The 114,116-nt window shown below is 63.3% G+C and carries 106 protein-coding genes (2 of these 106 cut by a window edge); 47 read left to right on the top strand and 59 right to left on the bottom strand.

Annotated features, from left to right (window positions below; all coding sequences use genetic code 11):
- The 5 genes from AC1DX6_RS11725 to flhA form a co-directional block, all read right to left on the bottom strand.
- Positions 1-448 carry the 5' portion of a (2Fe-2S)-binding protein gene (locus AC1DX6_RS11725; RefSeq protein WP_477313324.1) on the bottom strand. The gene continues 29 nt to the left of window position 1, outside the view, so the window shows 448 of its 477 coding nt (coding positions 1-448); its start codon is at positions 446-448; its stop codon lies off the left edge, out of view.
- Complete coding sequence (locus AC1DX6_RS11720) at positions 448-1,308, bottom strand: FAD binding domain-containing protein (RefSeq protein ID WP_477313322.1); 861 nt, start codon at positions 1,306-1,308, stop codon at positions 448-450. Before AC1DX6_RS11720 ends, AC1DX6_RS11725 begins: the two co-directional genes overlap by 1 nt.
- 225 nt (positions 1,309-1,533) lie before the next feature.
- A complete protein-coding gene (locus AC1DX6_RS11715; RefSeq protein WP_477313320.1) occupies positions 1,534-1,917 on the bottom strand; it encodes a hypothetical protein in 384 nt (127 codons plus the stop codon).
- A 5-nt stretch (positions 1,918-1,922) separates the two neighbouring features.
- A complete protein-coding gene (gene fliR / locus AC1DX6_RS11710) occupies positions 1,923-2,675 on the bottom strand; it encodes a flagellar biosynthetic protein FliR (RefSeq protein WP_477313318.1) in 753 nt (250 codons plus the stop codon).
- Positions 2,672-4,759 carry a flagellar biosynthesis protein FlhA gene (gene flhA, locus AC1DX6_RS11705; RefSeq protein WP_477313316.1) on the bottom strand — a complete coding sequence of 696 codons (2,088 nt, stop codon included), beginning with the start codon at positions 4,757-4,759 and terminating at the stop codon, positions 2,672-2,674. Before flhA ends, fliR begins: the two co-directional genes overlap by 4 nt.
- A gap of 106 nt (positions 4,760-4,865) precedes the next feature.
- On the opposite strand from flhA, the gene AC1DX6_RS11700 reads away from it, so the two are divergent.
- Both AC1DX6_RS11700 and AC1DX6_RS11695 read left to right on the top strand, forming a co-directional pair.
- Positions 4,866-5,165: a putative quinol monooxygenase gene (locus AC1DX6_RS11700; protein ID WP_477313314.1), complete on the top strand. Its 300-nt coding sequence runs from the start codon at positions 4,866-4,868 to the stop codon at positions 5,163-5,165.
- Between the two features lie 149 nt (positions 5,166-5,314).
- Positions 5,315-7,096, top strand: coding sequence for a chloride channel protein (locus AC1DX6_RS11695; protein WP_477313312.1), 1,782 nt, complete (start codon positions 5,315-5,317; stop codon positions 7,094-7,096).
- 16 nt (positions 7,097-7,112) lie between these two features.
- Here AC1DX6_RS11695 and AC1DX6_RS11690 read toward each other — a convergent pair whose 3' ends face one another.
- From AC1DX6_RS11690 to AC1DX6_RS11545, 30 genes are all read right to left on the bottom strand, one after another.
- Entirely contained in the window at positions 7,113-8,120 is a 1,008-nt protein-coding gene (locus tag AC1DX6_RS11690) for a diguanylate cyclase domain-containing protein (protein ID WP_477313310.1), read from the bottom strand.
- A gap of 126 nt (positions 8,121-8,246) precedes the next feature.
- A complete protein-coding gene (locus tag AC1DX6_RS11685) occupies positions 8,247-9,890 on the bottom strand; it encodes an MFS transporter (RefSeq protein ID WP_477313308.1) in 1,644 nt (547 codons plus the stop codon).
- A gap of 173 nt (positions 9,891-10,063) precedes the next feature.
- Positions 10,064-11,971, bottom strand: a complete 1,908-nt coding sequence (asnB, locus tag AC1DX6_RS11680) for an asparagine synthase (glutamine-hydrolyzing) (protein WP_477313306.1) — start codon at positions 11,969-11,971, stop codon at positions 10,064-10,066.
- Positions 11,972-12,076: 105 nt separating this feature from the next.
- On the bottom strand, positions 12,077-12,343 hold the full coding sequence (fliQ, locus tag AC1DX6_RS11675; RefSeq protein WP_258608584.1) for a flagellar biosynthesis protein FliQ: 267 nt from the start codon (positions 12,341-12,343) through the stop codon (positions 12,077-12,079).
- A 28-nt stretch (positions 12,344-12,371) separates the two neighbouring features.
- Complete coding sequence (gene flgD / locus AC1DX6_RS11670) at positions 12,372-12,779, bottom strand: flagellar hook assembly protein FlgD (protein ID WP_477313303.1); 408 nt, start codon at positions 12,777-12,779, stop codon at positions 12,372-12,374.
- Positions 12,779-13,222, bottom strand: coding sequence for a flagellar biosynthesis repressor FlbT (gene flbT / locus AC1DX6_RS11665; protein WP_477245855.1), 444 nt, complete (start codon positions 13,220-13,222; stop codon positions 12,779-12,781). Before flbT ends, flgD begins: the two co-directional genes overlap by 1 nt.
- Complete coding sequence (gene flaF / locus AC1DX6_RS11660; RefSeq protein ID WP_477313301.1) at positions 13,219-13,566, bottom strand: flagellar biosynthesis regulator FlaF; 348 nt, start codon at positions 13,564-13,566, stop codon at positions 13,219-13,221. The genes flbT and flaF overlap by 4 nt, the downstream gene beginning before the upstream one ends.
- 31 nt (positions 13,567-13,597) lie before the next feature.
- Entirely contained in the window at positions 13,598-14,644 is a 1,047-nt protein-coding gene (locus AC1DX6_RS11655; RefSeq protein ID WP_477313299.1) for a flagellar hook-associated family protein, read from the bottom strand.
- A gap of 3 nt (positions 14,645-14,647) precedes the next feature.
- Positions 14,648-16,102, bottom strand: coding sequence for a flagellar hook-associated protein FlgK (gene flgK, locus AC1DX6_RS11650; protein WP_477313297.1), 1,455 nt, complete (start codon positions 16,100-16,102; stop codon positions 14,648-14,650).
- Positions 16,103-16,131: 29 nt separating this feature from the next.
- A complete protein-coding gene (locus AC1DX6_RS11645; protein WP_477313295.1) occupies positions 16,132-17,385 on the bottom strand; it encodes a flagellar hook protein FlgE in 1,254 nt (417 codons plus the stop codon).
- A gap of 79 nt (positions 17,386-17,464) precedes the next feature.
- On the bottom strand, positions 17,465-18,133 hold the full coding sequence (locus AC1DX6_RS11640; RefSeq protein WP_477313293.1) for a response regulator transcription factor: 669 nt from the start codon (positions 18,131-18,133) through the stop codon (positions 17,465-17,467).
- A 222-nt stretch (positions 18,134-18,355) separates the two neighbouring features.
- The gene (locus tag AC1DX6_RS11635; protein WP_477313291.1) at positions 18,356-18,946 is read right to left on the bottom strand and encodes a transglycosylase SLT domain-containing protein; all 591 of its coding nucleotides are present in this window, start codon (positions 18,944-18,946) and stop codon (positions 18,356-18,358) included.
- Entirely contained in the window at positions 18,876-20,270 is a 1,395-nt protein-coding gene (gene fliK / locus AC1DX6_RS11630) for a flagellar hook-length control protein FliK (protein WP_477313289.1), read from the bottom strand. Before fliK ends, AC1DX6_RS11635 begins: the two co-directional genes overlap by 71 nt.
- Entirely contained in the window at positions 20,267-21,643 is a 1,377-nt protein-coding gene (locus AC1DX6_RS11625) for a chemotaxis protein MotC (RefSeq protein ID WP_477313287.1), read from the bottom strand. The genes fliK and AC1DX6_RS11625 overlap by 4 nt, the downstream gene beginning before the upstream one ends.
- Positions 21,640-23,013, bottom strand: a complete 1,374-nt coding sequence (locus AC1DX6_RS11620; RefSeq protein WP_477313285.1) for a MotB family protein — start codon at positions 23,011-23,013, stop codon at positions 21,640-21,642. Before AC1DX6_RS11620 ends, AC1DX6_RS11625 begins: the two co-directional genes overlap by 4 nt.
- Positions 23,010-23,636, bottom strand: a complete 627-nt coding sequence (locus AC1DX6_RS11615) for a hypothetical protein (protein ID WP_477313283.1) — start codon at positions 23,634-23,636, stop codon at positions 23,010-23,012. Before AC1DX6_RS11615 ends, AC1DX6_RS11620 begins: the two co-directional genes overlap by 4 nt.
- 3 nt (positions 23,637-23,639) lie before the next feature.
- Positions 23,640-25,295, bottom strand: coding sequence for a flagellar basal-body MS-ring/collar protein FliF (fliF, locus tag AC1DX6_RS11610; RefSeq protein WP_477313281.1), 1,656 nt, complete (start codon positions 25,293-25,295; stop codon positions 23,640-23,642).
- 133 nt (positions 25,296-25,428) lie between these two features.
- Positions 25,429-26,313 (bottom strand): flagellin N-terminal helical domain-containing protein, encoded by an 885-nt coding sequence (locus AC1DX6_RS11605; protein ID WP_477313279.1) that lies wholly within the window; start codon positions 26,311-26,313, stop codon positions 25,429-25,431.
- A gap of 260 nt (positions 26,314-26,573) precedes the next feature.
- Positions 26,574-27,458 carry a flagellin N-terminal helical domain-containing protein gene (locus AC1DX6_RS11600; protein WP_477313277.1) on the bottom strand — a complete coding sequence of 295 codons (885 nt, stop codon included), beginning with the start codon at positions 27,456-27,458 and terminating at the stop codon, positions 26,574-26,576.
- Positions 27,459-27,669: 211 nt separating this feature from the next.
- On the bottom strand, positions 27,670-28,401 hold the full coding sequence (gene fliP / locus AC1DX6_RS11595; protein ID WP_477313275.1) for a flagellar type III secretion system pore protein FliP: 732 nt from the start codon (positions 28,399-28,401) through the stop codon (positions 27,670-27,672).
- Positions 28,398-28,895 carry a flagellar basal body-associated FliL family protein gene (locus AC1DX6_RS11590; RefSeq protein WP_477313273.1) on the bottom strand — a complete coding sequence of 166 codons (498 nt, stop codon included), beginning with the start codon at positions 28,893-28,895 and terminating at the stop codon, positions 28,398-28,400. Before AC1DX6_RS11590 ends, fliP begins: the two co-directional genes overlap by 4 nt.
- Before the next feature lie 18 nt (positions 28,896-28,913).
- Positions 28,914-29,618, bottom strand: coding sequence for a flagellar basal body L-ring protein FlgH (gene flgH, locus AC1DX6_RS11585; RefSeq protein WP_477313271.1), 705 nt, complete (start codon positions 29,616-29,618; stop codon positions 28,914-28,916).
- A complete protein-coding gene (locus AC1DX6_RS11580; protein ID WP_477313269.1) occupies positions 29,615-30,193 on the bottom strand; it encodes a MotE family protein in 579 nt (192 codons plus the stop codon). The genes flgH and AC1DX6_RS11580 overlap by 4 nt, the downstream gene beginning before the upstream one ends.
- Positions 30,194-30,197: 4 nt before the next feature.
- Positions 30,198-31,439, bottom strand: a complete 1,242-nt coding sequence (locus AC1DX6_RS11575; protein WP_477313267.1) for a flagellar basal body P-ring protein FlgI — start codon at positions 31,437-31,439, stop codon at positions 30,198-30,200.
- The gene (gene flgA, locus AC1DX6_RS11570; RefSeq protein WP_477313265.1) at positions 31,436-31,972 is read right to left on the bottom strand and encodes a flagellar basal body P-ring formation chaperone FlgA; all 537 of its coding nucleotides are present in this window, start codon (positions 31,970-31,972) and stop codon (positions 31,436-31,438) included. Before flgA ends, AC1DX6_RS11575 begins: the two co-directional genes overlap by 4 nt.
- 6 nt (positions 31,973-31,978) lie before the next feature.
- Positions 31,979-32,767 carry a flagellar basal-body rod protein FlgG gene (gene flgG, locus AC1DX6_RS11565; RefSeq protein ID WP_477313263.1) on the bottom strand — a complete coding sequence of 263 codons (789 nt, stop codon included), beginning with the start codon at positions 32,765-32,767 and terminating at the stop codon, positions 31,979-31,981.
- Between the two features lie 11 nt (positions 32,768-32,778).
- Positions 32,779-33,114 (bottom strand): flagellar hook-basal body complex protein FliE, encoded by a 336-nt coding sequence (fliE, locus tag AC1DX6_RS11560; RefSeq protein WP_477313261.1) that lies wholly within the window; start codon positions 33,112-33,114, stop codon positions 32,779-32,781.
- Positions 33,114-33,530 (bottom strand): flagellar basal body rod protein FlgC, encoded by a 417-nt coding sequence (flgC, locus tag AC1DX6_RS11555; protein ID WP_477245814.1) that lies wholly within the window; start codon positions 33,528-33,530, stop codon positions 33,114-33,116. The genes fliE and flgC overlap by 1 nt, the downstream gene beginning before the upstream one ends.
- A gap of 2 nt (positions 33,531-33,532) precedes the next feature.
- Positions 33,533-33,913 carry a flagellar basal body rod protein FlgB gene (gene flgB / locus AC1DX6_RS11550; RefSeq protein WP_477313259.1) on the bottom strand — a complete coding sequence of 127 codons (381 nt, stop codon included), beginning with the start codon at positions 33,911-33,913 and terminating at the stop codon, positions 33,533-33,535.
- 85 nt (positions 33,914-33,998) lie between these two features.
- On the bottom strand, positions 33,999-34,682 hold the full coding sequence (locus AC1DX6_RS11545) for a hypothetical protein (RefSeq protein WP_477313257.1): 684 nt from the start codon (positions 34,680-34,682) through the stop codon (positions 33,999-34,001).
- On the opposite strand from AC1DX6_RS11545, the gene AC1DX6_RS11540 reads away from it, so the two are divergent.
- Entirely contained in the window at positions 34,666-35,208 is a 543-nt protein-coding gene (locus AC1DX6_RS11540; RefSeq protein WP_477313255.1) for a hypothetical protein, read from the top strand. The genes AC1DX6_RS11545 and AC1DX6_RS11540 overlap by 17 nt on opposite strands.
- Before the next feature lie 3 nt (positions 35,209-35,211).
- Here the strand turns inward: AC1DX6_RS11540 and fliI are convergent, their stop codons facing one another.
- Genes fliI through AC1DX6_RS11525 form a run of 3 tightly spaced genes read right to left on the bottom strand, consistent with a single transcriptional unit; the run spans position 35,212 to position 39,176 of the window.
- Positions 35,212-36,630, bottom strand: coding sequence for a flagellar protein export ATPase FliI (gene fliI / locus AC1DX6_RS11535; protein WP_477313253.1), 1,419 nt, complete (start codon positions 36,628-36,630; stop codon positions 35,212-35,214).
- A gap of 4 nt (positions 36,631-36,634) precedes the next feature.
- The gene (flgF, locus tag AC1DX6_RS11530; RefSeq protein WP_477313251.1) at positions 36,635-37,357 is read right to left on the bottom strand and encodes a flagellar basal-body rod protein FlgF; all 723 of its coding nucleotides are present in this window, start codon (positions 37,355-37,357) and stop codon (positions 36,635-36,637) included.
- Between the two features lie 7 nt (positions 37,358-37,364).
- Positions 37,365-39,176 (bottom strand): DUF1217 domain-containing protein, encoded by a 1,812-nt coding sequence (locus AC1DX6_RS11525; protein ID WP_477313249.1) that lies wholly within the window; start codon positions 39,174-39,176, stop codon positions 37,365-37,367.
- A gap of 146 nt (positions 39,177-39,322) precedes the next feature.
- On the opposite strand from AC1DX6_RS11525, the gene motA reads away from it, so the two are divergent.
- The 6 genes from motA to AC1DX6_RS11495 all read left to right on the top strand — a co-directional run bounded on the left by motA (position 39,323) and on the right by AC1DX6_RS11495 (position 44,241).
- On the top strand, positions 39,323-40,198 hold the full coding sequence (gene motA, locus AC1DX6_RS11520; RefSeq protein ID WP_112559342.1) for a flagellar motor stator protein MotA: 876 nt from the start codon (positions 39,323-39,325) through the stop codon (positions 40,196-40,198).
- 35 nt (positions 40,199-40,233) lie between these two features.
- A complete protein-coding gene (locus AC1DX6_RS11515) occupies positions 40,234-41,169 on the top strand; it encodes a FliM/FliN family flagellar motor switch protein (RefSeq protein ID WP_477313247.1) in 936 nt (311 codons plus the stop codon).
- A gap of 37 nt (positions 41,170-41,206) precedes the next feature.
- The gene (gene fliN, locus AC1DX6_RS11510) at positions 41,207-41,593 is read left to right on the top strand and encodes a flagellar motor switch protein FliN (protein WP_477313245.1); all 387 of its coding nucleotides are present in this window, start codon (positions 41,207-41,209) and stop codon (positions 41,591-41,593) included.
- Positions 41,594-41,628: 35 nt separating this feature from the next.
- Complete coding sequence (locus AC1DX6_RS11505; protein ID WP_477313243.1) at positions 41,629-42,645, top strand: flagellar motor switch protein FliG; 1,017 nt, start codon at positions 41,629-41,631, stop codon at positions 42,643-42,645.
- Between the two features lie 79 nt (positions 42,646-42,724).
- Positions 42,725-43,807 carry a flagellar biosynthesis protein FlhB gene (gene flhB / locus AC1DX6_RS11500; RefSeq protein WP_477313241.1) on the top strand — a complete coding sequence of 361 codons (1,083 nt, stop codon included), beginning with the start codon at positions 42,725-42,727 and terminating at the stop codon, positions 43,805-43,807.
- Positions 43,804-44,241 (top strand): hypothetical protein, encoded by a 438-nt coding sequence (locus AC1DX6_RS11495; RefSeq protein WP_477313239.1) that lies wholly within the window; start codon positions 43,804-43,806, stop codon positions 44,239-44,241. Before flhB ends, AC1DX6_RS11495 begins: the two co-directional genes overlap by 4 nt.
- 5 nt (positions 44,242-44,246) lie before the next feature.
- Here AC1DX6_RS11495 and AC1DX6_RS11490 read toward each other — a convergent pair whose 3' ends face one another.
- The gene (locus AC1DX6_RS11490) at positions 44,247-45,017 is read right to left on the bottom strand and encodes a helix-turn-helix transcriptional regulator (RefSeq protein ID WP_477313237.1); all 771 of its coding nucleotides are present in this window, start codon (positions 45,015-45,017) and stop codon (positions 44,247-44,249) included.
- The gene (locus tag AC1DX6_RS11485) at positions 45,014-45,724 is read right to left on the bottom strand and encodes a helix-turn-helix transcriptional regulator (protein WP_477313235.1); all 711 of its coding nucleotides are present in this window, start codon (positions 45,722-45,724) and stop codon (positions 45,014-45,016) included. Before AC1DX6_RS11485 ends, AC1DX6_RS11490 begins: the two co-directional genes overlap by 4 nt.
- 518 nt (positions 45,725-46,242) lie before the next feature.
- Here AC1DX6_RS11485 and AC1DX6_RS11480 point away from each other — a divergent pair.
- On the top strand, positions 46,243-49,146 hold the full coding sequence (locus AC1DX6_RS11480) for a M16 family metallopeptidase (RefSeq protein ID WP_477313233.1): 2,904 nt from the start codon (positions 46,243-46,245) through the stop codon (positions 49,144-49,146).
- Positions 49,147-49,211: 65 nt separating this feature from the next.
- Positions 49,212-50,405, top strand: a complete 1,194-nt coding sequence (locus tag AC1DX6_RS11475; protein ID WP_477313231.1) for a TMEM43 family protein — start codon at positions 49,212-49,214, stop codon at positions 50,403-50,405.
- A gap of 50 nt (positions 50,406-50,455) precedes the next feature.
- Here the strand turns inward: AC1DX6_RS11475 and AC1DX6_RS11470 are convergent, their stop codons facing one another.
- Positions 50,456-51,487, bottom strand: a complete 1,032-nt coding sequence (locus tag AC1DX6_RS11470) for a histone deacetylase family protein (protein WP_477313228.1) — start codon at positions 51,485-51,487, stop codon at positions 50,456-50,458.
- Positions 51,488-51,510: 23 nt separating this feature from the next.
- Positions 51,511-52,164, bottom strand: coding sequence for a TetR/AcrR family transcriptional regulator (locus AC1DX6_RS11465; protein WP_477313226.1), 654 nt, complete (start codon positions 52,162-52,164; stop codon positions 51,511-51,513).
- 246 nt (positions 52,165-52,410) lie between these two features.
- Here AC1DX6_RS11465 and AC1DX6_RS11460 point away from each other — a divergent pair, with 246 nt between their 5' ends.
- From AC1DX6_RS11460 to AC1DX6_RS11425, 8 genes are all read left to right on the top strand, one after another.
- Entirely contained in the window at positions 52,411-54,078 is a 1,668-nt protein-coding gene (locus AC1DX6_RS11460; RefSeq protein WP_477313224.1) for an amidohydrolase, read from the top strand.
- Positions 54,079-54,203: 125 nt separating this feature from the next.
- Positions 54,204-55,304: an ABC transporter ATP-binding protein gene (locus AC1DX6_RS11455; protein ID WP_477313222.1), complete on the top strand. Its 1,101-nt coding sequence runs from the start codon at positions 54,204-54,206 to the stop codon at positions 55,302-55,304.
- Complete coding sequence (locus AC1DX6_RS11450; RefSeq protein ID WP_477313220.1) at positions 55,304-56,233, top strand: ABC transporter permease; 930 nt, start codon at positions 55,304-55,306, stop codon at positions 56,231-56,233. The genes AC1DX6_RS11455 and AC1DX6_RS11450 overlap by 1 nt, the downstream gene beginning before the upstream one ends.
- Complete coding sequence (locus AC1DX6_RS11445) at positions 56,226-57,038, top strand: ABC transporter permease (protein WP_477313218.1); 813 nt, start codon at positions 56,226-56,228, stop codon at positions 57,036-57,038. The genes AC1DX6_RS11450 and AC1DX6_RS11445 overlap by 8 nt, the downstream gene beginning before the upstream one ends.
- A gap of 44 nt (positions 57,039-57,082) precedes the next feature.
- Entirely contained in the window at positions 57,083-58,111 is a 1,029-nt protein-coding gene (locus tag AC1DX6_RS11440; protein WP_477313216.1) for an extracellular solute-binding protein, read from the top strand.
- Between the two features lie 65 nt (positions 58,112-58,176).
- Positions 58,177-59,373: a serine hydrolase domain-containing protein gene (locus tag AC1DX6_RS11435; RefSeq protein WP_477313214.1), complete on the top strand. Its 1,197-nt coding sequence runs from the start codon at positions 58,177-58,179 to the stop codon at positions 59,371-59,373.
- A 44-nt stretch (positions 59,374-59,417) separates the two neighbouring features.
- A complete protein-coding gene (locus tag AC1DX6_RS11430) occupies positions 59,418-60,599 on the top strand; it encodes a serine hydrolase domain-containing protein (protein WP_477313212.1) in 1,182 nt (393 codons plus the stop codon).
- Positions 60,600-60,728: 129 nt separating this feature from the next.
- Entirely contained in the window at positions 60,729-63,047 is a 2,319-nt protein-coding gene (locus AC1DX6_RS11425) for a Tex family protein (protein ID WP_477313210.1), read from the top strand.
- On the opposite strand, the gene AC1DX6_RS11420 is transcribed toward AC1DX6_RS11425, so the two are convergent.
- A complete protein-coding gene (locus tag AC1DX6_RS11420; protein WP_477313208.1) occupies positions 63,048-63,959 on the bottom strand; it encodes a LysR family transcriptional regulator in 912 nt (303 codons plus the stop codon).
- 162 nt (positions 63,960-64,121) lie between these two features.
- On the opposite strand from AC1DX6_RS11420, the gene AC1DX6_RS11415 reads away from it, so the two are divergent.
- From AC1DX6_RS11415 to amaB, 13 genes are all read left to right on the top strand, one after another.
- The gene (locus AC1DX6_RS11415) at positions 64,122-65,318 is read left to right on the top strand and encodes an acyl-CoA dehydrogenase (protein ID WP_477313206.1); all 1,197 of its coding nucleotides are present in this window, start codon (positions 64,122-64,124) and stop codon (positions 65,316-65,318) included.
- A 360-nt stretch (positions 65,319-65,678) separates the two neighbouring features.
- Positions 65,679-65,999 carry an ArsR/SmtB family transcription factor gene (locus tag AC1DX6_RS11410; protein ID WP_477313705.1) on the top strand — a complete coding sequence of 107 codons (321 nt, stop codon included), beginning with the start codon at positions 65,679-65,681 and terminating at the stop codon, positions 65,997-65,999.
- Positions 65,996-66,463, top strand: coding sequence for an SRPBCC family protein (locus AC1DX6_RS11405; RefSeq protein WP_477313204.1), 468 nt, complete (start codon positions 65,996-65,998; stop codon positions 66,461-66,463). The genes AC1DX6_RS11410 and AC1DX6_RS11405 overlap by 4 nt, the downstream gene beginning before the upstream one ends.
- Before the next feature lie 39 nt (positions 66,464-66,502).
- Positions 66,503-66,919 carry a GFA family protein gene (locus tag AC1DX6_RS11400; protein WP_477313202.1) on the top strand — a complete coding sequence of 139 codons (417 nt, stop codon included), beginning with the start codon at positions 66,503-66,505 and terminating at the stop codon, positions 66,917-66,919.
- A 194-nt stretch (positions 66,920-67,113) separates the two neighbouring features.
- The gene (locus tag AC1DX6_RS11395; RefSeq protein WP_477313200.1) at positions 67,114-70,473 is read left to right on the top strand and encodes a transglutaminase family protein; all 3,360 of its coding nucleotides are present in this window, start codon (positions 67,114-67,116) and stop codon (positions 70,471-70,473) included.
- Positions 70,474-70,479: 6 nt separating this feature from the next.
- Positions 70,480-72,891: a circularly permuted type 2 ATP-grasp protein gene (locus tag AC1DX6_RS11390; protein WP_477313198.1), complete on the top strand. Its 2,412-nt coding sequence runs from the start codon at positions 70,480-70,482 to the stop codon at positions 72,889-72,891.
- 1 nt (position 72,892) lies between these two features.
- Complete coding sequence (locus AC1DX6_RS11385) at positions 72,893-73,777, top strand: transglutaminase family protein (protein ID WP_477313196.1); 885 nt, start codon at positions 72,893-72,895, stop codon at positions 73,775-73,777.
- Positions 73,778-73,907: 130 nt separating this feature from the next.
- Positions 73,908-74,843: a glycosyltransferase family 2 protein gene (locus AC1DX6_RS11380; RefSeq protein ID WP_477313194.1), complete on the top strand. Its 936-nt coding sequence runs from the start codon at positions 73,908-73,910 to the stop codon at positions 74,841-74,843.
- Positions 74,836-75,714 (top strand): glycosyltransferase family 2 protein, encoded by an 879-nt coding sequence (locus AC1DX6_RS11375; protein ID WP_477313192.1) that lies wholly within the window; start codon positions 74,836-74,838, stop codon positions 75,712-75,714. Before AC1DX6_RS11380 ends, AC1DX6_RS11375 begins: the two co-directional genes overlap by 8 nt.
- Positions 75,711-76,454: a hypothetical protein gene (locus AC1DX6_RS11370; protein WP_477313190.1), complete on the top strand. Its 744-nt coding sequence runs from the start codon at positions 75,711-75,713 to the stop codon at positions 76,452-76,454. Before AC1DX6_RS11375 ends, AC1DX6_RS11370 begins: the two co-directional genes overlap by 4 nt.
- A gap of 146 nt (positions 76,455-76,600) precedes the next feature.
- Positions 76,601-76,975 (top strand): YciI family protein, encoded by a 375-nt coding sequence (locus AC1DX6_RS11365; RefSeq protein ID WP_477313188.1) that lies wholly within the window; start codon positions 76,601-76,603, stop codon positions 76,973-76,975.
- Positions 76,972-78,246: an RNA polymerase sigma factor gene (locus tag AC1DX6_RS11360; protein WP_477313186.1), complete on the top strand. Its 1,275-nt coding sequence runs from the start codon at positions 76,972-76,974 to the stop codon at positions 78,244-78,246. Before AC1DX6_RS11365 ends, AC1DX6_RS11360 begins: the two co-directional genes overlap by 4 nt.
- Positions 78,247-78,429: 183 nt before the next feature.
- A complete protein-coding gene (amaB, locus tag AC1DX6_RS11355; RefSeq protein ID WP_477313184.1) occupies positions 78,430-79,944 on the top strand; it encodes an L-piperidine-6-carboxylate dehydrogenase in 1,515 nt (504 codons plus the stop codon).
- A gap of 57 nt (positions 79,945-80,001) precedes the next feature.
- Here amaB and AC1DX6_RS11350 read toward each other — a convergent pair whose 3' ends face one another.
- The 6 genes from AC1DX6_RS11350 to AC1DX6_RS11325 all read right to left on the bottom strand — a co-directional run bounded on the left by AC1DX6_RS11350 (position 80,002) and on the right by AC1DX6_RS11325 (position 86,085).
- Positions 80,002-81,090 (bottom strand): ABC transporter ATP-binding protein, encoded by a 1,089-nt coding sequence (locus AC1DX6_RS11350; RefSeq protein WP_477313182.1) that lies wholly within the window; start codon positions 81,088-81,090, stop codon positions 80,002-80,004.
- Positions 81,077-82,015, bottom strand: coding sequence for a PfkB family carbohydrate kinase (locus AC1DX6_RS11345; protein ID WP_477313180.1), 939 nt, complete (start codon positions 82,013-82,015; stop codon positions 81,077-81,079). Before AC1DX6_RS11345 ends, AC1DX6_RS11350 begins: the two co-directional genes overlap by 14 nt.
- Positions 82,015-83,037 (bottom strand): SIS domain-containing protein, encoded by a 1,023-nt coding sequence (locus AC1DX6_RS11340; protein WP_477313178.1) that lies wholly within the window; start codon positions 83,035-83,037, stop codon positions 82,015-82,017. Before AC1DX6_RS11340 ends, AC1DX6_RS11345 begins: the two co-directional genes overlap by 1 nt.
- Entirely contained in the window at positions 83,034-83,879 is an 846-nt protein-coding gene (locus AC1DX6_RS11335; RefSeq protein ID WP_477313176.1) for a carbohydrate ABC transporter permease, read from the bottom strand. Before AC1DX6_RS11335 ends, AC1DX6_RS11340 begins: the two co-directional genes overlap by 4 nt.
- The gene (locus AC1DX6_RS11330) at positions 83,879-84,763 is read right to left on the bottom strand and encodes a carbohydrate ABC transporter permease (RefSeq protein ID WP_477313174.1); all 885 of its coding nucleotides are present in this window, start codon (positions 84,761-84,763) and stop codon (positions 83,879-83,881) included. The genes AC1DX6_RS11335 and AC1DX6_RS11330 overlap by 1 nt, the downstream gene beginning before the upstream one ends.
- Before the next feature lie 83 nt (positions 84,764-84,846).
- Positions 84,847-86,085 (bottom strand): extracellular solute-binding protein, encoded by a 1,239-nt coding sequence (locus AC1DX6_RS11325; protein WP_477313172.1) that lies wholly within the window; start codon positions 86,083-86,085, stop codon positions 84,847-84,849.
- Positions 86,086-86,304: 219 nt separating this feature from the next.
- Between AC1DX6_RS11325 and AC1DX6_RS11320 the strand changes: the two genes are divergently transcribed.
- Complete coding sequence (locus AC1DX6_RS11320; protein WP_477313170.1) at positions 86,305-87,519, top strand: ROK family protein; 1,215 nt, start codon at positions 86,305-86,307, stop codon at positions 87,517-87,519.
- A 10-nt stretch (positions 87,520-87,529) separates the two neighbouring features.
- On the opposite strand, the gene AC1DX6_RS11315 is transcribed toward AC1DX6_RS11320, so the two are convergent.
- The 3 genes from AC1DX6_RS11315 to AC1DX6_RS11305 all read right to left on the bottom strand — a co-directional run bounded on the left by AC1DX6_RS11315 (position 87,530) and on the right by AC1DX6_RS11305 (position 90,298).
- Positions 87,530-88,393 carry a hypothetical protein gene (locus AC1DX6_RS11315; RefSeq protein ID WP_477313168.1) on the bottom strand — a complete coding sequence of 288 codons (864 nt, stop codon included), beginning with the start codon at positions 88,391-88,393 and terminating at the stop codon, positions 87,530-87,532.
- Between the two features lie 136 nt (positions 88,394-88,529).
- Positions 88,530-89,381: a hypothetical protein gene (locus AC1DX6_RS11310; RefSeq protein WP_477313166.1), complete on the bottom strand. Its 852-nt coding sequence runs from the start codon at positions 89,379-89,381 to the stop codon at positions 88,530-88,532.
- A 203-nt stretch (positions 89,382-89,584) separates the two neighbouring features.
- Complete coding sequence (locus AC1DX6_RS11305) at positions 89,585-90,298, bottom strand: GntR family transcriptional regulator (RefSeq protein WP_477313164.1); 714 nt, start codon at positions 90,296-90,298, stop codon at positions 89,585-89,587.
- Positions 90,299-90,559: 261 nt separating this feature from the next.
- Between AC1DX6_RS11305 and AC1DX6_RS11300 the strand changes: the two genes are divergently transcribed.
- From AC1DX6_RS11300 to AC1DX6_RS11275, 6 genes are all read left to right on the top strand, one after another.
- Positions 90,560-91,648, top strand: a complete 1,089-nt coding sequence (locus AC1DX6_RS11300) for an ABC transporter ATP-binding protein (RefSeq protein WP_477313162.1) — start codon at positions 90,560-90,562, stop codon at positions 91,646-91,648.
- Between the two features lie 35 nt (positions 91,649-91,683).
- Positions 91,684-92,976, top strand: coding sequence for an ABC transporter substrate-binding protein (locus tag AC1DX6_RS11295; RefSeq protein WP_477245709.1), 1,293 nt, complete (start codon positions 91,684-91,686; stop codon positions 92,974-92,976).
- A 236-nt stretch (positions 92,977-93,212) separates the two neighbouring features.
- A complete protein-coding gene (locus tag AC1DX6_RS11290; RefSeq protein ID WP_477313160.1) occupies positions 93,213-94,124 on the top strand; it encodes an ABC transporter permease in 912 nt (303 codons plus the stop codon).
- Position 94,125: 1 nt separating this feature from the next.
- Positions 94,126-94,944, top strand: coding sequence for an ABC transporter permease (locus tag AC1DX6_RS11285; protein ID WP_477245705.1), 819 nt, complete (start codon positions 94,126-94,128; stop codon positions 94,942-94,944).
- A gap of 8 nt (positions 94,945-94,952) precedes the next feature.
- On the top strand, positions 94,953-95,699 hold the full coding sequence (locus AC1DX6_RS11280; RefSeq protein WP_477313703.1) for an aspartate/glutamate racemase family protein: 747 nt from the start codon (positions 94,953-94,955) through the stop codon (positions 95,697-95,699).
- Positions 95,700-95,704: 5 nt separating this feature from the next.
- Complete coding sequence (locus AC1DX6_RS11275) at positions 95,705-96,538, top strand: GNAT family N-acetyltransferase (protein ID WP_477313158.1); 834 nt, start codon at positions 95,705-95,707, stop codon at positions 96,536-96,538.
- A gap of 67 nt (positions 96,539-96,605) precedes the next feature.
- Here the strand turns inward: AC1DX6_RS11275 and melA (AC1DX6_RS11270) are convergent, their stop codons facing one another.
- The 6 genes from melA (AC1DX6_RS11270) to melA (AC1DX6_RS11245) form a co-directional block, all read right to left on the bottom strand.
- Positions 96,606-97,976, bottom strand: a complete 1,371-nt coding sequence (gene melA, locus AC1DX6_RS11270; RefSeq protein WP_477313156.1) for an alpha-galactosidase — start codon at positions 97,974-97,976, stop codon at positions 96,606-96,608.
- Between the two features lie 20 nt (positions 97,977-97,996).
- Positions 97,997-99,664: an ABC transporter ATP-binding protein gene (locus AC1DX6_RS11265; RefSeq protein WP_477313154.1), complete on the bottom strand. Its 1,668-nt coding sequence runs from the start codon at positions 99,662-99,664 to the stop codon at positions 97,997-97,999.
- Between the two features lie 10 nt (positions 99,665-99,674).
- Positions 99,675-100,811, bottom strand: a complete 1,137-nt coding sequence (locus AC1DX6_RS11260; RefSeq protein WP_477313152.1) for an ABC transporter permease — start codon at positions 100,809-100,811, stop codon at positions 99,675-99,677.
- Between the two features lies 1 nt (position 100,812).
- Positions 100,813-101,820 carry an ABC transporter permease gene (locus AC1DX6_RS11255; RefSeq protein WP_477313150.1) on the bottom strand — a complete coding sequence of 336 codons (1,008 nt, stop codon included), beginning with the start codon at positions 101,818-101,820 and terminating at the stop codon, positions 100,813-100,815.
- A gap of 207 nt (positions 101,821-102,027) precedes the next feature.
- On the bottom strand, positions 102,028-104,112 hold the full coding sequence (locus AC1DX6_RS11250) for an ABC transporter substrate-binding protein (protein ID WP_477313148.1): 2,085 nt from the start codon (positions 104,110-104,112) through the stop codon (positions 102,028-102,030).
- 111 nt (positions 104,113-104,223) lie between these two features.
- Positions 104,224-105,690 carry an alpha-galactosidase gene (melA, locus tag AC1DX6_RS11245; RefSeq protein WP_477313146.1) on the bottom strand — a complete coding sequence of 489 codons (1,467 nt, stop codon included), beginning with the start codon at positions 105,688-105,690 and terminating at the stop codon, positions 104,224-104,226.
- Positions 105,691-105,896: 206 nt separating this feature from the next.
- Here melA (AC1DX6_RS11245) and AC1DX6_RS11240 point away from each other — a divergent pair, with 206 nt between their 5' ends.
- The 8 genes from AC1DX6_RS11240 to AC1DX6_RS11205 all read left to right on the top strand — a co-directional run bounded on the left by AC1DX6_RS11240 (position 105,897) and on the right by AC1DX6_RS11205 (position 113,738).
- Entirely contained in the window at positions 105,897-106,772 is an 876-nt protein-coding gene (locus AC1DX6_RS11240; protein WP_477313144.1) for an AraC family ligand binding domain-containing protein, read from the top strand.
- A 54-nt stretch (positions 106,773-106,826) separates the two neighbouring features.
- Entirely contained in the window at positions 106,827-107,600 is a 774-nt protein-coding gene (locus AC1DX6_RS11235) for an SDR family NAD(P)-dependent oxidoreductase (RefSeq protein WP_477313142.1), read from the top strand.
- Between the two features lie 131 nt (positions 107,601-107,731).
- On the top strand, positions 107,732-109,054 hold the full coding sequence (gene hisD, locus AC1DX6_RS11230) for a histidinol dehydrogenase (protein ID WP_477313140.1): 1,323 nt from the start codon (positions 107,732-107,734) through the stop codon (positions 109,052-109,054).
- A gap of 9 nt (positions 109,055-109,063) precedes the next feature.
- Complete coding sequence (locus tag AC1DX6_RS11225; RefSeq protein WP_477313138.1) at positions 109,064-110,089, top strand: zinc-dependent alcohol dehydrogenase; 1,026 nt, start codon at positions 109,064-109,066, stop codon at positions 110,087-110,089.
- A 32-nt stretch (positions 110,090-110,121) separates the two neighbouring features.
- Positions 110,122-110,853, top strand: coding sequence for a histidine utilization repressor (gene hutC / locus AC1DX6_RS11220; protein ID WP_477313136.1), 732 nt, complete (start codon positions 110,122-110,124; stop codon positions 110,851-110,853).
- A gap of 193 nt (positions 110,854-111,046) precedes the next feature.
- Complete coding sequence (locus tag AC1DX6_RS11215; protein ID WP_477313134.1) at positions 111,047-112,060, top strand: ABC transporter substrate-binding protein; 1,014 nt, start codon at positions 111,047-111,049, stop codon at positions 112,058-112,060.
- Between the two features lie 117 nt (positions 112,061-112,177).
- The gene (locus AC1DX6_RS11210; RefSeq protein WP_477313701.1) at positions 112,178-112,945 is read left to right on the top strand and encodes an ABC transporter permease; all 768 of its coding nucleotides are present in this window, start codon (positions 112,178-112,180) and stop codon (positions 112,943-112,945) included.
- A gap of 10 nt (positions 112,946-112,955) precedes the next feature.
- Positions 112,956-113,738, top strand: a complete 783-nt coding sequence (locus AC1DX6_RS11205) for an ABC transporter ATP-binding protein (protein ID WP_477313132.1) — start codon at positions 112,956-112,958, stop codon at positions 113,736-113,738.
- Positions 113,739-113,852: 114 nt separating this feature from the next.
- Here the strand turns inward: AC1DX6_RS11205 and AC1DX6_RS11200 are convergent, their stop codons facing one another.
- Positions 113,853-114,116: the 3' portion of an oxidoreductase gene (locus AC1DX6_RS11200; protein WP_477313130.1), read on the bottom strand. 552 nt of this gene lie beyond the right edge of the window; the window shows 264 of its 816 coding nt (coding positions 553-816); the start codon falls outside the window, past its right edge — the gene reads right to left on this strand; the stop codon is at positions 113,853-113,855.

Below are 114,116 nucleotides of genomic sequence, written 5' to 3'. Positions count from 1 at the left end.
CCTGGACGGCGCGCACGATCTTGTCATAGCCGGTGCAGCGGCAGAGATTCCCGGCCAGCCCAAAGCGGATTTCCTCTTCGCTCGGGTCGGGGTTTTTCGTCAAAAGGTCCTTGGCCGCGATCAGGAAGCCCGGCGTGCAGATGCCGCATTGCAGGGCCGCATGCTCGAGGAACTTCTGCTGCAACGTGTGCAGCTGGTCGCCATGCGCCATGCCCTCGACGGTTTCGATGCTCCGTCCTTCAGCCTCGGCGCCAAGCACCAGGCATGAGCACACCAGGCGGTCGTCGAGGATGATGCTGCAAGCGCCGCAGTCGCCGGTGCCGCAGCCTTCCTTGGCGCCCGTCAGCCCGAGCCGATCGCGCAGCACGTCGAGCATCGTCTCGTCCGGCTGGCAAAGATACTCGAAATGGTCGCCGTTGATTGTCGTTGAGACTGCTATACCAGCCATCATTTGCCTCCTGCACGTGCATAGGCGGTCGTCGCGGCCCGCTTGGCAAGCACGCCCGCAACCTTACGCCTGAATTCAATGGTACCCCGCTTGTCGTCGATGGGACGGCAAGCCCCGGCGCAGACCTTGGCGAGCCGCTCAAGTGCTGCTTCGTCCAGCTTCCTGCCGATGAGCGCCTCGGCTGCCTCTTCCACCAGAAGCACCGTCACTGCCACGGCGCCCAGCGCCACGCGGGCCGCTTTGACGATGCCCGCCTCATCGATCGTCAGGTTGACGCCGGCACTGACCACCGCGATGTCCATCTCGGTGCGGGGGATGAAACGTAGATAGGCGTCGCCCGAACGCGGCGCGCGCTTGTCGAGCAGGATCGCCTCGATGATCTCGCCCTTGGCGAGCGACGTCTTGCCCGGTCCGATCGGCACGCTGCCCACGGAAATCGTGCGCCTGCCCGCTGGCCCGACAATTGATGCCCGGGCGCCGGCCGCGACCAGCGCCGGCACGCTGTCGGCCGCCGGCGAGGCGTTGCAGAGATTGCCGGTGATGGTGCAGCGCCCCTGCACCTGCTTCGAGCCGATCAGCTTCGCTGCTTCGACGACGCCGGGCCATGCCCTCTTCAGGGCGGCGCTCTCTCCCAGGACGGCGCAGGGCACCGCGGCACCAATGCTGAAGCCGTCAGCTGTTTCCTTGATTTCGCTCAAGCCGGCGATGGCCTTGATGTCGACGATCAGGTCGGGTTCGATGAAGCCGCCCTTCATCCTCACCAGGAGGTCGCTGCCCCCCGCAAGGATGGCGGCCGGGCCTATTGCCTTGGCGAGCTCGCCAACGGCATCTTCGATTGAAAGCGGACGTATGTAACGCATCGTCTCCCCTTGGATATCGGAATTTCAGCGACCGTTATAAACTGTCTCCTCATAATGGCCATCCGCTTCCTCGGCTGCGGCGATTGGGCCAGGCGCCGAAAAATCGAGTCCCAACACAGGCTGAACTGGCGTGCGCCCGTGAATGGCCGCAACTGGCTTTGAGGTGGCTTTTGGGGAAACTTCTGAAATGGATCAATAGGATAGTCAGAAGCAGAATCCCCGCCGCTACTCCTGCGCGCGCTTCTGCGCGATGAGGTCCAGCCGGTCGCGATCGGAGCGCTCGCGGTCGTCGCGGCGGCGCACGTCCTTGTAGGCGCGCTCGACCATGTTGGTGCGCGCGGTTGCGGTGGCGATCAGGCCGGCCTCTTGCCTGGCGCTTTCCAGGCTCGCTTCCTGGCGCACCACGGCATTGGCGATGCGGCGATGGTAGAGATCGGGAAACAGCCCGGCCAGCGAATCGGCCGCGTCGAAATGCTCGACCAGCTCCTTTGCTTCCGTCTGCGCCTCTGCGGCCGCCGACAGGAACGTCGCATGGCGGGTCTCGTGCAGCGCCTTCAGCTGTTCCTGCACCTTGACCAGTTTTTTCAGACGATCCTTGCGCGTGCTCATTGTTTCTACCGGGCCAGCGTGAGGTCGACAAAGCCGTTGACGAACAGCGACAGCAAGGTGCCGATGGCGAAGTAGAAGATGATCAGCCCGCCGGCGATGACGAAGGGCAGCGAGATGAAATAGACCGGGATCTGCGGGGTCAATTTGTTGACGAAGCCGATGGTCAGGTTGACCAGGATGGCATAGGCGACAAAGGGGCTGCCAAGGCGGATGACCAGGAAGAAGGCGTCCGACACGGTGTCGGTGACATCAACCAGCGCCGCCTGCGGGTTGAAGAAGATGTTGACCGGCGCGACCGTGTAGGAGGAGACCAGCGCGCGCACGATCTCGTGATCGAAGTCGAAGACGAAAAGCAGCATCAGCGCCGAAAACGAGATGATGGCGGCAAGGGCCGCCTGCGGTTCGGCTTCTTCGATGGCGGGGCCGCCGGTGCCGCCATAGCCGATCATCGTGGCAATGCCGGCGCCCATGAAGCGCAGCGCCTCCATGTAGAGCCTGGTCATGGCGCCGATCAGCCCTCCGATCAGCAGTTCCGAGACGATCATCGGCGCCAGGATCTGCGGGCGCGGATCGACGAAGGGGTAGATGCGGTCCCACAGGAAAGTGAGCAGGCCGCCGGTGGCGGCGATGGCCACGAACAGCCGGACCTGGACCGGCACGCGGGCGCTGGACAGGCCGGGCATCAGCATGAAACAGCTGCCGATGCGGCAGAAGGCGAGGAAGGCGGCGATGACGACGCCTTGCGACAGCGCGGTCACGATATGGTCCCGAGCACCTTGATCTCGACGCCCTTGGCGATTTCGACATGGCTGAGCACCGGCAGGGTGGTGAACAGGCGCTCGATGATCATGCGCACATAGGGGCGGGCGTCGGGCGCCGTGACGAGGACAAAGCGCTCGCCGGCTTCCAGATGCTTGCGGATCGCCTTGGTCGCGTCCTGGCCGAATTCCTCGAGCTGGCGCGGGTCGATGTCGAATTCGCGCACCTCGCCCTTGGCGTCGCGCTTGAGGCTCTGGTGGAAGGCGAGATCCCAGCGGTTGCCGAGGCGCAGCACCTTGAGCACGCCGCCTTCGGAAAGGTCGCCGCAGATCTGCTGGGCCATGCGGATGCGGACATGCTCGACGATCTGCTCGGTGCGGCGCACATGCGGCGCGATCTCGGCGATGGCCTCGATGATCAGGTGCAAATTGCGGATCGAGACGCGTTCGGCGAGCAGCAACTTCAGCACCGCCTGCAGGCCAGGGTAGGAGATGTGCGAGGTGCAGATCTCGTCGGCGAGCTTGCGGTATTCCGGATCCTGGCGTTCGAGCAGCGCCTTCATGTCCTTGTAGGAGAGAAGCTGCGGCAGGTTGTTGCGGATGACTTCGGACAGATGGGTGAGCAGCACCGACATGTTGTCGGCAAAGGTGTAGTTCTCGCGCTTCAGATCCTCGGCAAAGGTTTCGAGCACCGAAAAGGCGCGCATGCCGAAGGCCGGCTCGCGGATCTCCTCGCCGGGCATGTCGGGCAGGTCGCGGGTGCCGAGCAGCACCATGATCTCGCCGACGCGCATCTGGTATTCGGCGACCACGGTGCCATGCACCTTGATCTGGTAGCTCTTCGGCGGAATGCCGAAATCGTCGGCGACGCGCACCTCCGGCACCACGAAGCCGTACTGCGTGGCAAACTTCTTGCGCATCTTGGCCATGCGGAAGGCCAGTTCCTGGTGCGACACCAAAAGCCGCGTCGACAGCTGCTTGCCGATCAGAAGCTCGATCTCGGCGGTGGCCAGCGAGGCCTTGACCGAGTTCTTTTCCTCCTCGACTTTGGTTGCCTTCTCCTGGTTCTTCAGCGCTTCAGCCTCGGCGAGGACCCGGTTGGCGCGCATCGGAATGATGTAGCCGAGACCGGCCATGCCGCCGGCGAGCGCAAAGAACGGGAACAGTGGCAGGCCGGGCATCAGGCCGAGCAGGACGAGCAGCGATGCCGCGACATAGAGCGCGCGCGGATGGGCGCCGAGCTGGCCGAACACCGCCTGGTTGGTCGAGCCGCGGGTGCCGCCCTTGGAGACGAGCAGGCCGGCGGCGAGCGAGACGATCAGCGCCGGGATCTGGGTGACGAGGCCGTCGCCGACCGACAGCTTGATGAAGACATCGGCGGCTTCGCCCATGCCCATGCCGTGCCTGATATAGCCGATGGCGATGCCGCCGACGATGTTGATGGCGGTGATGATGAGGCCGGCGATGGCGTCGCCGCGGACGAATTTCGAAGCGCCGTCCATCGAGCCGAAGAACGACGATTCCTCCTCCAGCTCGCGCCGGCGCAACTGCGCCGTCTTGTCGTCGATCATGCCGGCGGAAAGGTCGGCGTCGATCGACATCTGCTTGCCGGGGATGGCGTCGAGGGTGAAGCGCGCGCCGACTTCGGCGATACGTGTCGCGCCCTTGGTGATGACGATGAAGTTGACCACGATCAGGATCATGAAGACGATGAGGCCGATGACGAAATCGCTGGCCATCACCAGCCTGGAGAAACCGGCGATGACATAGCCGGCGGCATGCGTGCCCTCATTGCCATGCGCCAGGATCATGCGCGTGGTGGCGATGTTGAGCGACAACCGCAGCATGGTGGCTATGAGCAGCACGGTCGGGAACGAGGAGAAATCGAGCGGCCGCTGAATCCAAAGCGCCACCATCAGGATCAGCACCGACAGCGCGATCGAGAAGGCAAGGCCGATGTCGATGAGGAAGGCCGGAATCGGCAGGAACAGCACGGCCAGGATGATGACGATGCCGATGGCGAAGAAGACGTCGCGACCGTTCTTGGCCACCGCGCCGGGCTGGATGCTTTCGCTGATCGCCATGTCGTCCCCAGATCACAAGCCTGCCGAGCATGCGACAGCCTTTCCACCCTAGCTGGCCAAGCTTGCGCGAAGGTGGGAGACTGGGCTGTGAAACAAGAGGGTTCGCATGCTCGTCATCATTGGCACTGTTCGCCTGCCGCCGGAAAAGCTTGAGCAGGCAAGGCCGGCGATGGAGCGCATGGTTTCGGCCAGCCGCGCTGAACCCGGCTGCCTCGAATATTCCTACGCGCAGGATGTCTTCGATCCGGGTCTCATCCGGATCACCGAAGTCTGGAGCAGCAGGGCGGCGCTCGACGCCCATTTCGCCGCGCCCCATCTCGCAAGCTGGCGCGCAAGCTGGCCGGCGCTCGGCATCGGCGATCGCAATCTCGTGCTCTATGAGGCGGGCGAGCCCAAGCCAACCTGATTGATCGGCAACGGCCTTTCGCCATTGTCCTCGGGGGCGTGCCAAAGAAGCGCTGTTCGATGGCCGGTATCGCGGTTGCCATGCGGTATCGCCGGGCGTATCAGCACGGCAGCGCCTTCACACCATTCGGATATCGGCGAGCCGCTCCGGTGCCTTCCAGAAACGAACCGCAAGTCTATGCCCGCCGGCTTCGCGCGGTGCTGATCAGGTCGATCCCGCTGCTCGAGGCACGCGGCATCGTCGTCGTCATTCTGGCCGGCGGCGTCGGGGTAATGGCGGCGGTGCTGGTTACCGCGATGAGCCAGATTGTCCAGGACCTGCATGGGCTGCTGTTCGGTGTTCAGCCTGGCGGCCGGCTTTCAGCGATGTTTTCGCTCGCCAACCCGGTTCAGGCGCTGGTCCCGGCGATCGGCGGCATCCTGCTTGGATTGACGGTGATCTGGCTGCGAAGGCGAAAATTCCGCACCCCGGTCGATCCGATCGAGGCCAACGCGCTCTATGGCGGGCGCATGTCGCTCACCGATACGTTCATCATCGCCGGGCAGACGATGATCTCGAGCGGTTTTGGCGCTTCGGTCGGACTGGAGGCCGGCTACACGCAGGTCGGTTCCGGACTGGCGTCGCGGCTGGCGCGTGCCTTCAACCTGCGGCGCAACGATGTCCGCATCCTGGTCGGCTGCGGCGCTGCCGGTGCGATTGCTGCCGCCTTCGACGCGCCGCTGACCGGCGCCTTCTACGGCTTCGAGCTGGTCATCGGCATCTATTCGGTCGCCAATGTCGCGCCGGTGATGACCGCCGCGATCTGCGCTTCGCTGACCGCCGAGCTGTTTGGCGTGGTGCCGTTTCCGCTCGAGCTCTCCGGCCTGCCGGAACTCACCGCCAGCCAATATCTGCCGTTCCTGCTACTCGGCCTGCTCGGCGGCGCTGCTTCCATTGCCATCATGCATCTGGTGAGCCTGATCGAACGCGGTTTCGCCAGGCTGTCGATCGACGCCTCGCTGCGTCCCTTCATCGGCGGCGTCATCGTCGGGCTTTTGGGCCTGATCACGCCGCAGGTGCTGTCCAGCGGCCATGGCGCGCTGCATCGCGAATTCGCGATGAATTACGGGCTCGCTGTCGTGGCCAGCGTCTTCGTGCTGAAACTGGCGGCCTCGGCGATCTCGCTGGGCTCGGGCTTTCGCGGCGGCTTGTTCTTTGCCTCGCTGTTCCTCGGCGCCTTGCTCGGCAAGATGTTCGCCGGCGTGATGGCTTTTGTCTCGCCAGCGACCGGCATTGACCCATCGGTCGCCGCCGTTGTCGGCATGACGTCGCTGGCGGTCGGCGTTGTTGGCGGCCCGCTGACGATGACGTTCCTGGCGCTGGAATCGACCCGCGACCTGACGCTCACCGGCGTGGTGCTGGCGGCGTCGCTGATGGCGGCGATCCTGGTGCGTGAAACCTTCGGCTATTCGTTCTCGACATGGCGCTTCCATTTGCGCGGCGAGACGATCCGCAGCGCCCATGATGTCGGCTGGATGCGCAGCCTGACGGTCGGCTCGATGATGCGAAAGGATGTCCGCACCATCGACGCCGCGACCACGCTTGCCGCCTTTCGTTATGCGGTGCCGCTTGGTTCTGCCCAGCGCGTCATCGCGGTGGATGCTGGGCAGCATTATGCCGGCGTGCTGATCGTCGCCGAATTGCACAGCGTTCAATCCGATGGCGAGATGCCGGTGCTGTCGCTGGCGAAATTCAGGGATGCGGTGCTGGTGCCGAGCATGAACGTGCAATCGGCGGCCGAAACCTTCCAGCGCGCCGGCGCCGAGGAACTGGCGGTGGTCGAGGATTTCGACAATCAGGTCGTTGTCGGGCTTTTGACCGAAGGCCATCTGATGCGGCGCTATGCCGAGGAACTCGACAAGGCGCGGCGCGACCTGTCGGGCGAGGGGTAACAGGCAGTCGGCCGCTTCAGGCTGAGCGCGGCTCGGTGGCGAACTGTTGTTCGTCACTTTTCTCATAGAAATTGAATGTGCCCCGACCGCCGCGCTTGCTCCGGTAGAGCGCAAGGTCGGCTTTCCGCAACAGCTCGTCCAGTGACAATCCGTCGTCGGGTGCAGCGGAAATTCCGATGCTGGTGCCGATGGAGACCGAACGCCCGCAAACAACGAACGGTTCATGCATGGCGGCAACCAGACGGCGTGCAAGCACACCGGCGTCGGATCGTTTATGGATATCGGTCTGCACGATCGCGAACTCGTCGCCTCCAAGGCGTGCGACCGTGTCGTGATCGCGAACCGAGGCACGTAGTCGTCCGGCAACCTGCTTCAGAAGCTCATCTCCTGCCTGATGGCCAAGCTGGTCGTTGACCGGCTTGAACCGATCAAGATCCAGGCACAGGACGGCTATGGTTCCGCTCCGCTTCGTCTTGGCGATTGCCTGCTGCAAACGGTCATTGAAGAGCGCGCGGTTGGGAAGATCGGTCAGGTGATCGTGGTGCGCCATATGGGCGACGAGTTCCTGGTTGCGACGTTGCTCCGTCACATCCAGGTAGGTTGTCACAAATCCGCCTCCGCTAAGCGGAACGCCTCGCACTTCAAGCACGGTGCCATTGGGGCGGGTGCGGTGGTAGCTGTGCGGCGTTCGCTGTCTGACCAGTTCGAGGCGCTTGCTCACGTGTTCGTCAGCCGAACCAGGGCCATACTCACCTCGCTCGGCATTGAACCGGAACAAATCCTCCATGCTTGGATAGCCATTGCGGAAAAGCTCCGGGGGATAATCCAGCATGGACTTTTGCTGGTCGTTGCAGAGGACCATCCGCAGGTCGTCGTCAAACAGGGATATGCCACCAGGGAAGTTGTCGACGACTGCCTCCAGAAGCCGAACTCTTTCGCGCAGAAACTGCTCCGATGAACGGACCTTTGCCGGTTCGTTCGATTTGAAATCCATCGGTGCGTGCGACTTGCGCAATGCTGGCATAAGGCTTCTCGTTGCTCCTTGCACGGGCTTGCCGTCAAGGTCACGAATACGCCGAGAATCTTTATATCAGGTTTCTCTAAAATTGATTCAGTCGCTGGGAAGCGACCCAATCCAGCCAGCAAGGCCCTAATGCTCGATCGGCCCTTTCGGCATCACCAGCGCCGTGCCAGCGGTTGTCGGGCGCTCGATCATGCGCCGCACGCGCGGCGGCTCGTCGCCGCTGTGCAGCGCCCTTATGCGCTCGCCGATGACGGCGTCAGCATGGGTGGTGCGCTTGTTGTGGCGGATGTATTCGAGCCAGGTCGGCGTGTGATAGTGCTCGATCCATATCGCCGGGTTTTCAAGGTCGCGCGCCAGCGTCCAGTTGCGGGCGCCGTCGCGGCGGCGGACGCGGCCGCGTTCAGCCATGACGCCGAGGAATTCCGGCACGTCCTCGTCACGGATGATGTACTCGATCATGATGGCGATCGGGCCGCTGCGCGGCTTGAGGTCGAGTCCGAGATGCGGCTCCTTGAAGCGATTGAGCGGATCGAGATTGAGCATCGCCTGCTGGGGAAGCGGCAGGAGCAGGCCGATGGCGCCGCCCGCCAGCATGGTGACGCTCGCGGCGATCAGCGCTGTTTCGGCGCCATGCGCATCGGCAACGACGCCCCAGACCCAGCTGCCAAGCGCGATGCCGCCGAAGGTCGCCGTCTGGTAGACCGAGAGCACCCGGCCAACCACCCAGCGCGGCGTCGACATCTGCACGGTGACGTTGAAATGCGACAACGCGTTCACCCAGCAGGCACCGCCGAGGAGCAGCCCGAGCGAGGTCTGCCAGGCATGGTGGCTGATGGCGGCGTTGAAGGCGCAGAGCGCGAAGCCGGTGAAGGCCATTCGTACCATGGTCTCGCTGGACAACAACTGCCGCAGCCGGACGCTGACCAGCGCGCCGCCGACCGCGCCGATGCCGAAGGCGCCGAGCATGATGCCGTAGGTCAAGGCATCGCCCTTGACGACATCGCGCGCCACCAGCGGCAGCAGCGCCAGCACCGCGCCGGCGCTGAAGCCGAAGGCCGACCCCCTGACCAGCACCTTGCCGATGTTGGGCGACATGGCGACGTAGCGCAGGCCGGCGCCCATTGCCGCGCCCAGCGTCTCGCGCGGCAGCGTCGACGCCGGCAGTTCCGGCTTCCAGCGGGCCAGCACGATGATGAGGCCGACATAGCTCACTGCGTTGGCGGCAAAGGCCGCTGCGGCACCGGCTGCGGCGACGATGATGCCGCCGATCGCCGGGCCGACGCTGCGAGTCAGATTGAAGCCGAGCGAGTTGAGCGCGACCGCCGCCGGCAGCTTGGGGCGCGGCACCATATCGCCGACGGAAGCCTGCCAGGATGGACTGTTGAGCGCCGTGCCGCTGTCGATCAGGAAGGTGAAGGCAAGCAGCGTCCACGGCGTGATCAGACCGAACCATGTGAACAGCGTCAGAAGCACCGAGACGACCAGCATGAAGGTCTGAGCGACCAGCATCACCTTGCGCCGGTTGAAGCTGTCGGCGATGGCGCCGGCGACGAGCGCAAACAGCATGATCGGCAGCGTGGTCGAGGCCTGGACGAGCGCGACCTGGTAGGACGAGGTGGCGATGGTGGTCATCATCCAGGCAGCGCCGACGCCCTGGATCAGGCCGCCGAAATTCGACACCAGGCTGGCCGACCATACGGCGCGGAAAATACCATGGCTGAACGGCGCCAGCGCCGAGACGCGTTCGCTGGCCGGCTCGTCATCGATCATAAAAGCTGCCTGCCTTCACCTGCTGGTTTCGTCCCTGAACCATGTAGCGCGTGGCACCCAAAGGGCGAACGCCTGTTCAAAGAAGATTATGATCCAACAACAGGATAGCGAAGGCAAAAATACGTCCTGAGGGGACAGTCGTTTGCCCAGCGCAAGGTTCTCATTGGTCCACGTCAGCGGGCGTCCCGGCTGGCGGCATGCAGGGCTTCGGTCAGGTTGCCCGCCGTCTCGCCGCCGGCGTAGAGGCGCAGGAAAAGCTCCATGCCGACAAGCCGCATGCGGGATGATTCATCGCGCGCCGCAAGTTCCACCAGGTCTTCCAGGGAAGACGCCGGCCATTTCATGGCATCCCGCAAGAACCCCTTGCGCAACAAACCCTGGGCGCCGGCGCTAAAGTCGGGAGACATGTCAAAACCGACCTTTTTTGCGTAGACATTCTGGCGTGGGATGTGCTTTTCCGCAACCTTTTTCAAAAGCCACTTCCCGGTCTTGTCGCGATATTTTTGTCGCCTGGGCAGATGGATGGCAAAATCGATCAGCCTGTTCTCGAGGAAAGGGACCCTGAGTTCCACCGAAGCAGCCATGCTGAGCCGGTCATGCCTGTGCAGCAGGTCCTGAAGATGCCCGTAAAGGTCCTGGAGGCAGCTGCCCAGAAATGCGCGGTCGCTGAGTGGCGTCACCGGCCCCAGCAGGTCGAAGAGCTTCGTTTGCAGAAAGTTCAGTTCCGGCGACAGGGCCCGCAGCACGGCGTTACGGTCCGATCCTTTGCCACCACCCACCGAGATCGCGTATGGCGCGCGGCGCAGACGCTTGAATTTCCGATCAAGCGAGCGCTTCGACTGAAACAGCCGCTGCGGCCACGACCATGAACGCCACAGCTTCATGCTCGCCGCCTGCCAATTGTAACCGCCAAAAAGCTCGTCGGCGCCTTCGCCGGTGAGCAGGACCTTGATGCCATCGGCCCGGCACTGTTCGGCAAGCGCCAGCAGTGCGGGCCGGCTGGCGTGCCATCCGTCGCTTTCCAGATGCCAGACCATTCTCGGCCACAGTTCGAAAAAGCGGTCCTTGTCGAGCGGCACCCTGCGCAAGGGCACGCCGACATGGCGGCCGGTTCGCTCGGCGCCTTCAGCTTCGCTGCGGCCAATGAGGGGGTCAACGACATAGCCGTGGATCTCGGGCCGGAAGCGCTTGGCCAGCGCGGTAATCAGGCCGGAGTCGACGCCGCTGCTGCAAGCCGTGGCAACGCTGGTGTCGGCGATGCAGTGTATTTCGATGCTGTCCTCGATCAGCTTTTCCAGCGCCGATATGCGGTCGGGGTCGGATGCCCTGTCGTCGTTGATGCGCGCCGTTTCGAGGACATCGAGAACATGCCAGAAACTGCGTTTCTCGACGCCGTCATCGGTGATCCTCCACAGGCCGGCGGGCGGCAGGCGCTCGATCCTGTCGAACAGGCTGTAGCTCGAATCGCGGCTCTGCCAGGCGAGCCGCAAGGTGATTTCACGCGTGTCGATGGCGCGTGCAAACCCTTCGCAGGCAAGGATCGCCTTGTCCTCGGACGCGAAGATTATGCGGTCGTTTGTCACCGCCACCGACATCGGCTTGATGCCGAGCCGATCGCGGCAAAGCCACAGCGTATCGTCTCGCAGATCGAAATAAGCGAAGGAGAACATGCCGTCGAACAGCGGCACCGCCTTGTCCGGCCCCCAGTGATGCAACGCCTGAAGGACCACTTCGGTATCCGACACAGTCCGAAAGACATTGCCTTCGGCCTCGAGGGCGCCGCGCAGCGCCCGGTAATTGTAGACCTCGCCATTATAGACCAGCGCGCCCTGGCCGTTCGCGGTCAGCATCGGCTCGCGCGCGGCAGGCGACGGATCGATGATCGTAAGCCGCCGGTGACCCAAAGCGAGCCGGCCGCTGTTCCAGCTGCCATGATCGTCCGGACCGCGATGCACCAGCGCCTGCATCATGCGGGCGACATCCGACAGGTCACGCGCGCCGATCGGACTATGCTTTCGCCAGACGCCGGCTATTCCGCACATGGCCTGCCGGTCGGTCTTGCCTGGTTCATGGCATTCCAAGACATTGTCGGGACAAAGGGCGCCGCTGGCAGAGCTGATGCGTTGCCGCGAGAGAGCAATCTATCCGGAACCCGGGCGGCTGCAAGCGCGGCCTTGAGCCATTGGCTAGAAGCCGTTTTCGATGCGCTCGAAAATGACGTTGGTGAAGGCCGATATCTGGCTGCCGATAAACGGGCCGGTCAGCGCCACAACCAGCATGATGGCGACGATCTTGGGCACGAAGGTCAGCGTGATTTCCTGGATTTGGGTCAAAGCCTGGATCAGGGCAATGCCGATGCCGACCACCATGGCCACCAGCACCACCGGCGCGGAAGCGGTCAGCACCGTCCACACCGCATACTGGACGATATCGAGAGCGTCTGCCTCGTTCATGGGATAAGACCCTGGCTTGAGATAAGCCCTAGCTTGCGGCCTTCACCGAGACGCCCGGACCGACCGCGATTTCCGTGCCGTTCTGCAGCACCGCGATGAGGCCGCTGCTGGCCAGCCGCACCGACGCCACAGTGCCCGTGGTCTTGCCGTCAGCGGAGGTGATCGAACGGCCGATCAAGGCATCGGCTTGCGACAATGCCGAGGACTGCATGATCTGGTCAAGCTTGGTGTTGGTCTGCACCGATTGCTCTACCTGCGAAAAGGTGGCGAGCTGGGCGACATACTGCGTCGAATCCATCGGCTTCGTTGGATCCTGATTTTTCATCTCGGCGATCAGCAGCTTCAGGAACGACTGGTAGTCGACCGCCGTCTTCGAGGTTGACTGGGTGGTCTGGTTGGCGCCGGTCGGTATGGTGGTCGTCATGTCCACATTCATCAGTATCGTGCTCCCACAGCCAGCGGGCGCTGCGCACCCGCAACATCGTCATTGCCGCCAAGCGCGCGGCGTTCGAGCGGATAAAGCGCGCGGATCGCCTTCAGCGCTTCGTAGACATGATCCTCGCCGACCATGCGGTCGATCTGCTTCAGCCCGCCGCAGATCTGCTCATCCTCGAAGCTTGCCAGAAGCAGCGGCAGCGAGCGGCGGAACATGTCGCGCGCCTCGACGGCGCCTGACGGGTTCATCAGCATGACCTGGAGGATGAAATAGAGCTGCTTGAGCGGCGTCGAGGCGTCCTCGGGCTGGATCACGTGGCTCTCGAGCAGGAACTGTACGTCGTTCATCAGTTCCACGGTGACCTTGCGGTCGACGCGGATGACGGCGCCGTTGATGTAGATCTTCTCGTTGGGTTTCAGCGAGATCTTCAGCGTGTTGGTCATTGAATGCCGTCCCTGATGATCTGGGACACTTCAATCAGCCCCTCGAAATTGTCGGTGCGGCCCTGGCGGATGTCTTCGGTCTCGCGCAGCAGCCACAGGCCGATGGAGATCAGGTTGGCGCGCAGCTCCTTGGGCAGCGCGTTGTCGCTGGAGCCGAGATCGTCGACGAAGGTGGTCCAGATGCGGTTGGTGAAGTGCAGCGCCTCGACCGCCTCCATCGAACCGTGACCGACAGCGGCCGCCGCCGACAGCATGTCGATCGAGCGGGTCAGCAACTGCCGCTCGCGATCCTTCGCGTCGGTAACGGAGTCGGTCTGGATGTCGGCGTAGGAGAATTGGTACATCGTTGGGCTCTACCGTTCCATTTGCGAGTTGTCAGGTCAGGTAATTCAACAGGCTGAGTTGCTGCAGGCGCGCCGTCAGCGCGAAAGACGTCTCGATATGCTGCGTAAGATCGGCGACCCGGGTGGCGGCTTCGGCAGGGTCGACACCTTCGAGATCGAGGATGTGCCGCTCGAAAAGATCGACCTGCGTCTTCATGCGGTCGCTGGCGTCGGACACGCGTTTCTGGACAAGACCGGTCTGCGACTGCAACTGGGCGAGCCCGCCGAGTGTGTCGCCGACCAGCGACACGGAACGGGTGACGACCGTATTGCGCGCAGCCTGGCTGATGTTGCTGGACAGCAGGCCGGTGATCATGGCCGACGCCATGGCGAGCTTGCGGATGCTGTCGCTGTTGGCGCTGACCGAGGTCTGGGTGGTGTCGTTGAGCGCGATGCGGCTGGTGATCTGCTGGTCGGTGGCACTTGACCAGTTGGTCTGCCAGCCGGAGCCCAGGAACTGCGGCTCGACACTGCTGGTGATGAAGCTGTCCATTTGAGTGGCGGTGATTGCGGCCGCGGCCGGGGCGTTCTGAGTGAAGCCGAAATAGGCGACGAAGGAGGCGTCGAATGCCGCCTTGGCGGGCGAGCCGGCGGCGGTGAAGTCGTCGATCGGCTTGACGTCGGTGTTGGTGCCGGCGAACAGGTACTCGCCGTTGACGCTGGTGTTGAGGATCGACGTCAGTTGCTGCAACGCCGCATTGCCGGCGTCATGGGTGATGGTGCTGGAGGAATCGCCGGAGGTGGCGGTCAGGGCGGTCAGCAGGTTCTGCGCGACATCGGAGAGCTGGCCAAGCGAATTCTGGGTCGACGAAAGCCGGGCGGTGACCAATGCGTTGGAATCGATGATGACATTCAGCCGGTCGAGATCGCGCGAGAAGGTCACGGCCTGAGCGGTGCGTCCGCCAAGCGCCAGGCCGACATCGGCGACCGTGCCCGTCGTCGCCTCTTTCTGGGCTTTGACGAGATCGCTCTGCATGCGCATCTGCGAATAGCGCTGCGCGTTTGACATGGCGGCTGAGGAGACGGATGTCGCTTTCATGGCTTATCCCACGGCATCGAGCAGGGCGGACAGCATGTCGTCGACGGTCTTCATCATGCGGGCCGAGGCTTGGTAGGTGTGTTCGAGGTCGAGCAGCAGCGACATTTCCTGGTCGACGTTGACGCCGGTGTCGTTGGACAGCGCCTCGGCCGTGCGCGTCGCCAGCGCTTCCTTGGTGTCGGCATTGGTTGAGGCCTGCTTGCGCACGCTTTCGAACCAGCCAATGGCATTGGCGGCGTAGTTGGCGACACTGGAAGCGACGGTGATGCCGGCGGACGGATCGAAAGCCATCGGCTTGTCGAGCTTGTCGCCATAGCTGATCAAAAGGTCTGCGTAGGAAGCGCCGCCGCTGGTGTTGGCGACATAGGCAGCGCCGTTGGCGCCGCCATCGCGCAGCAGCGTCACATTGCCGCCGACGCTCGGATCCATCGCCGCGTTGACGCTGATCGAGCCGGCAAGGCCGTTGACCAGTGTGCCGGCCGGCGGCACGGCGGGCGCACCCGACCAGGTGAACAGGCCGGCTGCGTTGGGCAGCGCCGGCGCGGTCTCGGCAAAGGCGGTGATAAGCCCGCGCGCGGTCTCGTCGAGCTGGCTCTGCATGGTTGCGGCGACGCCGTCGCGCAATGTGATCAGGCCGGCGATCTTGCCGTCGGCGCTGGCGTTGCCGCCTGAGCCCGCGGAGACCGGTACGTTGTCGATATAGACGGTGTTGCCGGCGACACCGGCGGCATAGCCCGGCGATGGTGTGAAGGTCACCGAGCGCGGTATCGTTTCGAACAGCGTCGTGCCGTCCTTGGTGGTGATGACCATGTCGTTGTCGCCGCGCGTGAAGGTCGACACCGGAACGTATTCCGAAATCTTCTTCAGCAGCGCGTCACGCTGGTCGAGCGCATCCGACACATCGCTGCCCGACCGGGTGCCGGAGATGATGGCCTTGTTGGCATCCTGGAACTGGCTGAGCAGCGCGTTGAGATCATCGACCGCAGTCTTGATCTCGCCGTCGGTCTGGGTGCGAAAATCCTGGATCGCCTTGGTGCCGTCGTTCAGCGAACGCGTGACCTGCTTGGCCGCCTCGACTACGCTGGCACCGAGGTTCGGGTTCGACGGCGAGGTGGCATAGAGCTGCAGCGCCTGCTGCAGATTGCCGATCGCGGTCGACGGCGAGGATGCGTTGTCGACACCGTTGACTGCAAGGTCCAGCCGGTCCATGCCGCTGGAAAGCGTGCTTTGGCCGCTCCATGCCGACAGCGCGCTGAGGTTCTGGCGAAACAGCAAGGCGTTGGCGGCGCGCTGAATCTCCACCGCGCGCGCGCCGGGCGCCGTGCTGGTGACGACAGCCGTGCGGCGGGCGTAGTCCGGATTGGAGGCATCGGCAACGTTGCGGGAGACGATGCTGGTCTGCTTCGACGTGGTCAGAAGTGCCGACTGGGCGATGCTCAATGCGGAGGTAAGCGACATGCGGGTCTTTCACGGGCGGGCGCCCGTCGTTATCTTTTCAGGTTGACAAGGACGTCCATCAGGTCGGAACCAGTCTGGAAGACTTTCGAATTTGCGGTGTAGCTGCGCTGCGCCGCGATCATGTTGGTCAATTCCTCGGCGATATCGACATTGGAATTTTCCAACGCGCCGGAGATGATGCTGCCAAGCTTGCCTTCATTGGCGAAGCCTATGCGCACGGTGCCGGAGTCCGTGCTCTGCGCATAGATATTGCCGGGCAGTGCGGTGAGGTTGTCGGCGCTCTGGACGTCGGCCAGCGGGATCTTGAAGAGCGGCTTGGTCGACCCGTCCTGATACTGGGCGTAGATGACTCCGTCCTCGCCGATCTGGATCTTTTCGATGGTGCTGGGAGCGTTGCCGTTGACCTTTGCCTCGGAGACGGTGAAGCCGGTGCCGAGCTGCGTCAGCTTGGACAGATCGAGATTAAGCGACGCGCCGCCCGGTACGGGGATCGTAATTGAGTTAACAGCGCCGGTGAGCTTGCCGGTGGTGGTGTCGAATGTCAGGTTGGCCGAAGCCAGTGCACCGCCCGTGTAGGGGAAGGACGTGCCGGGCGTCGCCTTGGACTGGTCGAACACCGAAACCGACCACGTGCCGGTGCCGGTGTTGGTGAAATAGACGTCGAGCAGCTTCTTGTTGCCGAGATTGTCGTAGGTAACGATCGAAGATTTCGACGTGTACTCTGCCGTCGCGCTGTTGGTCGACGGCAGCGGACCGGCGGGCGGCGTGGCGCCAGCCGGCAGATTGGCGTTGAAGTTGCCTGTGGTGCTCGGCGTTGCCGTCATTTCCTGATCGGAGATCTGGACCGGTACCAGGCCTTCGAAGCCGTTGGCGGTGGCAGCAGGCACGCCATTGGCGTAGCTGTAGGCCATCAGCTGGTAGCCGGCCGCGTTGACCAGCCGGCCCTGGGCGTCGGGAACGAAGGCGCCGGCGCGGGTGAGGAAAGGCGTTCCGCTGGGATCCTGGACGACGAAGAAGCCGTTGCCGTTGACCGCCAGGTCGGAGACCGAGGTCGTATACTGCAGCACGCCCTGGGCACTGATCGCCGATCGGATCGTGGTGTTGACGCCGCCGGAATTATAGGCGCCGCCAACCTGCGGCATGATCAGCGTCGAAAACTCGGCCGAGGACCGCTTGTAGCCCGTGGTGTCGGAATTGGCGATGTTGTCGGCTGTCGTCGACAGGCGGTTTGCCTGTGCGTTCATGCCGGACACGCCGGTCCGCATCATTCCGTAAAGGCTCATCGAAACGTCTCCTCAATGCCCATATTGCTGGCTGTGAGGGTACGCTTTCTGTCTTGCGCGAGGCTGGCGGAGGTCGGCATCAATAGACGAGCCGATAGCCGAGGAAGCGCTTGGAATCGATCGGATCGTGGCCGAGCTTTTCGCGCAGCTTCTTGCGCAGTTTGCTGATGTGGCTCTCCACCACGTTCTCCTCGACCTCTTCGTCGAAGATGCCGTAGATGGCGTTGAAGACCTGGGTCTTGGTGACGCGGCGGCCGCGATTGCCCGCCAGATATTCAAGGATGCGGCGCTCGCGGCGCGGCAAGGGCAGCGGCTGGCCGTCGATCTCGGGATCGCGGCCGTCCATGAAGATGCGCATGGCGCCGATCTCGGTGTAGGCCACGTCTTCGTGAGCGCGGCGGCGGATGGCGGTGATGCGGGCCAGGATCTCGCGGATGTGAACCGGCTTGCGGATGACGTCGTCGACGCCGCTTTCGAACAGCCGAAGTGTATTTTCGAGCGAGTGCTGTTCGCTGAGCGCGATGACCGGTGCGCCGGTGCGATCGCGGATCTGGCGTGGCGAGATTGCGCCCTCGCGGCAGTCGCCGATAAGGAAGGCTCTGACCGACCTCAGATCGGTGTCTGCCGCCGACGTTACCCACTCGCCGAATTCGCCGGGTGCGAAGCCTGCACAGGCGACGCCCTCACGATCGAAAAGTGAATTGTATCCCTCAGTTACGAGCTCACGCTCGTCAACGATCACAATCATCGGCCCGCCCTCCGAATCAGCTCATCTGCCCCGTGTGAAAAGGCGTATCCGGTGGCGAGATTCGTGAACAACCGTCATTTCTTGTAGCTATTTTCTTGGGAGTTTTTTTGAGGTTCGAAATAAGGGCGGTTGCGCGGCTGCTTCGGTGGCAGCACGCGCCGACGACGATGCGAGCATCGGCAAGGCCGGGCAAAGGCCTACAGAAGCGGCCATCGAAGACAGCTATGGGTTGCAGAAATTTCGCGCGTTCGCAGTCCACTTGCCGAAGCCGGTGGCGACCATGTTGGCGATGACGCGGCAGACATAGATCTTCTGTGCGGGATCGTTGTCGGGACCGGCATGGTAGCGGGCGACCGCCATCGACCATGTCACATGACGGGCATGCAGAGCGGCCAGGAACCGCGCCGCATAGTCGACATTCTGACGCGGATCGAGCATGTCGTCGACGCTGCGAAAATGCGAGGCATGATAGTGGTGGTTGATCTGCATGCAGCCGAGATCGATCAGTGTCTTGCCCTCGCGCCGGGCGTTCTCGAACGCTGCCAGCGCCTCGCTCCGGCTTCTGGGAAAGACTGCTTTTCCCTCTATATTCAAAGCGTTGGGTTGCAAACTGCCCTTGTTGCCGGTTTCGGTCAAGCCGACAGCGTAGAGGATGCCGGCGGGCACGCCATAGCGATCGGCGGCGCGCAGGATCTCCGGTTCGCACGGGTTGGTGGCGGCGTTCGCGACACCGGCAGCGAGGCTAGATAAACATATCGTCGCCAGCACGCTCGCGAGCAGGCGAAGCCGCACGGCCAAATTCGTGTGCGTCATTGCTGTTGTTCCTTCCCGGTTGCTGGCCGCCGGAACCGGCATTGTTGCCGCTTGAGTTGCCGGGTTGAAAGGAGGGCTGATCGCGACCCGAAGACATCGGCAAGGCACTGCTGGCATCGGTGCGGGTCGCCGAGGGGACTGCTATCGAGGGTTGCAGAATGGTAACCTTGTCGACATCGAAACCGAGACCGCGCAGCGACTTGACGATGGCCTCGCTGTCAGTGGTCAGACGGCGATAGGCTTCATGCGTTTCGGGCTTCAGTTCGATCGACAACTGTTCGCCGGCAAGCCGCATGCTGGCCGTGACGACGCCGAGTTCAGCCGGATGCAGCTCGATCTTCAAAACATGTGTCGGAACGGCAACAGAGCTGGCCATTTGAGAGGTCGTCGAAGGCGTCGAAAGAGCCTGCCGCAAGCCATCCGAAGCGAGCGCGTCAACGAGAGCTGACGCCGTCTGGCTCATTGGGTTCTGGGCGGGCGCGGGAAAACTCTGCTCGGTGACGATTTCAATGCGTCCGCCGGACGCGGCTTGTTTTCCGGTATCGGAGCGCAGGGCGGACTGGACCGCTTCAAGGCCCTTCATCACCGGCGCGGAGCGCTTGGCTTCCGGCGCAGAAATGCCAGCCGCCGGCTGATCCTTCAGCAGAGGCGCCAGATCATCCTGATGCGAGGGCTCGTCGGAAGCAGACGCGGTCCGGCCGGCCTGTCGGCCCTCGTTTTGTCCCGAAAGACCTGCCGCGACCAGGGCGCCTTCGGAACGCGACATGGCTGCAAGGGCGTCGGCATCGACGCCGGATGCCGCGCGGAATTTTTTCGTCGACGCCGGCAGCTGTTCGGCAGGACGAGGCTGGCCGTCGAGTGCCGGATCCGGTGCCTGTTCGTCTGCCGTGGCGATGTGTGCGTCGGTCTTGGCCGATGTCGAGAAATGGCGCATGTCGTGCAGTGCCATCAGCAGCGGCAGATGATCCTGAAGTGGCGTTGCGTTCGCACCTTGCCCGCTCTCTTCGCTGTCGGCCGACGCCTTGTCCGAATTGGGATCGTCCTTTGCGGTTTTAGCGGCGGGCAGTTTCGGCGAAGTGGCTTTGCCCGATTCGATAGGGGCAGGTTCTGCCTTGCCAAGGCCGGCCAGGGCGCGCTTGGCCCATCGCGGGCCGTGGGCGCCGGCTTCGGTTGCCGGCGGGTTTTCCGGCGCGGCTGGTTTGTCGTCGTCGCGCACCATTTTGCCGAAGCTTGTATCGTCGCTCTTTTCGCCCGCCGCGGACTTTGCCGACGGCGCGCGCGCAGCAGCGAACCCCGGAAGGGCCTGGCCAACACTGGTGGTCATTTCGGGGCGGCTCCAAGCATCTGGTCGATCGTGTCGAGCTGACGCCGCGCCTTGATCATGGCGGCGTCGGTGGGGTCGGTCGGGTCGAGGCCGGCTGCGGGCGCCGGCGCCGACACGGGCAGGACGGAAGCCGCATCGCCGGCAGCGGCGGCGACAGCCGACGCGTCCGGCACCGGCGCGGCAGGTTTGTCGGATGACGCGACGGGTTGTTCGGGCATCGCGCCTTCGACCGGCGGGAGGCCGGTTTCATCGGGCTTTGCCGCGGCAGCGGTTTCGGCTGCCGGCTTCTGTTCGGCGGCGGCTGGCGCAGGCTTTTCGACGGGAAGGGCGGTTGGCGGCGCGATCACTTCGCTGGCGACCGCTTGCGCGGCATCGAGCAAGGCGCGGTCGCCCTCCGAAAGCTTGCTGCGGTCGATCTTGCCCAGCGCGGCGCGCACGTCGTCGATGGTGCCGGACGTTACCGTGGAAAGGCCGGCATAAAGCGAGGCGCGCGGATCGTCGGCGTTGTGGATACCGTCGCGGCCCTGACCGGCTCTGGCCGAGGCGAAGGTGGAAAGATCATTCAGCCCGTCGATCGCGGCGCGGCGGGCGATGCGCAGATAAATCACCTTCTCGCGCTCGGGATCCATCATCGCGGTGATGTCGGCAAGCTTGTCGACGCTCATGGCCATATGCAGCGCAATGACGCCGGAGACGAAGGAGTCCGCGAACTGGCTGGCATAGGGCGAATAGAGATAATCTTCGACGTACTGGGTGGAGGCGAGCGCGAAGCGCGCGCCATCCCCTATGGTGGCGGCAATGCCGACCGAGCGGCGCAATGCCGCCTCTTCGACCAGCGTGCCGGGGCCAAGCAGGCGGGCCTCGTCAAGCAGCTTGAGCGCCTCGGCCGGTTCCTCAGTGGCAAGCAGCGAGCCCTTGACCAGAGCCAGGAATGCCCCGATGTCGCTTGGCAGGGTCATCGGGTCGATCGGCTTCAGCGTTTCGATCGCCTCGGCCGGCCGGCCGTTGAGGTAGCTGATGATGCCCTTGGCGATGGCAAGGCTCTGCGGGTCGGTCTGGGCGCGCGACGCGGCCGCCTCGACAGTGACGGGGTTGCCGCCGCTCATGCCGTAGACCAGCAAGGCGCGAAAATTCTTAGGGTCCTTGAAATCGTCCGCATCTGCCGCACGAAGCCGTGCGTCGGCCATTTCGAGCAGCTTGGCCTGCATCGGCAGTGCGGCATGGTCGCCGGAAGCGATGCGGTCCTGGACCAGCTGCAGCGAGCGCACAAGTTGATATGGTTGCAACGCATCCTGGGCGAAGGCCGCCGGTGCGTGTCCGGCGCTCAGCAGCAACAGGCCGATAGCGCGGCCGATGATGGCGGCGGGTCTCATCCGTCGGTCGACATCAGGATTTCGATGCGGCGGTTGGCGGCAGCCATCGGATTGGCGGGATCCTTTGGCTGGCGGTCGGCGAAGCCTGCGACCTCGGTGATGCGACGCTCGTCGACGCCGCCGCGGACAAGCATGTAGTAGGCCGAATGGGCACGCGCCGTAGACAGCCGCCAATTGTCATAGGTGTCGCTGCGAAACGGCCGTGCGTCGGTATGGCCGTTGATGCTGATAGTGCCCTTTTGGCTGTTGACGATGCGGCCGATCTTCTCCATCGCCAGCACCAGCTCGCGGCTCGGCAAGGCCGAACCGATCTCGAACATGCCGAAATCGAGCTGGTCGGTGATCGAGATGACGACGCCCTTGTCGGTGGCCTCGACCGAGACGCCATCATGCAGTTTATCGCCTGGTTTGAAGGCGTCGGCCAGTTGCTGCTTGACCTGCGCCGCGGCCTTGACGGCAGCGGCACTCGGCGCCTTTTCCGTGGTGTCGGGCTTAGCAGCTTCTTCCGCCTTTGCGGCCTCGGCTTTAGCATGTTCGGGCTCGGCAGCTTCGGCCTTCGCGATTTCGAGCTTCGCGGCTTCGGCCTTTTTCGCGGCCGCCGCCTTCGGCGCTGCCTTGTCTGGTGCGGATGTCGCCGGCGGCTCGGATGGCGCTTCCGTCACAGGCGGCGCCGGCGGCACGTCCTTCACCTTGGGTACCTGCGTTTGCGCGACCTTGTCGCCGGGCTTGACCGGATCGCCTTCGATCTTTGCGCGTTCGGCGCTGGCCTCGGCGGCGGGGGCTGCGACCTGCTGCGACCAGAAATCCGGGGCGAAGGGATCGCGGTAGGATTCGCCGCCGGACGCGCCAGTCGCCGGGCCGGCATTCTGCACGCCGCCATCGCCCTTTTGGCTGACGTTCTGCATGACGCCGGTGTCGGTGGCGATTTCGGAAAGAACCGCATAGGGGTCGGCAAAGAGATGCTGGTCGGACAGATCCGTTTTCGGCGCCGATTGCTTCGGCTGCTGCTTGTCCGCGGAACCGGCGGTGCCGGCGCTATCCTGCCCGGACTTGGCGGTCGTCTTGTCGTTCTGGTCCTGTGCCGCCGGCGCGACCTTGCTGGGGCCGTCGCCGAGATCTTCCAGGCCCTTGCGGCTGGCATTGCGGTCGATCAGCTTGACCGGATTGAAGTAGCTGGCGACGGCTGCCTTTGTCTGCTCGTTGGCGGCGTTGATCAGCCACATGACCAGGAAGAAGCACATCATGGCAGTCATGAAATCGGCGAAAGCGATTTTCCACACACCGCCATGATGGCCTTCATCATGATCGTGATGATTGCGCTTGACGATGATGATCTCGTGCCTGGCTTCCGCGGCGTCGACTGCGCTCATGACAAGGCCTCGGACAAAGCGGCCGACCATTCGGCGATACGCGTCTCGAAGACGGCCTCGTCGATGGCGACGGTAAGGTCGAAGCCGGGCATTTCGACGAAGGCGAGATTGGCGGCGCGGGGGCCGAGCGCGGTCTTCAACGTTTCGAACAGCGACAGCGGCCCGCGAATACCGATGCGCACCGCCTCGTTGTCGGCGACGGCTTCGCGGATCGTGTGGGCAAGGGCTTCCAGCGAGCGTTTCTGCAAATCGTCGCTAACGATGCCGCCGATGAGACGGGCAACGGTGGCGCTGACGAGGCGGGTTACTTCCGCCTCCATGGCGTCGACGCGCGTGGCGACGGCGGCGCCGAGATCGCCACCGAAGCTCTCGAGAAAGGTCTTTGCCTCATCGGCATTGGCCTGGCGCTCCGCCTCGAGCGCCGCTTCATGGGCAATGGCAAGGCGCGCCTCAAGCGCGGCCTCGGCGTCAGCAACCGCTTCGGCGATCAGCGCGCCGATATCTGCCTGCGGCGCGGGTTCATCCGGCTTGCGCGGCGGCTCGGTTGCCGCCTGGGGCTGGCCGCTGCGCGGGGCGCGCGAGCCGAAATCCGGCAGTAGGTCAAAGAGCGCTGCTGTGGGCATGGTCTACCCCGCGACTTCCTGGGCCGCCCATTTGCGCAGGATCTGCGCGGTGCGCTCCTCGTTGATGTCGACCATGCGGGCAAGACGCTCCTGCGGTGCCGGCCTGATCTTCTGGCGCAAATCGTCAAGCGGGGTGGAACTCGGGCGAGAACCCGGCAAGACGCCGACGGGAGCGGAAGGTGCTTCGGAAGCAGCGCTGGCTTCGGGCGTCGGCAGCGAGCGCTGGACATCGTCGAAGCTTGGGCCGGCGAGAGCCGGAGTGGTGGCCTTCGCCGTCAGCGAGGCGGCCATCGGCCTGAGGCCGAAGAAGGCGACCAGGAACACGACGACGATGAACGCACCGGCGTTGATCAGCGTGCCGGCATAGGTCCCGATGGAGGCGAGCATGCCGGGTTGCTCGATCGGCTCGCCATCCAGCCCGTCGATGAATTCGACCGCCGAGACGTCGATGATGTCGCCGCGCTTGTCATCGAAGCCGGTGGCCGACACCACCATCTTCTGGATGTCGGCGACGCGCTTGGCAACTTGCTCCGGCGTGGCGTCCTTGCCGAGGATGGTCATAAGGCGCTGCTGGTTGACGACGACGGCAATCGACATCTTGGTGACGGAATAACCGTTGGAGGTGGTGGCGATTTTCTTGGAGTTGATCTCGTAATTGGTGATCTCCTCCTTGCGGTCGTTCTCGGAGGACGATTGCGGGCCGTCGGTGCTGGCCGCCTGGGTCTCGGGCAGGTTCTGCTCGACGCTGGCCGGCGTCGACGCCTGCTTCTGGCTGTTGTTCTCGTTGGCGCGCACCGACTGCACCGAGCGTTCGACGCGCGACTCCGGATCGAAGATCGTCTCCTCGGTCTGGCGGGTGTCGGTGTTGACGTCGGCCTTGACGCTGGCGCGGAAATTGTCAGGGCCGAGATAGGGCGTCAAGGCGCGGCGGATGTTGTCGCCGATTTGCGCTTCGACGGTCTGCTCGACGCCGAGCGTGCGGGCGGCGCTGGTGTTGGAAGGATCATCGCCGGCGGCCAGAAGATTGCCGTTGGAATCGAGCACGGTGACCTTGTCTGCCGAAAGGCCGGGAACTGCGGCGGCGACGAGATGGCGGATCGACATGGCGCTCTTTTCGGCGTCGATGCCGGAATAGCGGATGACGACCGAGGCGGAAGGCTGCTGTTCGTCGCGGCGGAAATTGGCGCGCTCGGACATGACGATGTGGACGCGCGCGGCCTTGATGCCCGAGATCGACTGGATGGTGCGGGCGATCTCGCCTTCGAGCGCGCGCACCCGGGTGATCTGCTGCATGAAGGATGTCAGGCCGAGCGAGCCGACATTGTCGAACAGCTCGTAACCAGCATTGGCGCTGGTCGGCAGGCCCTTCTCGGCGAGCAGCATGCGTGCCTGGGCGGTGGTGCCGGCCGGCACCAGCACGGTGGTTCCATCGGGGCCGACGTCGAAGCCGATGCCGGCCTCGCCGAGCACGAGACCGATCTGGTTCACATCGGAGCGTTCGAGCCCGACATAGAGCGTGTCATAGGCCGGGCGGTTGAGATAGACCGAAGCAACGCCGATGACGGTCATCACCAGCGCGGCGATGCCGGCCAGCATGGCGAGGCGCTTGACGCCAAACCCCTGGAGATTCGAGATGATCCTCTGGATCTGTTCCGGCACGGTTCAATCGCTCCCAGCATGACTGTCCGCAGGAACAGTAGACCGCGAAGCTTGTGCGAAGATGATAGGGGCAAACGAAAAGGCCGCGCCCGAGGCGCGGCCTTTCGACGAAATTGCGAGATCAGCCGGGACCTTAGTTCTTGAACAGCGCCAGGATCGACTGCGAATTGCCGTTGGCGATCGAGAGCGACTGGATACCGAGCTGCTGCTGAACCTGCAGGGCCTGCAGGCGGGTCGATTCCTTGTTCATGTCGGCATCGACCAATGCACCGACGCCCTTGTCGATCGAGTCGCTCAGATTGGAGAGAAAGCTCTTCTGGGTGTCGACGCGCGACTTGGCGGCGCCGAGATAGGCGGCACCGGTGGACAGTTTGGCAAGCGCGGTTTCGACGCTGCCCAGTGCCGTGTCGATTGCGCCGGGCGTGACCTGGGCGGCGCTCGGGTCGAAGAATGCCGCGGCGAGCAGGCCGCCGACGATACCGCCGGTGCCGGGGAGGTCGAGAACCTGCGTATCGGAAGCCTTGACGTCGATCGTGTCGATGGTGACGGTGGTGCCGGTGCGGTTGTAGGACGCAACGATCTTCAGGTCGGACGCGGTCAGGCCGTCGTTCTGCAACAGGTTCGAGCCGGCATAGCTGGCGTTGGTGACAGACGACTTGATCTGCGCCTGGATGGCCTTGATTTCGGTTGCGATCTTCTGCTGGTCGTCCTGGCTGGCGCTGCGGGCGGTGACGAGCTTGGCCTTGATCGAGTCGACCTGGTCCTTGATGTCGGTGATGGCGGTGTAGGCGGTGTCGACCTTGCCGGCGCCGAGGCCGAGCGCGTCCTGGACGGCCGAAAGCGCCTTATTGTCGGAGCGCATGGTGGTGGCGATCGACCAGTAGGCGGCGTTGTCGCTGGCGGTGGCGACGCGGTAGCCGGTCGAAATGCGCGCTTGCGTCGTTTCGAGCGACTTGTTGGTGGCATTGAGGCTCTGAAGTGCCGTCAACGCCGCGGCGTTCGTCATAATGCTTGCCAAGATACACCCCTTTTAAAAGCAGGCCTGCTCGCGCATGCCTGGTCAACCCTGTTCGACAGGAGGGCATCATGCCAACCGGTCTGTCCATCACACGTATGGTTAACCATGAGTAGCGCGATATGGTTAATGCCTTCTTAAAAGTGACGCAGACAGACACCAAGCGGCAAGTTTTGGGGCGGTGGGTTACGCACAAAAGAAATCGGGCCGCGCTGGTGGCGCGGCCCGATCTATTGGCTTGCTTCGTGGTGAAGCGGAAGCGATTAGCCGCGGAACAGCGACAGGATCGACTGCGAGTTGCCGTTGGCGATCGACAGCGCCTGGACGCCGAGCTGCTGCTGGACCTGAAGGGCCTGCAGGCGGGTCGATTCCTTGTTCATGTCGGCATCGACCAGCGAGCCGACGCCCTTGTCGATCGAGTCGCTCAGGTTGGAGAGGAAGCTCTTCTGAGTGTCGATACGCGACTTGGCGGCGCCGAGCGAAGCAGCGCCCGTCGACAGCTTGCCAAGCGCCGTTTCAACGCTGCCCAGTGCCGTGTCGATGGCGCTGTCGGCGATTTGCGCGGTGCTCGGATCGAAGAACGTCGTGGCGAGCAGGCCGCCGACGATGCCACCCGTGCCGGCCACGTCGAGAACCTGCGTGTCGGCAGCCTTGACGTCGATCGTGTCGATGGTGACGGTCGCGCCGGTACGGTTGTAGGACGCAACGATCTTCAGGTCGGAGGCCGCGGCTGCGTTGTTCTGCAGCAGGTTCGAACCGGCGAAGTTGGCGTTGGTGACAGACGACTTGATCTGCGCCTGGATGGCGTTGATTTCGGTCGCGATCTTCTGCTGGTCTTCCTTCGAGGCGCCGCGAGCGGTGACGAGCTTGGTCTTGATCAGATCGACCTGGTCCTTGACGTCGTTGATGGCGGTGTAGGCGGTGTCCACCTTGCCGGCGCCGAGGCCGAGCGAGTCCTGGACGGCCGAAAGCGCCTTGTTGTCGGACTTCATCGAGGTCGCGATCGACCAGTAGGCAGCGTTATCGCTGGCGGTGGCGACGCGGTAGCCGGTCGAGATGCGCGACTGGGTGGTTTCGAGCTGCTTGTTGGTGTTGTTCAGGCTCTGCAGCGCGGTCAGCGCCGAGGCATTGGTCATGATACTGGACATGGCTACTCGTACCTTGTTTTTACAGGTGTTTTTTTGACATACCGGTATGTCCGGTATGACGGAGCGGCATCATGCCAATGATCGTGAGACCCGATCACCCGCCATCTGCAGGCGAATATGCGGGCAAGTCCCTACCAAACGGCTAAACGGGACGGTTAATCGAAAATATATTGCATAAAATTCGAGCGAGCGCGGCGCGGGCCGGAAACGATCAGTTGAAGGATCGCACCAGGCTGCCGACCAAAAGGTTCCAGCCGTCGATCAGGACGAAGAACAGGATCTTGAAAGGCAAGGAGACGACGGTCGGCGGCAGCATCATCATGCCCATGGCCATGGTGATGGTTGCGACGATCAGGTCGATGACCAGGAACGGCAGCACAATCAGGAAACCGATCTCGAAGCCGCGCCGGATTTCGGAGATCATGAAGGCCGGGACCAGGACACGCAGGTCGACGGTTTCCTTGGCGACCACCTGGCCGCGCTCGCGGGCGAGATCGGCAAAAAGATCGAAATCCTTGTCGCGTACATTGTGCAGCATGAAGGTTCGGAACGGATCCGAGATCTTCCCGAACGCCTCGGTCTGGCTGATCTGGTTGTCCATCAGCGGCTTGACGCCGGTGTTCCAGGCCTGGTCGAAGGTCGGCGCCATGACATAGAAGGTCATGAACAGCGACAGCGAGATCAGGATCAGATTGGCCGGCGTCGACTGCAGGCCGATGCCGGCGCGCAGAATCGAGAAGGCGATGACAAAGCGAGTGAAACTCGTCACCATGATCAAAAGGCCCGGTGCCACCGACAGCACGGTGAGCAGGCCGAACATCTGGATGATGTAGCCGACGGTCGTGCCGTCGGTCTTGCCGATGCCGCCAAGGTCCAGTTGCTGCGCTGCAGCGACAGACGTGGCAGCGATGACGATCGCCGAGGCGATGAGGAACTTTCTCATTCGAGCAGCAATGTCCTGATGAGAACCTGTTTGGCATGGCCGCCGCTGCGGATCGCGGCGCGCTCCTCGAGGTCGGCTTTCAAATGCTGGTAGCCGCTGGCGCCCTCGATCTGGTGCATCTTCAAAGTGCGGACCAGGGCCAGCAGATCCTGATGGATGTCGTCGGAGACTGTCGTCGGTTGCGGCGCGTCATACAGCACCGAGGCCTCCAGCCTTATCCAGACGTCGGCGGGCGCCGCCAGATTGGTGGTGATCGGCGCCAGCGCCACAAGCGTTGGCCCGGCGCCCGGCTGCTCATGCGCGGCGGAGGGCTGCTCGGCATTGGCCTGGTTCTCCGGCGCCGCCGGCACCGTTGCCGGCCCCCCGACGCCTTTCAGATAACCGCCGGACAGCCAGCCCATGCCGACGGCAGCGGCAGTCACCGCCAGCAGCATCGCGAGCTGGATGACGATGGACGGTCCCTTTTTGGGTTCGACTTGCTCGACGCTGGCCACGGTGCGGTTCTCCCGATCCTAGAAAGGAAGGACTTGATCGAGAATCTGCTGACCGTAGGCCGGCTGCTGGACCTCGCTGACGCGTCCGCGGCCGCCATAGGAAATGCGCGCCTCGGCGATGCGTTCATAGGAGATGGTGTTCTCGGCGCCGATGTCGGACGGCCGCACCATGCCGGCGATGGTGAGCACCCGGAGTTCGGCGTTGACGCGCACTTCCTGCGAACCCCTGATCAGCAGATTGCCGTTGGGCAACACCTCGGTCACGACGGCGGCAACATTGAGTTCCAGGCTCTCCGAGCGCTTGATTTCGCCATCGGCGTTGGTTTCGGTGTTTGAGCTAAGGGCCGCGTCCCCCTTGCCGCTTGTACTGTTGCCCTCCCAGCCGAGATTGACGTCATAGCCGAGCTTGCGGGCGGCGGTGCGGCTTCTGTCGTTCTGGTTCTTGAAGTTGGCCTTGTCATTAAGCTTGATCCTGACGGTCAGGATGTCGCCATCGCGCAGCGCGCGGGGATCGGTGAACAGCCGGCTTTGGCGATCGTCCCACAGCGAAAATTTCTTCACAGGCGTCGGCGGCGCCTCAGGATAGCTGTAGGGAGCGTTGGTGCTGCCGGTGATGCCGGAGCCGACCGGCGACAGCGCCGGCTCCCTGCCGACCTGGCTGAGGTCGCTTCCGCAGCCGGACAGCGCGGTGACCGCAAGCAGGATGAGCGTTCTGCGGATCATGACGGATCTACCCTTCGGGCGGCGCTGGCCATGATGCCGGTGAGCGCTGCCGCCGCCTTCTGGTCCATTTCGTTGAGAATGATGCTGGCCTTGCGCGGATCGAGCTTCATCAGGATGGCGGCGGCGAGGTCGATATTGACCATCGCCAGGCGCTCGGCCGCCGCATCGGGCTTCATGCCGGCATAGATCTTGACGACGCCGTCCTCGGCGCGCGCCATAAAGACTTCGCGCCGCTTCAGCCATTGCTCGTATTCGGCCCGCTTGTCGTCCAATGCCTTCATGCGCTGGTCGATGCCGGCCTGCAGCTGCTTCAGTTCTTCCGCCTGCAGCATGTAGCGGCGGTCGCGGGCGGCGTCGGCAATGTTGGAGCAGAAACGTTCGATCTCGCTTTGATCCGGCGTCTTCTCCCGCGTCAGCTGCTGCGGTGCTGCGGGCGGCTGCCCGCTAGGCAACACCTGTCGAACCGTTTCCTCGGTGCGGGCAGGGCCGCCGGCGAAAAGCGCAAGCGCGCAGGCCGCCAGGACTGCCCTGGCGTTGCGATGGTGTTTTCGGCGAAGAAGATCGATCATCGGCATGGGCCTATTGGAGAACCAGATCGGCCTGCAGGGCGCCGGCCGACTTGATGCCTTGCAGAATGGCAATGATGCCGTCCGGTTTGACGCCGAGACGGTTGAGGCCGGAAACAAGTGTCTGAAGGTCGGGTCCATCAAGCACGGCGACACGGGCGTCGGGCTGGGTGGCCTCGATGGTGGTGAAAGGCTCGACCGCGGTCACACCCTTGGAGAAAGGTTCCGGCTGGACGACTTTCGGCTGCTCAGTGATGCGCACGGTGAGCGTGCCGTGGCTGATGGCGACCCGCGAGATCTTGACCTCGTTGCCGATGACGATGGTGCCGGTGCGTTCGTCGATGACGACACGGGCCGGCGTGTCCGACTCGACTACCAGGTTCTCGATCTCGGCAAAGAAGCGGGCCGCCGAAACATTCTTCGGCCTTCTGATCTGTACCGTGCGGGCATCGCGCTCTGCCGCCACGCGCATGCCGAAGCGCTGGGAGGTGTATTCGTTGACGGCGTCGGCGATGCGAACGGCGGTCGAGAAATCGGGATTGCGCAGTTGCAGGGTCAGTGAAGACTGATCTTCGAACTCGGCCTGGACGGCACGTTCGACGATGGCGCCGTTGGGCACCCGTCCGGCTGTCGGCACGCCTTGCGTCAGTTGCTCTGCCTGGCCCTGGGCGGTGAAGCCGGAAACGATCACCGACCCCTGTCCTACGGCATAGATCTCGCCGTCGGCCGCCTTCAGCGGCGTCATCACCAGCGTGCCGCCGGCGAGCGACGTGGCATCGCCCATCGAGGAGACATCGATGTCGATGCGGGCGCCCGACTGGACGTAGGGCGGCATGTTGGCGGTGACGATGACGGCGGCGACGTTCTTGGCTCGCGCACTGCCGCCCTCGGTGGCGATGCCGAGGTTTTCGAGCATGGCGCGGATCGACTGTTCGGTGAAGGGCGAGTTGCGCAGGCTGTCGCCGGATCCGGCGAGACCAATGACCAGACCGTAGCCGACAAGCTGGTTGTCACGGGAACTCTGCAGCTGGGCAATGTCCTTGATGCGCGACGCGACCTGGCCGGGCGGCAGCGTGCTTGGGCCATTGGAGACCTTGAACATGCGCGTGGTGGTGGCCGGATCATATTCGGGATCGACAAAGACGCCGCCATCTTTGGCGGCGAGATCACGCTTTTGCTTGGGCGTAAGCCCGTCGGCCAGCGCCGGCTGTAGGCCGAGCAAAGCTGCAAGCACAAGAGCAAGTCCGCGTTTCATGTAGCGCTGACCCTGATGGAACCGTCGGCCATCACCGTGCCGGAGAAGATCTTGCCGCTGTCGATGTTGCGGACCTTGACGAGATCGCCGGCAGCACCGGGCTGCAGCGTCACGGCCGTGGCCGAAATGGTGAGGCCGCCGGCGATGAAATAAACCTGCACGGCCGCGCCCTGTTCGACCAGCCAGGCGTCGCGGATGGCGGCGACGGGGATGTAGCGGCCGGGCAGCAGCGTGCGCTTGGCGACTTTGCCGTCGAGCTCGTCGGCGTTGGTGGCGACGGCATCCGGCTTGTGCTTGCCCGGGATGAGCGTCACCTGCTTCAGGGCGCCGGGTTCGATGGTCTCGCCGGGATAGATGACCCGGTTGGGGATCAGCACGACGTCGCCGGCCACCTGGTTGCTGGCGATCTGATTGGCCGACTGGTTTGTGGTCTGGTTTGTGGTCTCTTGGGCAACAGCTGGCATGCCGCCGGCCGCCAGCGCGATGAGCAGCGCGGCGCGGCGGAATGCAGAGCGAGAGACCGGCTTGAACATCGTCTGTTACCTGATGTTCTTGGAAACGACCGAGGCCATGTCGTCGGCGGCCTGGATGACCTTTGAGTTCATCTCATAGGCGCGCTGCGCCGAGATCAGCTCGGTGATTTCCTTGACCGGATCGACGTTGGACGCCTCGAGATAGCCTTGCTGGACGGTGGCGACGCCGGGGTCGCCGGGCACGCCGACATTGGCCGGACCGGAAGCCGCCGTCTCCTGGAAAAGATTGTCGCCTAGCGGCGCGAGACCAGCTTCATTGGCGAAGTTGGCGAGCTGCAGCTGGCCGAGCAGCTGGAGGTTGGCCTGGCCATCGATGCGGGCAAACACCTGGCCGGTCTTGTTGACGATGACCTCGAGCGCATCGGTCGGCACGGTGATGGCCGGGATGACATTGGCGCCGTCGACGGTCACCAGCTGGCCGGTGGCATTGGTGTTGAAGGCACCGGCGCGGCTGTAGAGCGTGCCGCCGTCGGCGCCCTCGATCTGGAACCAGCCCCTGCCGGTGAGCGCCAAGTCGAAGCTGTTGCCGGTGCTGGTCAGTTCGCCCTGGGTGTGCACGTTGCGCACTGCCGTGGTCTTGACGCCGAGGCCGATCGAGACGCCTTCCGGCACCAGAGACGAATTGGAGCGGTTGGGCACGCCTTGCGTGCGGTCGACCTGATAGAGCAGGTCGGAAAACTCGGCGCGGGCACGCTTGTAGCCGGTGGTGTTGATGTTGGCGATGTTGTTGGCGATGACTTCCAGATTGGTCTGCTGGGCATTCATGCCGGTGGCGGCGATGGCGAGTGCTTTCATAGCGAGGTTCCTCAGATGCCCATGCGGCTGACTTCGAGATACGCGGAAACGACCTTGTCGCGGATGGCGACCGCGGTCTGCAGCGCTTGCTGGGCGCTCATCACGGCATCGACGACCTGGCGGGTGTCGGCGTCGCCCTTGAGCGCCTGCAGCGATACCTGCTCGGCATTCTGCAAGGTGCCGACCGTCTTCGACGCGGCCTGGCTCAGCGCTTCGGCAAAGGTGGTGCCGATGTCGGTGCCGGCCAGCGGTGCGGCACCGCCTTGAAACAGGTTGGTCGCCGCATCGGTGCCGCCGAGTTCGGGTTTGAGTTGAAGTGCGCCGATGCCGCCAATGCCGCCGATCATTACTGGTTCCTCATCAGGTCGATTGTCATGGAAATAAGATCGCGTGCCTGCTTGATGACCTGCAAATTGGCCTCGTAGGAGCGGTTGGCCTCGCTCATGTCGGCCATCTCGATCAGCACATTGACGTTGGGCATCTTGACGTAGCCCTTGTCGTCGGCGGCTTCGTTGCCGGGCTGGAATTCGACGGGGAAGGCCGCCGGATCGCGGTCGATCGAACTGACCTCGACCAGCGAACCGCCGGAAGATCGGTCGAGCTGCGAGACAAAGCTGATGGTCTTGCGGCGATACGGATCGGCGCCGGGTGTGTCGCCCGTCGACTGGGCATTGGCGAGGTTTTCCGAGACGACACGCAAGCGTTCCGACTGGGCGCCGAGACCGGATGCTGCGACTTTGAGGGCTGCGGTCAATGCGTCCATGGTCAGCTCTTCACAGCCATCATCATCATGGAATGGAATGCCTTGACGATCGCGGTGTTGAGCTCGAAGGAGCGACGGACTTCGCCGGCCTTCATCAACTCGTTTTCCACCACCACCGTGTTCTTCGACGGCATGATCGAACCGGTGGTTTCCTCAGGCTTGACCGTGAAGCCGGCATTGGTTGCCGCGCTGCCGAGATGACCGGCCTGGGTGGCATTCAACGATACGGCCGTGCGGTCGAGGACCTTCTCGAAGGGCTCGACATCGCCGGCGGTGTAGCCCGGCGTGTTGACGTTGGCGATGTTGCTGGCAATCGCGGACTGGCGCACGGCCAGCCACTGCGACTGCTTGGCGGCGAGATCGAAAAGGTTGACGGGATCCATGGGAAATCTCCGGGCAGGTTCCAGAGACTAGGCCGCCAGTCTTGCGCGGGCCTTGCGCGCGGCCGAACACCGCGCGGCAGGGCTGCTACTTGGAGAGTTCGATCACCTGGTCGGTGCTGGTGACCAGAACCCATTTGCCGCCGCGTTGCTCGATCGACGTGACGAGGCTGGAATCCGGCAGTTTTGAGCCGCGCTGGACGATCCACAGGCCGGCATCGTCCTCGATCATGGCGCGGCCGTTGGCGACATGGACCACGCGGAATTTGCCGACGTCGGCCGGGAAGGGCTGTTCGTCGACACCTGGAGGATTGACAGTGGTGTCCTGCAGCGTGCCGGTGGCAAACAGATCGACGTCAGGAGGAACATCCTTGGCCGTCAGCGGCGCGCCGGCATTTTCCATTTGCGAGCCGCCGGCGCTGCGTCCGGCATTGGTGCCGCTGCCGCCGAACTTGATGGCCTGGACGCCGAACTGGTCCTGGTTGAAGAAGATATACCAGGGAAACAGCGCGCAAATCAGGCCGAGCGTGATGCCGAGCGCGGCGAAAACGAAATCACTGCGCCGGTCGTCTTTCTTTTTCGTCTTGGGAAACTGCGCCCTTGGCGGCTGCGGCCATTCGGTGACTGGAAAGAGCCCGTCGAGAAGCGAGTCACGACTGGCGGCGATCGCGTCGGCAAGCTCGGCATGCGGTGCCTTGGGCAGCGGGGGCTTGGCGAAAGCGGGAGCAGGTCTGGCCACCTGCGGGAAGGCAGGCTTGCTGACATCGCGCAATGCAGGTCCGACTGTCCTGAGCGATGCTGGCTTGGCTTCGTCGGTCGATGCAGGCTCTGCGATTTTGCGCGAGGCAGACTTGGCCGCCTTGCGCGCCGCCACCTTGGCTGCTTTGCGCAACGCCACCTTGGACGCACTGCTCGATATGAGTTTCGCGCTACCCGATGCAAGCTTGGACACACCGCGCAAGGCAGCCTTGGGTGCACCGACCAAGGCAAGCCTGAACGCGCTGGGTGTGGATGGCTCACCCATGCCGGGCAAGGCAAGGCGGGCTACGTTCGGCAGGGCAGAGTCAGGCGAGCCGCGCAAGGCAGGCTCGGGCACACTGGGCAACATAGGCTGGGGCAACGCAGGTTGGGCCACTCTCGGCAAGAATGGCTTTGCCGCCCTGGCCAGAACCGCCTCGGTCTTGGCTGCCTTGGCGCGATCAGCCCTTGCCTTGGCAAATTTCGCTTCGGCAGCCCGCGCGTTTTCCGCAGCCGCGGCGTCGGCAATCATCTCGCGCAAAAGGCGCTCGGTGTACTGAAGCTCAGTCTCCTGCATCGGCACTTTGCTTGCCTTTCAGATGGCGGGCGAGGTCGGAGAACGGGTCGGTCGAGGCGCGATCCCTGGGCGACTGCGTCAGCGCCTCGTAAATCAGCGGCACCTGGCGGACAGCGATGTCGAGTTCGGCATCGGCGCCGCCCTGATAGGCGCCAAGCAGGCGAATGTCGCGCGTGTCCTCGAAGCGGGAGATCATCGACTTAAGCCTGGTCACCAGCATGCGCTGCTCGGCACTCCATGCCTTGTCGGCAAGGCGCGAGATCGACGACAGCGGATTGACCGGCGGATAGCGGCCCTGCTCGGCGATGGCCCGGTCGAGCACGACATGGCCATCGAGGATGCCGCGCACCGAATCGGCAACCGGGTCATTGTGGTCGTCGCCATCGACCAGCACCGAAATGATGGCGGTGATCGAGCCCTGGCCTTTGACCCCCGGGCCCTCGACGCCTGGTCCGGCGCGTTCCAGCAGCTTGGGCAGGTCGGTGAAGACGGAAGCGGGATAGCCGCGGGCCACCGGCGGTTCGCCGGTTCCCGTTGCCACTTCGCGCAGCGCATGGGCAAAGCGGGTGATCGAATCCAGCACCAGAAGCACGCGGTGGCCCTGGTCGCGAAAATGCTCGGCGACGCGCATGGCGGTGTCCGGCGCGCGCCGGCGCATCATGGCGCTCTCGTCGCTGGTGGCAACGACGGCGACGGTCTTGGCCATGCTTTCGGCGCCGATCGTATCCTCGAGGAACTCGCGCACCTCACGGCCACGCTCGCCGATCAGCGCCACGACGACGGTGTCGAAGGCGTCGGCGCCGGCCAGCATGGCGAGCAACGTAGACTTGCCGACGCCGGAGCCGGCAAAGACGCCGAGGCGCTGGCCGAAGCAAAGCGGGGTGAAGATGTCGATGACGCGCACACCTGTCATGAACGAGGTGCCGACGCGCTGCCGTGACATGGCGCCTGGTGTCGTGCCATCGCCGCCTGCAGCGACGTCATTCCTGATCAGGGCCGGACCGCCGTCGATGACGCGGGTGAGCGCGTCGATGGCGCGCCCGCGCCACGAGGCATGCGGCGTCACCGTGAGCGGACCGCGGCGAAACACGGCGTCGCCGATGCCGGCATCGGCGCTGCGTTCGAAAGGCGCGACGATGACCTCGTCGCGGCCGATCTTGACGATCTCGCCACGGCGCGTGCCGGCATGGCTGCGCTGTTCGACGAGATCGCCCAGCCTGGCGACTTCTGAAAGGCCGCGCACCTTGTAGTGGGTGGGCGAGACTTCGGCGACGCGGCCGCCGCGCCGCAGCAATGTCTCCGTGTCGTCGAAACGGCGGCAGATACGCTCCAGCGCGGCAAGCCGGTCTTCAGGCTCCGCTTCGGCCAGCTTTTCGAGCGCGCGTATCGATGGGCCGGTCGACATACCGCTACTTGGAGCCGAGCGTCTTGATGGCGTCGTCGGTGGACGCATCGGTCTGGCGCATCAGCGCTGCCGTGTTCTCGAAGGCGCGCTGAACCATGATCAGACGCGTCATTTCCAGCACCGGATTGACGTTGGATTCCTCGAGGAAGCCCTGGGCGACGCCGATATCGGAGCGGTCGGTAACCGGCTCGGGCGTGCGCGCCGGAACGATACCCGAATTGCCGTAGCGGACGAAGTTCTGCCCCGGGTCGAAATCGTAGAGGCCGATGGCGCCGACAAGCTTGTCGCCTTGCCGCAGCGAACCGTCGGCGCCTGCCTTGGGCGGGCCATCGCGCGGGTCGAGCTGGATTGGCGCGCCGCCGGAATCAAGCACCGGATGGCCCTCGATCGACATCAGTTCGCCGTTCTCGTTCATCGAAAAACGGCCGTCGCGGGTCATCACGGTGCCGGCAGGCGTGTCGATGGCGAACCAGGCGTCGCCCTGGATGGCGAAGTCGAAGGGATTGCCGGTCTCAGTCATGGCGCCATGCGCGCCGGAAAGATAGGTGTTGCCCGTCGATGCGAAGGACACGGACTTCGGCCCGGTGCCGGAGACGACATCCTCGAACTTCACGCCCGTGGCGCGAAAGCCGATGGTCGAGGCGTTGGCGACATTGTCGGCGATGGTGTCGAGACGGCGCTCGAGCGCGATCTGCGATGAAAGGGCGACGTAGAGGCTGTCCTGCATGGTGCTCTCAGAATTTCAGTTTCTGCATGGCCATCATCAGATCGGTCGAGATGCCGGCAGAGGTCGGTTGGGCAAACAGCACGCCGACCGATGTCGATGCCGTCGAGGTCGGATGGTTGATTTCCCACAGGCTGGTGAAGCGGGTCAGGAATTTCTCGAGCTTGGCCGGGTCGGTGAAATCGGTGAGGTCGAGCTTTTGCTCGAAGGCCTGCGCCTGCTTGTCGATGTCGGCGGAGGCAAAGGAATCGGGCAGGCCGAGCGCGGTGCGCACCACGCTGGACAGGGCCGTGTCGGCCAGCACGTCGTACCAGCTGGTGATGGTCGACGCCTTGCGCTCGAAATAGAGCGCCAGCCGCACGCCCTCATTGTCCTTGCCGGCATCTTCCTCCAGCGTCTGGCGCATGTATTTGTCGACGACCGGCTGCTGCGACGGACTGCGGGTCGTTGCCGCTTCTCCATAAGCCTCGAAATTCAGCGAGGTGGCGAGCCGGGCGTAGGCCTTGTTGCTGAGCTTGTTGGCGACACTGGCGGGATCGCTGACGCCGCCCTCCAGCACGTCGCGGACGAGATCCTTGTTGGTGGTTGCCGGATCGAGACCGCTGGCGGAGAGCGCATAATTGTACAGCCGGCTGTCGGCCATCAGGTCGTCGACGGACTTCACCTTGGTGATGTTGGCGAGATAGTAGCTGGTCTCCGCCTGGATGTAGTCGGCGTTCGGCTTGATCAGGCCAAGCCCGGACTCGATCGTGTAAAGCTTCGGCGTGATCTTCAGCACGGCGTCGCGCGTGGTCGTCTGATCGCCATACTGGGCAAAATCGAAGGCGCCGACAAAGTTGGCGTAGCTTTTGTCAGCCAGGAGGTTGGCGGGGCTCAACGGATCGGTGACGCCGCCATTGACCATCGTGCGGATCTGCTTTGCCGTCTGGGTCGATGCATCAAGCCCATACGCAGCCATGGCGAAGGTCAGCAGGCGCTTGTCCTTCAGGAGATCCTCGATCGATTTTACCTTGGAGATGTTGGCAGCGTAGTAGTCGGCCTCGCCCTTGATGTATTGCGCGCTCGGTTTGACCAGCACCAGTCCGGTTCCGCCCATGACAGCTTTCGGAACCGCCTGCTGGACGGCATCGCGCGCCGTTGCCTGGTCGCCATATTGGGCGAAGTCGAAGGCGGCGACGAAGGCAGCATAGCCCTTGTTGGTTGAGGTGTTTGCCAGGCTGTTCGGATCGGTGACGCCGCCTTCCAGCATCGCCCGGACGGTCGCAGGCGGTTCGCTGTCGGCATCAAGGCCGAATGCGGCCATCGCATAGGTGAGCAGGCGATCGTTGCCCATCAGGTCATCGATCGATTTTACGTTGGAGATGTTGGAGATATAGTACGAGGTCTCGCCCTTGTAGTAGCTGAAGCCGTTCTTCGAGACGCCGGCCGAGACCTGGACACTGAAATTGTTGGCGACACCTTGCTGCGCCGGGTTGTAGCTCGTGGCATTCTCCCCCAGCGCCGCGAAGTTGAAGGCTTTCACGAACTCGGCATAGCGCTTGTCGCTCAGTTTGTTGGCGAAGCTGTCGGAGCTGGATACGCCTTCCTTCAGGGCCTTGACCATGAAGGCCTTGGCGTAAGCCATGTCGCCAAGGCCGAAGGCCTTCATGGCATAGGTGAACAGGCGGGTGTTCTTGACGAAATCGTCGATCGTTTTCACGCTGCCGATGTTGGCCAGATAGTAGTCGGTGTCGCGCTTGGTGATCGGCTGCGCCTCGACGCGGTCGATCGCCTTGGGGATGTCCCTGGCGATGAGCTGGTAGCTGGTAAAAGTGCTCAACACGACATGCCTCCGGTCGCAGCTTCCAAAGCAGAATATGCCGACTTCCTTGCGCGAGGCTGAATCGGTTCGCGATGCGCGATTCAAGCCTCACACAAGGCACGAGGGCTATCCGTTGATCTGGACGTTGAAATGCGGAAGGACCTTTTGTGGGCATTCTGATCGGACTAGTGGTGACGCTCGGCTGCGTTCTCGGCGGCTTCATGGCCATGGGCGGCCATCTTCACGTGCTGATGCAGCCATGGGAAGCGGTGGTCATCTGCGGTGCGGCACTCGGCACCTTCCTCGTCGCCAATCCGATGAAGACCGTCAAGGATACCGGCAAAGGCATTCTGGAAGCCTTCAAGCAGGCAGTGCCGAAGGAGCGGGACTATCTCGAAACGCTCGGCGTGCTGCACAGCCTGATGCGCGAATTGCGCTCCAAGTCGCGCAGCGAGGTCGAGGCGCATATCGACAATCCTGAGGAATCGGCGATCTTCCAGGCCTTCCCGACCGTGCTCAAGAACCACGATCTGACGCATTTCATCTGCGACTACTGCCGCATCATCATCATCGGCAACGCGCGCTCGCATGAGATCGAGGCGCTGATGGACGAGGAAATCCAAACCATCAAATCCGACAAGATGAAGGCCTATCATGCGCTCGTGGCGGTGGGCGACGGCCTGCCGGCGCTTGGCATCGTCGCCGCCGTGCTCGGCGTGGTCAAGGCGATGGGGGCGCTCGACCAATCGCCGGAAATCCTCGGCGGCCTGATCGGCGCCGCGCTTGTCGGCACCTTCCTCGGAATCTTTCTGTCGTATGCGGTGGTCGGGCCCGTCGCCACCAAGATCAAGACGGTGCGCGAGAAGAAGAACCGCCTCTACATCATCGTCAAGCAGACGCTGCTGGCCTACATGAACGGGGCGCTGCCGCAGGTGGCGATCGAGTTCGGCCGCAAGACCATTTCGTCCTATGAACGGCCGACGATCGACGCCGTCGAGCAGAGCACGATGAACACCGCCTCCGCCGAGAAGAAAGCGGCCTGAGCCATGCGCGACAACAGACAAGGCCGCGCGCCGTCATGACCAGTCCTGGCAGCCCGTCACAAACCCGCTCCCTGATTATCGAGCGTCTGGTCGGCGACAGCGGCGAGGCCGCTCACGTCATCGGAACCGGCCGGTCGATGGGCGAACGCGCTCTGCCGCTGCTGCAAAAAGCTCTGGCCAGCGAGCTTGGCGCTCCGGTCACCGTCGACCTGCGGGCGGTCGAAGTCAGCCGCGTCCCCGATGCGCGCGCGCATGCCGGCGAGACGTTTGCCTTGACCATCATCCAATCGCCGACCTCCTCCGATGCGATGACGCTGGTCATCGATTCGCCGGCGATCGCGGTCATGGTCTGCGCGCTGTTCGGTGGCGATCCGGATCAGGCTGTGTCACCCATCGAGCGCGATCTGTCGCAGATCGAGACGGATGTGGCGACGATGGTGTTCCAGGAGGTTGCGCAGGCGCTCAACGGATCGGGCCGCCGGTCGCTCGACCTGCGGCTGCCGGTGCCGCGGGCGATGTCCGGCATGGAGGCGAAGCGCCGCGTGCTGCGCGATGGAGCCGCGGTTCGCATCGTCTTCGGCATCTCGACGCCGACCGACACCGGAACGGTCACGGTGATGATCCCGCAGCGCATTCTGCTGGCGACGCGCGGCATCGCGGCCAATGGCAATGAGGCCGACGGCGCGAATTCCGACTGGCGGGCACGTTTTTCGGAAGAGGTGATGCGCTCGACGGTGACGCTCGAAGCGACCATGCCGCTGGCCCGGCTGACGCTTGGCGACCTCGCCGATTTCGAGCCAGGTCAGGTCATCGAATTCGAGGAGACCGCGCAGTCGCAAGCGCGGCTGAGCGCGCGCGACAAGACGCTGTTCATTTGCGAGTTCGGCAAGCTGGGACAGAATTACACCGTCCGGATCCGGCACCCTTACGACGCCGGACAGGACTTCATCGATGGGCTTATGCCAGGCTGACGCCGGGCGAGCCTGAGCATTTTTTTGGAGACGACGCATGGCCAAGACCAAGGTGGAAGCCGAACCCGATCAGCCGGACGAACAGCTTGACCGTGCCATCGAAGAATTGCGCGGCGTTCTCCAGGAAGAGGAAAAGCGGCCCGACGCTGCCTTCCGGTCAGCCTCCGGCGCCAATTCGAATGTCATCATGACGATACCCGTCGATGTGCAGATCATTCTTGGCAGCACAGAGATGCCGGTGTCCGAGTTGATGGCGCTGCAGAAGGGCTCGACGGTGGCGCTGAACCGCCGCATTGGCGAACCGGTCGACGTGGTGGTCAATGGCCGCAAGATAGCGCGCGGCGAAATCACCGTGCTGGAAAGCGATCCATCGCGCTTCGGCATCAGGCTGACCGAAATCATCGCAGCGGCAAAGGGCGCTTAAAGCATGAACGACGCGCGGCGGTGGGGGCGGACGGCATGACAACGCTGATGACATTGACGCGCCCGCAAAAGGCCGCCGCCATCCTGGTGGCGATGGGCAAGCCTTCGGCCAGCCGGCTGCTGAAATTCTTCAAGCAGGAAGAACTGAAGGCGCTGATTGAGGGTGCCCGTCTGCTGCGCACCATTCCGCAAAGCGATCTCGAACGCATCGTTGCCGAATTCGAAGCCGAATTCACCGAAGGCGCGGGGCTGCTCGATTCCGCCGACCGGATGGACACCATCCTCAATGAATCGCTGTCGCCGGAAGAAATGAGCGCCATCATGGGCGACAAACGGTTCGAGGTCGCGCCGGAAGGCCCGCCGCCGATTTGGCCCGAGCTGGAAAAGCTCGAACCGGAGCGCCTTGGTACTTTCCTTGCCGGCGAACATGCGCAGACCGCGGCCATGGTGCTGGCGAAGCTTTCGCCGCAAGCGGCGGCGAATGTGCTGTTGACCATGACCAAGCCGATGCGCAGTGAGATCATCAAGCGCATGGTGACATTGGCGACCGTTCCGGAGGCGGCTACGAGGATCGTCGAGAACCAGCTGCGCAACAGCATACTGGCGCAGACCTCGACCAAGGACACATCGGCCGGACAGGCGCGCGTCGCCAGCCTGCTCAACGAGATGGACAAGCCGCAGCTCGACGAAGTCATGCAGGATCTGGAAGAAGCCGGTACGCCCGATCTTAGCGGCGTCAGGTCGCGGCTGTTTGCCTTCGACGATTTGCCGCTGCTCACCCAGAAGGCGCGGGTGCTGCTGTTCGACGGGCTGTCGACCGAACTGGTCACGCTGGCCTTGCGCGGCGCGCCGCCCGGATTGACCGAAGCGGTGCTGTCGGCAATCGGCGCGCGGTCGCGGCGCATGATCGAAGCCGAGCTCGGGCAAGGCTCGGAAGGGATCGCCCTTGCCGACATCATGGCGGCACGCAAGACGGTCTCGGTGACGACAATCCGGCTTTCGCGCGAGGGAGCGTTCGAGCTTCCCTCGTCGCAGCAGAGCGAAGCGGCCTGACATTCTATCTTTTTTCGCAATTCCGGACCGGAAAACCGCTCACACTTTTCCTGGAATTGCTCAAAGCGGCTGACACCAAATGGCTGACGCGGTCGACAAAGACTCGAAAACCGAAGACGCGACCGAAAAGAAGATCCGCGACACCGTCGAACAGGGCAAGCTGCCCCATTCCAGGGAAACCGCGATCCTTGCCTCCTTCGTCGCCATCCTGGTGTTCACCGTTTTCTACGCCAAGGACGCCATCGTCGATCTCGGCACGTTCCTGTCGATGTTCCTGGAGAAGCCGGAAGCCTGGCCGATGGAAACCGAGACCGACGTCATCGCGCTCTACAAGACCGTGATCATGGAGGTCGGCCGCGCCGTCGTCAGCCTGCTGGTGCTGCTGGTCGTGGCCGGTGTCGGGGCCTCGGTGTTCCAGAACATGCCGCAATTCGTCGGCGAGCGGATCAGGCCGCAATTGTCGCGCATCTCGATAGCCAAGGGTTGGAGCCGGATGTTCGGCGTTCAGGGCTGGGTCGAGTTCCTGAAATCGCTGGGCAAGCTTGGCTTTGCCATCGCCGTGCTTGTCTTCACGCTGTCGGAAGACCACCGCAAGCTGTTGACGGGCATGATCACCAACCCAGTCGCTTTCGGTCTCGTCATCAGGGGTATTGCCGTCGATATCCTGGTGGCGATCGTCTTCGTCATGGGGCTGATCGCGGCCGTCGACATCGTCTGGTCGCGCTTCCACTGGAAGCAGGATCTGCGCATGAGCAAGCAGGAGGTCAAGGACGAGATGAAGCAGTCGGAGGGCGACCCGATCATCAAGTCGCGGCTGCGGTCGCTGGCGCGCGACCGTGCGCGCAAGCGGATGATGACGGCGGTGCCGCGCGCGACGCTGATCATCGCCAACCCGACACACTTTTCGATCGCGCTCAAATATGTCCGCGACGAGGATGCGGCCCCCGTGGTGTTGGCCAAGGGCCAGGATCTGGTGGCGCTGAAGATTCGGGAGATTGCCAGGGAGCACAACATCCCGATCTTCGAGGACGTGGCGCTCGCCCGCTCCATGTACAAGCAAGTTTCGGTTGATAGCGTGATCCCGTCGCAATTCTACCAGGCCGTCGCCGAACTGGTGCGGATCATCTACTCGAAAAAGGCTGAGCGCAGACTGACCTCATGAACCGACAGGCACACGCAAATTCCCGCGAGATCATCGTCGCCAACGCCATCGAGCAGGTGGTGGACGAGTTGCGGCTGATCGATGTCGCCGACTACATCGCCTTCATCCGGCTGGAGCATTTCGCCTGCCTGTCGGATCTGGTGGATTCGGCCGTCGAGCTGTTCTTCCAGCCGGGGACATTGCGGCTCGGCCACGGCGGCGAGGCGCATGTCGACTGGAGCGGCAGCCCGCGCATCGTGCTCGATCTGGAACTCAGGCCACCCGGCGTCACCGTTTATTTCCAGCTGACGCTGAGCGAGCACAAGGCTTCGGTGGTGGTCAACTACGTGTCGTTCGAGAAGCCGGGCGAGGATCCTGAGCGCAACACGGCCTTGCTCGAGGCGGTGATCGAGCAGGCGCGGATCCGCAGGACCGAACCGCTGGCCTTTGGCTGATTGCCCTATTCAATCAGCCCGAGCCGCAGCGCCTTGGCGACCGCCTGGTTGCGGTTGACCGCATTGAGCTTCTGCGTCGACTGCGTCAGATACTGATTGGCGGTGTGGACCGACAGTTTCAGCAGCCGTGCGATCTCTTCGCTGGTGTTGCCGTTGGCGGTCAACTTCAGGCATTCGAGCTCGCGCTTGGAGATCGAACGCATCCTGCCGGCATCGCTCGGACGGATGCGGGCGACTGCTGCAAACAGCGAGAAACAGCGGGCGTGGATCTCGTACAGCGCGTCTTCCGGCAAGGCCATTTGCGACCCCAGGAAAACCACCAGCCCGCAATGGCCGCGATCGGCATGGACGGGAAAGGCGATGCCGTTGGTGCCCGGCGCCAGCGCCGCCATGCGCTCCGACCAGGCAAGGTTCACGAATGTCTCTTCCGAGCCGGGCATGCCGTCATCCGCCCACCAGCGCGGCGCCGTCGAGGTGCGGGTGTGGCGCACGATCTCCTCGCCATTGGCGCCGGAGATGAATTTCGTGGCGACGGCGGTGCCGGGATAATCGGAATCGAAGCCTGCCACGAGACGCGCCCGTTCCGGCGACGGACTGACGAAGAACAGGCCGAAGGCAGCGGCATTGACGTCGACGGCGATCCAGCGGCAGCGGCGCACGGCATCCGGAATGGTGACGGCCTGATGCGTTTCGGAGCCGAGCGAGAAGGCACCGAACGGATTGCGCTGCTCGCTGAAAAGGGCCTCCGCCGCCTCCTTGATTTGCGTGTGTTTCAAATGATGCCGCTCCTGATCGCCGTGGCGATGGCCATCGCGCGGTTCGAGGCCGCGAATTTCTGTATGGCGTGGGTGAGGTAGCTGTTGACGGTGTTCGAGGAGACGCCAAGGATGACCGCGACCTCGTCGGTGGTCTTGCCCTCAGACACCCAGAACAGGCATTCGCGCTCGCGGTCGGACAGTGGATCCTGCATGGCGGCGGCGGCGATCAATTGCGGGATCCTGGAAAGCGCATAGCAGCACTTCAACTGCGCTTTCATCAGCGCCGGCTGGTCGATCTTGCCGGCCGCCGCCGCAGAAAACAGCGCGAACAGGCGCTGGCGGCCGACATTGAGCCGCAGCGAATAGACTTCGGCATGGCCGAGCACGTCGAGAAGGCGGGCCTCTTCGCCGGTGAGCAGCCCGCCGGCGTCGGGCGCCTGGGCTGCCACCAGCGGTTTCGGGCGGATGCCGGGCGCTGCCGTCAACGCGCCTTGGGCAAGGCCTGCGATCAGCCGCTTGCCGATCAGTTCGATGGCGTCGAAGATCCAGTTGGAAGAAACGATGCGCGCGTCGTTGCGGTCCTGGTCGTGGACGATGGCGACGAGCATGTAGCTGTCGGCGCCGATATCGGCGGCAAGCTGCATGAAAAAGGAGGTGAGATCGCCGCGGGATGCGAGGCGCGAGCCTAGAGTGTCGGATTGCAGAAGCGCGGCGGGACTGCTCATTTGCTGCTTTGGTTGTATGTCATGGCCGGAATCTATTCTTTAGCCCGGAGGCTGGAGTCACCAGCAGCCGAACTTGGATACGCATTACGTTTACGAAGCACACGCACGGCACGGGGTCGCGCCCGATCGAACCGAATCCTTTCAGGGAACGCGAAGCCGTCCGCGTCTGGCGCCGGAAAAACTCCGGAACGTGAGACTTTGGGTGGTTGCCGCGCCCCCCAGGACCGGCTGATTCGGGTCTAATCTACCCGCACTCGAATCCGACATCAAACGCGATTTGACAAAATCGAATCCGATGGACTCGGGCGCGACTCAGAGGCCGGCTTTCGGGGCCTTCGACAGACCTTCGGTCACGGGTTTCGACACGAAAAAGCCAGACCTTGTTGCAAGCGTGCCGTATCGGCGGCCGATCGATTCCGATAGGTTGCAGCGGTTGGAAGGGATGGGCATCCCTTTCGATCGATTTATGGGCGATATTGGCGGCGCGTGTCTCGCGGCCGCCAAAATGGGGTTTGATCATGGTGCGGATTTTCCTCGCATTCACGGTGGCGCTTGCGCTGTGGAGCGGCGCTTGGGCGGCGGAGCCGGCGAAGGCCGAGCCTGTCGTTACCTATGCGCTCGGCAACGGGCTGCAGGTGGTGCTGGTGCCGGATCATCGCGCACCCAAGGTGGTGATGAACCTGCGCTATCGCGTCGGCTCGATGAACGAACCGGCCGGTCGTTCGGGCTTTGCGCATCTGTTCGAGCATCTGATGTTTTCCGGCACGCCGGCATGGCCGAACGTGTTCGGGGCGCATGCCGCGCTCGGCAATGAGATCAACGCCTGGACCACCGAAGACGGCACGGTCTTCTATGTCGACGGGCTGTCGTCGTCGCTGCCGATGATCCTGTCGCTGGAAGCCGACCGCATGGCCAATCTCGGCCGTTCCGTGACGCAGGCCAAGCTCGACCTGCAGCGCTCCGTGGTCAAGAACGAGATGCGCCAGAACGTGCTCGACAAGGCCGGCGCCTCCGGCTGGGAAGCTTTCTGGTCGGGCCTGTTTCCGAAGCCGCATCCCTACAGCCGCATGGTCATCGGTTCGGTGGCCGACCTCGATGCCGCGACGCTCGACGATGTCAGAGGCTTCTTCAACAGCTACTATCTGCCCAACAATGCCGTGCTGGTTCTGGTCGGCGACCTCAAGGTCGATGAGACCAAGGCGCTGATCGAAGACACGTTCGGCCGGATACCGCGCGGCGCCGATGTGGCGCGACCGGCAGTGCCCGAACCGACGCAAGCCAGGCTCAAACTGGTGCTCGAGGATCGTGTGCCGAGCCCGGTCGTGGTTGTTGGCTTCAGCGGTCCGGTGGCGCTGTCGCCGGACAATGGCGCGCTCAGCATTGCCGCGGAGCTGCTCGGCAATGGCGACTACGGCTTCCTGCGCAACCGGCTGGTGGCGCAGAAGGGTATCGCCACCTATGCCAGCGCCGGCTGGACGGGCGGGCTGCTCGGCGGCCGCTTCACCCTTGAGGCGGGTGCCGCGGGAGGTGTCGCCCCCGAGGCGCTCGAAGACGAGATGAAGGCGGCTTTCGCCGATTTCCTGAAGACGCCGCTCGATCCGGCGGACGTGGAACGCGCGCGCAGCAATCTGCTGCTCGGCGCCCGCCTCGGCACCGAGTCGTTGAAGGATCGTGCCGGCGCTGTCTCCTACAACGCCGATATCCTTGGCGATGCACAGAGCGCGCTGGAGGACGATCCAAGGATCAAAAACGCCAGTGCCGCCAATATCGAAGCGACGCTCAAGCGGCTGTTGAAGCCGGAAGACGCCAGCGTTCTGGTGCTGAAACCCGGGCCGCGCGGCGGCTACCCCGACGCTTTGATCGGATCGTCCGGCACGCCGCAACCGTTCACGGCGCCGGAGCGCGTGGCGATCGACATTCCCAAGCACCCCGCCGGCACCGCACCTTCGGCGGTGCTGCCGGAAAAAGAGACGGCGACGCTCTCCAACGGCATCAAGCTTGTCCACTACACCATGCCTGAAGCGCCGATGGTCTATCTCGCGGCGAGCGCCGAAGGCGGCTGGAACAGCGTGCCGGAAGGCAAGGAGGGGCTGCTCGAACTTGCTGCCAGCATGGCGACGCGCGGCGCCGGTGAGCGCGGCTCCGCCGACTTCGCCAAGGCCACCAGCGATATCGGTGCCAGCATCGGTTCCCAGGCGGGCACCCTGACCACCGCGATGACGCTCGGCGTGCAGCCCGAGAAACTGGATCAAGGCATCGGCCTGCTTGCCGACGCGGTGCTGAAGCCGCGTTTCGACAAGACCGACTGGACAATCCTGACGGCGCAGACCGCCGACTGGCTCAACGGCCGCGAAGCGGATCTGCCGGGTGTGGCAGGCCGCGCCGCGAAGGCAGCGCTTATTCCGCAAGTGCCAGGCAAGGCGGCGATAGACTGGTCGGCAACGGCGCTGGCGTCGATCTCGTTGGATGACGCCAAGGCTGCCTTCAAGGCCGTGTTCACGCCGAAATCCGTGACCTTCTACAGCGTCGGCCCGGTGCCGGTGGAGACTGTGGCCGCCAGCCTTGAAAAGGCGTTCGGCGCATGGTCAAGCGATGCTGCCGGCTATGCGGCCGAGGCCTCGCCGTCGGCGCATTTCAATGGCGGCCAAAAGGTGCTGCTGGTGCCGGAACCCGGCGCCAGCCAATCAGCCCTGTTCGTGGCGCGGCCAGCACCCGGCAGCGACGAAAGCGAGCGCGCCGAATCGACGGCGGTCGCCAATCTGCTCGGTGACGATTTTTCGAGCCGGCTGAACTCTGTGATCCGTGAGGAGAAAGGCTATTCCTACGGCGTGTCCAGCTACCTGCTCAGCCCGATGAAAGCCGGATCCGGACTGGTGGTGGCAACCACGGTCGAGCGCGCCAACACCGGTCCGGCGATCACCGAAATCCTGAAAGGATTTGCCGGGCTGAAGACCTTGCCGGTGGCGCAGGACGAGGTCGACCGCACGGTCACCGTCTACCGCCGGGCGCTGGCCGGATCGGCGGAAACTTCGGCCGGACTGTTCAGTTCGCTGATCGGCGCCGTCGGCAGCGGCTCGACGCTGGAGGACCAGCAGGGCCGCATGACGGCGCGCAGCAGGCTTACGCTCGATGCCGTGCAGAAACAGGCGCTGGCCCTGTCGTCGCTCGAGCCTTCGCTGATCGTGGTGGCGGGCGACCCGGATGTGGTGATGCCGCAGCTTGCAGCGATCGGCCTCAAGGACGTCGAGATCGTCCAGCGGCAAGACGAGCAAACCGCCATGCGGGCACTCGATCTGCTCAGCGGCAATCAACAGGCGCCACTGACCGCCTCGCCATGGCGGATCGGCGACGGCGGCACGACACGGGCGGTGCACTCCTGTGAGAACGGCAAGGATTGCGGCGCGCGTATTCACGCCGACTGAAGGGTTAAAGCGCGTGGCTGTCCGGCCGCGTGGAAATTTTGGCAATAGCGGTTTCGGGGGAAACGATGAGCGATTCATTTCGAGAAGTAACATCCGTCTCGTGGTTCGGGCGGATCAAGCGCGCGGTTGGCGGGATCGTCTTCGGCCTGCTGCTGGTGGTGCTGATGGTGATCGGGCTGTTCTGGAACGAGGGCCGCGCGGTGCAGACGGCGCGCTCGCTGGCCGAGGGATCGGGTGCGGTCATCTCGGTCGGCGCCGACAGCGTCGATGCCGCCAATGACGGCAAGCTTGTGCATGTCAGCGGCCCGGTGACGGCGAGCGACGGCCTTGCCGATCCAGATTTCGGCATTGCGGCGCAAGGGCTGCGCCTGTCGCGCACCGCCGAAATGTACCAGTGGAAGGAAGAATCCAAGTCCGAAACGGAGAAGAAGCTGGGCGGTGGCGAGGAGACGGTGACGACCTACTCCTACTCCAAGGTGTGGGACGACAGCCAGATCGATTCATCGGATTTCAAGAAGCCGGATGGCCACCAGAATCCGCCGATGGAAATCCACAGCAAGACCTTCCAGATTCCGGACGGCAAGCTTGTCGCGTTCGATCTCGATACGCCGGTGCTCGACCGCATCGAGGGCGACAAGGACTATGCGCTCGAGTCCAGCCAGGCGGCTGCGATCAAGGCCGCCTATACCGGGACAAAGCCGATCAACGTCGTCGACGGCAAGATCTATCTCGGCGCCGACACGACATCGCCGGCGCTGGGCGACTATCGCATCGGCTATGAGCTGGCGCCGCTTGGCGTGGTCAGCATCGTTGCGCGCCAGGCCGGCAGCCGGTTCCAGCCCTACCAGACCGTCGCCGGCGACGAACTGCTGATGGTCGATACCGGCGATGTGCCGGCGGCAAAGATGTTCGCCGACGCGGTCTCTGAGAACACTATCATCACCTGGCTGCTGCGGGCCGCCGGTCTGCTGCTGCTGACGATTGGCTTCGCGCTGTTTCTCAGCCCGATCGGCGTCATCCTCGACGTCATCCCCTTCCTCGGCAGCATCGCGCGGATGGGAACCGGCATCATCGCCTTCTTCCTGGCGATCCTAGTCGGGACGACGACCATCGCCATTGCATGGTTCTGGTACCGGCCGGTGCTGGCGGCAGGCATTCTGGCGGCGGGCGTCATTGCGGCGGCGGCGGTCTACTATCTCGGCCGGTCGCGCAAAGCGGCGGCACCGGCTGCGGCGCCGAGTGTCGGCGCCGCCAGCTGAAAACGTCGGTTTTGCAAACGATTGGGGGCGGCCACGGCCGCCCTTTTTTGTTACCGGTCCCCGAAGCCAGTCAGCACGCCGACGGCATTGATGCCGATCTCCTCGACGGCGTAACCGCCTTCCATGACGAATAGTGTCGGCAGGCCGAGTTTCGCGATGCGGCGGCCGATCTTGGGGTAGTCGGAGCTTTTCAGCTTGAACTGGCTGATCGGGTCCTTCTCGAAGGTGTCGACGCCGAGCGAGACGATGACGATATCGGGGGCGTAGGCGGCAAGTTTAATGCAGGCATCGTCGAGCGAGGCGCTCCAGGCATCCCAGCCGGTGCCGAACGGCATCGGATAGTTGATGTTGAAGCCTTCGCCTTCGCCCACGCCGCGCTCATCGGCATGGCCGAGGAAGAACGGATATTCGGTCAGGGGATCACCATGCAGGTTGATGACCTGGACGTCGGCGCGGCCGTAGAAGATTTCCTGCGTGCCGTTGCCATGGTGATAGTCGACATCGAGGATCGATATCCGTTTGGCACCCTGGTCAAGGAACCATTGCGCGGCGACGGCGGCGTTGTTGATGAAGCAATAGCCGCCCATGAAGCCGGCACCGGCGTGATGGCCTGGCGGACGGCAGAGCGCGAAGGCCGATGTCTCGCCGCCCTTGACCAAAGCGGCCGCGGTCAGCGCAACGTCATAAGACGACTTGATCGCGGCCCAGGTGCCTTCGACGAAAGTGGCGCCGGCGTCGAAGGAATAGTAGCCGAGCAGGGCGTCGATGCGCTGCGGCGGCACGTCGCCGCGCAGGCCACGCGTCGGCCAGGTGAAGGGCATCGCCGTGCCCTTGTGCCCCTCAGCCGTCCATCGCGGCCAGACGGTGGGCAGGAAGTCGATGTAATCGGCCTTGTGAATGCGTTTGGCGGCGGCCAGATCATGCTCCGCCGGTCCGATGATCGGTCCGAGTTTCTCGCTTTCGACCCGCGCCTTGATGAACTCGGCGCGCGACGGCTTTTCGAAGCCGGGCACGATGGCCGATGTGACCAGTTCCATCTGGCCGGAATGGCCGGCGTGAAGCGGCGAATAGACAGTCTTCATAAGGGTCCTCTCACGGTGCGAAATCAGTCAAGGTTGAGATAGGGGCTCACCAGAGCCAGCCACATGGCTTCGACATCATCCTCGATGAGGTCGAATGTCCTGCGGTCCCGCTTCAGTCCGACAAGCCGGCAGGCGTGTCCAACCTCCATCATCACGAGGCCGAGTCGTTTGGCGATCTTGTCTTCGAGAGCAGGATTTACGTGCCGTAGCCATGCGGCGTAGAGCGCGATGATCTGCTCGTCATATTCGTCCTGGATAGGCCTGAGATCGGCGTTGCCGGATATCGCCTCGATCACCGGCATCAGGGTCGCGTTCTCGAGATAGATGCTGGATGTGTCGATGAACAGCGCGCGCACTTCCCGCCGGAACTCGTCGCGGTTGGCGGGCGCAGCGACCTTGATGCGCTTTTCGATGACCTCGGGAAAGGATGACAGCCAGCGCCGGGCAAGGTCGAGGAGAATGGCTTCCTTGTTGGGGAAGTACTGGTAGACCGAACCGACAGACAGGCCCGCGCGCTGCGCAATGGCCAGCGTCGTCGGCGTCTTGGTTCCTTGCTCACGCGTCAGGGTTAGCGCCGCGTCCAAAATCCTGTCGACCACCTTGCTCGAACGTTCCTGTCGCGGTTGCTTGCGCGGTTCAAGCGCCATCCTGGTTTCGCGGCTGAGATTGCGCTTCACGTCCCGATGCCCTCGTTCCCCCGTCCCAAGCGCCGGATGCTGTCCACAATACATTCGAAATTCGGCACGTTGACAAACGCGAATAATTAGTCGCATTCTTTTATCCACGCTGTTTTCAGAGATCACAAGGGGAATTTCAAAACAGCGCACTGGCATCAGTTTTCGTCCGATCGCGCCTCCGGAAGAGTGGTGCGTCATTGGGCGGTGTTGTCGGTCTCAGTCAGTCGTCAAAAGCGCGGAGTCGCGATGTCTGTCACGGGTGCGGGTGCCGATCTGATCGTCGTCAACGGTCTTGTGCAGACCATGGACGATGACAATCCCGCCGCCGAGGCCATTGCCGTCAAGGACGGCACCATCATCGCCATTGGCAGCCGCGCTGCCATCGAAGAGCTCAAGGGAACGGCCACAGTCGTGATCGACGCCAAGGGCGGTTCGGTCCTGCCCGGTTTCATTGAAGCCCATATGCATCTTTTCGGAGGCGCCGCCGAGCTCGACAATTTGCATCTGGCCGGCGTGCATGGTTTCGATGCCTTGCGGGACGCCATCCGCGCTTTCGCGGCGGCGCGGCCGAACCAGAGGCTGCTAATCGGCGCCGGCGTCGACTATGCGATCCTGCCCGAGCCGGTCACGCGCCATCATCTCGACCGCATCATTCCGGACCGGCCCTTCGCCATGTCGGCATCCGACCACCATACGATGTGGGCGAACACCAAGGCGCTGGAAGAAGCCGGCCTCCTGCATGGCAAGCAGGTCGGGCCGGGCAACGAGGTTGTCATGGGCTCGGATGGGCTCGCCGCCGGCGAATTGCGCGAGGGCGAAGCCTTCGGCCCGATCCTCGAGCATTTCGGGGCAAACCGGACGCGGCTCGGCCTGACGGGCCATGAGCCGGACCCCTATCCTTCGGCGGAAGAACTGGCGGCAGACCGCGACCTGATGCATCGCGGCCTGCAATGGTGCGCCCAGCACGGCATCACCTCGATCCAGAACATGGACGGCAACCTCTACCAGTTGGAGCTGCTTGCCGGGCTGGAAGCGGAAGGGCGGCTCATCTGCCGCACCAAGATTCCGTTCCACTTCAAGAACTTCATGACGCTGGACATGCTGGAAAAAGCGTCGAGCATGGCGGCGGCCTACAATTCCGAGTGGCTGTCGTCGGGCTTGGTCAAGGTCTTCTATGACGGTGTGCTGGATTCCTGGACTGCCGTCATGGTCGACGACTATGCCGACCGGCCGGGCTGGCGCGGCGAGCCGCTGTTCACGCCGGAGCATTTCGCGCAAGTGGCGGTGGAGGCCGACAGGCGCGGGCTGCAGATCGCCGTGCACTCGATCGGTGATGGCGCGGTGCGCGCGGTGCTTGACGGCTATCAGGCAGCGCTGAAGAAGAACGGCAGGCGCGACAGCCGGCACCGCGTCGAGCACATCGAGGTTACCACCCCGTCGGACGTGCCGCGATTTGCCGAACTCGGCGTCATCGCTTCGATGCAGCCGCCGCATCCGCCGGGTGCCATGAACTTTCCGCTGGAGCCGACGATTTCGCGCATCGGCCGCGAGAAGTGGCCGCTGAGCTATGCCTGGCGGACCCTGAAGAACGCCGGTGCGCACGTCGTGTTCGCATCCGACTGGCCGGTCTCGCCGGTTGATCCGATCCTGGGCATCCAGGCGGCGGTGATGCGCAAACCTTGGGCAGAGGGGCTGCCGGACCAGAGCTTCTCGCTGCAGGAATCCATTGCCGGCTACACGGTTGAAGGGGCCTATGCCGAGTTCATGGAACATCGCAAGGGCCGGCTGAAGCCAGGGTATATGGCCGATCTGGTGGTGCTGTCGGCCGATATCGAGGCAACCGCACCGGAAGCGCTGCATACGGTGCGACCGGTGACGACCATCTGTGGAGGCAAGATCACCTATCAAGCCTGACAGGCATGGGAATTGCCTTTTAGGCCAAGGTCCAGCTCTGCAGTTGCCAAGCCGATTGGCTTGTGATGACAATCAAACCGGAACAAAACCTGCCATCAAGAGCAGGCTTTCTCAATGGGGTAATCGTGCCGGAACAACCGGGTAAGAATGCAATCGAGGTGCGCGGCGTCCGCAAGGTGTTCGGCACGGGAGAGGCGCAAGTCGCTGCGCTGGATACAGTTTCCGTCTCCATCCGCGAGAATGAGTTTTTCACGCTGCTCGGGCCGTCCGGCTGCGGAAAGACGACGCTGCTCAGGCTGATCGCCGGCTTCGATTTTCCGAGCGCCGGCGAAATCCTTTTGCATGGCGAGGACATCGCGCCGCTGCCGCCGTTCAAGCGGCCGGTCAACACCGTTTTCCAGTCCTATGCGCTGTTCCCACACATGACGGTGGCGCAGAATATCGGCTTTGGCCTGGAAATGCTGGGCAAGCCGAAGGCGGAGATCCAGGCGCGCGTCGCCCAGATGCTGAAACTGGTCAAGATGGAGGCGCTGGCAGCTCGCCGCACCAGCCAGATCTCCGGCGGCCAGCAGCAGCGCGTGGCGCTGGCCCGTGCCTTGGCGCCGCAGCCAAAGGTGCTGCTGCTCGACGAGCCGCTCTCCGCACTGGACTACAAACTACGCAAGGAAATGCAGATCGAGCTGAAACGGCTGCAGCACGAAACCGGCATCACCTTTATCTTCGTCACCCACGACCAGGAAGAAGCGCTGACCATGTCGGATCGCATCGCGGTGATGTCGGCCGGCAAGATCCTGCAGGTCGGCACGCCGCACGACATCTACGACCGTCCGGCCGAGCGCTTCGTCGCCGACTTCATCGGCGAAACCAATTTCCTCAAGGGCACCGTGGTGTCGAAGAAATCCGGCGTTGCCACAGTGAAGATCGCGTCAGAGGCAATGGTCGGGGCGGGTTTCCCCGAAGGTTTCGATCCCTCCGGTGAAGTGACGGTCGTGGTGCGGCCGGAACATGCGGATCTGGTTGCCGATGCGGCCAAGGGCACCGTCGCCGGCGTTCTGGCCAATGTCGTCTATTTCGGCACCGACACCCACTATCACGTGAAGCTCGACGGCGGGGAAAACTTCATCGTGCGCCACCAGAACAGCCGGTCGAGTGCGGTGGCATTCGAGCCGGGCGCCAAGGTCGGCATCGTGTTCGAGGACGGCGGCGCGCGGATATTGAGGGACTGATGGCAAACATTGTTTCCCAGGCCGCGTTGTTCGAAGCCAAGGCGGAGCGGGGCGCGAACCGCCGCAATCGCCTCTTGTCCACACCGGCGCTGGTCGTCATCGGCGTGTTCGGCGTGCTGCCGCTGCTGATCATCTGCGTCTATTCGTTTCTCGTTGCCGCGCCCTATGGCGGCGTGCAGTGGAAGTTTTCGACGGACGCCTATCTGAACTTCCTATTCCAGCGCGACATTTTCGATGACACGCTGCAGTTCACGCCGGATTTTCTGATCATCTATCTGCGCTCGTTTCTGTTCGCCGTGGTGACGACGGTCATCTGCCTGCTGCTTGGTTTTCCGACCGCCTATTTCATGGCGACGCGGACACCGGCTCAGCGCAACTGGTGGGTGCTGCTGATCACCATTCCGTTCTGGTCGAACCTTTTGGTGCGCACGCTGGCCATCATGTTCATCATTCGCGACGAAGGTCTCATCAACAATCTGCTGATCGGGCTTGGCGTGATCGATAAGCCGATCACCATGCTCTACACCAACTTCGCCATTCAGCTTGGCCTGCTGTACTCGTTCCTGCCCTTCATGATCCTGCCGCTCTATGCCAGCCTGGAGAAGCTGGATTTCCGGCTTGTCGAGGCCGCCAACGACCTCTACGCGACACGCCGGCAGGTTCTCTGGCGCGTGATCATTCCGCTGTCGCTGCCCGGCATCATCGCAGGTTGCCTGCTCGTCTTCATTCCGGCACTCGGCGCCTATGTGACGCCGCTGATCCTTGGCGGCGGCATCCACCTGATGATCGGCGATCTCATCGCCCAGCAGTTCGGCTCCGGGCGCAACTGGCCGCTTGGCTGCGCCCAGGCGCTGATTCTGATGGCCGCGGTGCTGGTCGCTCTCTACTTCTATGTTCGCAACACGTCCGGGAAGATCCAGCATGGCTGATCCCCGCAACGTCGATATCAAGGACCAGCCCGGGTTCCGCACGGTCGCCATCATCTGCGTTGCCGTGCTCTATGTACCGATCCTGATCCTGATGATTTTTTCGTTCAACACTGGTTCGCTCGTCACGCATTGGGAGGGCGTCGGCTTCAGCTGGTACGGCAGTGCGCTGCTCAACGAGGAGTTCCACCACGCCGCCGAAAACACGCTGATCATCTCGGTGACCGCGACCATCATTTCGACGATCTGCGCTACGCTGGCGGCGATCGGCATGACGCGGGTGAAGCCGTGGCGCGGTCTTTCGGCTGCCTTCATGGTCATCAACCTGCCGCTGATGGTCCCCGAGATCATCACTGCGGTGGCAACCCTGTCTTTCTTCGCCTTGATCGCCGGCGCGTTCGGTCTGAATTTCGGTATCGGCAACCTGATCCTCGCCCACACCGTGTTCTGCATTCCCTTCGCGTACATGCCGATCCGGGCGCGCCTGGAGGATATGGATCTGACGCTCGAATCCGCCGCCGCCGATCTCTATGCCACGCCGTGGCATGCCTTCCGGCGCATAACGCTGCCCTTGCTTGTCCCCGGCATCCTGTCGGGTGGGGCACTCGCCTTCATCGTGTCCTTCGACGATTTCACCATCACGCAGCTTGTCGCCGGTCCCGGACAGACGACGCTGCCGCTCTACATCTGGAACCAGATCAGGCGGCCGATGACGCCGGAGATCAATGCCATCTCCACCATCCTGCTGCTGGTCTCGATCCTCTTCGTCTCGGTCTCGTTCCTGATCGCGCGCCGCCGTGCCAACTGAGCAAATGGGCCAACTGAATAAGTGTGAAGGCAAAGGAGAACAAAATGTCTAGGAAACTGATGGCTGCCATTTCGACGGCAGCGCTTTTGTGGGCAGTGCCCGCGCTCGCCGACGGCGAGTTGCATATCTACAATTGGGGTGACTACACCAACCCCAAGCTGATCGAAAAGTTCGAGAAGCAGTACAGCATCAAGGTCACGCTGGACGACTACGACTCCAACGAAACCATGCTGTCGAAGGTGCGCGCCGGCAATTCCGGCTACGACATCGTGGTGCCTTCGGACTACACCGTGAAGATCATGGTCGACGAGGGTCTGCTCGAAAAGACCGAGCCCAACGCGATGCCGAACGGCAAGAACATCGATCCGCGCTTCCTCGATATCTATTGGGATAGCGGCCGCCACTACACAGCGCCGTGGCAGTTCGGCACCACCACGTTCGAAGTCAACACCGACAAGTACAAGGGCGACATCGACACGCTGGCGATCCTGTTCAACCCGCCGGACGAGTTGAAGGGCCAGATCAACATGCTCGACGACGTCAACACCGTCATGCATGCGGCCGAGCGCTATGCCGGCGTGCCGCGTTGCGGTGCCGAGAAGGCCGATCTGAAAAAGGTCAACGACATCCTGACGGCGGCCAAGCCGTCATGGAAGACCTTCAGCTACGACACCATCACCAAGATCACCTCCGGCGACGTCATCGTCACCCAAGCGTGGAATGGCGCCACCTACCGTGCGCGGCAGAAAATTCCGGCAATCAAGTATGCCTATCCGAAGGAAGGCATCGAGGGCTGGATGGACAATGTCGCGGTGCTGAAGGGCGCCAAGAACCTCGACAACGCCAAGCTGTTCCAGGATTTCATCATGGCTCCGGAAAACGCGGCGCTGATCTCGGAATTCGCCGGCTATGACAACGGCATTGCCGGCAGCCACAAGTTCCTGCCGGCTGATTTCGCGGCGTCGCCGGAACTCAACCCGCCGGCCGGTGCACCGGCGGCCGAGTTCGTTCCGCCTTGTTCGCCCGAGGTGGTCGAGATTTACAACAAGATCTGGACCAATCTGCGCAAATAGGTCTGCCGGAACTCATAGGGGGAGGGAGGCTCCGGCCTCCCTTTCTTTTGTCTAGGGGAGGATTTATGTCGTCTTACCGCAACGGCGATCCAATGCCGCCGATCATGCAAGGCTCGCCGCCGCAGATGGTGCCGCCAAAGCTCGACTGGGACAGGGGGCCGTGGAACCGCTGGGCGTTCCAGCACATCCGTGAATTCCTGCCGACCGCCGAAGTTTGGCGCGGCAACGGCCACCGCCACCGCTTCGAACGCGCCGAGGTCGAACTCGATGCGCTGCCGGTGGTGGACAGCACCGGCGCGCCGACGACACTGGCCGGGTTGCTCGACGAAACCTACACGGACGGTTTCCTCGTGCTCAAGGACGGCAAGGTCGCCTATGAGCGCTATTTCAACGGCATGACCGACCGCTCGCTGCATCTGTCGCAGTCTATGGCGAAGTCGGTGACATCATCGGTGTTCGGCATATTGGTCGGGCGCGGCCTGATCGATCCGGCGCTGCCGGTGACGACCTATCTGCCGGAACTGGCTGCGACCGGCTGGGCCGGCGCCAGCGTCCAGCATGTGCTGGATATGACCAGCGGCGTTCGCTTTTCCGAAGCATACACCGACCCCTATTCCGACATCGGCCAGGTCGATGTCGCCTGCGGCTGGAAGCCGGTGCCGCCGGGCAGCGACCCCAACTTCCGCTGGCCATCGCATATGTTCGAGCTGATCCTGGGGCTGAAGGAGCAGAGCCGGCCGCATGGCGCTGCGTTCGAGTACCGCTCGATCGAGACCGATGTGCTCGCCTTCATCATGGAGCGGGTCAGCGGCAAGCGGCTGCCGCAGCTGGTTTCCGAAGAGATCTGGCAAAAGCTCGGCGCCGATGAAAGCGCCTGCTTCACCGTTGACAGCGCAGGCTACGCGGTCGCCGATGGCGGCTTCAACGCGACGTTGCGCGACTATGGCCGCTTCGGCCAGCTGATCCTCGACAATGGCGGCGGGGTGGTGCCGGCCGAATGGATCGAGGCGGCGCGCAACGGCCGGCACGGACCGGATTTCAATCCCAGCCTGCCGGAAGGCAGCTACCGCAACCAGTTCTGGATCGAGGACCCGCGCTCACGCGCGCTGATGTGCCGGGGTGTGTTCGGGCAAATGATCCACATCGACTGGGACACCAGAATGGTCGTGGTAAAGCTTTCGACCTATCCGGATTTCACCAACATCGCCTATTCGGTGGCGACGTTGAAGGCCGTGCACGCGATTGCGGCGGCACTGGCCTGAGCCCCAAGAAAAAACAGTCAAAAAGAAAATTCTGAGGAGACGCCATGACCGGCACGACCGCGTTCGAGACCCGATACGGCTTTGCCCGCAATGAGGTGCTGCTCGGCAACTGGCGGGAGACCCCGTACAACAAATGGTCGTTCCAGAACCTCGGCGAACTGGTGCCGACCACCCGCGTGACAGCGGCGCTGGGTGGTGGCGAGACGCCGGCGCAGGATCTTGGCGGGTTGCTCGGCGAGAAGATCGCCTTGCCGAATGGCGCGCAGACTCTTGCGGCATTTCTCAAGCGTTCCGACACCGACGCGCTGACCATTATGAAAGCCGGCAAGATCGTCGGCGACTGGTTCGCGCCGCACATGGATTTCAGCGCGCGCCACATCATCTTTTCGATCAGCAAGTCGGTCACCGCCATCATCGCCGGCATATTGGAAGGCGAGGGGATTTTCGATCCGGAAGCCCCTGTCGTGCACTACATTCCGGAAGCCGCCGGTTCGGCCTATGGCGATGCGAGCGTGCGCCACGTGCTCGACATGACCGTCAGCCTCGATTTCGAGGAGGCCTATCTCGACCCCGAAAGCGCCTTTGCCCGCTACCGTCGCGCGACGCTGTGGAATCCGGGCGGCGGCAGTGAAAGCCTGCGCGAATTCATCCTGACGCTGCAGCGTCTTGCCGAGCCGCACGGCCAGACCTTCCGCTACCGCTCGCCCAATTCCGACCTGCTCGGCATTCTGCTCGAACGCGCGTCGGGCCAGCGCTTTGCCGATTTGATGCGCGAGAAACTCTGGCTGCCGCTTGGCGCGGTCAGTGAAGCCTCGATCGGAGTCGACATGGAAGGCACGGCGCGCACGGCCGGCGGCATTTCGGTGACACCGCGCGATCTGGCGCGGGTCGGCGAGATGATGCGGCAAGGCGGCATGGTCAATGGCCGCCGCATCGTGCCGGAAACCTGGGTGCGCGATACGGTTGCCACCGGCGGCAGCCTTGAGGCCTGGCAGCGCGGCACCATGGCGTTCCTGTTTCCTGAGGGACGCTACCGCAACAAATGGTACCAGACCGGTGCAGCAAGCGGCGCCTTCTGCGGCATCGGCATCCATGGCCAATGGCTCTACGTCAATCCGCAAGCAGAAGTGGTGATTGCAAAGATGTCGTCGCAACCGGTGCCGGTCGACGATCCGCTGGATGTCGAGGTCGTTGCCTTTCTGGAGGCACTGAGCCGGCTGGTTTAGACACGCTCGGTCGTCCGAACGAAGGTGCGCTTTCCTGTGGACCTCTTTGGGGGTTGAAAACGCCGCGGTTGGCGTAGCGATGCTCAGCGCCTATGGTCGCCGCTCTTTTCGACTGGCTACAGGAACGACATGGCATCCGACATCAAGCGCATCGCAGCCCTCATCGCCGCCGAGATTGCTTCACGGCCGGAACAGGCCGCGGCGGCGATCGAATTGCTCGATGAAGGGGCGACAGTGCCGTTCGTGGCGCGCTACCGCAAGGAAGTCACCGGCGGGCTGGATGACACGCAGTTGCGCCTGCTGGCCGAGCGGCTTGCCTATCTGCGCGAACTCGAGGCGCGCCGCGACACCATCCTGGGTTCGATCCGCGAGCAGGGCAAGCTGACGGCCGAGCTGGAAGGCAAGATCGCGGCAACAACGACCAAGGCCGAACTCGAAGACATCTATCTGCCCTACAAGCCGAAGCGGCGGACCAAGGCCGAGATCGCGCGCGAGCGCGGGCTGGGGCCGCTGGCGGAAGCCATCCTCGCTGATCGTGCGCTGGTGCCGGCCGAACTGGCGCTGGCCTATCTGACCGAAGAGGTGGCGGATGCCAAGGCGGCGCTCGACGGCGCGCGCGACATTCTGTCGGAACAATTCGCCGAGAACGCCGATCTGGTCGGCAAATTGCGAACCTACATGAAGGAACGCGCCTTCATGCGGGCCAGGGTGGTCGACGGCAAGCAGGAGGCCGGCGCGAAATTCTCCGACTATTTCGACCATGTCGAGCGCTGGGCCATGGTGCCAAGCCATCGCGCTTTGGCCATGCTGCGCGGCCGCAACGAGGAGGTGCTGTCGCTCGACATCGAGGTCGATGCCGACGATGCCTCGCCGGTAAAGCCGGTCGAGCGGATGATCGCCAATGCCTATGCCATTGGTGGCAGCCTGCCGGGCGATCGCTGGCTGATGGAGGTCGCCGGCTGGACCTGGCGCATCAAGCTGTCGCTGCATTTGACACTCGATCTGATGCGCGATCTACGCGAGCGGGCCGAGGAGGAAGCGATCCATGTCTTCGCCCGTAACCTGAAAGATCTGTTGCTCGCAGCACCGGCCGGCTCGCGCGCCACGATGGGGCTCGACCCCGGCATCCGCACCGGCGTCAAGGTGGCGGTGGTGGATGGCACCGGCAAGGTGCTGACGACGACGACCGTCTATCCGTTTCCGCCCAGGAACGATGTGCGCGGCACGCAGGCCGAACTGGCGAAGCTCATCCGACTGCACAAGGTCGAGCTGATTTCGATCGGGAACGGCACCGGCAGCCGCGAGACGGAAAAGCTGGTCGCCGACATGCTGTCCGAGATGCCTGCCGATGCCGGGCCAAAGCCGCTCAAGGTGATCGTCAGCGAGGCGGGCGCCTCGGTCTATTCGGCTTCGGCGACAGCTGCTGCGGAGTTTCCCGGCCTCGACGTGTCGCTGCGCGGCGCGGTGTCGATCGCCCGGCGGCTGCAGGATCCGCTGGCCGAACTGGTCAAGATCGAGCCCAAGTCGATCGGCGTTGGCCAGTACCAGCACGATGTCGACCAGTACCGGCTCGGCCGCTCGCTGGAAGCGGTGGTCGAGGATGCGGTCAACGCCGTCGGCGTCGATCTCAACACCGCGTCGGCGCCGCTGCTGGCGCGTGTCTCAGGCCTTGGCGCATCGCTGGCCGAAGCCATCGTCGCGCATCGCGACGCCACCGGTCCGTTCGCCAGCCGCAAGGACCTGCTCAAGGTCGCGCGGCTCGGGCCACGAGCCTTCGAGCAATCCGCCGGCTTCTTGCGCATTGCCAATGGCAGTGAGCCGCTCGATGCCTCGTCGGTGCATCCGGAGGCCTATGGCGTGGCGAAAAAGATCGTGGCGGCGTGCGGGCGCGATGTCCGCTCGCTGATGGGCGACAGTGCCGCGCTGAAGGCGCTCGATCCGCGCGTCTTCGTCGACGAGCGTTTTGGCCTGCCGACGGTGCGCGACATCCTGGCCGAACTGGAAAAGCCCGGCCGCGATCCGCGTCCTGGTTTCAAGACGGCGACCTTCGCCGACGGCATCGACGACATCAAGGATCTGAAGCCTGGCATGCAGCTGGAAGGCACGGTCACCAATGTCGCCGCCTTCGGTGCCTTCGTCGATATCGGCGTGCACCAGGACGGGCTGGTGCATGTCTCGCAACTGGCCGACCGTTTCGTCAAGGATGCGCATGAGGTGGTGAAAGCCGGCGACGTGGTCAAGGTGCGCGTCGTCGAGGTCGACATCAAGCGCAAGCGCATCGCGCTGTCGATGCGTAGGGATGGCGGAGAGGGCGGTGCCTCGAAAGGACCGCGCGACAATGGCGGCAAGCCGGCGCCACGCTCGCCGGCACCGCAGCGCCAGCCGGAAAGGCCGGCGCAGCAAGGGGCGTTCGGCGCTGCACTGGCGGATGCGCTGAAGCGGAAATAGCTACCACGCCAGAACAGCCGGCTCCTTTTCAAGCTGCCCCAGCAGCCAGTCGCGAAAACTGGCGACCGGCGGATGGCCGCGCTTGTCGTGCGGCACGACCAGATAATAGGCGCTGCGGCTTTGCATCGACTGGCCCGGCGCCGGCACCAGCTGGCCGCGCTGCAATTCCCCAGCGATCAGGATTTGCGGCAGCAGCGCCACGCCGAGCCCGGCCATGCAGGCCTGCGCGGCGGTGCCGAACTGTTCGAACTGCATGCCCGGCCCGGTCGGCGCGCTCAGGCCCTGATGCTCGAACCACTCCGTCCAGGCGCCGGGGCGCGTCGCCATATGCAGCAGCGGCAGGCGACCGAGATCGGCCGGCGTGGCGATGGCGCGCCCGGCCAGGAATTCGGGCGAGACCACCGGCGCCACCGTCTCGCGCACCAGCAGCGTCGAGTCGGCTTCCGGCCAGTCGGGCAAGCCATAGTGGATGGCGGCATCCAGCCGCTCGCGGGCAAAGTCGAAGCGGCCGACGCGGGTGACGAAATTGATGGTGATATCGGGATTGGTTTCGACGAAATCGGGGATCATCGGCATCAGCCAGCGCGTGCCGAAGGTTGGCAATATGGCAAGGTTCAGGATGCCGCTATGCCGATTGCTCATCAATCCAAGGGCGGCGTCGCGCAATTGGCCAAGCGCTGAGCGCACCGCATCGGCGTAGGTTTCGCCTACAGCCGACAGCCTGACATTGCGGCTGTCGCGTTCGAAAAGCCGGCGGCCGAATTGTTCCTCCAAAAGCCCGATCTGCCGGCTAATGGCGCCCTGAGTGAGGTCAAGCTCCTGGGCGGCGGCGGTAAAACTGCCGAGACGGGCCACCGCCTCGAAGGCGGCAAGCGCGCTGGTGCTTGGCAGAAGACGGCGTTGGACACTCATGATCCATTACTAACCCTCATTGATCAGTGAAGCAATTTCGTTTGATTTTTTCCAGCTGTGGGCGGATAAGCCGGTCACTCCAAGATTTTTTGTTTATGCATGTCGTTGTCCCAAAACCGCTGAACACTTTTGGGCGACATGCATCAATCCGAGGACAGAGCCATGGCCGCCGACAAGAACGCGTTCGTCTGGGAAGATCCTTTCCTGATCGAGAACCAGCTTTCGGAAGACGAGCGCATGGTGCGCGATGGCGCCGCGGCGTTTGCCGCCGACAAGCTGGCGCCGCGGATCGAGGAAGCCTATCTCGAGGAAAAAACCGATGCCGGCATCTTCCGCGAAATGGGCGAGGCCGGCCTGCTCGGCATCACCATTCCGGAGGAATATGGCGGTCTCGGCGCCAACTATGTCACCTACGGGCTGGTGGCGCGGGAAGTCGAACGCGTCGATTCCGGCTACCGCTCGATGATGTCAGTGCAGTCGTCGCTGGTGATGTATCCGATCCATGCCTATGGCTCGGAGGCGCAGCGCAAGAAGTATCTGCCGAAGCTCGCCAGCGGCGAATGGATCGGCTGTTTCGGCCTGACCGAGCCGGATGCCGGCTCCGATCCCGGCGGCATGAAGACGCGGGCCGAGAAGACGGCGAACGGCTACAAGCTCTCCGGCTCGAAGATGTGGATTTCCAACGCGCCGATCGCTGACGTGTTCGTCGTCTGGGCGAAGTTGAAGGGCGAGAACGGCAAGGACGAGATCCGCGGCTTTGTGCTGGAGAAGGGCATGAAGGGCCTGTCGGCGCCGAAGATCGGCGGCAAGCTCTCGCTGCGCGCATCGATCACCGGAGAAGTGGTGATGGAAGGCGTCGAGGTCGGCGAAGACGCGCTGCTGCCCAACGCCAAGGGCCTCGCCGGCCCGTTCGGCTGTCTCAACCGTGCCCGCTACGGCATTTCCTGGGGCGCGATGGGCGCGGCGGAGGATTGCTGGCACCGGGCACGCCAATATGGCCTTGACCGCAAGCAGTTCGGCAAGCCGCTGGCCGGCACGCAGCTTTACCAGAAGAAACTTGCGGACATGCAGACCGAGATTGCGCTGGCGCTGCAGGCGTCCTTGCGGGTCGGCCGGCTGATGGATGAAGGCAAGATGGCGCCGGAGATGATCTCGATCGTCAAGCGCAACAATTGCGGCAAGGCGCTCGACATTGCCCGCCAGGCCCGCGACATGCATGGCGGCAACGGCATCCAGATCGGCTACCACGTCATGCGCCACGCGCAGAACCTGGAGACGGTCAACACCTATGAAGGCACGCATGACGTGCACGCGCTGATCCTCGGAAGGGCGCAGACCGGGTTGCAAGCGTTTTTCTAAGCCCTGCAAGAGCTGCCTGGGCTCAGGACCTATAGCCGGAAGATGCTGGTTGCCGCGATGGCGCTCATGAAGACGTTTGCGCAACGGTCGTATCCTTAAGCCTGCCGAACACGCGTTCGATGCGGCACGACGATAGCCGCTGGCGTCGCAAGCAGCGTGTGGCCTGGAGTTCAGGCCGCTTCTCGTCCCCCTGAAACAACGGACTTCCCTAGCTGGCCACCCTTCGGATGGCTTTCGGATGCGTAGCATTGATCACGACCACGTCCTTTGCCTCGGTCATCGCGGCGAGGGTGGCGAAATTTGCCATTTGACATGCAGGTATTTACCTGCATATTATGGTCTCAACAACGAGCGAGACTTATGGACGCTGACAAGGTTTTCAAAGCGCTGGGCGACCCGACACGCAGAAGGCTGCTTGATCTTCTCCATGAGAAGAACGGGCAGACACTCGGCCAGCTTTGCGAAAACCTCGATATGGCAAGGCAATCGGCCACCCAGCACATCGACCTTTTGGAGGCGGCCAATCTGGTGAGCACGGTCAAGCGCGGCCGCGAAAAGCTGCACTTCATCAACCCGGTGCCGCTGCACGACATCTACGAGCGCTGGGTGCGGAAATTCGAACAGCAGCGGCTCAGCCTGCTGCACGATTTGAAAAAAGAAATCGAAGGAGACGACCAATGACCAAGGAAACGACCAGTTTCGTCTACGTGACCTACATTCGCTCGACGCCGCAAAAGGTGTTCGAAGCCATAACCAAACCAGACGTTGCAAGGCGCTATTGGGGCCACGAGAACGTCTCCGACTGGCAGCCCGGATCGAAATGGGAACATGTCCGCGCCAATGATGAGCGCACCGTCCAGATCGTCGGTGAGGTCGTCGAGGTCTCGCCGCCAACCCGTCTCGTCATCACCTGGGCGAGCCCATCGCAGGCCGCCGATCCGGCAGCCTACAGTCGTGTCACATTCGGCATCGAGGAGTATGACAACAACATGGTCCGGCTGAGCGTCACCCATGACGAACTCGAAGCCGGCAGCGGCATGGCGAAAGGCATCAGCCAGGGTTGGCCGGTTGTGCTGTCCAGCCTGAAATCTCTGCTGGAAACCGGCAGCGGCATCGACGTTTTCGCCAAGCCGAAATCGGCCTGATCCCTTGCCGATCAACACATCCGCCAGCGGAGAATGACAATGACCAAGCGATTTAGCGGCGGATGTGCGTGTGGCGCGATCCGTTATGAAACCAGCAGCGAACCGATCTTCGAGAACCACTGCCAGTGCCTCGACTGCCAGAAGCGCAGCGGCACCGGGCATGGCTCCTATCTGACCTTCGGCCGGCGCGCCGACATGGCAATCACCGGCGAGGCGAAAACCTGGCGGATAAAAGGCGACAGCGGCAACGAAAAAATCCACGCCTTCTGCCCGACCTGCGGAACGCCGGTCTACCTCACATTCGTCGCCATGCCGGAGCTGATAGCGGTCCACGCGACCAGCCTTGACGACCCGGGCCAGTTCCAGCCGAAAGTGCTCACATACGGCATTCGCGGGCGTAGTTGGGACACGATCGACCCCTCATTGCAGGCATTCGAGCGCATGCCGACCGGATGAATTCCGCCGGAGCAAGGCGAACCCGCCGACATTGTTGGTGGGTTCGTCCAGGGCTCGAAGCGGCCGTGACGTGCTGCGGGATCAACGGCTCCCCGAGCCTAAATTGGGTGCACCGCAACATCTCTGCTTGGAGAATGGGCGTCATTTGTGTCAGGGTTCGGCGAAATCGTTGAAACGCCGACTTTCGAGGCCCCATGGCAATTCTGGCAGCCATCTACCACCTGACCCATTACAAATATGACCGGCCGGTCGTTCTCGGGCCTCAGGTCATCAGGTTGCAGCCGGCGCCGCATTCCCGCACCAAGGTCTTGAGCCATTCGCTGAAGGTCGAGCCGGCAAACCACTTCGTCAATCTGCAGCAGGACCCTTACGGTAATTTCCTCGCCCGTTTCGTCTTTCCGGAGCCGGTGACGGAGCTCAAGATCGAAGTCGACCTCGTTGCCGACATGACGGTCTACAATCCGTTCGATTTCTTCGTCGAACCGTCGGCCGAGATATTTCCGTTCGAGTATCCGGAAGAGATACGCGACGACCTCACCATCTACCGCACGCCCGAGCCGACCGGGCCGCTGCTGTCGGCGTTCCTCAAAACCATTGATCGCAGCGCGACCAACACCGTCAATTTCGTCGTCGACCTCAATGCGCGGCTGCAGCGCGAGATCGCCTATATCGTGCGCATGGAGACCGGCGTGTTCTCGCCGGAGGAAACGCTGGCCGCGAAAAAAGGCTCGTGCCGGGATTCGAGCTGGCTGCTGGTGCAGATCCTGCGTAACCTCGGCATCGCCGCGCGTTTCGTCTCCGGCTATCTGATCCAGTTGAAACCCGATCTGGTGGCGCTCGATGGCCCAGCCGGAACCGCCGTCGACTTCACCGATCTGCACGCCTGGTGCGAGGTCTATCTACCGGGCGCCGGCTGGATCGGCTTCGACCCGACCTCCGGCCTGCTTACCGGCGAAAGCCATGTGCCGCTGGCGGCGACGCCGCATTTCCGCAATGCCGCGCCCATCTCCGGCATGGCGAGCTTTGCCAATGTCGAGTTCGGCTTCGACATGCGGGTCGACCGCATCTCCGAGCATCCGCGCATCACCAAGCCATTCTCGGACGAAAGCTGGCAGGCGCTCGATGTGCTTGGCAACAAGGTCGATGCAGCACTTGCGGCCGGTGATGTCAGGCTGACCATGGGCGGCGAGCCGACCTTCGTCTCGATCGACGATTTCGAGTCGGCGGAGTGGAACACCGCCGCTGTTGGCCCGACCAAGCGCGAAAAGGCCGATGCGCTGATTAGAAAACTGCGCGAGCGTTTCGCGCCCGGCGGTTTTCTGCACTACGGCCAGGGCAAATGGTATCCAGGCGAAAGCCTGCCGCGCTGGACGTTCTCGCTCTACTGGCGCACCGACGGTCAGCCGGTGTGGAGCGATCCGTCGCTGATCGCGCGTGAAAAGAGTTCTGCGGATATCGGGCCGAAGCAGGCTGAAAGCCTGCTGACGGCGATCGCCGGTGAGCTCGGCATCGAAAAGACCATGGTCAGCGAAGCCTATGAGGATCCGGCGGAGTGGCTGCTCAAGGAAGGCAAGCTGCCCGACAATGTCGATCCGTCCAATTCCAAGCTGGAGGACCCGGAAGAACGCAGCCGCATGGCAAAAGTGTTCGAACGCGGGCTGACCAAGCCGTCGGGCTATGTGCTGCCGGTGCAGCGCTGGAACAGCCAGGCGTCGGGACCGCGTTGGCGCTCGGAGAAATGGAAGACGCGGCGCGGTCGGCTGTTCCTGGTGCCGGGTGATTCACCGGTCGGCTACCGCTTGCCGCTGGGCACGCTGCCCTATGTGCCGCCGGCGCAGTTTCCTTACATCGTGCCGGTAGACCCGTCGCTGCCGCGTGGAGCGCTGCCCGCGCGCGAAGCTATACTGCCCGCGCCAGCCCCAGTCGAACTGGAAGGCGCCGACGAAATGGCGCGTCGTCAGCAGGCGGTGTCGTTCACGGCTGCGACCGGCCAGCAGGACCGGGTCGAGCAGGAGATCACCGAGATCGGCGGCGCGGTGCGCACCGCACTTTCGGTGGAGCCACGTGAGGGACGGCTTTGCGTGTTCATGCCGCCGGTCGAGGCGCTGGAGGACTATCTCGAACTGGTCGCGGCAGCGGAGAATGCGGCTAAGGCGATCGGCCTGCCAGTGCATATCGAAGGCTACGGCCCGCCGCACGATCCGCGCCTCAACGTCATCCGCGTGGCGCCCGATCCCGGCGTCATCGAGGTCAACATCCATCCCGCGTCCAACTGGCAGGATTGCGTGGCGACGACCACGGCGATCTACGAGGAAGCGCGGCAGACGCGGCTTGGCGCCGACAAATTCATGATCGACGGCCGTCACACCGGTACCGGTGGCGGCAACCATGTCGTCGTCGGCGGTGCGACGCCGAATGACAGTCCGTTCCTGCGTCGCCCCGATTTGTTGAAGAGCTTGGTGCTGCAGTGGCAACGGCATCCGTCGCTGTCCTATCTTTTCTCCGGACTGTTCATCGGTCCGACCAGCCAGGCGCCGCGCTTCGACGAAGCGCGTCACGACTCGCTCTACGAGCTTGAGATCGCCATGGCGCAGGTGCCGCGTCCCGACCAAGGCCAAGCGCCATTGCCGTGGCTAGTCGACCGGCTGTTCCGCAACCTGTTGACCGACGTCACCGGGAATACGCATCGTTCGGAAATCTGCATTGACAAACTGTTTTCGCCGGACGGTCCGACCGGCCGTCTCGGCCTGGTCGAGTTCCGCGGCTTCGAGATGCCACCCAACGCAAGGATGAGCCTGGCACAGCAATTGCTGGTGCGCGCCATTATCGCCCGTGCGTGGAAAAACCCGCTCGATGGCCGCTTCGTGCGCTGGGGCACGTCGCTGCATGACCGCTTCATGCTGCCGCATCATGTCTGGGCCGATTTCCTCGACGTGCTCGACGACCTCAAGCTGAACGGCTTTGAATTCCGCCCCGAATGGTTCGACGCGCAGCTTGAATTCCGTTTCCCGTTCTGCGGCGAAGTCCAGTATGCCGGCATCAAGCTGGAACTGCGGCAGGCGCTGGAGCCATGGCATGTGATGGGCGAGCAAGGCGCGATCGGCGGCACCGTGCGCTTCGTCGATTCCTCTGTCGAGCGGCTGCAGGTCAAGACCGAAGGGTTGAACCCGGAGCGTCACGCCATCGTCTGCAACGGCCGCATCGTGCCGATGAAGGTGACCGACAATCGCGAAGTCGCGGTCGCGGGCGTCCGCTTCAAGGCCTGGCAGCCTTCGTCCGGCCTGCATCCGGCGCTGCCGGTCAACACACCTTTGGTCTTCGACATCTATGACCGCTGGTCGGGCAGGGCGGTCGGCGGCTGCGTCTACCATGTCGCGCATCCAGGCGGGCGCAGCTACGACACCTTCCCGGTCAACGGCAACGAGGCCGAGGCACGGCGGCTCGCGCGCTTCGAGCCGCGCGGCCATACGCCGTCCGGTTACGTGCTGCGCAACGAAGAAGCCGCTGAAGACTTCCCGATGACCCTTGACCTGCGCCGCCCGGCCAGACTCTGATCAGCGATGGCAAAGGGGAATCACAAGAGGGTCCGCGGCAAGCCGCAAACCCACAGTCTGCTGGAGCACTACCAGCCGATTGACGGCGTCGTCGACGAGATGGTCGACGCCTCGGGCAATCCCCGCCCGGCCTGGAAGAATTTCATCGAGGCGCTGGAGGAACTCGGGCCGGAAAAGCTCGCGCAGCGCTTCGCTCGTGCCGACCAGTACCTGCGCGACGCCGGTGTCTATTACCGCGTCTACGACAAGGCCGGCGCCAATGAGCGCGAATGGCCGCTGGCGCATGTTCCCCTGCTGATCGAAGACAAGGAATGGGCCGACATCAGCGCCGGCCTGGTACAGCGGGCCGAACTGTTCGAGGAAACCATTGCCGATATCTTCGGGCCGAACCGGCTGATCGAGAAAGGCATCCTGCCGGCGGGGCTGATCGCGGCCAGCCCTGAATATTTGCGGCCGGTGGTCGGCAGCAAGCCGGCAGGCGGCCATTTCCTGCATTTCTGCGCCTTCGAACTCGGCCGCGGTCCGGACGGCCAGTGGTGGGTGCTGGGCGACCGCACGCAGGCGCCGTCGGGTGCCGGTTTTGCGCTGGAAAACCGCGTCGCCACCACGCGCGCGCTGTCGGATATCCATGGCGAGATGCATGTGCATCGTCTTGCCGGCTTCTTCCGCCGCTTCCGCGACGCACTGATCGGTATGGCCAAGGAAACCGACGGCCGCGTCGCCATCCTGACGCCGGGGCCGCTCAACGAAACCTATTACGAACATGCCTATATCGCCCGCTATCTCGGCATCATGCTGCTTGAAGGCGAGGATTTGACCGTCTCCGGCGGCCGATTGATGGTGCGCACCGTTTCCGGCCTGAAGCCGGTGAGCGTGCTGTGGCGCCGGCTCGACGCCGCCTTTGCCGACCCGCTTGAATTGCGCTCGGACTCGCAGATCGGCACGCCGGGCCTGGTCGAGGCGATCCGCCGGGGTGCGGTGTCGACGGTCAATGCGCTGGGCTCCGGCCTGATGGAAACACGCGCGCTGCTCGCCTTCCTGCCCAAGATTTCGCGCGCCTTGCGGGGTGAGGAGCTGCTGCTGCCCAGCGTTGCCACCTGGTGGTGCGGGCAAGAGACGGAGCGCGCGCATGTGCTCGCCAATCTCGACCGCATGGTGATCGGGCCGGCGCTGTCGACGCGGCTAGCCTTCGAGGATGACGACCAGACCAAGCTCGGTTCGGCGCTGTCGGCAGAAGAGCGCGCGGAACTGGTGGCGCGTATCGAACGCGCCGGCGGCGATTTCGTCGGCCAGGAAGCGGTGACGCTTTCCACCACGCCGGTTTATGTCGGCGGCTGGCTGGAGCCGCGCCCGGCAAGCCTGCGCGTCTACCTGGCGCGAACGCCGGAAGGCTGGACGGTGATGCCCGGCGGCTTTGCCCGCGTCGGTTTTTCGCTCGATCCGACGGCCATCGCCATGCAGCGCGGCGGCCAGGCGGCCGATGTCTGGGTGGTCAGCGACAAACCGGTGGAGCGCGAGACGCTGCTGCCGCAGGAGCATGACAGTTTTACCCGCAGCATGCCGGGCAGCCTGCCCAGCCGCGCGGCGGAAAACCTGACCTGGCTCGGCCGCTACATCGAGCGCTCGGAAGACACGGTGCGCATCCTGCGCGCCTATCACGTGCGGTTGGCCGAGACCTCAGACCCCGACATGCCGCTGCTGGCCGATATCAGGGACTATCTCGAGCCCTTCGGCATCGACGTCGACTCGGCAATCCCTTCCGGCCTGATCGGCACGCTGGACAGCGCCGTCTACAGCGCCGGGCAGATCCGCGACCGGTTTTCGCCCGATGGCTGGCTGGCGCTGAAGGATCTGTCGAAGACCGTCCATCAGTTCGCGACGACGGTGGCGCCTGGCGACGACGCGACCCGGGCAATGACGGTCCTGCTGCGCAAGCTCGCCGGATTTTCCGGCCTGCTGCATGAGAACATGTACCGTTTCACCGGCTGGCGGTTCCTGGAGATCGGCCGGCGGCTGGAACGCGGCATCCAGATCGCCCGCACGCTGGCTCGGCTGACCAATCCCAAGGCGCCGGACGGCGCGCTCGATATGATGCTGGAGATCGGCGACAGCGTCATGACCCACCGGCGGCAATATCCGGTTCAGGCGGGCCGGCGCACGGTGATCGACCTTTTGGTGCTCGATCCGCTCAACCCGCGCTCCATTCTGTTCCAGCTCGAACGGCTGAAGGCTGAAATCGGGCTGCTGCCCTCCGCCTTCGGTGAGGGGTATATGTCGCCAGCGGCAAAGGAAATCCTGCAGCTCAACACGGCAATTGCCGTCATGGAGCCATCGGAGATGTCGGCGGAGGTGCTCGACGATCTCGCCACTGAGATCGGCAACCTCTACAGCAGCCTCGCCAAAGCGTATTTTGGTTAGCATGCTGTACGATATCAGGCTTCATCTCAGCTACGATTATGATGCGGCGGCCGGCGGCGGTCGACATCAGGTGCGTGTATTGCCGCCGACCATTGCTGGCGTACAGCGCGTGGTCGCCGCCTCGCTTTCGTTTGTGCCGACCCCGTCGGAACGCACGGATTTTGCCGATTTCTTCGGCAACAATGTCACCGCGATCGCCTTTCGCGATGTCCATGACGGGCTCGACATCAGGATGAGCGCGCGCGTGTCGGTGTCGCGTCCCGAGCCTGGGCTCGATGTGTCGCCCGATCTGCAGCGGTTGCGGGAAGAACTCGGCGCCGTGCGGTCGCTGGCCCCCGATGCGCCGCACCACTTTCTCGCCGCCAGCGATCATGTCGGCATCGATGCGGCGATCACCGCCTATGCCCGGAAGAGCCTTGGCGGTTCGACCACCGCCACGGCCATGGACCTGTGCAATCGCATTCGCCGCGATTTCACTTATGACGGCAAGGCAACCACCGTTCGGACCAAGGCCAGCGACGCTTTCACGCTGAAGCGCGGTGTCTGCCAGGATTTTTCGCACATCATGATCGCCGGCCTGCGTGGCCTCGGCATTCCCGCCGGCTATGTCAGCGGCTTCCTGCGCACCATCCCGCCAAAGGGCAAGCCCCGGCTCGAAGGCGCCGACGCCATGCATGCCTGGGTCAGGGTGTGGTGCGGACGTGATGCCGGCTGGCAGGAGTTCGATCCCACCAATGGCATGCGGGCAAGCAACGACCACATCACCGTCGGCTATGGCCGCGACTACTCGGACGTGGCGCCGATCGTCGGTGTCTTGAAAACCACAGGCGGGCAAGTCGGCGACCAGGCGGTGGACGTTATCCCGGTGGTGCTCGAGAAGGCCTGACGGCAGCGAGGGTGCGGGGCCACGCCCAGGCGGGCAAAGACTGCTTCTCAAACACGGATGCGGCGGCTATCCTGAGCGTATTTAAGGGGAACCGCCCGCACATGTGAAATGCGCCGGCGTGGAGCTATCTTTGAAAGCAGTCAGCGTCGTCATTCCGGCCCACAATGCGGCGGCAACCATCGCCGGTACGCTGGCCTCACTTCGTTCCGAGGCTGACCTTATCGACGAGGTGCTGCTGGTCGACGATTTGTCGTCGGACGGCACGGCAGCCATAGCGCTAGACGCAGCTTCGCAAATGTCATTGCCGTTGCGTGTGCTCAAGGGCAGCTGCGGTGACGCCGGCGGCGCCCGCAATCTGGCGCTGGCGCAGGCGCGATGTTCCTGGATTTATATGATCGATGCCGACGACCTGCATCTGGAAGGCGGGCTGCGGTCCCTGATTTTGTGCGCTAATTCCCAGCCACCGGCCGATATGGTGGTCGGAGCCTATCGCCGACGAACCGATGGCGAGGACAGGCATGTCAAGGTTCCCAGCGGCTATACGGCCAGCGGCGCCGCCAATGCTTCTGCCTATCTGAAAGGTCATACCCGCTCGATTGCCGTGGGCAGCGTGCTGGTGTCGCGCAGCGTGATCGGAGACACCAGGTTCCCGACCGGGCTCGCCTATGACGAAGACACATTGTTCTGGGCACGGCTGATGAGCAGGGCCTCGCTTGCCGTCATTTCACGACCTGTGATGATTTACGTCGTGTCGGCGGAGCGCTCCGACGACCGTTTCACGATCAAGCCGGCGCAACGTTTCCTCGACTGGCACCTCGCACTCCGCAAACTCACCGACTGCGGCATTCCGAAGTCGACTCTGAAGGTCAGGGAAGGCCTGGTCGCGCTCAAGATCGCCCGCGTCCACTATGCGCGTGGCGACCTGGAGACCGCGGCGCGGTTCCTGACCGTAGCCAGGGCGGCGCCGAAAGGTGCCTCGGATTGCTGGCGCTGCATGCGCTACCAATTCAAGCTTGCGGTGCGCCGCCGCTTTTTCCCTCCGCAAGCTCAGTTGCAACGTGCCTGATACGGGCCCGCCGAAGCTTGCCGTCATTGTCATTGGCTACCGCGCGCCGGGTCGAATCGTCGAGGCGGTAGTGTCTTTGCTTGATCAGAAGATGCCGCTTGAAATCGTCGTGGTTAACTCAGGGGGAGGGCAAGTGTCGACGCTGCTGTCTGGCGCCGGGGTCAAGGCGCCGGTGATCGAGGTCAGTCGAAGGCTGTTTGTCGGTGCAGCCCGAAATGTTGGCATCGCGGCGACGCGAGCGCCTTTCGTTGCCTTTCTTGCAGACGATTGTCTCGCCAGTCCCGGCTGGGCCGCGGCACGGATGCAGCGGCATCTGGCCGGCGACCGCGCCGTGGCGAGCGCCATGGTGAACAGCCATCCGCGCAATCTGATTGCCTGTGCGGCACATCTGGTCATGTTCATGCGGCGGCTTCCCGGTCTGCCGGCGGATCGTGCGCTGCGTTACGGCGTATCGTTCGATCGCCGGCTGTTCGATGAATATGGCTTGTTCGATGAAACGATGCCCGTTGCCGAAGACACAGAATTTTTGGGGCGGCTGCCGCAGGAACTGCAGCCGGTTTGGGAGCCGGGGGTGCAAACGGTTCATCGCAACGAAACCCGGCTGTTCGGCTTGCTCGCCGATCAGTACAGGCGCGGCTATCGCCGCGGCGATTACCTTGCGGCGCCCAGCCGCAACACCCCGTTTCGTTTTTTCCGCGACACCTTTCGCGACCGGCGCAATGTTCGCGAATTGGCAAAGATCGGCCTCTCCGGATCGGATCTGACCTTTGCGATGCGGTCGATGCCAATTGTCTGGTTTGCCCTGCTCGTGATGTCCGTGGGCGTCTATGCCGGCGCGCGAAATCGCGTGAAAGCGGCGCCAAGAAAATGATAACCAGCCAAATCAAACCTCGACGCTGGCGACGGAGCCGCCTGTTCTGGACGCGGCAGAGAACGATCGCAGTTTTCAGCTATCGCTATGACGCGCATCTGGTTGCCGACCTGATCGCCAATATCGATCCGGTCGTCGATGGCTGGATTGCCTATGACGATCGTGGGGCGATCGGCGTGTTCAGCAGCGAGCCGCAGCGGCGGCGGATATTGCTCGAAGCAGCGAAAAACGCCGCCGCCGACTGGATCCTGGCTATTGATCCCGATGAGCGGATGGAACACGGTGCTGCGGAGCGGATTGGACAATTGACGGGTGATTACAGGCGCATGGCCTGGGGGTTCCGGTTCTGCGAATTGTATTCGCCGACCGAGTACCGGGTTGATGGCCTGTGGGGCGAGAAGGTCCAGCACCGTCTGTTCAGAGCTTACGATCCGGCGAACTACCGGCCAGAGGATCTGCATGGGCTCTGGTATCCTCCTGATCTCGGTTTCAAGGCCCGCAAAAGCGGGCTCAACCTCTATCATCTGAAAATGATCGAGCCGAAACGGCGGATCGCCCGCCGCAATCTCTACGACCACCTCGATCCGAAGGGCCTCCTGCAGGATGTGGGCTATGACTACCTAGCCGACGAGGCAGGGGCCGTGTTCGAACAGATTCCGCCCGGGCGCGACTATAGCCCGCTTCACGTCGATGATGGCGGCCTCTGGATGGCCGACGTGTCGGTGGATACGAAAGCCTAGCCTGGAACTTGTTTCAGTCAGGAGGCTCTTTTTTGAGATGGCTCAAGGCGGGGCTGGTTTGACGCTAGGTCAGCCGCATTTTTTTATCGACGCCATGTCGGGATCGGTCCTACTGTTTCGTCCTTTGACAGAGAAAAGGACGTCCCATGCTCTATGCTATCCTCTGCTACGCCTCCGAAGATGTCGTCTGCTCCTGGAGCAAGGCGCAGGACGATGAGGTCATGGCCAATCTTCTCGACGTCCAGGAAAAATATGCCAAAGCCGGCCGGCTTGGCCCGGTGGCGCGGCTGCTGCCGACCACGGCGGCGACAACGCTGAGAAGGGTCAAGGGCGAGTCCGTCGTCATCGACGGCCCGTTTGCCGAGACCAAGGAACAGTTCCTCGGCTTCTACACGCTCGAATGCGCCGATCTCGACGAGGCCGTCGAGTTCGCGCGCGAGCTTTCCGAGGTCAACCCCAGCGGCGGCTCCTACGAGATCCGGCCGGTTTCCATTTTCAATCCCGCCAGGGTTCCCGCATGACCGAACTCGCCTGGATCAGCACGGCGATCAGCACTGCCCGTCCGCAGGCGATGGGCGCGCTGCTGCGCTACTTCCGCGATCTCGATGCGGCGGAAGAAGCTTTCCAGGACGCTTGCCTGAGAGCGCTGAACAATTGGCCGAAAAATGGCCCGCCGCGCGATCCGGCAGCTTGGCTGATCTTTGTCGGCCGCAACAGCGGCATCGATGCGGTACGCAAGCGCGCCAAACAGGCGCCGCTGCCGGAGGAGGACCAGATTTCCGACCTCGAGGATGCCGAGAGCGATATCGCCGAGCGGCTGGACGGGGCGCATTACCGCGACGACATCTTGCGGCTGTTGTTCATCTGTTGCCATCCCGACCTGCCGGCGACGCAACAGATTGCGGTCGCATTGCGCATCGTCTCCGGCCTCACCGTCAAGCAGATCGCGCGCGCCTTTCTCGTCGGCGAGAGCGCCATGGAGCAGCGCATCACCCGCGCCAAGGCGCGCATTGCCGACGCCGGCGTGCCGTTCGAGACACCGGGCGCGGTCGAGCGATCGGAGCGGCTCGCGGCTGTCGCGGCCATGGTCTATCTGATCTTCAACGAAGGCTATTCGACCAACAGCGGCGAAGCGCCGGCGCGCGCGCCGCTGTGCGAAGAGGCGATCCGGCTGGCCCGCCTGCTGCTGCGGCTGTTCCAGACCGAGCCGGAGATCATGGGGCTGACGGCGCTGTTGCTGCTCCAGCATGCGCGAGCGCCGGCCCGTTTCGATGAAAACGGCGAGATCGTGCTGCTCGAGGATCAGGATCGCAGCCTGTGGACCCGAAAGATGATCGATGAGGGTCTGGCGCTGGTCGACAAGGCATTGCGCCACCAGAAGCCCGGTCCCTACCAGGTGCAGGCGGCGGTGGCCGCGCTGCATGCGCGGGCGGAACGGGCCGAGGATACCGACTGGGTTGAAATCGACCTGCTCTACAGCCTGCTCGAACAGATGCAGCCGTCGCCGGTGATCACCCTCAATCGCGCTGTCGCTGTTGCCAAGGTGCGCGGCCCGGAAGCGGCGCTTGCCATGATCGAGCCGCTGGAATCCAGGCTTTCGGGCTATTTCCACTTCTTCGGCCTCAAGGGCGGCCTCTTGATGCAGCTTGGCCGCGGCGACGAGGCGCGCGTCGCCTTCGATCGTGCCATCGCGCTGGCCAACACGGCTGCGGAAGCCGCCCATATCCGCATGCATATCGACCGCCTGATGAAGGACGGTACCGCGTCGAGCGCCGCCAAGGCCGCGCTCTGATCCTTTTCGTCCGGCTGGTTCAATGGTCTGGGCCTGGCTTGGACCATGCCGGGGTGGCGATTTTTCCCTGAAACAGGTAATGGCACGCCATGACAGCGCCTCCTGTGCCCGATGGCACCGAGAAGGCATGACGCAAGGCTTGAGCCGCCAGCCAATAAGCGGCGGACTCTGAAAGGGACAAAAATGACGATAGCGAAGGAAACGACTGAGCTTCTGGCGAAACTGGGTGTCGCCGAGGGCGCGCTTGTCGGCGGCGATCTCATCGTGCGCAGCCCGGTGACGGGCGAGCAGATCGCGGCACTGAAGACGATCTCACCGGCCGATGCGGCAAAGACCATCGAAGCCGCCCACAAAGCGTTCCAGAGCTGGCGGCTGGTGCCGGGGCCGAAGCGCGGCGAACTGGTGCGGCTGCTCGGCGAGGAACTGCGTGCGCACAAGGCCGAGCTTGGCCGGCTGGTGTCGATCGAGGTCGGCAAGATCCCGTCCGAGGGCCTTGGCGAAGTGCAGGAAATGATCGACATCTGCGATTTCGCCGTCGGCCTTTCCCGGCAATTGTACGGTCTGACCATCGCCACCGAGCGCCCGGGCCATCGCATGATGGAGACCTGGCATCCGCTCGGCGTCGTCGGCGTTATCTCCGCCTTCAATTTCCCGGTGGCGGTGTGGTCGTGGAACACCGCACTGGCGCTGGTCTGCGGCGACGCCGTGGTGTGGAAGCCGTCGGAAAAGACGCCGCTGACAGCGCTTGCCTGCGAAGCGATTTTTGCGCGCGCCGTCAAGCGTTTCGGAGCGGACGCGCCGGAAGGGCTGGCGCCGGTGCTGATCGGTGATCGCGCCGTCGGCGAGATCCTGGTCGACCATCCGAAGGTGGCACTGGTCTCCGCTACGGGTTCGACCCGCATGGGCCGCGATGTCGGCCCGCGGCTGGCCAAGCGCTTTGCCCGCGCCGTGCTGGAGCTCGGCGGCAACAATGCCGGCATCGTCTGCCCGTCGGCCGATCTCGACATGGCCTTGCGCGCCATCGCCTTCGGCGCCATGGGCACTGCGGGACAGCGCTGCACGACGCTGCGGCGCCTGTTCGTGCATGACAGCGTCTATGATGCTTTGCTGCCGCGCCTGAAGAAGGCCTATGAGAGTGTTTCGGTCGGCAACCCGCTGGAGACCTCGTCGCTGGTCGGTCCGCTGATCGACAAGGCTGCCTTCGACGCCATGCAGAAGGCGCTGAAGGAAGCTACCGCGCATGGCGGCAAGCTGACCGGCGGTTCGCGGGTCGAGAACGGCCATCCCGATGCCTATTATGTGCATCCGGCGCTGGTTGAAATGCCGAAGCAGGTGGCTCCTGTCACCGAAGAAACCTTCGCGCCGATCCTCTATGTGATGAAGTATTCCGACTTCGACGCTGTGCTCGACGAACACAATGCGGTGGGCGCCGGCCTGTCGTCGTCGATCTTCACCCGCGACCTGCAGGAATCCGAGCGCTTTCTCGGCGTCGACGGTTCGGACTGCGGCATCGCCAACGTCAATATCGGCACGTCGGGCGCCGAGATCGGTGGCGCCTTTGGCGGCGAGAAGGAAACTGGCGGCGGCCGCGAATCCGGCTCTGACGCCTGGAAGGCCTATATGCGGCGCGCCACCAACACGGTGAACTATTCCAAGGCGCTGCCGCTGGCGCAGGGCGTGTCCTTCGACATCGACTGAGGAATTCCGCCGAAACTGCGAACGGGCAATGCCGTGAGGCGTTGCCCGTTTCCATTTCTACAGTGCCGTGGCGAAAGCCTTGCCCGTCGTGGGGTCGAAGAGGCGCAAGGTCTCTTCGTCGAAGGCGAATGCGCATGTTTCGCCCTTGCCGACGCGGGCGCGTGGCGGCAGGCAGGCCGTCAGCCTTTGTGTGCCGATCCGGGCGGTGGTGACCAGTTCCGGGCCGGTGAGCTCGACGACGTCGATTTCGACCGGCAATGGCAGTTCCGTTGCCGCGCCGGTGGCGAGGCGAAGCGCCTCGGGCCTGATCCCGACAATGACCTGTGCGCCATCCTTTGCCGCGTTTCTGAAACGGGCGGGCAAGGGCAATCGCACAGTTGAACCGGCAATGGCCAGCGTTCCACTCTCGACCGTGGCCTGCAGCATGTTCATCGACGGCGCGCCGACGAAACCGGCGACATAGAGCGTCGCCGGGTGGTTGTAAATGTCCTCTGGCGTGCCGAGCTGTTCGATCCTGCCGTCGCGCATGACAGCAATGCGCGTCGCCAGCGTCATCGCCTCGATCTGGTCGTGGGTAACATAGACGACGGTGGTCTGCAGCAGCTGGTGCAGGCGCTTGAGCTCGGTGCGCATTTCCAGCCGCAGTTTCGCATCGAGATTGGAAAGCGGTTCGTCGAACAGAAAGACCTGCGGCTTGCGCACCAGCGCCCTGCCGATGGCGACGCGCTGGCGCTGGCCGCCGGACAGCTGGCTCGGCTTGCGGTCGAGCAAGGCTTCGATCTGCAGCAGTTTTGCGGCTTCGCGCACCGTCTTGTCGCGCTCGGCGGCTGGCACTTTGCGCATCTCCAGACCGAAGCCGATGTTGCGATGAACGGTCAGGTTCGGATAGAGCGCGTAGGACTGGAAGACCATGGCGATGTCGCGGTTCTTGGGGTGGACGCCAAGCACCGAGCGGCTGCCGATCAGCACGTCGCCGCTGGTCGCCTCGGCCAGTCCGGCGATGATGTTGAGCAGCGTCGACTTTCCACAGCCCGAGGAGCCGAGCAGCACCAGGAACTCGCCGCTTTCCAGCGCGATGTCGATGCCTTTCAGCGTTTCGACGGCGCCGTAGCTTTTGCGGATGTTGCGGATTTCAAGCGCGCTCATGGACGACGTCCTCGAATTGCAAGGGCCCGCCATAGTTGCGGGGCAGAGTGGAAATCGCCCGGGACGCCACGTGCGTGGCGGCCGACAGGCAGGAACTCAGCGGCTGGTCCTGCGCCAGTGCGGCGAGAAAGGCAGCGTTGAAGACATCGCCGGCGCCGATCGTGTCGACGACGTTCACATTAGGTGCGGCCGCTTCGACCAGAGCGCCGTCCGGGCCGATGGCGAGCGCGCCGTCCGGTCCGCGCTTGACGACGACGGTGGCGCCTTTCTTCATGCTGAACCTGATCTCACGCGCCGCGTCGACCGGGCTTTCCAGCCCTGCCAGGGTCAGCGTCTCGACCTCGTTGAAAAGTGCGAGATCGCAGCGTGACAACCACCCGCGCGCCGCAGCACAGTTCGCCGCCGTCCAGCCAGCCATCGGCCAGCCGGTGTCGAGCGCCACCGCAATGTCGTGCCTGTCCGCCCAGTCGAAAAACGCGTCGTAGTCGCCGGTGAGATCATCGGTAAGGAAGGAGCCGCACAGCAGCGCATAGCCGCCGGAGAGCTGCTTGCCGTCGAGGACGGCGAAGACATCGGCAAGACTGAAGCGCGGCAGGTGGCCGCGCGTGGTGAAGAAGGTGCGCTCACCGTCGGGGTGGGTCATGCCGACGGACAGCGTCGTGCCTTCCGGGCGCACCGGCCATTTCTGCGCCCGGCTGCCGAAGGCCTCGCGCAGCCAGCGGCCGAACTGGTCGTCGCCGACATTGGCGGCAATCTCGAAGTCGACACCCAGCGCTTCCCAGGCGAGGCCGCTGTTTCCCGCCTGTCCGCCGACGCGCAACTCGTCATGGTCGACGACGGTTTCCGTTCCCGCCGCCGGCCATGGCGCGACCGGGCCGACAATCAGGTCGACATTGACGTTGCCGATCACTGCCAGCGGCCGCATCATTCGCTCCGGGTGATCTTGGTGGAACGAACCGGCGTACCGGCATTGTCGACGCGAGCATCGGCAAAGGCGATCATCAGCCGCTGCGCTACCGGCAGCATGGCAAAGATCGCCGCCAGGCCGGAAGCCGGCTTGAACGACAGCGTGACGGCGCCGGTGACTGGGACTTGCCCGGACGAATCGAAGATGACGAGCGGTGCGCCGGCTTCGACCACGGAAACCGCCATGGCGGTGACCAGCTCCGCCGTCGGGTCGCTGCCGCGAAACAGGATGACGCCGGTCAGCGGGCCGAGCATTTCCATCGGACCATGGCGGAGCTGGCCGCCTTCGAGGGAAAAGCACGGCAATCGCGACAGTTCGGTGAGGCCGAGCGCCAAAGCTTCGGCGAGACCTTGCAGCCGGCGACCGGAGGTGACGACGGTGGTCACCGTGCCCAGCGCGGCAAGTGCGTCATGGATGTCGACTGTTTCTGGAGCGTCGAGCGCGGCGAGTGCTGCGACGGGGTCATCGCCGAGCGCGGCCAGAATGGCCACATGCAAGGCAAAGGTCACAGTCAGGCTGCGGGTCGCGGCGAAGGCCAGCTCGCTGCCGCCTGCGCCAACCAGGCAGGGCACCGTTCGGGCGAGGAACGAGGCGCTCTCCAGCGTCAGGCCGAACGTGTCGGAAACAGCGCCGGCTTCGGCGAACCAGCGCACGACTTCGGCGCTTTCGCCCGACTGAGAGGTGACGAGCACGGTCCTGCCTGCGAGCGGCAGCGGCTGGCCAAGCTGCTCGGACAGCGGCAAGGCGATGGCGTCGATGCCATGCGCGCGATAGAGCGGCTCGACGGCGCGCCCGACCGCATGCGAGCCGCCCATGCCGAGCAGAAGCAGCCGGCCGCTCCGTCGTATCGAGGCAGCGATCTTTGTCGCCATCACCGCGTTGTCCTGGAACGACGCGATCGCATCGCTGTGCTGGCGCGCCATTTCGCGATCGATCGCAGCGAGCCCGAACGGACGGTCTTTTGGTACAGTCATGGTCATCCTTTGACACCGCCGCTGGTCAGGCCGGAAATCAGCGCACGTTGCATGACGAGGCCGATCAGCACTGGCGGCAGGGCGGCCAGCACGCCGGCTGTGGCAATCAGGCCGTAGTCGGAGACACGGCCGCCGGCGAGATCGGCGATGGCGACGGTCAGCGTCTTCGCGCGCTGGTCGGAGGTGAAGAGCAGCGCGTAGAAGAACTCATCCCAGGCAAGCAGCACGGCAAACAGCGCAGACGTGGCCATGACAGGGGCTGCCAGCGGCAGCGTGATGATGCGCAGCGTCTGGAACAGTCCGGCGCCATCGATCATCGCCGCCGCCTCGATTTCACGCGGGATCGAGTCGAAGCCCGCCTTCATCAGCCAGGTGGTGAACGGCGCCAGGATGGTCAGGTAGACCAGCGCCAGGCCGAAGACATTGTTGAGCAGGCCGAGATGCGAGAGACCCATATAGAGCGGCACAGCAAGCGCCACCGGCGGCAGCATGTAGGTGGCGATGACCATCGACAGCGACCAGCCGATCGACGGTGTGCGCGAGACGGCCCAGCCGGCGGGAATGGCCAGAAGCAGAGCTGCAATGGTCGCCATGCCGGCGATCTCCAGGCTGTTGCGCAGCGATGCGGTGAAGGCGGCGCCGGCGCTGTTTTCGCCGGTCGACAGCAATTGCTGGTAGCGCGAGAAGTCGGCGCTTTGCGGCCACCAGCGCAGCGGCTTGGCGGCAAGGTCGGCGGCCGGCGAGATGCTCATGATGAACAGCCAGGCGATTGGGGCGAGAATCACCACGGCAAGCAGCAGCGCGCATGCGTAGATGAAGACGGTGAAAGCGGGGCTCTTGCGTTCCATCAGTTGGCGCTTCCGGCGGTCTTCCGCACCAGGGCTGCGTAGGCAACGGCCAGCACGGTGACGAGCAAGGTGACAATCAGCGCCAGCGAGGCACCGGAACCGGCGCGCTGGAAGGAAAAGGCCTCCTGATAGACGAGGATCGACAGTGTGCGCGTGCTGTTGGCCGGGCCGCCGCGGGTCATCACCCAGATGATGTCGAAAACCTTGAAGGCCTCGATGGTGCGCAGCACCAGCGCCACCACCAGCGGTCCGGCGAGATAGGGCAGAATGACGAAGCGGAAACGGGCGAAAGGTCCGGCGCCGTCGACAAGGGAGGCAGCGGTGATGTCGCGCGGCACCGCCTGCAGGGCGGCCAGCGCAATCAGCGCCACCAGCGGAAAGTTCTTCCAGCAGTCGGCGATGATCAGCGCCGCCAGCGCCGTGCCCGGCTCGCCGAGCCAGGAGCGATAGGCATCGATGAGATGCAGCTGCGTCAGCGCCGCGTTCAGTGCTCCGTATTCCGGATTGTAGATCAGCCGCCACAGCGTGGCGTTGACCACGGTCGGCAGCGCCCAGGGCAGGATCATCAGCGCCCGCAGAAAGGCGCGACCGCGAAACTCCTGGTTCAGCAGCAGTGCGGCCAGCACGCCGATCACCATTTCGATGGCGACCGACACGACCGCAAACCAGGTCGTGGTGACCAGCGTGCGCGAGAAATTCGAGCTGGACAGCATCTTGGTGTAGTTGTCGATGCCGACGAACGAGCCCTCTGTGCCGACCAGTTTGGCGTCGGTGAAGGACAGGCCAACAGTGTCGACAAGCGGCCAGCCGATGACGGCGACCATGACCACGAGCAGCGGCAGCATCAGCAGCCACGCACGGGTCGTCATCCAGGTGCCCGACATCGGAGCAGCCTCTCTTCATTCATCGCGATTTGACAGATAGCACGGGCGGTCTTTCGCCGCCCGCGCTCAACGAACAGCTGGGCTCAAAGACCGCTGTTTTCAGCAGCCGTCTTCAGCGCGTCTTCCGGCGAGGCTGACCCGAGCAGCGATTCCTGGATCGCCTGCTGCAAAGCGGTCGACATCTCCTGGTATTTCGGCGTGGTCGGGCGCGGATACATGGCGGCAAGCCCGACTTTCGCGGTGGCGATCAGTTCCTCCTGGCCCTTGGTCACCGCCGGGTCGTCATAGGACGAGGCCCAGATCGGCAGCGAGAGCTTGGCGTACTGGTTCTGTGTCGCCTGCGAGGTCATGAACTCGATGTACTTCCAGGCTTCGTCCGGGTGCTTGGAGACTGCGGTGACGCCAAGGCCCATCGAACCATTGACGGCCGAAACCTCACTCTTGCCGGCAATGCCTGGCGCCGGCACGACGCCGATCTTGCCAGCGACCTTGCTGTCCTTCGGGTCGTTGGCCATGTTGTACATGTAGGTCCAGTTGAGCGCGAAGGCGGCATCGCCGTTCTCGAACACCTTGCGGACGTCCTCTTCGAGGAATTCCTTGGAGTTCGGATTGGTGACGCCGGACTTGTAGCTGGCGACCATGTATTTCAGCGCGTCGAGCCCGCCGCCGTTCTGGAAGTCCGGCTTGCCGTCCTTGAGGAATTCGCCGCCATAGGCGCTGACCAGCATGGCGTAGTCACAGATCACGGCTTCGGCCTGCGACCAGCTCCAGGCAATCGGCGTGGTGAGAAGCCCCTTGTCCTTTATGATCTTGGCCTGCTCGCTCAACTCGTCCCAGGTCTTGGGCGGGGTCTTGATGCCGGCCTTCTCGAGGATTTCCTTGTTGTAGAACAGGTATTTGGTGTCGAGAATCCAGGGCATGCCATAATATTTGCCGTCATACTGGACGGTGGTCCAGGCGCCGGGCAGCACGCCTTTCTTCATGTCTTCGGTAATCTTGGACGACTCGTCGACCAGCACCTTGTTGGTGGCATATTCGGCCGGCCAGATGACGTCGAAAAGCACGACGTCGTAGCCGCCGCCCGACCCTTGCGCCAGCACGGTCTTGTCGTGGAGGCCTTCATAGGGGACGAATTCGAGATTGACCTTGATGTCTGGATTGGCCTTGGTGAAGGCGTCCGTCATGGCGCGGACATCGGCTTCGCTGTAGGCGGCCTGCGCCATGAAAAGCGCATTCAGCGATGTTTCGGCGAAAGCGTGGGGAACCAGCAATCCTCCAGCGAAGACTGCGCCCAAAAGTGTCTTACCGATCGATTTCAACATTTTCATCTCCCATTTCCAGCGTTGACGAGTTGGTGGTGCCGGCGTTGCACCGCCTTCTCAAACTGATGTCGCGTGACCTTTTGTTTGCCGGAGCGATCGGTGGCGATAGGCGTTCAGCCTTGGCCATCTTTTTCTGGAGCGCCCGGTTTCACCATTAAGTCAATTCGCTTGACTTAATTAGTCGATCAATAGTTTATTGGAGTCAAGAGGGAAACGCCGGTGAACGATATCAGCCCGATCCGTGCCAAAAGCGGCACCAACCAGGAAGGCACCAGCGCACACAACCGCCGCGTCATGATCGAGGCGCTGCGGCTGAACGGCGCGCTTTCGCGCGCCGACCTGGCACGGGCGACGCAGCTGACCAAACAGGCGGTGTCGAACATCATCGAGGATCTCGAACGCGACGGCCTGGTCATTGCCCTCGACACGGTGCGCAAGGGCAGGGGCCAGCCTTCGACCCCCTACAGGCTGGTTCCGGAAGGCGCCTTCGCCATCGGGCTGCAGATTGACCGGCATGTGACGCGGGCGGTTGCCGTCGATCTGGTCGGCAGCGTGCTGGCGCGTGCCGAAGCGAACCTGCCGGTCGATGAGCCCTCACAAGGCGTCAAGATCATCCTCGGCCTGATCGATGGTGTCAGACGCCAGCTGGCCGGTATTTCCAGCCAGTCCGAAAGCCGGCTCGTCGGCCTAGGCGTCGCCATGCCCGGCCCGTTCGGGGTGAAGAATTCCGACGACAAATGGATGATGCCGGCTTGGCAAAAATTTCCGCTGCTGGAAACCCTTGCCGCAGGCACCGGCTTGAATGTCGGGCTGCAGAACGACGCCGCCGCCTGTGCAACGGCGGAGCGTATCGTCGGCGCCGCGCATGGTGTTGACCATGCGGTTTGCCTTTATGTCGGCTATGGCATCGGTGCCGGACTTATCCTGAATGGCGAGCTCTATAGCGGCGGCAACGGCAATGCCGGTGAGATCGGCATGGCCCTGTTGTCGCCGGCCGGTCCCGGCTCGACGCCGCTCGAGCATCGCGCCTCGCTCGCCTCGCTTTACCAGCACCTCGACATGAACCTCGCCGATGAAGGCCTCTATGAGCGGATGAACGCACTCGCCACAGCCGATGATCCCAAGATCATGGCCTGGATCGAAGGTGCCGCGCATGATCTGCGCTGGAGCGTGCATCTCATCGAAACGATCTTCGACCCGCAGATCGTCATCCTGACCAGCGGTGCGCCGGAAGCGCTGGCCCGCCGCCTGCTGGAGGCGATGCATCCACTGCTGCCGTCGATCGCCGACCGGCCCGGGCGTCTGTTGCCACGCCTGCAACTCGGCATCACCGATCCCTGGTCGATCGCGCTCGGTGCCGCGGCCGAACCGATCAGCCGCGCCTTCGACCCGCGGTTTTCGGCGATCCTGAAGACACGCTCCGGCGGTTCCTGAAAAACGACCTTCAGGTGCCCTTCGACGGCGGAAAACACGCTGCGAAGGCCGCGTCCATAATGGCGAGTTTGACGGCCTGGGCGCTCATGTACTCCTGATAGAAACTGTTCGAGATCCACATGACGGATTTGCCGCGCTGGCCGAGCCAGCCGAGGCTGCCGAGCCCTTCGGCATCGCGCAATTTGCGGGCGAGATGGGTGCGCGAGAGCTTGAGCCAGTTGGCGAAATCGCCGATCGACACCACGCCGGTCGGAATCCGGTCCAACCCGGCATGGTCGGGATCGACGCCGGAGATCAGCCAGTCCATGACGACGCCGCCATTGTTGAGCCAGGTGAACAGCGAGAAGGTCTGTTTTGGCTCACGCACCGGACTCGACGACACCAGGCCGTCGGCCACCAGCGGCTGCACCCTTGCAAGCGCGTCGGGTCGTTGGAGGAAATTCGCAAGCCGGCTGGCGCCATCCAGACTGTCCAGCGTCTGCAGATGGGCAAGAAGCCAGCCGGTCACCGCTTCCAGCGAGGCCGCCGCGGGCTGCAGAGGGCGGATGCGCCCGTCCTCGCTGTTTTCCAGATACTCGATGAAATCATAGTGCAGCATCTCACGGATGAAGGCATCGGCCGTGTTACGGCTGGCGACGGCGTGCTGGCCGACAACGTCCAGAAAGCGCGACGTCGTCAATTGCTTGCGATAGTCGCTGGGGTCGCGCCTGAAATGCATGGCAAGGCCGAGATGCGCCATCAGCCACCGTTGCTGCGTGGCAAACACCGAAGAGCGGCGCGGGTCGGCTCTGAAGGCTTTGACCATCGCCAGCGCCTGTGCCTGGACACAGCGGTGCAATGCCGGGTGCCCGGCAATGTCTTCCAAGGTCAGCATATCCTCCCCCGTGCGCCGCTACAGCCTCTCGGCTGCGAAGAAGAAAATCACATTTTCAGTCTTCGCGGCTTGTGTCCAGACGCCCCAATCAGGACCACACAACGGATCGATTACGGCGGTGTTAAGCAGGTGGTAGCTACGCCTCAGCTGTTGGAAAACACGCCTGGAAAGCAGCCTCGACAATGGCGAGTTTGGCGGCCTGGACCGTCATGTACTCCTGGTAGAACTGGTTCGACACCCACATGACCGAATGGCCGGGCTGGCCCAGCCAGCCAATACTGCCGAGCGCCTCGGCATCGCGCAATTTGCGCGCCAGATGGGTTCGCGACAGCTTGAGCCAGTCGGCAAACTCCGCGATCGAAACGACGCTGGTCGGGATACGATCGAGGCCGGCATGATCGGGATCGATGCCGGACATCAGCCTGTCCATGACGATGCCGCCATTGTTGAGCCAGATGAACAGCGAAAAGGTCTGTTTGGGTTCGCGCACCGGGCTGGAGGAAAGTAGGCCGTCCGCCACCAGCGGCTGCAATTTGGCAATCATTTCGGGTCGTTCGAGGAACATGGCCAACCGGCTGCCGCCATCGAGACTGTCCAGCGTGCGCAGATGGGTGGTGACCCAGCCGGCAAATGCCTTGAGCGTGCCCGCCGTCACCTCGAACGGGTGGGCACGACCGTCCCCGGTCGTCGGCAGATACTCAATGATGTGGTAGTGCAACATCTCCTTGATGAAAGCGTCGGCGGTGTTGCGGCTGGCCACCGAATTCCGGCGGATGGCCTCCATGAAGCGCGTCACCGTCACCTCCGTGTGATGGTCGCGCGGGTCTCGCCTGAAATGCAAGGCAAGGCCGACATGGGCCATCAGCCAACGCTGCTGCGTGGCGAACACCGAAGCAAGGCGCGGCGTCGCTTCATAAATCTGGAGCAGGGCTAGCGACTGCGCCCGGACACCACGGTGCAATGCCGGATGGCCGGCAATATCTTCCAAATTCAGCGCCGTCCTCCTCGCTCCGACCCAGCCCCCGGCCCGCGAAGACAAGGATTACATTTTCAGCCTTCACCCTTCGTGTCCAGCGTCGCGATCCGACCGATAGTCCTAACTCGATCGCGCCCGGCGGCTGCGGCGTTTTGCCAACTGCTTGCAAGCGAAGAGCCCACCCCGTCGCTCGACACCGGCGAGTGACCCAAGCGTCAGATTTCGAGCGCTTCCCGCAGGGCTGGACCACCCCTGACGCGAAGATCGAGGTCGGCTTCGATGTGGTCGATGTGGTGCAGCATCAGCGCGCTGGCGCGTTCGGCATTGCCGTTTTCAAGGGCGTCGAGGATCTGCATGTGCTCATTGTGGCCGCAGCTCGAAATGCCGGAGCGGCCATAGAGAGCGATCACCAGCGAGGAGCGCGCCACCAGTTCTTCCATGAAGCGCTGCAGGATGACGTTTCCCGCCACCGAGGCCAGCAGCAGGTGAAAATCGCCTGACGCCTTAATTTCGGAGCGTCTGGCGGTCGGTCCGCGTTCGGCAATGAAACGACCCTCTTCCTCAAGCTGCGCCTTGAACGCATCGACATGCTCCGGGGTGATGCGCCCGGCGGCTGCAATGGCGATACCGGGTTCGATGAGCCGGCGTGAGGCAAAGACCTGACGCGCCTCTTCCGGCGACGGATTGGCGACGAAGGCGCCACGATTGCGCTCGGTGCGCACCAGTCCTTCGAAGGACAGCATCTGCAGTGCGGCTCGCGCCACGGTGCGGCTGACATCGAACAGAGTGCCGACCTCGCCTTCGGACAATTTGGTTCCGGGCGCCAGCCGGCGGTCGACGATCGCGTCGCGCAGCTGGTCGCGGATCGCCTGGGCGCGATCCTCATTGGCGTTGTCGATAGCGGGGAAAGTCTGGTCGGCAATGTTCATGGCGGCGCACCCTCACGCCTTTCTATCCTGAATCGGGGCGCGCGGACGAGAGCCAAAGTGAACACGATCCAAGAAAAGATTGCATACGATTTTTGCGCAGATCGAAAACAATCGCCCATAATTTGTGCACTGCACAAGGATGCTGTTTCGATGGGCAGTCGGCTTCGGTGCTGATTTCCCCAAGGATTCAAATGCTTGAGGGAGGTGACCGGCGACTGGCACGCATGATGCTTTGGTTCATCCGACCAAAGGGGAAGCCGGATGTCCAAAGCCGCCGAAATCGACATCGTGTCCGTTTCGAAAGTCTATGGCGCAACCACCGCCGTCGAAGACATCAGCCTGAAGATCCCGGCCGGCACCTATTGCTGCCTGCTTGGCCCCTCCGGCTGCGGCAAGACCTCGACGCTGCGCATGATCGCCGGGCACGAGAGCATTTCCAGCGGCGATGTGCGGCTCGGCAATGTGGTGGTCACCGACCTGCCGCCGGCCAAGCGTGGCACCGCCATGATGTTCCAATCCTACGCACTGTTTCCGCATCTCGACCTGATCGACAATGTCGCGTTCAGCCTCAAGATGAAGGGCGTCGGCAAAGAGGAGCGTCGCGCCAAGGCGCTCGACATGCTGAAGCTGATGCAGATGGAAGCCTATGCAACACGCCGCCCGGCGCAGCTTTCAGGCGGCCAGCAGCAGCGCGTGGCGCTGGCCCGTGCGCTGATCACCGACCCGGAGGCGCTGCTGCTCGACGAGCCGCTGTCGGCGCTCGATCCGTTCCTGAAAATCCGCATGCGGGCCGAGTTGAAGAAACTGCAGGCGTCGCTCGGCATTACCTTCGTCCATGTCACCCACAGCCAGGAAGAGGCGATGGCGCTGGCCGATCTGATCGTGGTGATGAATGACGGCCGCATCGAGCAGGCGGCACCGCCGCGCGACGTCTTCGAGCGACCGGCCACCGCCTTCGTCGCCCGTTTCATGGGCGATCACAACGTCATCTCCGGCCGCGTCAGCGGCGAGCGCGACGGCATGGTCGTCTTCGATGTGCCGGGCGGCGTTTCGCTGGCGGCCAGCGGGCAGGGCAGGCAGGCCGGTGAGCCGATCGATATCGCCATTCGCACCGATCATGTGCGGATCGGGGAGCCGCCGGCCAGCGGACTCGGCTTTACCGGCATCGTCTCCAACATCGAGTACCGCGGCTCGACCGTGAAGCTGTCGGTCAACGGCGCCGGCATCGAGGATTTCACCGTCATCGTCGACGACACCAGCTTCTTTGCCAAGCCGGTGGCCGTCGGCGATGCGGTGCCAATCGCCTGGGACTCCGAGGACGCGATCGTCCTCGGCCGTCTCGATTCCTGAAACCAGCATAACCAACCAGAAAAGGGGAACAGAAAATGACCAACACCACCGACACCAAGAAGACAGGAATTTCGCGGCGCTCGCTGCTCAAGACAGGGGCCGCCGCCGTCGGTTTTGCCGCCGGCTCCGGCGCCATCACAGGCTTCCCGACCATCTGGGCGCAGTCGAACATCACGCTGCGCCAGTTCGGCACCGGCGTGTCGAACCTCAACGCCATCGCCGACAAGTGCAAGGCCGATCTCGGCATCACGCTGGAAATGACCGCGACCGATTCCGACGCCGCCGCCCAGCGCGCGGTGACGCAGCCGGACAGCTACGACATTGCCGACATCGAATACTGGATCTGCAAGAAAGTGTTCCCGAGCGGTGTGCTGCAGCCGATGGATGTCAGCAAGCTGAAATATTATGACGAGCTGGTGCCGCTGTTCAAAACCGGCAAGCTGACGCCGGACAGCGTCATTGCTCAGGGCACCGCACCGCACACGGTCGGCTATGTCGAGGCGCAGGACTCGAAGACCTTCGCCAAGGCGCCGACCAACTGGTTCACCATGGTGCCGACGATCTACAACGCCGATACGCTCGGCATCCGTCCCGACCTCGTCGGCCGCGACATCACCACCTGGGCCGACATCATGGACCCGGCGTTCAAGGGCAAGACCGCGATCCTCAACATCCCGTCGATCGGCATCATGGACGCGGCGATGATCATGGAAGCCACCGGCAACATCAAATATGCCGACAAGGGCAACATGACCAAGGAGGAGATCGACAAGACGATCGACTTCCTGATCAAGGCCAAGCAGGCCGGCCAGTTCCGTGCCTTCTGGAAATCCTTCGACGAGAGCGTCAATCTGATGGCATCCGGCGAAGTGGTGATCCAGTCAATGTGGTCGCCGGCGGTGGCCGCCGTCCGCTCCAAGGGCATCGCCTGCCGCTTCCAGCCGCTCAAGGAAGGTTACCGCTCTTGGGGCGGCGGCCTGGGCCTCGCCGCCCACCTCAAGGGCGCCGAGCTCGACGCCGCCTATGAATACATCAACTGGTACACGTCCGGCTGGGTCGGCGGCTACCTCAACCGCCAAGGCTACTATTCCGCCAACATGGTCTCGGCCAAGAAGTTCATGTCTGAGGACGAATGGGGCTACTGGATCGAGGGCAAGCCGGCCAAGGGCGAGATCAAGGCGCCGGACGGTACCGTCATGGAAAAGGCCGGCGCCGTGCGCGACGGCGGCTCCTTCGAAGAGCGCATGGGCAAGGTTGCCTGCTGGAACTCGGTGATGGACGAGGACCGCTACATGGTGAAGCGCTGGAACGAGTTCATCGCGGCGTAAGCGGGCGCGTTCACTGTGATGTTGCGATCCTTCGCGCCCCCCTTTGTCCTGCCGGACATCTCCCCCACGAGGGGGGAGATTGGCAGCGTCATGGCCGGCTCTCCCTTAGTGGCGTTGGAGATTGGCGAAGGCCGTTGTGAGAGTTCAATCTCCCCCCTCGTGGGGGAGATGTCCGGTAGGACAGAGGGGGGCGCGAAGGATTGCGAGCCATCGCGATCACGCGGAGGATTTTCCAGATGACCGTGGCCCTCGAATCCCCTGCAATCGCCGCTGCCAAGCCCGCCAGACGCCGTCGGGTCTCCTTCAGTGCCACCACGCCCTATCTTCAATCAGCGCCGCTGGCGCTGATCCTCGGCGCGTTCCTGCTGTTGCCCATCATCATGATCGTCGTCGTCTCCTTCTGGGACTACGACTTCGCGGCGATGTATCCGGATCTCCTGACCACCAACTATTCCGATGTGCTCGGCTCCTGGGTCACCTGGAAGACCTACCTCAACACGCTGAAATTCGCTGGTATCGTCTGGGCGCTGACGCTCGTCATCGGCTTCTGGGTGGCCTATTTCCTTGCCTTCCACATCCGCACCACGGCCATGCAGATGGTGCTGTTCCTGGTCTGCACGGTGCCGTTCCTGACCTCCAACATCATTCGCATGATCTCCTGGATCCCGGTGCTCGGCCGCAACGGGCTGATCAACTCGACGCTGGTGCAACTGGGCCTGGTGCCGAAGCCGATCGAATGGCTGCTCTATTCCGAATTCGCCGTCGTTTTGGCCATGGTGCATCTCTACACGCTGTTCATGGTGACGCCGATCTTCAACACGCTGATGCGCATCGACAAGTCGTTGATCGAGGCCGCACGTGATGCCGGCGCCTCCGGCTGGCAGGTGCTGTGGAATGTCGTCATCCCGCTGGCCAAGCCAGGCATGGCGATCGGCACCATCTTCGTCGTCACGCTTGTCATGGCCGACTTCTCGACCGTGCAGGTGATGTCGGGCGGGCAAAGCGCGTCGGTGGCGCTGATGATGAAGAACCAGATGTCGCTGCTGCAATATCCAGCCGCCGCCGCGAATGCCGTCGTGCTGCTGGTACTGGTGCTGTTGATGGTCGCCGGCATCCTGCGCATCGTCGACATCCGCAAGGAACTCTGACGTGAGCCACGAGAAGCGCACCCTTGAATTCTATGTGCTGGCGGCGTTCTTCGCCCTCTTCGTGCTGTTTCTCTACGGCCCGCTATCGGCGATCCTGATCCTGTCCTTCCAGGGTGAGAATGGCGGCCTGACATTTCCGCTCAACGGCGTGTCGCTGCACTGGTTCGCCAATCTGTTCGAGCGCCAGGCGGTTGGTGATTTCGGCGGCAGCTTCAAGCGCTCACTGATGCTGGGCGTCATGGTGATGATCGTCACCGTTGTCGTGTCGCTGCTCGCCGGCCTAGCCTTCCGCCAGAAATTTCGCGGCGCCACCGCGCTGTTCTACCTCGCCGTCGCCAGCCTCGTCGTGCCGTCGATCATCATCTCGCTCGGCATCGGCGTCGTCTTCCAGCAGATCGGCTTTCGCCCCGCCTGGTACACATCGGCCTTCGGTGCGCATCTGACATGGACCTTGCCGTTCGGCGTGCTGATCATGTTCGCCGTCTTCAACCGGTTCTCGCCGGCCTATGAGGAAGCCGCGCGCGATCTTGGCGCCACGTCCTGGCAAACCTTCGTGCATGTCGTACTGCCAATGATCGCGCCCAGCCTGATCGGCGTCGGCCTGTTCGGCTTCACGCTGTCCTATGACGAGTTCGCGCGCACGCTGATGACATCAGGCACCTTCAACACGCTGCCGCTGGAAATCTACGGCATGACCACGAATGTCACGACGCCGGTGCTCTATGCGCTGGGCACGGTGACCACGGTGTTCTCCTTCCTGGTGATCCTGGCGACGCTTGGTGCCATCCTCTATGTCGGCCGCCGCCGGGCAAGGGCTTGAGAACCGCAGTGCAGATCCTCGTCGTCAATCCGAACACCACCACCAGCATGACCGAAACCGTTGCGGCGGCGGCCCGGTCGGCGGCCGGCGCCGCGACGGAGATCGTCGCCGTCACCTCGTCGATGGGACCGGTGTCGATCGAAGGTTACTATGACGAGGCGCTGGCCGTGCCCGGCCTGCTGGTCGAGATCGCCGCCGGCGAACGCGCGGGCGCGCAGGCTGCGATCATTGCCTGTTTCGATGACACGGGCCTCGACGCGGCGCGCGCCATGGCCAACATTCCGGTGATCGGCATTTGCGAGGCGGCGCTCAGCATCGCCTCGTTTATCGCCCAGCGGTTCACCGTGGTGACGACGACCACACGGTCATGGGTTCCCGTCGAGGCGCTGGTGCAGCGCTACGGCATGGCGGGCAGGGCGCGCGTTCGGGCCGCAGATATTGCCGTGCTCGCGCTTGAAGACCCGGCATCCGGCGCGGTCGAAAAACTGCGCGGCGAGATCGCGCGCGCCATCGATGAGGATCGCGCTGAAGCCATAGTGCTTGGCTGCGCCGGGATGGCCGACCTCGCCGCCGCGCTGAGCCTAGAGTTCGGCGTTCCGGTCATCGACGGCGTCGGCGCCGCGGTCAAACAGGCCGAGGCGCTGATTGCACTCGGCCTGTCGACATCCAAGGGCGGCGCCTATGCAAACCCGCTGGCAAAGCCTTATCGTGGCGCCTTGAAATCCTTCGCACCGGGATCTGTTGCCGCCGAGTGATTGCAATGCCTCGAACGATCCGGACGCTCTCTGAGAGCGACGTGGAAACCCTTGTCGACTGGGCAGCCGTGGAAGGCTGGAACCCCGGCTTCGGCGATGCCGCGGTGTTCCGTGCGGCGGATCCCGATGGCTTCATCGGCGCGTTTGTCGATGGCGAAATGGTGGCCGGCATTTCGGCCGTCGCCTACGACAACGATTTCGGCTTCATCGGCCTCTACATCTGCCATCCGGAACGGCGTGGTGAGGGCCATGGCAAGGCAGTGTGGGATGCCGGCATGGCGCGGCTTGGCAACCGGACCGTCGGCCTCGACGGCGTCGCCGAACAGCAGTCGAATTACCGCAGCATGGGCTTTGTGCCTGCCTATGACACTATTCGCTACAGCGGGCGCGCTGCAAGCCTGGCCAGCGGAGGCGATATCCGGCCGGTCACGCCTGACCTTGTCGCCGATATACTGGCTTACGACCGCCACTTTTTTCCGGCGCCACGGCAAGCCTTCCTGCAGAGATGGCTGCAGCCGCCGCGCAGCGCGCTTGCGGTCGTCAACTCGGGAAGGGTTTCCGGCTATGGCGTCGCGCGGCCGTGCCGGGACGGTTTCAAGATCGGGCCGTTGTTCGCCGACAACATGGACGTCGCGCTGCAACTTGTGACGGGACTGACAGGCTTGCAGGCAAGCGACACGCTGCACATCGACGCTCCCGCGACCAATGGCGGGTTCACCGCCGCGCTTGAGGCGGCCGGTCTGTCACCGGGCTTCACGACGACCCGGATGTACAGGGGAGGCATGCCCGGGACTGCCTCGTCAAAGGTGTTCGGGATCACGACCCTGGAGCTCGGCTGAAGCCGAGCCCCGGGCACGAGCGGTCATTGCCGCTTCGTTCTTCCCGATCAGATTTCGGAAACGACGGTCAGGCCGCCCGGGCTCCCGGCGTTTTACGCGCCCAGGCCGGAAGCCAGTCGCCATGGGTGGTGAGCAAATCATCCACCAGCGACCATATCTGGTCGAGGTCGAGTTCGGCTGCCGTGTGCGGGTCCATCATCGCCGCGTGATAGATATGCTCGCGGTTTTCCGTCATCAGCGCCTGAACGGTCAGTTCCTGCACGTTGATGTTGGTGCGGATCAGCGCGGTCAGCTGCGGCGGCAGGTCGCCGATGAAGGTGGGCTGGATGCCGGAAGCATCGACCAGGCACGGCACCTCGGCGGCGCAATTGGTGGGCAGCGAGGTGATGCAGCCATTGTTGCGGACGTTGCCGTAGATCACCGACGGCTCGCCGGTCCACACCGAATTCATGATCGAGGACGCATATTCCTTCGACTGCTCGACCTCGATCCTGTCGGCTGAACGATAGGCTTCGGCTTGTCCCTTCCAGCGTTCGATCTGCTCGATGCAGCGCTTGGGATATTCATCGAGCGGGATGCCGAACTTTTCGATCAGATCGTCGCGCCCTTCCTTGATGAAGTAGGGCGTGTACTCGGCGAAATGTTCCGAGCTTTCGGTGACGAAATAGCCGAGCCGCGTCAGCATCTCATAGCGCACCTTGTTTGGGCAGCGCGGGTTCCAGCCGGGCTTCGGTGCTCGGCCCTCGCGATAGGCGCGCACGAGATCGGGATAGAGATTGCGATAGGAGCCGTCAGGCTGGCGGTGCTCGAATTTGAGATAGAAGGCCATGTGGTTGATGCCGGCCGAGCGGTAGCGGATTTCCTCGTAGGGAATGTCGAGGTCATGCGCGAGTTCCATCGCCGTTCCCTGCACCGAATGGCAAAGGCCGACCTGCTTGATCTCGGGGTATTTCTCCGCGATCGCCCAGGTGTTGATCGCCATCGGGTTGACATATTGCAGCATGATCGCCTGCGGGCAGACGGCGAGCATGTCCTCGCAGACCTTCCAGAGATGCGGCACGGTTCGCAGGCCCCGCATGATGCCGCCGACGCCCAGCGTATCGGCGATGGTCTGGCGCAGGCCGTATTTCTTCGGGACTTCGAAATCGGTGACCGTGCAGGGCTCGTAGCCGCCGATCTGGAAGGCGACGACGACGAAATCGGCACCCTTCAGCGCCTTGCGCTGATCGGAATAGGTTTCGGCCTTGGCCTTGACGCCGAGGGTCGAGATCAGCTTATTGACGACGATGGCGCTCTCTTCGAGGCGCTGCGGATTGAGGTCCATCAAGGCGATGTCTGCTCCCGACAATGCGGGACGCTGCAGCACGTCGCCGACGATGTTCTTCATGAACACCGTGGAACCAGCTCCGATAAAAGTGATCTTGGGATTTCTTGTCATAACAGTCTCCGGAAATGCGATCAGGCTACCTCGAAAGCGGCTTTGACGAGCCGTTGCGTGTAGGCGGTTTTGGGATTGGACAGAACTTCGTTGACCGGCCCCGCTTCGACGATCTTGCCATGCTGCATGACGATCACACGGTGGCAGAGCGCGCGGACGACCTTGAGATCGTGCGAGATGAAGAGGTAGCTGAGACCCCGGTCGCGCTGCAGCTTGCGCAGCAGTTCGATGATCTGCGCCTGGACCGAAAGATCCAGCGCCGATGTCGGCTCGTCGAGCACGATGAACTCGGGTTCCAGCGCAATGGCGCGGGCGATGGCGATGCGCTGGCGCTGGCCGCCGGAAAACTCGTGCGGGAAGCGCGACAGTATGTTGCCCGGCATGCCGGCACTGGTCAGCGCATCGCGCACCCGGTCGATGCGGTCGTTCCTTGTCGCACCGATCCTGTTGACGACCAGCCCTTCTTCGATGATCTGGCCGATCGTCATACGCGGGTTGAGCGATGAAAACGGATCCTGGAAGACGATCTGCATGCGCGAGCGCAACGGCCGCATCTCAGCCCGCGACCGGCCATGGATCGGCTGGCCGTCGAAATAGATCTCGCCGCCGCTGCTGGTGTTGAGCCTGAGCAAGGCTTCACCGAACGTCGTCTTGCCCGATCCGGATTCGCCGACGAGGCCCAGTGTCTCGTGGCGGCAAAGGGTCAGGTCGAGACTGTCGACGGCGACGAGTTCGCGCAGGTCCGGTTTCAGGAACGTGCCATGTCGCAGCATGAAGGAGACGCGCACGCGCTTGGCATCGAGGATGATGCCGGCGCCTTCCGGCAGCGGATTGGCCTGGCCGCGCGGCTCGGAGGCAAGCAAATGCTTTGTGTAGGGATGCTGAGGATCGGCGAACAGCCTGTCCGTCACATTGTGCTCGCACATGGCGCCGTGCTGCATGACATAGACATAGTCGGAGAACTGCCGCACCACCGTCAGGTCATGGGTGATCAGGATCACCGCCATCCGCAATTGTTTCTGCAGGTTGCGAATGAGGTTCAGGATCTGCGCCTGAACCGTGACGTCGAGCGCCGTCGTCGGCTCGTCGGCGATCAGCACGTCGGGATCGTTGGCGAGCGCCATGGCGATCATCACGCGCTGGCGCTGGCCGCCGGAAAGCTGGTGCGGATATTGCCGCAGCCGCGCCGAAGGATCCGGTATCTGCACCTGTTGCAGCAGTTCAAGCGCTCGCGCCTCGGCCTGCCTGCGGCTCACCTTGCGATGCACCCTGATCGCCTCGACGATCTGGCTGCCGATCGTATAGATCGGATTGAGCGAACTCATCGGCTCCTGAAAGATCATCGAAATGCGGTCGCCGCGCAGTTTGCGCCGCTCCCGTTCGGAGAATTTCAGGATGTTGGCGCCGTCGTACTCGACGGTCGATTTCGCCGACACCACGGCGCGCTTGGACAGCAGCCCCATGACGGTGCGCGCCGTCACCGACTTGCCCGATCCGGATTCGCCGACGATGGCGATCGTCTCGCCGCGATAGAGCTGGAAGGAGATGTCCTTGACGGCTTCGACCGTGCCGTGTTCGACCTTGAAATCGACCGCGATGTTGCGGGCATTGATGACCGGGTTTTCCGAACGCCCGTCATGGTCGAGCCGGACAGGCGGGGCGAAGGAATTGACGAGCGCGTTGGTCATCACATTTCCCTCAGTATGGATCGACCGCGTCGCGCAGCCCATCGCCAAGCGCGTTGAACGCGAAGACGGTGACGAGCACGAAGCCGACGGGTGCAAGAATCCAGGGATAGGTGCCGATGACCGAGTAGGTCGCGGTGTCCTGCAGCATCAGCCCCCATGAAATCAGCGGCGGCTTCACCGCGAAACCGAGGAAACCGAGAAAGGATTCGAGCAGCACAACACTCGGGATCGCCAGGGTGACGGCAACGATGACGTGGCTCATCACGTTCGGGAAAATGTGCTGCATGATGATGCGACGGTCGGTGGCGCCGACGGCGATCGCTGCTCGGACATAGTCGATCCGGGCCAGCGCCAGCGTCTTGCCGCGGACTTCGCGCGACATCTGCGCCCAGCCGAGCGCCGACATGACGATGATCACGAAGGCCAGGAAGACGTTGGTCGGCGCCGTCACCGGGACCAGGGATGTCAGCGCCAGATAGAGCGGCAATTGCGGAAAGGCGAGCACCAGTTCGACGAAGCGCTGCACCCAGACATCGAACGCACCGCCGAAATAGCCCGAGACCATGCCGACGGTGGTGCCGATCACGGTGACGATGAAGACCACGGTCAGTGCGATCATCAGGGAGATGCGCGAACCATAGATGGCGCGAGCCAGCACATCGCGGCCGAATTTGTCGGTGCCGAGGAAATGCACCGGAAGGCCATCGGTCGAGCCGAAGAAGTGCCGGTTGGCGGGGATCAGACCAAGCAGCCTGTAGTCCGCGCCCTTGACGAAGAAACCGAGCAGGCGCGGGTGGTCATAGTCCGGTCCGACCACCGGCTGGAAGGTCACGGGATCAAGCTCCTCCGAATCCGCCAGCGCATAGACGCGCGGCTGGAAGACGAAATTGCCGTCCTTGTCGTGGAAGCTCATCATTTGCGGCGGAGCGAAGCCGACATCGGTCACCTTGGGATCCACGGGAGCGAAGAAATCGGCGAACACCGCCATCAACACCAGAAACACAACCAGGATCAGCCCGGCCATGCCGGTCCAGGATCGCTTCAGGCGGCGCCAGACGAGCGCCATATAGCTCTCGTTGGCATGCGGCCGTCGCTTGGTGACGGGTTCTTCGACCGGGGGCGGCAGGGAGGGATCGATCGCAAGCATCTCAAGCTCCCGCATACTGGCGGACACGGGGGTCGAGAAGGACCAGCAGCATGTCGGCGATGATGTTGCCGACGATCAGCGTCGCCGACAGCACCATCATGAAGGTCGCGGTGACATAGACGTCGCCGACCGCCATCGAGCCGACGATCGCTGGCCCGACGGTCGGCAGGGCAAAGATGATTGCCGTCTCGATCTCACCGGTCAGCATGTAGGGCAGCACTACGCCCTGATACATGACAAGGGGATGCAGCGCGTTCGGCACCGCATGGCGCATGACGACCGCAGCGCCGCTCAGGCCCTTGGCGCGGGCCGTTTCGACATACTGAGCATTCAGCGTGTCGAGCAGATTGCCGCGCATGACGCGCATATTGTAGGCAAGCCCGCCAAAGGTTGCGATCGCAACGACCGGCCAGACATGTTTGACGAGATCGGCGAATTTTGCCCAAGACCATGGCGCGCCGCCATATTGCGGCGAGAAGAAGCTGCCGATCTCGGATACGTTGAACTTGAAAACCAGGAGATAGACGATGATCAGCGCCATCAGGAAGCGGGGCACCGTCATGCCGAGGAAGGCGACGGTCGAAAGCGCGCTGTCAATCCAGCTATACTGTCTGGTCGCCGCCCAGATGCCGAAACCGATGCCGAGCACGGAAGCCAGGATGTGGCACACCAGGGCGAGCAGCAAAGTGCGCGGCAAGCGCTCGCCGACCACATCGGCAACCGGCTTGTTGTAGTAGAGGCTGTAGCCGAAATCGCCGTGGGTGACGATGCCGCCGATCCAGTTGAAATACTGGACCAGCAACGGCTTATCGAGCCCGTGCTGGACCCGGTAGGCTTGCGCCTGGGCGTCGGCCTCGGCGAAGGAGGCGCCACCCTGATTGATGAGCTGGGAGCGAATGTAATCCGCATAGTCGCCCGGCGGCGCCTGGATGATGGCGAAAGTGACCGCGCTCAGGATGACCAGCACCGGTAAGGCTGAGGCTATGCGCACGAGCAGGAATCGTAACATTTGACGGTTCGCTTCGCTTTTGCGGCAGTTGCTCCTGGTAGGTGCAGCCGGCGGTTTCTTTCTTGTCCGGCCGCGCCGCGGCGCGGCCGGAAGGTCTTTTCGTCTGGGAGGATCTTAAAGCGCAACGCGGGTGGCGGCGCGCTTTAAGTTTCTGCTTTGATGCCTATCGCTATCCCAAAACCGCTGCGCGCTTTTGGGCGACAGGCACTAGTTCAACGGACCCTTGTCTCCGGGCTTGCCGGGCAGTTGTTCAGGGAACAGCTCATACTTGCCCTGTTTGTCGGCGGCGACCCAGACACGTTCGCGGATGATCGAGTCTTCAGCCCAGTTGAACATGAAGATCGGCGTGCCTTGCAGGATGTTCGAGAAGCGCTTGTTGATGATCAGCGCGCCCGGATATTCCGTCAGGCCGATCGTGTAGATGTGTTCCGTCGAGATCTTCTGGAACTGCTTCATCAGGCTGGCACGCTCGTCATTGTCCTGCGTCGAGACGAACTTGTTGACGATGTCGACGAGATCTTTCTCGAACGGCATCAGATCGACCTGACCGCTTTCCGGAGCGCGATGGTTCCAGCTGGTCTTCGGGCCGACAGGGGCCAGTTGCTCGGTGTTCTGCACCACGGAGGTGAGCTCCTGGTCGTTACGCCTTACCAGCCAGTCGAAGCGGCCGGAATAGTTGGAGGCGTCGCGCTGGACACCGTCCAGCCCGTTGAGGACAACGCGCAGGCCAAGCTTCTCCATCTGGCCGACGACACCTTCCGCGAGGCTCTTGTCGGTGGTGTAGTCGTTGTTGACCAGCATCACGATCTCGACGTTCTTGCCGCCGGCGGTGCCGGCCGGGAAGTTCACGAAACCGTCACCGTCCGTATCCTTCAGGCCTGCCTTGGCAAGTTCCGCCTTGGCGCCTGCGAGATCGAATGGATAGTACACGGTCGAATTCCGGTCATAGAAGCTGGTGCCCGAGGACAGGCCGCCCGGATAGATCGCGGTGAACGGACCCTTGACCAGCGAGTCGCCGAGCGCCTTGCGGTCGAGTGCCATGGTGACCGCCTTGCGGAAGTCCTCATTGCGGTTCAGCTCGCGGATCGCTTGCCCGCGTTCGTCCGGGTTGCCCCAGCCATTGGCGGAGAAGTTCATGCGCAGATTGTAGCCGATCAGACGCGGGCCAAAGGCGAGACGGGCCGGTGCGTCCTTTTCCGCCGCACGCTTCAGCGAGGCGACGAAGTTTTCAGGCTGCTCGAGATTTGAGAAATCGGCGGCGCCGGCAACGGCCTGGACGTCGCGGTCTGCCCAGGTCGACAGCTTGTAGTGAAGTTCGTTGAGATAAGGCAGCTGGTTGCCCTTCTCGTCGACCTTCCAATAGTAGGGGTTGCGCCGCAGCACGATAATGTCGTCCGGCCGGTATTCGACCGGCACCCAGGCGCCCATCACCGGCAGGTTCATATATTCCGGCGGGAAGGCGTTCTTGAACTGCTCATAGGTGTTCTTCGAATATTTCGGATGCTGCGGCTTCAATATATGCGAGGGGCCGGGGCAGAAGGTGCCGTAGGCCATGGCATAGAGATACTGCTTGGGGAAAGCGTCCTTGAAGGTCCATTCGACGGTGTAATCGTCGATCTTCTTCAGCGTCGTGCCGACGCCGAAGGTTTCCTGGGTGGCGCCGTTGAGCGGCGACACGTTCGGGTCCATGACCTCGTCATCCCAGTAGAACATGACGTCGTCGGCATTGAACGCGACACCGTCAGACCATTTGGCGCCCTCGACCAGATGCATCGTCAGCGTGTGGCCATCCTTCGACCAGTCCCAGCTTTTGGCCAGGTTCGGCAGCGGCTCGGTGTCCTTGGCCTCGACCTGGAACAGCGGCGCGGTGCGCGTCAGGCATTCGGAAAGGCCGATATCGATGCCACCCCAGCCTTGCGTCTGGCCGGCACCATAGTTCCAGCCCTCCGGCCGGCCGCCGATGACATGGCGCATCGTGTCGCCGTAAACGCCGATGCCGTCCTGCATGTTGGCGGTCTTGAAGACCAGCGGCTCCTTGGGCAGCCGATCCTTGACCGGCGGCAACGCGCCGGTCTTGACGTATTTCTGCGTGACCCAATCGGGCTCGTGGTATTCGGGCAGCGCCTTGAACTCCAGGATGGAGTCGCGCGCCACATATTTGATTTTTCCTTCGGCGGGAAATTGTGCGGGCGCCGGTGGCACCGTCGGTTCGGATGCGTGCGCATTCAACGCGGCGATGGACACGCTAAGCGCCAGCCCGGCAAGAATGCCAATGTTTCGGAAACTCGTCATCGTCTCTCCTCCCTGTTGTTTCGGAGCGCTTACGTCGCTCCATTCTCCTCGAGATATGCGGACCGCTGATCTCCCCCCGAAAATCAGCCGCGATCCATTCTGCCTTTTTGCTCAGACGGCCTGTTTGAGGGCCGCCTTTTCGGCGCGCAGCTCCTCGATCGAGCGGACGTCGCGGCGTGCGGCGCCTGCCCATTCGCGGGTCTTGACCCTGGATTTCGAAAGCCGTTCCTTGGCAGCCGGAATGGCGTGGGCATATTGCGGCAGCCAGTTGGCCTGGGCGACGACCATCTCATCGACCATTTGCCAGACTTCTTCCGGCGTCGAGACGGCGCCGACCAGCGGGTCGTGCAGGACCGCCAGCTTCAGAAGGTCGATATCGCCTGATATCGCCGCATGAACCGACATGCGCTGGACGTTGATCGAGGACATACAGGTGGCGGCGCAGGCTTCCGGCAGGGTGATGCCCGAGGCCATGTTGATGCCGAAGCGATCGACGAAGCCCGGCGACTCGATGATCGCGTCCTGCGGCAGATTGGTGATGACGCCATTGTTCTTGACGTTGAAGTGGCCGCGATAAACGCGGTTGGTCTCCAGCGCTTCCAGGATGTGGCTGGCGTGCTCGTTGGAGCGCTTGGCAGGATCGATCGGCCTGGCGGCGGATTCGAGAAACTGCGGAAATTCCGTCTCGAACCAGTTGCGCGTTTCGGTGGAGTAGCGAAGGTAACCGCCGGTTTCGCCATGGATCCAGTCCGACATGTCGATCCAGCGGGTGATTTCGTCTGGCCGCTTGCGGTACCAGGGCAGATATTCGGAAAGGTGCCCGTTGCTTTCGGTCGAATAGACACCGAAGCGCTTCAGGACGTCGATGCGCAGCTTTTCCTGCTGCGAGAAAACCGGATGCGCCTCGAAAGCCGCAACCAATTCGTCCTTGCCGATCTTGCGGCCGTTGAGGCGCAGGTCGATGAACCAGGTCTGATGGTTGATGCCAGAGCAGACATAGTCGAGTTCGCTATGCGATTTGGCTCCGAGCACTTCGGCGATCTGTTCGGCGCCATGCTGGACGCCATGACAGAGGCCAACGGTATCCACCTTGCCATACTCGATTGCAGCCCAGGTGTTCATCGCCATCGGGTTGGCATAGTTGAGGAATTTCGCGCCGGGCTCGGCGAGTTCGCGGATGTCCTTGCAGAAGTCGAGAATGACCGGGATGTTGCGCTGGCCGTAGAGAATGCCGCCGGCGCAGATCGTATCGCCGACGCATTGGTCGATGCCATATTTCAAGGGGATTCGGATGTCGTCGGCATAGGCTTCGAGGCCACCGACGCGCACGCAGCTGATGATATAGCGAGCTCCCTCGAGGGCAACGCGGCGATCGGTCGTCGCCGTGACCCTGGTCGGCAATTTGTTGAATTCGACGATCTTGTCGAGGATCTCCTTGATCATCGAGAGATTGTGCTGGCTAAGGTCGGTCAGCGCGAACTCGACGTCCCTGAATTCCGGAACGCACAGAATGTCGGTAAACAGCTTCTTGGTGAAGCCGACGCTGCCCGCGCCGATGATGGCGATTTTGAAACTCATCACTTCACCTCGATCCTGCCGAAATGTTAGGTAAGGGCGGCAAAAGGAAATTTGATCCACATGCCGCGGCAAGCAGCCACGACAAACCCGAATCCGACGTCTCCTCCTGACCGCTCCTCGACTGCGGCTTCTTTTGCTTTCGGGAGGGATTATGCGCCTATTCAGCGATGCGACCAGAGAAGGATTGTGCTTTCAGGGGTAATTTTGTGCTGCGCGACCTGATCGACACCGGACCATCGGCCAGAACCGTCTCCCTGCCGCGCGGCCGTCAGCGCCTGCACACCATGCCGACCAGCACCGGCTACGAAGTGCGCGAGAACGAGGTCTACGACTGGGATGGACGCAAGCGCGGCCAGACGCCGTTTACCGTGCTCCAGCACACAATCGGCGGCACTGGCCGGCTGCGCTACGAGAACCGCAACTACCGCCTGCAAAAGGGCGACACCTTGCTGGTGCTGGTGCCGCACAACCACCGCTATTGGCTGGCCAAGGGCGAGCGCTGGGAATATTTCTGGATATCGATGAACGGCGATGAGGCGCTGCGCATCCACAAGCTGGTCCTTGCCGCCGTCGGCCCGGTGCTGCGGTTGCAGCCATCGACGATCGATCATCTCGCCGACTGCAGCGTGCGCCTGGTCAAGGGCGCGGTCTCGCCGGGAGCCGCGTCCGCCGTCGCCTACGAGGCGGCGATGGCACTTTACGACGATGTCTTCGGCTCGCATGCCTTCACCGACGAGAAGAGCCCCATGCAGCCGGTGATCGATCACATCAAGGCCAATCTCGACAGGCCGCTGTCGGTTGACGACCTGGCGGGGATCAGCGGACTCAGCCGCGCGCATTTCTCGCGCTGCTTCGCCGAGAGCGAGGGTCTGCCGCCGGCCGAATTCGTGTTGCAGCAGCGATTGCAGCGGGCGGCGAAACTGCTGACGAAAGCCGACTTCCTGCCGGTGAAGGAAGTGGCCATCATGTGCGGCTTCGAGGATGCCAACTACTTTTCGAAGGTCTTTCGCCGCCTGTACGGCATCAACCCGACGCAATTTCGCACCACCGGCATGTATGCCAGCGTGGGCAACCACCGCTAGATGGCCCGAGACGGGCCGGTGGATCGGAAGACGGCACCGAGGGAATGGACTCACATGCGCAATGCTTCTCTTTTCGACCTTTCCGGTAAAAAGGCGCTGGTCACCGGCGCCAGCCGCGGCATCGGGCGCAGTATTGCCGAGGCTTTGAGTGCTGCCGGCGCCGACGTCGCGGTCACCGCACGTGCCTTGCCGTCGCTCGACGAGACGATTGCGGCCATACGTCAAGCCGGTGGCATCGCGCATGCGCTGGCGCTTGACGTCACCGATGTCGGGTTCTGCAGGAGCGCGGTCGCGGAGGCAGCCAGCCTGCTCGGCGGCCTCGACATCCTCGTCAACAATGCCGGCGTGGAAGAGGTCCGGCCATCACTCGATGTCGAGGAAGCCCTGTGGGACAGGATCGTCGACACCAATCTCAAGGGCGCGTTCTTCTGCGCCCAGGCAGCCGCCCGCCATATGAGGGAGGCGGGGCGGCCAGGCGTCATCGTCAATCTCTGCTCCCTGACATCGGAAGTCGGCGTGCCGACGGCGGTGCCCTACGGGTCGTCGAAATCGGGCCTGCTCGGCATGACGCGGGCTCTGGCGGCGGAGTGGGCGGAGTTCGGCATCCGCGTCAACGCCATCGCGCCTGGATACTTCCGGACAGCAATGACCGATGTCTTCTACAGCGACGAGGCCTGGCAGCGGGCAATGCTTGCCAAGATACCGCAACGACGCTTCGGCGACGTCGCCGATCTGCATGGGGTCGCCGTGTTCCTGGCGTCCGATGCCGCCGCCTACATAACCGGACAATCGATCCCGGTCGATGGCGGCTTTCTGGCGTCGATATGACCGGGTGAGGGCAGCTGCGCTGCGGCGCTGAGCCGGACATCGAGAATCAACTTGGCATCTTGTATGTGGTTGTACATACTTTATGGGAGCCTCTGCCGGCATGACCCTATTTTCCGAGAGAAGGAACACCCATGTCTGACATCAGCTTTCATGATCTGTCGTCGATCGATGCCGCCCAGCGGGCCGATTTGCTGAAGCGTGCCGAAGGCGATCTGTCGACCTTTGTCGAAAAGGTCCGGCCGATCATCCAGTCGGTCAGGGATGAAGGCGATGCGGCGCTGATCCGGTTCGCCCGGGAGTTCGACAAGGCCAATGTGGCCGAAGGCGAGCTGAAGGTCTCGGAGGCGGAATTCGATGCTGCGTTCGACAAGGTCGAAAAGGATGTCACCGAGAGCATCAAATACGGCATCGGCAACATCCGGAGTTTTCACCTGGAGCAGCGGCCGGAACCGATGTGGCTGAAAGAGGTTCGGCCGGGCGCCTATGCTGGCGACAGATACACGCCGATTTCTTCGGTCGCGCTTTACGTTCCACGCGGCAAGGGGGCCTTCCCGTCGGTAACGATGATGACGTCGGTTCCCGCCGTGATCGCCGGGGTGCCGCAGATCGCCATCGTGACGCCGCCGACGTTGGATGGTTCGGTGGACGCCGCCACTCTGGTCGCTGCCCGCCTTGCCGGCGTCGACACTGTCTACAAATGCGGCGGCGCCCAGGCCGTCGCGGCGGTCGCGTACGGCACCGAGACGGTGAAGCCAGCCGTCAAGATCGTTGGCCCCGGTAGCCCGTGGGTGGTTGCGGCAAAAAGCTTGTTGTCCTCGGTCATCAACACCGGTCTGCCGGCCGGTCCCTCCGAAGCGATCATCTTTGTCGACGACAGCATCGATGGCGGCCTTGCCGCGCTCGACCTTTTGATCGAGGCCGAGCATGGGCCCGACTCGTCGGCCTATATCGTCACCCACAGCCGCAAGGTTGCTGAAGCCGCCCTTGCCGCCATTCCGGAACACTGGTCGCGAATGACCGAGCAGCGTGTTGAATTTTCGCGCGCGGTGCTGACGGGAAAGCGCGGCGGCATCGTACTGACGGCGTCGCTGGAAGACAGCTATCGTTTCATCAACGACTATGCGCCCGAGCACCTCGAGATCCTGTCGAAGGAGCCGTTTGCGCATCTTGGACAGATCACCGAAGCGGCCGAAATCCTGATGGGTCCGCATACGCCGGTGACGCTCGCCAATTTTGTGCTCGGACCCAATGCGGTGCTCCCGACCAGCCGCTGGGCGCGAACCTATGGGCCGCTTTCGGTTACGGATTTCGTCAAGCGCTCGTCCGTTGGGTATGTCACTTCGGCAGCCTATCCCGAACTGGCCGGGCATGCGCGCAAACTGGCCCGCTACGAGGGCTTCAGTTCCCACGAAAATGCGATTTCGGAGATCCGCAACCGCTATCTCGCCCTTTGAGGGTTCGCCATGAAAGCCGTACGCCTGCATGGACCCGGGGACTTGCGCGTCGAAGACATCGCGGCGCCAGGCGATCCCGATGCGGGCTGGGTGAAGCTGAAGGTCGCGGCCGCGGGCATCTGCGGCTCGGACCTGCATAATTTTCGGACAGGCCAGTGGATAAGCCGGTCGCCGTCGACGGCGGGTCATGAACTGACAGGCGAGGTCACAGCGGTCGGGGAGGGCGTGGACACGGTCGCCGTCGGCGACAGGGTCGTCGCCGATTCGCGCTTCTGGTGCGGAGACTGCGCCGAGTGCCGCGCGGGGCGGAGGCAGCACTGCCTCTCGCTTGGGTTTATCGGTGAGGTCTGCGACGGCGGCTTCGCCGAGGAGACCGTCTTGCCCGCCCGTCTCCTGCACGTCGTCGATGCCGCGCTTGACGAGCGGGTCGCTGCTATGGCCGAGCCGCTTGCGGTGGCTTTGCATGCCGTGCGGCGCCTGCCGAAAACCGGACGTTGCGTCCTCGTCACCGGTTGCGGGCCGATAGGCGGTCTCGTTGCCTTGCTGCTCTCCCGAACATTCCAGGGGACCATTCTGGTCACCGATCGCAACCCGAGCCGCTGCGCGCTGGTGGCGCGGGTCACCGGCGCCGTGCCGGTCGAACTGACCCGCGAAGCCATCGCCGCGGCCACGTCGCATGCCCCCTTGCTCGCCGCGGTCGAAGCGACAGGCAGCATCGCCGCACTCGAGCAGTTGCTGGGTGTTCTCGATCCGGGCGGCGCGGTGGCGATGGTCGGCATATTCCATGGCCGTCTCGACATCGATCCCAACATCCTGGTTGAGCGGGAAATCACATTGCTGGGCTGCCATGCGTTTGCAGACGAGCTTCCCGACGCCATTGCGCTGCTCGGTGAACTGACGCAGCCCTTGATCGAGCTGATCGACCGCGAGGTCGGCCTCGATGACGTTCCCGCTGCCTATGAGCGGTTGTTGGCGGGGCGAGCCGATGGCTTGAAAACGATCATCCGGATGCAGCAACCTGCAGAGGGCGCATGATTTTCGATGGATTGCCGGAAAGGACTTTGAAAATGAACACCTTGCCCAATACGGCCAGCCCACTTTACGAGAAGGTGAAGGACTACATCCTGACCAATATCGGGACCGGCCGCTGGAGCAAGGACCGCAAGCTGCCGTCCGAAAACGAACTCGTGGCATCGCTCGGCGTGTCCAGGATGACCATCCATCGGGCCTTGCGGGAACTGACGTCGGCCGGATTTCTGGTTCGCATTCAGGGCGTTGGAACGTTCATTGCTCCGCCTCGGCCGCAGTCGGCCCTGCTTGAGATCAACAACATAGCGGCGGAAATTGTCGGGCGCGGCAACAAGCACCGTTCCGAAGTGCTCGTCCTCGAAACCATCATGCCGGCAAAGGAACTGATGCTTGCCTTCGAGATGGCCAAACGGGTTCCCGTCTACCATTCCGTGGTTGTCAATTTCGAGAACGACCTGCCTGTGCAAGTCGAAGAGCGCTTCGTCAATCCGGGCCTCATCCCCGACTATGACAAGCAGGATTTCACGAAGACGGCGACGTATGACTACCTCATGCAGAAAACCCCGGTGACCGAGGTCGAGCACATCATCTCCGCCATCCCGGCGGATACCGAGACCGCGCTGCATCTGGGCATCGAGGTCGGCGACTGCTGCCTCTTTCTGCATCACCGCACATGGACCGGCGCCGTGGTCGCGACGATCAGCAAACTGACCTATGCGGGCAGCCGCTACGCCCTTGGCAGCCGCTATTCTCCGTCCAAGAATGCCTGACGATGAGGAGCCATGACTTGTATATGCATGTATGTATTTTTACTTCTTGACAACGGCTTTCGCCGACGTTGAAATGCCGTTGCACTTCCATGAAGGCTGCGGAAAAACGCCAGGCAAGAGCCGCGAGAGCAGAACCCGCCTTCTCACCAGACCGGTGCTTTGTTGAAGAAGTGATCCGGCATCAAGGGGAACAATGACGATGCGTAACCTCACAGGACAATTTCGCGCGCTGTTCATGGCTGCGGCCATCGGCATCGCCGCCAGTCAGGCCGCAGCCGCGGCCGATGCGACCATTCCGACCGCGCCCGAGGCTGGCTCGTTCAAGATCGGCATCGAACCGTGGCTCGGATATGGCCAGTGGCATGTCGCCGAGGCCAAGGGCCTGTTCAAGGCAAACGGGCTGGCGGACGTCCAGATCGTGAACTTTGCCGAGGACAAGGATATCAACGCTGCCCTGGCGAGCGGCCAGCTCGACGCCGCCAACATCGCGACCCACACGGCGATGGGCATGGTTGCCGCCGGCCTGCCGGTGAAAATCGTGCTGTTGCTCGATGTCTCGATGACGGCAGATGCGATGATCGCCGGCAAGGACGTCACATCGGTCAAGGATCTAAAGGGTAAGCAGGTCGCCTTCGAGGAAGGCACGACCAGCGACATCCTGCTCAAATATGCGCTCGCCAAGAACGGCATGTCCATCGACGATGTCCAGCCGGTGCCGATGCCGGCGTCCGATGCGGGCGGGGCGCTGATCGCGGGTCAGGTTCCGGTCGCGGTCACCTATGAGCCCTATCTCACCGTGGCCATGGCGCAGAACAAGGACGTCAAGCTGATCTTCACCGCCGGTGAGGATCCCGGCCTGATCAGTGACGTGCTGGTGGTGCGCGATGAAGTGATCAAGTCGCGTCCGGGGCAGGTGCTGGCCATGATCAAGACCTGGGACGCAGCCCTGAAGGACTACAATGCCGACACGCCCGGTGGCCGCGCCATCATCTCCAAGGCTGTCGGTTCGAGCGTCGAAGACCTCAACACCGCCTTTGACGGCGTGCGCTACTACTCGCTCGCCGAAAACAAGACGGCGTTGACCGGCGATTTCTCGACCAAGACGTTTGCCGATGTCGAGGCCGCCGCCAAGAACGCCAAGCTGCTTCAGGCAGATGTGACGCCCGAGCAGATGATCGACCCGGCTTTCGTCAAGGCAGCTGAGTGACGAAGGCCTGATCACGTGACAACGAAAACGGCCGAGGAGCGTGCTGTGACCACGAGCCCGCCTCCCGAGCCAGCCACGAAACGCGCGCCGGCGCGCCGCCGATCCTCAGGGATCGGCGTGCCCATCGCCCGGTCGCGCTTTGTGATGATTGCCGTCGCAGTCTTCGTCGGGCTTGGTCTTGCCTGGTGGGCGGCGACGGGCCTTGGCGCGGTGAAGGCCATCTTCCTGCCATCGCCCGGCAGTGTGGCAAGCCAGCTTGCCAAGCTCGCCGGCGATGGCACGCTGTGGATCGATCTCAAGGCGTCGATGTACCGAATTTCCATCGGATTCTTGATTGCCTCGGCCCTGGCGATCCCGATCGGCGTGCTGATCGGCAGTTTCAGGTCGTGGGAAGCAGCGGTCGAGCCGCTGGTGGATTTCATCCGCTACATGCCGGTGGTCGCTTTCGTGCCCCTGTCCATCCTCTGGGCCGGTACGGCAGATACGCAGAAGTTCCTGATCATCTTCATCGGCACCTTCTTTCAGCAGGTCCTGATGATCATGGACAATGTGAAGCGGGTGCCGAAGGACTTCATCGGCCTTGGGCGGACCCTCGGCCTGCCGGATCGCAAGATCCTGACCCGCATCGTGGTGCCGAGTGCCTTGCCGGGTATCTGGGACACGTTGCGCATCAGCCTCGGCTGGGCCTGGACATGGCTCGTGCTGGCGGAACTCGTCGCGGCGACCTCCGGCCTCGGCTATCGCATCACCGTGTCGCAGCGCTATTTCCAGACCAACACCATCATCGGCTACATCCTGCTGCTGGGCGTGCTTGGGTTGGTCACGGACCAGGTCATGAAGGCGCTCGAGAAAGTGCTGTTCCAGCAGGATGGCCAGTCGCAATGAGATGCAGCCGATGAGTGTTCCCAAATTGCACATCGGAGGCCTCCACAAGAGCTTCGGCTCGGGGGAGCGGCGCACGGAAGTGCTGCGGGATATCAATCTCGATCTTGCCGGCAACGAGTTTGTCTCGCTGGTGGGCACATCGGGTTGCGGCAAGAGCACGCTGCTTTCGATCGTCGCGGGACTTCAGGATTTCGACGCCGGCGAGCTTGCCATCGACGGCGCCCCAATCCTTCAGCCGGGGCTCGACCGCGGCGTCGTCTTCCAATCCTACACACTGCTTCCCTGGCTGACGGCGCAGCAGAACATCGAATTTGCCCTCAAGGCCGCCGGCCATGACCGTTCGACCTGCCGGCGGATCGCGCTCGAGCATCTCGACCTGGTCAAGCTGCCGCATTGCGCCGATCGCTATCCATCCGAACTTTCAGGCGGCATGAAGCAGCGCGTCGCCATTGCCCGCGCGCTTTCCTATCGACCCAAAATGCTGCTGATGGACGAGCCCTTTGGCGCGCTGGATGCCTTGACCAGGCATCAGATGCAGGAACTCCTGACCCAGATCTGGGAAGAGCACCGGCTGACGGTGCTGTTCGTCACCCATGACGTCGAGGAGGCCGTCTATCTCTCGGACCGGATTGTCGTCATGGGCATTGGCCCCGGACGCATCACCCAGACCTTCAATGTCGATATTGAGCGTCCACGCCGCGAAGAGGTCATGGAAACGCCGGCGTTCATGGATCTGCAGCGCGGCGTGCACAAGGCGATCCGCGAGGCGTCAAAACGCCCTGAAATGGCGTAGGCACGCGGCGGTTGAGTTTTGGCGGCGCATTCACGTCGAAAATGTCAGCCGGCGACCAAGGCTTGGGACACGCTTCTCCGTTCGAGGGACGCAATGGCAGCGCAGCCCGAACCGTCAGACCGGCAGCCCGAGCTGCTTTCGCAGGCTTTTGTCGAATGCGGACGCGGGAACGAACCGGCGCAGGAAACTGACCTGGCGCGCCATCTTTCCCGCCGCATAGCGTTTTTTTGGAGCGGGATCGGTCGCAGCGGCCAAAACGGTCTTGGCTACCACTTCGGGCGCATCGCCTGTTTCCATCGCTTTCCGCACGGCTACAGTCATGCCAGCGCGCGCGGAGTCATAGATTTCAAGCAACTGATCGGGGGCGGCGAGATTGTC

It is taken from the genome of Mesorhizobium sp. P2_C4, assembly GCF_056404575.1.
Note: the sequence above shows the minus strand (reverse complement) of the source record. Positions and strands in the feature narration are given on the sequence as shown.

Excerpts from the sequence above, each read along its gene's own strand:
- AC1DX6_RS11720 (WP_477313322.1), bottom strand. The coding sequence starts at position 1,308 with ATGCGTTACATACGTCCGCTTTCAATCGAAGATGCCGTTGGCGAGCTC.
- AC1DX6_RS11715 (WP_477313320.1), bottom strand. The coding sequence starts at position 1,917 with ATGAGCACGCGCAAGGATCGTCTGAAAAAACTGGTCAAGGTGCAGGAA.
- flhA (WP_477313316.1), bottom strand. The coding sequence starts at position 4,759 with ATGGCGATCAGCGAAAGCATCCAGCCCGGCGCGGTGGCCAAGAACGGT.
- AC1DX6_RS11700 (WP_477313314.1), top strand. The coding sequence starts at position 4,866 with ATGCTCGTCATCATTGGCACTGTTCGCCTGCCGCCGGAAAAGCTTGAG.
- AC1DX6_RS11690 (WP_477313310.1), bottom strand. The coding sequence starts at position 8,120 with ATGCCAGCATTGCGCAAGTCGCACGCACCGATGGATTTCAAATCGAAC.
- AC1DX6_RS11685 (WP_477313308.1), bottom strand. The coding sequence starts at position 9,890 with ATGATCGATGACGAGCCGGCCAGCGAACGCGTCTCGGCGCTGGCGCCG.
- fliQ (WP_258608584.1), bottom strand. The coding sequence starts at position 12,343 with ATGAACGAGGCAGACGCTCTCGATATCGTCCAGTATGCGGTGTGGACG.
- flgD (WP_477313303.1), bottom strand. The coding sequence starts at position 12,779 with ATGAATGTGGACATGACGACCACCATACCGACCGGCGCCAACCAGACC.
- flbT (WP_477245855.1), bottom strand. The coding sequence starts at position 13,222 with ATGACCAACACGCTGAAGATCTCGCTGAAACCCAACGAGAAGATCTAC.
- flaF (WP_477313301.1), bottom strand. The coding sequence starts at position 13,566 with ATGTACCAATTCTCCTACGCCGACATCCAGACCGACTCCGTTACCGAC.
- AC1DX6_RS11655 (WP_477313299.1), bottom strand. The coding sequence starts at position 14,644 with ATGAAAGCGACATCCGTCTCCTCAGCCGCCATGTCAAACGCGCAGCGC.
- flgK (WP_477313297.1), bottom strand. The coding sequence starts at position 16,102 with ATGTCGCTTACCTCCGCATTGAGCATCGCCCAGTCGGCACTTCTGACC.
- AC1DX6_RS11645 (WP_477313295.1), bottom strand. The coding sequence starts at position 17,385 with ATGAGCCTTTACGGAATGATGCGGACCGGCGTGTCCGGCATGAACGCA.
- AC1DX6_RS11640 (WP_477313293.1), bottom strand. The coding sequence starts at position 18,133 with ATGATTGTGATCGTTGACGAGCGTGAGCTCGTAACTGAGGGATACAAT.
- AC1DX6_RS11635 (WP_477313291.1), bottom strand. The coding sequence starts at position 18,946 with ATGACGCACACGAATTTGGCCGTGCGGCTTCGCCTGCTCGCGAGCGTG.
- fliK (WP_477313289.1), bottom strand. The coding sequence starts at position 20,270 with ATGACCACCAGTGTTGGCCAGGCCCTTCCGGGGTTCGCTGCTGCGCGC.
- AC1DX6_RS11625 (WP_477313287.1), bottom strand. The coding sequence starts at position 21,643 with ATGAGACCCGCCGCCATCATCGGCCGCGCTATCGGCCTGTTGCTGCTG.
- AC1DX6_RS11620 (WP_477313285.1), bottom strand. The coding sequence starts at position 23,013 with ATGAGCGCAGTCGACGCCGCGGAAGCCAGGCACGAGATCATCATCGTC.
- AC1DX6_RS11615 (WP_477313283.1), bottom strand. The coding sequence starts at position 23,636 with ATGCCCACAGCAGCGCTCTTTGACCTACTGCCGGATTTCGGCTCGCGC.
- AC1DX6_RS11600 (WP_477313277.1), bottom strand. The coding sequence starts at position 27,458 with ATGTCCAGTATCATGACCAATGCCTCGGCGCTGACCGCGCTGCAGAGC.
- fliP (WP_477313275.1), bottom strand. The coding sequence starts at position 28,401 with ATGAGAAAGTTCCTCATCGCCTCGGCGATCGTCATCGCTGCCACGTCT.
- flgH (WP_477313271.1), bottom strand. The coding sequence starts at position 29,618 with ATGATCCGCAGAACGCTCATCCTGCTTGCGGTCACCGCGCTGTCCGGC.
- AC1DX6_RS11580 (WP_477313269.1), bottom strand. The coding sequence starts at position 30,193 with ATGCCGATGATCGATCTTCTTCGCCGAAAACACCATCGCAACGCCAGG.
- AC1DX6_RS11575 (WP_477313267.1), bottom strand. The coding sequence starts at position 31,439 with ATGAAACGCGGACTTGCTCTTGTGCTTGCAGCTTTGCTCGGCCTACAG.
- flgA (WP_477313265.1), bottom strand. The coding sequence starts at position 31,972 with ATGTTCAAGCCGGTCTCTCGCTCTGCATTCCGCCGCGCCGCGCTGCTC.
- flgG (WP_477313263.1), bottom strand. The coding sequence starts at position 32,767 with ATGAAAGCACTCGCCATCGCCGCCACCGGCATGAATGCCCAGCAGACC.
- fliE (WP_477313261.1), bottom strand. The coding sequence starts at position 33,114 with ATGATCGGCGGCATTGGCGGCATCGGCGCACTTCAACTCAAACCCGAA.
- flgC (WP_477245814.1), bottom strand. The coding sequence starts at position 33,530 with ATGGACGCATTGACCGCAGCCCTCAAAGTCGCAGCATCCGGTCTCGGC.
- flgB (WP_477313259.1), bottom strand. The coding sequence starts at position 33,913 with ATGGATCCCGTCAACCTTTTCGATCTCGCCGCCAAGCAGTCGCAGTGG.
- fliI (WP_477313253.1), bottom strand. The coding sequence starts at position 36,630 with ATGTCGACCGGCCCATCGATACGCGCGCTCGAAAAGCTGGCCGAAGCG.
- flgF (WP_477313251.1), bottom strand. The coding sequence starts at position 37,357 with ATGCAGGACAGCCTCTACGTCGCCCTTTCATCGCAGATCGCGCTCGAG.
- AC1DX6_RS11515 (WP_477313247.1), top strand. The coding sequence starts at position 40,234 with ATGACCAGTCCTGGCAGCCCGTCACAAACCCGCTCCCTGATTATCGAG.
- fliN (WP_477313245.1), top strand. The coding sequence starts at position 41,207 with ATGGCCAAGACCAAGGTGGAAGCCGAACCCGATCAGCCGGACGAACAG.
- AC1DX6_RS11505 (WP_477313243.1), top strand. The coding sequence starts at position 41,629 with ATGACAACGCTGATGACATTGACGCGCCCGCAAAAGGCCGCCGCCATC.
- flhB (WP_477313241.1), top strand. The coding sequence starts at position 42,725 with ATGGCTGACGCGGTCGACAAAGACTCGAAAACCGAAGACGCGACCGAA.
- AC1DX6_RS11495 (WP_477313239.1), top strand. The coding sequence starts at position 43,804 with ATGAACCGACAGGCACACGCAAATTCCCGCGAGATCATCGTCGCCAAC.
- AC1DX6_RS11485 (WP_477313235.1), bottom strand. The coding sequence starts at position 45,724 with ATGAGCAGTCCCGCCGCGCTTCTGCAATCCGACACTCTAGGCTCGCGC.
- AC1DX6_RS11480 (WP_477313233.1), top strand. The coding sequence starts at position 46,243 with ATGGTGCGGATTTTCCTCGCATTCACGGTGGCGCTTGCGCTGTGGAGC.
- AC1DX6_RS11475 (WP_477313231.1), top strand. The coding sequence starts at position 49,212 with ATGAGCGATTCATTTCGAGAAGTAACATCCGTCTCGTGGTTCGGGCGG.
- AC1DX6_RS11470 (WP_477313228.1), bottom strand. The coding sequence starts at position 51,487 with ATGAAGACTGTCTATTCGCCGCTTCACGCCGGCCATTCCGGCCAGATG.
- AC1DX6_RS11460 (WP_477313224.1), top strand. The coding sequence starts at position 52,411 with ATGTCTGTCACGGGTGCGGGTGCCGATCTGATCGTCGTCAACGGTCTT.
- AC1DX6_RS11450 (WP_477313220.1), top strand. The coding sequence starts at position 55,304 with ATGGCAAACATTGTTTCCCAGGCCGCGTTGTTCGAAGCCAAGGCGGAG.
- AC1DX6_RS11445 (WP_477313218.1), top strand. The coding sequence starts at position 56,226 with ATGGCTGATCCCCGCAACGTCGATATCAAGGACCAGCCCGGGTTCCGC.
- AC1DX6_RS11440 (WP_477313216.1), top strand. The coding sequence starts at position 57,083 with ATGTCTAGGAAACTGATGGCTGCCATTTCGACGGCAGCGCTTTTGTGG.
- AC1DX6_RS11435 (WP_477313214.1), top strand. The coding sequence starts at position 58,177 with ATGTCGTCTTACCGCAACGGCGATCCAATGCCGCCGATCATGCAAGGC.
- AC1DX6_RS11430 (WP_477313212.1), top strand. The coding sequence starts at position 59,418 with ATGACCGGCACGACCGCGTTCGAGACCCGATACGGCTTTGCCCGCAAT.
- AC1DX6_RS11425 (WP_477313210.1), top strand. The coding sequence starts at position 60,729 with ATGGCATCCGACATCAAGCGCATCGCAGCCCTCATCGCCGCCGAGATT.
- AC1DX6_RS11420 (WP_477313208.1), bottom strand. The coding sequence starts at position 63,959 with ATGAGTGTCCAACGCCGTCTTCTGCCAAGCACCAGCGCGCTTGCCGCC.
- AC1DX6_RS11415 (WP_477313206.1), top strand. The coding sequence starts at position 64,122 with ATGGCCGCCGACAAGAACGCGTTCGTCTGGGAAGATCCTTTCCTGATC.
- AC1DX6_RS11410 (WP_477313705.1), top strand. The coding sequence starts at position 65,679 with ATGGACGCTGACAAGGTTTTCAAAGCGCTGGGCGACCCGACACGCAGA.
- AC1DX6_RS11405 (WP_477313204.1), top strand. The coding sequence starts at position 65,996 with ATGACCAAGGAAACGACCAGTTTCGTCTACGTGACCTACATTCGCTCG.
- AC1DX6_RS11400 (WP_477313202.1), top strand. The coding sequence starts at position 66,503 with ATGACCAAGCGATTTAGCGGCGGATGTGCGTGTGGCGCGATCCGTTAT.
- AC1DX6_RS11395 (WP_477313200.1), top strand. The coding sequence starts at position 67,114 with ATGGCAATTCTGGCAGCCATCTACCACCTGACCCATTACAAATATGAC.
- AC1DX6_RS11390 (WP_477313198.1), top strand. The coding sequence starts at position 70,480 with ATGGCAAAGGGGAATCACAAGAGGGTCCGCGGCAAGCCGCAAACCCAC.
- AC1DX6_RS11385 (WP_477313196.1), top strand. The coding sequence starts at position 72,893 with ATGCTGTACGATATCAGGCTTCATCTCAGCTACGATTATGATGCGGCG.
- AC1DX6_RS11370 (WP_477313190.1), top strand. The coding sequence starts at position 75,711 with ATGATAACCAGCCAAATCAAACCTCGACGCTGGCGACGGAGCCGCCTG.
- AC1DX6_RS11365 (WP_477313188.1), top strand. The coding sequence starts at position 76,601 with ATGCTCTATGCTATCCTCTGCTACGCCTCCGAAGATGTCGTCTGCTCC.
- AC1DX6_RS11360 (WP_477313186.1), top strand. The coding sequence starts at position 76,972 with ATGACCGAACTCGCCTGGATCAGCACGGCGATCAGCACTGCCCGTCCG.
- amaB (WP_477313184.1), top strand. The coding sequence starts at position 78,430 with ATGACGATAGCGAAGGAAACGACTGAGCTTCTGGCGAAACTGGGTGTC.
- AC1DX6_RS11350 (WP_477313182.1), bottom strand. The coding sequence starts at position 81,090 with ATGAGCGCGCTTGAAATCCGCAACATCCGCAAAAGCTACGGCGCCGTC.
- AC1DX6_RS11345 (WP_477313180.1), bottom strand. The coding sequence starts at position 82,015 with ATGCGGCCGCTGGCAGTGATCGGCAACGTCAATGTCGACCTGATTGTC.
- AC1DX6_RS11340 (WP_477313178.1), bottom strand. The coding sequence starts at position 83,037 with ATGACCATGACTGTACCAAAAGACCGTCCGTTCGGGCTCGCTGCGATC.
- AC1DX6_RS11335 (WP_477313176.1), bottom strand. The coding sequence starts at position 83,879 with ATGGAACGCAAGAGCCCCGCTTTCACCGTCTTCATCTACGCATGCGCG.
- AC1DX6_RS11330 (WP_477313174.1), bottom strand. The coding sequence starts at position 84,763 with ATGTCGGGCACCTGGATGACGACCCGTGCGTGGCTGCTGATGCTGCCG.
- AC1DX6_RS11325 (WP_477313172.1), bottom strand. The coding sequence starts at position 86,085 with ATGTTGAAATCGATCGGTAAGACACTTTTGGGCGCAGTCTTCGCTGGA.
- AC1DX6_RS11315 (WP_477313168.1), bottom strand. The coding sequence starts at position 88,393 with ATGCTGACCTTGGAAGACATTGCCGGGCACCCGGCATTGCACCGCTGT.
- AC1DX6_RS11305 (WP_477313164.1), bottom strand. The coding sequence starts at position 90,298 with ATGAACATTGCCGACCAGACTTTCCCCGCTATCGACAACGCCAATGAG.
- AC1DX6_RS11300 (WP_477313162.1), top strand. The coding sequence starts at position 90,560 with ATGTCCAAAGCCGCCGAAATCGACATCGTGTCCGTTTCGAAAGTCTAT.
- AC1DX6_RS11295 (WP_477245709.1), top strand. The coding sequence starts at position 91,684 with ATGACCAACACCACCGACACCAAGAAGACAGGAATTTCGCGGCGCTCG.
- AC1DX6_RS11290 (WP_477313160.1), top strand. The coding sequence starts at position 93,213 with ATGACCGTGGCCCTCGAATCCCCTGCAATCGCCGCTGCCAAGCCCGCC.
- AC1DX6_RS11275 (WP_477313158.1), top strand. The coding sequence starts at position 95,705 with ATGCCTCGAACGATCCGGACGCTCTCTGAGAGCGACGTGGAAACCCTT.
- melA (WP_477313156.1), bottom strand. The coding sequence starts at position 97,976 with ATGACAAGAAATCCCAAGATCACTTTTATCGGAGCTGGTTCCACGGTG.
- AC1DX6_RS11265 (WP_477313154.1), bottom strand. The coding sequence starts at position 99,664 with ATGACCAACGCGCTCGTCAATTCCTTCGCCCCGCCTGTCCGGCTCGAC.
- AC1DX6_RS11260 (WP_477313152.1), bottom strand. The coding sequence starts at position 100,811 with ATGCTTGCGATCGATCCCTCCCTGCCGCCCCCGGTCGAAGAACCCGTC.
- AC1DX6_RS11255 (WP_477313150.1), bottom strand. The coding sequence starts at position 101,820 with ATGTTACGATTCCTGCTCGTGCGCATAGCCTCAGCCTTACCGGTGCTG.
- AC1DX6_RS11250 (WP_477313148.1), bottom strand. The coding sequence starts at position 104,112 with ATGACGAGTTTCCGAAACATTGGCATTCTTGCCGGGCTGGCGCTTAGC.
- melA (WP_477313146.1), bottom strand. The coding sequence starts at position 105,690 with ATGAGTTTCAAAATCGCCATCATCGGCGCGGGCAGCGTCGGCTTCACC.
- AC1DX6_RS11235 (WP_477313142.1), top strand. The coding sequence starts at position 106,827 with ATGCGCAATGCTTCTCTTTTCGACCTTTCCGGTAAAAAGGCGCTGGTC.
- hisD (WP_477313140.1), top strand. The coding sequence starts at position 107,732 with ATGTCTGACATCAGCTTTCATGATCTGTCGTCGATCGATGCCGCCCAG.
- AC1DX6_RS11225 (WP_477313138.1), top strand. The coding sequence starts at position 109,064 with ATGAAAGCCGTACGCCTGCATGGACCCGGGGACTTGCGCGTCGAAGAC.
- hutC (WP_477313136.1), top strand. The coding sequence starts at position 110,122 with ATGAACACCTTGCCCAATACGGCCAGCCCACTTTACGAGAAGGTGAAG.
- AC1DX6_RS11215 (WP_477313134.1), top strand. The coding sequence starts at position 111,047 with ATGACGATGCGTAACCTCACAGGACAATTTCGCGCGCTGTTCATGGCT.
- AC1DX6_RS11205 (WP_477313132.1), top strand. The coding sequence starts at position 112,956 with ATGAGTGTTCCCAAATTGCACATCGGAGGCCTCCACAAGAGCTTCGGC.